The sequence below is a fragment of the Robertkochia flava genome (genome assembly GCF_020166515.1).
In the GTDB taxonomy this organism is placed as follows: Bacteria; Bacteroidota; Bacteroidia; order Flavobacteriales; family Flavobacteriaceae; genus Robertkochia; species Robertkochia flava.
The window spans coordinates 229590-344932 of record NZ_JAINZT010000005.1 but is presented as its reverse complement, the minus strand read 5'-3'; the positions used below and the strand labels follow the sequence as shown (position 1 = coordinate 344932).

The 115343-nt window shown below is 46.6% G+C and carries 93 protein-coding genes and 2 other RNA genes (2 of these 95 cut by a window edge); 56 read left to right on the top strand and 39 right to left on the bottom strand.

All coding sequences use genetic code 11. The features are described from left to right. The 8 genes from K7R11_RS08035 to K7R11_RS08000 all read left to right on the top strand — a co-directional run. On the top strand, window positions 1–782 hold the 3' end of the coding sequence (locus K7R11_RS08035) for an OstA-like protein (RefSeq protein ID WP_224490020.1). It extends 979 nt beyond the left edge of the window; the window shows 782 of its 1761 coding nt (coding positions 980–1761); the start codon falls outside the window, past its left edge; its stop codon occupies window positions 780–782. 44 nt (window positions 783–826) lie between these two features. Beyond that, complete coding sequence (locus K7R11_RS08030; protein WP_224490019.1) at window positions 827–2020, top strand: aspartate aminotransferase family protein; 1194 nt, start codon at window positions 827–829, stop codon at window positions 2018–2020. Between the two features lie 86 nt (window positions 2021–2106). Beyond that, a complete protein-coding gene (locus tag K7R11_RS08025; RefSeq protein WP_224490018.1) occupies window positions 2107–3501 on the top strand; it encodes a tetratricopeptide repeat protein in 1395 nt (464 codons plus the stop codon). Window positions 3502–3541: 40 nt separating this feature from the next. After that, window positions 3542–4456 (top strand): polyprenyl-phosphate transporter, encoded by a 915-nt coding sequence (locus K7R11_RS08020; protein ID WP_224490017.1) that lies wholly within the window; start codon window positions 3542–3544, stop codon window positions 4454–4456. A gap of 5 nt (window positions 4457–4461) precedes the next feature. Beyond that, window positions 4462–5487: a DUF368 domain-containing protein gene (locus tag K7R11_RS08015; protein WP_224490016.1), complete on the top strand. Its 1026-nt coding sequence runs from the start codon at window positions 4462–4464 to the stop codon at window positions 5485–5487. Beyond that, window positions 5477–6211, top strand: coding sequence for a shikimate dehydrogenase family protein (locus tag K7R11_RS08010; RefSeq protein ID WP_224490015.1), 735 nt, complete (start codon window positions 5477–5479; stop codon window positions 6209–6211). Before K7R11_RS08015 ends, K7R11_RS08010 begins: the two co-directional genes overlap by 11 nt. A 115-nt stretch (window positions 6212–6326) precedes the next feature. After that, on the top strand, window positions 6327–8252 hold the full coding sequence (locus tag K7R11_RS08005) for a DUF349 domain-containing protein (RefSeq protein WP_224490014.1): 1926 nt from the start codon (window positions 6327–6329) through the stop codon (window positions 8250–8252). Window positions 8253–8395: 143 nt separating this feature from the next. Beyond that, entirely contained in the window at window positions 8396–10510 is a 2115-nt protein-coding gene (locus K7R11_RS08000; RefSeq protein ID WP_224490013.1) for an ATP-binding protein, read from the top strand. A 300-nt stretch (window positions 10511–10810) separates the two neighbouring features. Here the strand turns inward: K7R11_RS08000 and K7R11_RS07995 are convergent, their stop codons facing one another. Beyond that, window positions 10811–12202 (bottom strand): alpha/beta hydrolase, encoded by a 1392-nt coding sequence (locus K7R11_RS07995; protein WP_224490012.1) that lies wholly within the window; start codon window positions 12200–12202, stop codon window positions 10811–10813. A gap of 130 nt (window positions 12203–12332) precedes the next feature. After that, window positions 12333–12779, bottom strand: coding sequence for an Lrp/AsnC family transcriptional regulator (locus K7R11_RS07990; RefSeq protein ID WP_224490011.1), 447 nt, complete (start codon window positions 12777–12779; stop codon window positions 12333–12335). 116 nt (window positions 12780–12895) lie between these two features. On the opposite strand from K7R11_RS07990, the gene K7R11_RS07985 reads away from it, so the two are divergent. Further along, window positions 12896–13321 carry a hypothetical protein gene (locus K7R11_RS07985; protein WP_224490010.1) on the top strand — a complete coding sequence of 142 codons (426 nt, stop codon included), beginning with the start codon at window positions 12896–12898 and terminating at the stop codon, window positions 13319–13321. A gap of 83 nt (window positions 13322–13404) precedes the next feature. Here the strand turns inward: K7R11_RS07985 and K7R11_RS07980 are convergent, their stop codons facing one another. Next, complete coding sequence (locus tag K7R11_RS07980; RefSeq protein WP_224490009.1) at window positions 13405–16866, bottom strand: methylmalonyl-CoA mutase family protein; 3462 nt, start codon at window positions 16864–16866, stop codon at window positions 13405–13407. Between the two features lie 218 nt (window positions 16867–17084). On the opposite strand from K7R11_RS07980, the gene K7R11_RS07975 reads away from it, so the two are divergent. After that, window positions 17085–18068: a carbohydrate kinase family protein gene (locus K7R11_RS07975; protein ID WP_224490008.1), complete on the top strand. Its 984-nt coding sequence runs from the start codon at window positions 17085–17087 to the stop codon at window positions 18066–18068. Here the strand turns inward: K7R11_RS07975 and K7R11_RS07970 are convergent. From K7R11_RS07970 to K7R11_RS07940, 7 genes are all read right to left on the bottom strand, one after another. Further along, complete coding sequence (locus K7R11_RS07970) at window positions 18044–18547, bottom strand: hypothetical protein (protein WP_224490007.1); 504 nt, start codon at window positions 18545–18547, stop codon at window positions 18044–18046. The genes K7R11_RS07975 and K7R11_RS07970 overlap by 25 nt on opposite strands. 231 nt (window positions 18548–18778) lie before the next feature. After that, window positions 18779–19618: an ABC transporter substrate-binding protein gene (locus K7R11_RS07965; protein ID WP_224490006.1), complete on the bottom strand. Its 840-nt coding sequence runs from the start codon at window positions 19616–19618 to the stop codon at window positions 18779–18781. After that, window positions 19618–20427, bottom strand: coding sequence for an orotidine-5'-phosphate decarboxylase (pyrF, locus tag K7R11_RS07960; protein ID WP_224490005.1), 810 nt, complete (start codon window positions 20425–20427; stop codon window positions 19618–19620). The genes K7R11_RS07965 and pyrF overlap by 1 nt, the downstream gene beginning before the upstream one ends. A 74-nt stretch (window positions 20428–20501) precedes the next feature. Continuing rightward, window positions 20502–21578 (bottom strand): peptide chain release factor 1, encoded by a 1077-nt coding sequence (prfA, locus tag K7R11_RS07955; protein WP_224490004.1) that lies wholly within the window; start codon window positions 21576–21578, stop codon window positions 20502–20504. 170 nt (window positions 21579–21748) lie between these two features. Beyond that, window positions 21749–24301 carry an adenosylcobalamin-dependent ribonucleoside-diphosphate reductase gene (locus tag K7R11_RS07950; RefSeq protein WP_224490003.1) on the bottom strand — a complete coding sequence of 851 codons (2553 nt, stop codon included), beginning with the start codon at window positions 24299–24301 and terminating at the stop codon, window positions 21749–21751. 269 nt (window positions 24302–24570) lie between these two features. Then, on the bottom strand, window positions 24571–25752 hold the full coding sequence (locus K7R11_RS07945; protein ID WP_224490002.1) for an AIR synthase related protein: 1182 nt from the start codon (window positions 25750–25752) through the stop codon (window positions 24571–24573). A 311-nt stretch (window positions 25753–26063) separates the two neighbouring features. Further along, on the bottom strand, window positions 26064–28250 hold the full coding sequence (locus K7R11_RS07940) for a glutamine synthetase III family protein (RefSeq protein ID WP_224490001.1): 2187 nt from the start codon (window positions 28248–28250) through the stop codon (window positions 26064–26066). A gap of 277 nt (window positions 28251–28527) precedes the next feature. Between K7R11_RS07940 and K7R11_RS07935 the strand changes: the two genes are divergently transcribed. Continuing rightward, window positions 28528–29550 (top strand): glutamine synthetase beta-grasp domain-containing protein, encoded by a 1023-nt coding sequence (locus K7R11_RS07935; RefSeq protein ID WP_224490000.1) that lies wholly within the window; start codon window positions 28528–28530, stop codon window positions 29548–29550. 67 nt (window positions 29551–29617) lie between these two features. On the opposite strand, the gene K7R11_RS07930 is transcribed toward K7R11_RS07935, so the two are convergent. After that, complete coding sequence (locus K7R11_RS07930) at window positions 29618–30556, bottom strand: calcium/sodium antiporter (protein WP_224489999.1); 939 nt, start codon at window positions 30554–30556, stop codon at window positions 29618–29620. A gap of 184 nt (window positions 30557–30740) precedes the next feature. Here K7R11_RS07930 and K7R11_RS07925 point away from each other — a divergent pair, with 184 nt between their 5' ends. The 3 genes from K7R11_RS07925 (at window position 30741) to K7R11_RS07915 (ending at window position 33727) form a co-directional block, all read left to right on the top strand. Further along, window positions 30741–31103, top strand: a complete 363-nt coding sequence (locus tag K7R11_RS07925) for a BlaI/MecI/CopY family transcriptional regulator (protein ID WP_224489998.1) — start codon at window positions 30741–30743, stop codon at window positions 31101–31103. Continuing rightward, entirely contained in the window at window positions 31100–33094 is a 1995-nt protein-coding gene (locus K7R11_RS07920) for a M56 family metallopeptidase (protein ID WP_224489997.1), read from the top strand. The genes K7R11_RS07925 and K7R11_RS07920 overlap by 4 nt, the downstream gene beginning before the upstream one ends. 477 nt (window positions 33095–33571) lie before the next feature. After that, window positions 33572–33727 (top strand): SsrA-binding protein, encoded by a 156-nt coding sequence (locus K7R11_RS07915; RefSeq protein WP_224489996.1) that lies wholly within the window; start codon window positions 33572–33574, stop codon window positions 33725–33727. Here K7R11_RS07915 and K7R11_RS07910 read toward each other — a convergent pair. Further along, entirely contained in the window at window positions 33721–34230 is a 510-nt protein-coding gene (locus K7R11_RS07910; protein ID WP_224489995.1) for an adenine phosphoribosyltransferase, read from the bottom strand. The genes K7R11_RS07915 and K7R11_RS07910 overlap by 7 nt on opposite strands. A gap of 116 nt (window positions 34231–34346) precedes the next feature. On the opposite strand from K7R11_RS07910, the gene K7R11_RS07905 reads away from it, so the two are divergent. Next, a complete protein-coding gene (locus tag K7R11_RS07905; RefSeq protein WP_262899793.1) occupies window positions 34347–35345 on the top strand; it encodes a 2-hydroxyacid dehydrogenase in 999 nt (332 codons plus the stop codon). Between the two features lie 27 nt (window positions 35346–35372). Here K7R11_RS07905 and K7R11_RS07900 read toward each other — a convergent pair whose 3' ends face one another. From K7R11_RS07900 to K7R11_RS07875, 6 genes are all read right to left on the bottom strand, one after another. Further along, complete coding sequence (locus tag K7R11_RS07900; RefSeq protein WP_224489994.1) at window positions 35373–36449, bottom strand: Kelch repeat-containing protein; 1077 nt, start codon at window positions 36447–36449, stop codon at window positions 35373–35375. Between the two features lie 239 nt (window positions 36450–36688). Further along, a complete protein-coding gene (locus K7R11_RS07895; RefSeq protein WP_224489993.1) occupies window positions 36689–37597 on the bottom strand; it encodes a Kelch repeat-containing protein in 909 nt (302 codons plus the stop codon). Window positions 37598–37853: 256 nt separating this feature from the next. Next, on the bottom strand, window positions 37854–39416 hold the full coding sequence (gene rny, locus K7R11_RS07890) for a ribonuclease Y (RefSeq protein WP_224489992.1): 1563 nt from the start codon (window positions 39414–39416) through the stop codon (window positions 37854–37856). A 49-nt stretch (window positions 39417–39465) separates the two neighbouring features. After that, window positions 39466–39585: non-coding RNA, 6S RNA (gene ssrS / locus K7R11_RS07885), on the bottom strand. 70 nt (window positions 39586–39655) lie between these two features. Further along, window positions 39656–39943, bottom strand: a complete 288-nt coding sequence (locus tag K7R11_RS07880; protein ID WP_224489991.1) for a cell division protein ZapA — start codon at window positions 39941–39943, stop codon at window positions 39656–39658. 13 nt (window positions 39944–39956) lie between these two features. Next, window positions 39957–40247 carry a hypothetical protein gene (locus tag K7R11_RS07875; RefSeq protein ID WP_224489990.1) on the bottom strand — a complete coding sequence of 97 codons (291 nt, stop codon included), beginning with the start codon at window positions 40245–40247 and terminating at the stop codon, window positions 39957–39959. Between the two features lie 163 nt (window positions 40248–40410). Between K7R11_RS07875 and K7R11_RS07870 the strand changes: the two genes are divergently transcribed. The 3 genes from K7R11_RS07870 to K7R11_RS07860 are packed head-to-tail and all read left to right on the top strand — an operon-like array spanning window position 40411 to window position 45238. Further along, window positions 40411–42108, top strand: coding sequence for a M23 family metallopeptidase (locus K7R11_RS07870; RefSeq protein WP_224489989.1), 1698 nt, complete (start codon window positions 40411–40413; stop codon window positions 42106–42108). A gap of 11 nt (window positions 42109–42119) precedes the next feature. Continuing rightward, the gene (locus K7R11_RS07865) at window positions 42120–44585 is read left to right on the top strand and encodes a TonB-dependent receptor (RefSeq protein ID WP_224489988.1); all 2466 of its coding nucleotides are present in this window, start codon (window positions 42120–42122) and stop codon (window positions 44583–44585) included. A 5-nt stretch (window positions 44586–44590) separates the two neighbouring features. Continuing rightward, window positions 44591–45238, top strand: a complete 648-nt coding sequence (locus K7R11_RS07860) for a hypothetical protein (RefSeq protein WP_224489987.1) — start codon at window positions 44591–44593, stop codon at window positions 45236–45238. A 50-nt stretch (window positions 45239–45288) separates the two neighbouring features. Here K7R11_RS07860 and K7R11_RS07855 read toward each other — a convergent pair whose 3' ends face one another. Together K7R11_RS07855 and K7R11_RS07850 are read right to left on the bottom strand one after the other, a co-directional pair. Then, window positions 45289–46491, bottom strand: coding sequence for a DUF418 domain-containing protein (locus tag K7R11_RS07855; RefSeq protein WP_224489986.1), 1203 nt, complete (start codon window positions 46489–46491; stop codon window positions 45289–45291). A gap of 120 nt (window positions 46492–46611) precedes the next feature. Further along, window positions 46612–47760 carry a cysteine desulfurase family protein gene (locus tag K7R11_RS07850; RefSeq protein WP_224489985.1) on the bottom strand — a complete coding sequence of 383 codons (1149 nt, stop codon included), beginning with the start codon at window positions 47758–47760 and terminating at the stop codon, window positions 46612–46614. 88 nt (window positions 47761–47848) lie between these two features. Here K7R11_RS07850 and K7R11_RS07845 point away from each other — a divergent pair, with 88 nt between their 5' ends. Further along, a complete protein-coding gene (locus K7R11_RS07845; protein WP_224489984.1) occupies window positions 47849–48766 on the top strand; it encodes a hypothetical protein in 918 nt (305 codons plus the stop codon). On the opposite strand, the gene K7R11_RS07840 is transcribed toward K7R11_RS07845, so the two are convergent. Further along, window positions 48763–49308: a Smr/MutS family protein gene (locus K7R11_RS07840; RefSeq protein WP_224489983.1), complete on the bottom strand. Its 546-nt coding sequence runs from the start codon at window positions 49306–49308 to the stop codon at window positions 48763–48765. The two genes, K7R11_RS07845 and K7R11_RS07840, sit on opposite strands and share 4 nt — an antisense overlap. Window positions 49309–49329: 21 nt before the next feature. Next, the gene (locus K7R11_RS07835) at window positions 49330–49533 is read right to left on the bottom strand and encodes a hypothetical protein (RefSeq protein WP_224489982.1); all 204 of its coding nucleotides are present in this window, start codon (window positions 49531–49533) and stop codon (window positions 49330–49332) included. Window positions 49534–49632: 99 nt separating this feature from the next. Between K7R11_RS07835 and K7R11_RS07830 the strand changes: the two genes are divergently transcribed. Both K7R11_RS07830 and K7R11_RS07825 read left to right on the top strand, forming a co-directional pair. Beyond that, on the top strand, window positions 49633–49923 hold the full coding sequence (locus K7R11_RS07830) for a DUF2752 domain-containing protein (RefSeq protein WP_224489981.1): 291 nt from the start codon (window positions 49633–49635) through the stop codon (window positions 49921–49923). Window positions 49924–49947: 24 nt separating this feature from the next. After that, complete coding sequence (locus K7R11_RS07825) at window positions 49948–50289, top strand: CCC motif membrane protein (RefSeq protein ID WP_224489980.1); 342 nt, start codon at window positions 49948–49950, stop codon at window positions 50287–50289. An 87-nt stretch (window positions 50290–50376) separates the two neighbouring features. Here K7R11_RS07825 and K7R11_RS07820 read toward each other — a convergent pair whose 3' ends face one another. Together K7R11_RS07820 and rocD are read right to left on the bottom strand one after the other, a co-directional pair. Next, on the bottom strand, window positions 50377–50826 hold the full coding sequence (locus tag K7R11_RS07820) for a DUF5362 family protein (protein ID WP_224489979.1): 450 nt from the start codon (window positions 50824–50826) through the stop codon (window positions 50377–50379). Window positions 50827–50919: 93 nt separating this feature from the next. After that, a complete protein-coding gene (gene rocD, locus K7R11_RS07815) occupies window positions 50920–52200 on the bottom strand; it encodes an ornithine--oxo-acid transaminase (protein WP_224489978.1) in 1281 nt (426 codons plus the stop codon). A 442-nt stretch (window positions 52201–52642) separates the two neighbouring features. Here rocD and K7R11_RS07810 point away from each other — a divergent pair, with 442 nt between their 5' ends. The 9 genes from K7R11_RS07810 to K7R11_RS07770 all read left to right on the top strand — a co-directional run bounded on the left by K7R11_RS07810 (window position 52643) and on the right by K7R11_RS07770 (window position 60717). Beyond that, the gene (locus K7R11_RS07810) at window positions 52643–53257 is read left to right on the top strand and encodes a hypothetical protein (protein WP_224489977.1); all 615 of its coding nucleotides are present in this window, start codon (window positions 52643–52645) and stop codon (window positions 53255–53257) included. A gap of 138 nt (window positions 53258–53395) precedes the next feature. Beyond that, window positions 53396–54496 carry a P1 family peptidase gene (locus K7R11_RS07805; protein ID WP_224489976.1) on the top strand — a complete coding sequence of 367 codons (1101 nt, stop codon included), beginning with the start codon at window positions 53396–53398 and terminating at the stop codon, window positions 54494–54496. 186 nt (window positions 54497–54682) lie between these two features. Further along, window positions 54683–55714 carry a helix-turn-helix domain-containing protein gene (locus K7R11_RS07800; protein ID WP_224489975.1) on the top strand — a complete coding sequence of 344 codons (1032 nt, stop codon included), beginning with the start codon at window positions 54683–54685 and terminating at the stop codon, window positions 55712–55714. 103 nt (window positions 55715–55817) lie between these two features. Next, window positions 55818–56861 carry a DUF4932 domain-containing protein gene (locus tag K7R11_RS07795; protein ID WP_224489974.1) on the top strand — a complete coding sequence of 348 codons (1044 nt, stop codon included), beginning with the start codon at window positions 55818–55820 and terminating at the stop codon, window positions 56859–56861. 98 nt (window positions 56862–56959) lie between these two features. After that, window positions 56960–57532, top strand: a complete 573-nt coding sequence (locus tag K7R11_RS07790) for a pentapeptide repeat-containing protein (RefSeq protein ID WP_224489973.1) — start codon at window positions 56960–56962, stop codon at window positions 57530–57532. Next, window positions 57529–57969: a GNAT family N-acetyltransferase gene (locus K7R11_RS07785; RefSeq protein ID WP_224489972.1), complete on the top strand. Its 441-nt coding sequence runs from the start codon at window positions 57529–57531 to the stop codon at window positions 57967–57969. The genes K7R11_RS07790 and K7R11_RS07785 overlap by 4 nt, the downstream gene beginning before the upstream one ends. 66 nt (window positions 57970–58035) lie before the next feature. Continuing rightward, a complete protein-coding gene (rlmD, locus tag K7R11_RS07780) occupies window positions 58036–59448 on the top strand; it encodes a 23S rRNA (uracil(1939)-C(5))-methyltransferase RlmD (protein ID WP_224489971.1) in 1413 nt (470 codons plus the stop codon). Window positions 59449–59456: 8 nt separating this feature from the next. Then, window positions 59457–59981 (top strand): DUF6452 family protein, encoded by a 525-nt coding sequence (locus tag K7R11_RS07775; protein WP_224489970.1) that lies wholly within the window; start codon window positions 59457–59459, stop codon window positions 59979–59981. Next, on the top strand, window positions 59962–60717 hold the full coding sequence (locus tag K7R11_RS07770) for a DUF6048 family protein (RefSeq protein WP_224489969.1): 756 nt from the start codon (window positions 59962–59964) through the stop codon (window positions 60715–60717). The genes K7R11_RS07775 and K7R11_RS07770 overlap by 20 nt, the downstream gene beginning before the upstream one ends. Before the next feature lie 6 nt (window positions 60718–60723). Here the strand turns inward: K7R11_RS07770 and K7R11_RS07765 are convergent, their stop codons facing one another. Continuing rightward, window positions 60724–60957, bottom strand: coding sequence for a hypothetical protein (locus K7R11_RS07765; protein WP_224489968.1), 234 nt, complete (start codon window positions 60955–60957; stop codon window positions 60724–60726). Between the two features lie 26 nt (window positions 60958–60983). Continuing rightward, window positions 60984–62138 carry a THUMP domain-containing class I SAM-dependent RNA methyltransferase gene (locus K7R11_RS07760; RefSeq protein WP_224489967.1) on the bottom strand — a complete coding sequence of 385 codons (1155 nt, stop codon included), beginning with the start codon at window positions 62136–62138 and terminating at the stop codon, window positions 60984–60986. Between the two features lie 55 nt (window positions 62139–62193). Between K7R11_RS07760 and K7R11_RS07755 the strand changes: the two genes are divergently transcribed. The 6 genes from K7R11_RS07755 to K7R11_RS07730 all read left to right on the top strand — a co-directional run bounded on the left by K7R11_RS07755 (window position 62194) and on the right by K7R11_RS07730 (window position 71423). Beyond that, entirely contained in the window at window positions 62194–62925 is a 732-nt protein-coding gene (locus K7R11_RS07755; protein WP_224489966.1) for a class I SAM-dependent methyltransferase, read from the top strand. Window positions 62926–62929: 4 nt separating this feature from the next. Next, the gene (locus K7R11_RS07750) at window positions 62930–63616 is read left to right on the top strand and encodes a ZIP family metal transporter (protein WP_224489965.1); all 687 of its coding nucleotides are present in this window, start codon (window positions 62930–62932) and stop codon (window positions 63614–63616) included. Window position 63617: 1 nt separating this feature from the next. Beyond that, window positions 63618–64046: a DUF4268 domain-containing protein gene (locus K7R11_RS07745; protein ID WP_224489964.1), complete on the top strand. Its 429-nt coding sequence runs from the start codon at window positions 63618–63620 to the stop codon at window positions 64044–64046. Between the two features lie 74 nt (window positions 64047–64120). After that, window positions 64121–66943: an Ig-like domain-containing protein gene (locus K7R11_RS07740; protein ID WP_224489963.1), complete on the top strand. Its 2823-nt coding sequence runs from the start codon at window positions 64121–64123 to the stop codon at window positions 66941–66943. Between the two features lie 30 nt (window positions 66944–66973). Beyond that, entirely contained in the window at window positions 66974–69181 is a 2208-nt protein-coding gene (locus tag K7R11_RS07735) for an Ig-like domain-containing protein (protein ID WP_224489962.1), read from the top strand. Window positions 69182–69224: 43 nt separating this feature from the next. Further along, window positions 69225–71423, top strand: a complete 2199-nt coding sequence (locus tag K7R11_RS07730; protein WP_224489961.1) for an Ig-like domain-containing protein — start codon at window positions 69225–69227, stop codon at window positions 71421–71423. A 19-nt stretch (window positions 71424–71442) separates the two neighbouring features. On the opposite strand, the gene trhA is transcribed toward K7R11_RS07730, so the two are convergent. The 5 genes from trhA to typA all read right to left on the bottom strand — a co-directional run bounded on the left by trhA (window position 71443) and on the right by typA (window position 85453). Beyond that, the gene (gene trhA, locus K7R11_RS07725; RefSeq protein WP_224489960.1) at window positions 71443–72063 is read right to left on the bottom strand and encodes a PAQR family membrane homeostasis protein TrhA; all 621 of its coding nucleotides are present in this window, start codon (window positions 72061–72063) and stop codon (window positions 71443–71445) included. 167 nt (window positions 72064–72230) lie between these two features. Then, window positions 72231–76370 carry a T9SS type A sorting domain-containing protein gene (locus K7R11_RS07720; RefSeq protein WP_224489959.1) on the bottom strand — a complete coding sequence of 1380 codons (4140 nt, stop codon included), beginning with the start codon at window positions 76368–76370 and terminating at the stop codon, window positions 72231–72233. A gap of 9 nt (window positions 76371–76379) precedes the next feature. After that, window positions 76380–78446, bottom strand: a complete 2067-nt coding sequence (locus tag K7R11_RS07715; protein WP_224489958.1) for a fibronectin type III domain-containing protein — start codon at window positions 78444–78446, stop codon at window positions 76380–76382. Then, window positions 78446–83089: a hypothetical protein gene (locus K7R11_RS07710; RefSeq protein ID WP_224489957.1), complete on the bottom strand. Its 4644-nt coding sequence runs from the start codon at window positions 83087–83089 to the stop codon at window positions 78446–78448. The genes K7R11_RS07715 and K7R11_RS07710 overlap by 1 nt, the downstream gene beginning before the upstream one ends. A 558-nt stretch (window positions 83090–83647) precedes the next feature. Further along, window positions 83648–85453, bottom strand: coding sequence for a translational GTPase TypA (gene typA, locus K7R11_RS07705; protein ID WP_224489956.1), 1806 nt, complete (start codon window positions 85451–85453; stop codon window positions 83648–83650). Window positions 85454–85680: 227 nt separating this feature from the next. Here typA and kdsA point away from each other — a divergent pair, with 227 nt between their 5' ends. Next, on the top strand, window positions 85681–86502 hold the full coding sequence (gene kdsA / locus K7R11_RS07700; RefSeq protein ID WP_224489955.1) for a 3-deoxy-8-phosphooctulonate synthase: 822 nt from the start codon (window positions 85681–85683) through the stop codon (window positions 86500–86502). Window positions 86503–86645: 143 nt separating this feature from the next. Next, a complete protein-coding gene (locus K7R11_RS07695) occupies window positions 86646–88541 on the top strand; it encodes a TlpA disulfide reductase family protein (protein WP_224489954.1) in 1896 nt (631 codons plus the stop codon). A 54-nt stretch (window positions 88542–88595) separates the two neighbouring features. Here the strand turns inward: K7R11_RS07695 and K7R11_RS07690 are convergent, their stop codons facing one another. Beyond that, window positions 88596–88937, bottom strand: coding sequence for a DUF1801 domain-containing protein (locus tag K7R11_RS07690; RefSeq protein ID WP_224489953.1), 342 nt, complete (start codon window positions 88935–88937; stop codon window positions 88596–88598). Window positions 88938–89151: 214 nt separating this feature from the next. On the opposite strand from K7R11_RS07690, the gene K7R11_RS07685 reads away from it, so the two are divergent. The 6 genes from K7R11_RS07685 (at window position 89152) to K7R11_RS07660 (ending at window position 94531) form a co-directional block, all read left to right on the top strand. Beyond that, window positions 89152–89976: an META domain-containing protein gene (locus tag K7R11_RS07685; protein ID WP_224489952.1), complete on the top strand. Its 825-nt coding sequence runs from the start codon at window positions 89152–89154 to the stop codon at window positions 89974–89976. Between the two features lie 188 nt (window positions 89977–90164). Continuing rightward, window positions 90165–90818 carry a hypothetical protein gene (locus tag K7R11_RS07680; RefSeq protein ID WP_224489951.1) on the top strand — a complete coding sequence of 218 codons (654 nt, stop codon included), beginning with the start codon at window positions 90165–90167 and terminating at the stop codon, window positions 90816–90818. A gap of 55 nt (window positions 90819–90873) precedes the next feature. Further along, a complete protein-coding gene (locus K7R11_RS07675) occupies window positions 90874–91914 on the top strand; it encodes a DUF481 domain-containing protein (protein WP_224489950.1) in 1041 nt (346 codons plus the stop codon). A gap of 13 nt (window positions 91915–91927) precedes the next feature. Next, window positions 91928–92545: a hypothetical protein gene (locus K7R11_RS07670; RefSeq protein WP_224489949.1), complete on the top strand. Its 618-nt coding sequence runs from the start codon at window positions 91928–91930 to the stop codon at window positions 92543–92545. A 68-nt stretch (window positions 92546–92613) separates the two neighbouring features. After that, window positions 92614–93210: an HdeD family acid-resistance protein gene (locus K7R11_RS07665; RefSeq protein WP_224489948.1), complete on the top strand. Its 597-nt coding sequence runs from the start codon at window positions 92614–92616 to the stop codon at window positions 93208–93210. Between the two features lie 382 nt (window positions 93211–93592). Next, window positions 93593–94531: a LysR family transcriptional regulator gene (locus tag K7R11_RS07660; protein ID WP_224489947.1), complete on the top strand. Its 939-nt coding sequence runs from the start codon at window positions 93593–93595 to the stop codon at window positions 94529–94531. A gap of 48 nt (window positions 94532–94579) precedes the next feature. On the opposite strand, the gene K7R11_RS07655 is transcribed toward K7R11_RS07660, so the two are convergent. Then, on the bottom strand, window positions 94580–95785 hold the full coding sequence (locus tag K7R11_RS07655) for an NAD(P)-dependent oxidoreductase (RefSeq protein WP_224490236.1): 1206 nt from the start codon (window positions 95783–95785) through the stop codon (window positions 94580–94582). 129 nt (window positions 95786–95914) lie between these two features. Here K7R11_RS07655 and ssrA point away from each other — a divergent pair. Then, window positions 95915–96314: a transfer-messenger RNA gene (ssrA, locus tag K7R11_RS07650) on the top strand. 654 nt (window positions 96315–96968) lie between these two features. On the opposite strand, the gene K7R11_RS07645 is transcribed toward ssrA, so the two are convergent. The 4 genes from K7R11_RS07645 to K7R11_RS07630 form a co-directional block, all read right to left on the bottom strand. Further along, on the bottom strand, window positions 96969–97334 hold the full coding sequence (locus K7R11_RS07645) for a hypothetical protein (RefSeq protein ID WP_224489946.1): 366 nt from the start codon (window positions 97332–97334) through the stop codon (window positions 96969–96971). Window positions 97335–97644: 310 nt separating this feature from the next. Beyond that, complete coding sequence (locus K7R11_RS07640; RefSeq protein ID WP_224489945.1) at window positions 97645–99285, bottom strand: ABC-F family ATP-binding cassette domain-containing protein; 1641 nt, start codon at window positions 99283–99285, stop codon at window positions 97645–97647. A gap of 191 nt (window positions 99286–99476) precedes the next feature. Then, window positions 99477–100265 (bottom strand): response regulator transcription factor, encoded by a 789-nt coding sequence (locus tag K7R11_RS07635; RefSeq protein WP_224489944.1) that lies wholly within the window; start codon window positions 100263–100265, stop codon window positions 99477–99479. Between the two features lie 434 nt (window positions 100266–100699). Beyond that, window positions 100700–101893, bottom strand: a complete 1194-nt coding sequence (locus K7R11_RS07630; protein ID WP_224489943.1) for a threonine aldolase family protein — start codon at window positions 101891–101893, stop codon at window positions 100700–100702. Between the two features lie 433 nt (window positions 101894–102326). On the opposite strand from K7R11_RS07630, the gene K7R11_RS07625 reads away from it, so the two are divergent. The 4 genes from K7R11_RS07625 to K7R11_RS07610 all read left to right on the top strand — a co-directional run bounded on the left by K7R11_RS07625 (window position 102327) and on the right by K7R11_RS07610 (window position 108668). Then, window positions 102327–105479, top strand: a complete 3153-nt coding sequence (locus K7R11_RS07625; protein ID WP_224489942.1) for a SusC/RagA family TonB-linked outer membrane protein — start codon at window positions 102327–102329, stop codon at window positions 105477–105479. An 11-nt stretch (window positions 105480–105490) separates the two neighbouring features. Continuing rightward, the gene (locus tag K7R11_RS07620) at window positions 105491–106972 is read left to right on the top strand and encodes a SusD/RagB family nutrient-binding outer membrane lipoprotein (protein ID WP_224489941.1); all 1482 of its coding nucleotides are present in this window, start codon (window positions 105491–105493) and stop codon (window positions 106970–106972) included. Window positions 106973–107282: 310 nt separating this feature from the next. Beyond that, a complete protein-coding gene (locus K7R11_RS07615) occupies window positions 107283–107741 on the top strand; it encodes a YybH family protein (RefSeq protein WP_224489940.1) in 459 nt (152 codons plus the stop codon). A 276-nt stretch (window positions 107742–108017) separates the two neighbouring features. After that, entirely contained in the window at window positions 108018–108668 is a 651-nt protein-coding gene (locus tag K7R11_RS07610; protein ID WP_224489939.1) for an outer membrane beta-barrel protein, read from the top strand. 42 nt (window positions 108669–108710) lie between these two features. Here K7R11_RS07610 and K7R11_RS07605 read toward each other — a convergent pair whose 3' ends face one another. Next, window positions 108711–109838 (bottom strand): Gfo/Idh/MocA family protein, encoded by a 1128-nt coding sequence (locus tag K7R11_RS07605; protein ID WP_224489938.1) that lies wholly within the window; start codon window positions 109836–109838, stop codon window positions 108711–108713. A 477-nt stretch (window positions 109839–110315) separates the two neighbouring features. Here K7R11_RS07605 and K7R11_RS07600 point away from each other — a divergent pair, with 477 nt between their 5' ends. The 5 genes from K7R11_RS07600 to K7R11_RS07580 all read left to right on the top strand — a co-directional run bounded on the left by K7R11_RS07600 (window position 110316) and on the right by K7R11_RS07580 (window position 113958). Then, window positions 110316–110510: a cold-shock protein gene (locus K7R11_RS07600; protein ID WP_224489937.1), complete on the top strand. Its 195-nt coding sequence runs from the start codon at window positions 110316–110318 to the stop codon at window positions 110508–110510. Between the two features lie 70 nt (window positions 110511–110580). After that, the gene (gene rpsU / locus K7R11_RS07595; protein ID WP_224489936.1) at window positions 110581–110775 is read left to right on the top strand and encodes a 30S ribosomal protein S21; all 195 of its coding nucleotides are present in this window, start codon (window positions 110581–110583) and stop codon (window positions 110773–110775) included. Continuing rightward, entirely contained in the window at window positions 110776–111516 is a 741-nt protein-coding gene (locus K7R11_RS07590; RefSeq protein WP_224489935.1) for an NYN domain-containing protein, read from the top strand. 254 nt (window positions 111517–111770) lie between these two features. Further along, entirely contained in the window at window positions 111771–112982 is a 1212-nt protein-coding gene (locus tag K7R11_RS07585) for an outer membrane beta-barrel protein (RefSeq protein ID WP_224489934.1), read from the top strand. Window positions 112983–113100: 118 nt separating this feature from the next. Beyond that, window positions 113101–113958 (top strand): hypothetical protein, encoded by an 858-nt coding sequence (locus K7R11_RS07580; protein ID WP_224489933.1) that lies wholly within the window; start codon window positions 113101–113103, stop codon window positions 113956–113958. 31 nt (window positions 113959–113989) lie between these two features. Here K7R11_RS07580 and K7R11_RS07575 read toward each other — a convergent pair whose 3' ends face one another. After that, a complete protein-coding gene (locus tag K7R11_RS07575) occupies window positions 113990–114442 on the bottom strand; it encodes a lipocalin-like domain-containing protein (RefSeq protein ID WP_224489932.1) in 453 nt (150 codons plus the stop codon). A 149-nt stretch (window positions 114443–114591) separates the two neighbouring features. On the opposite strand from K7R11_RS07575, the gene K7R11_RS07570 reads away from it, so the two are divergent. Continuing rightward, window positions 114592–114885, top strand: a complete 294-nt coding sequence (locus K7R11_RS07570; RefSeq protein ID WP_224489931.1) for a hypothetical protein — start codon at window positions 114592–114594, stop codon at window positions 114883–114885. Between the two features lie 126 nt (window positions 114886–115011). Then, a protein-coding gene (locus tag K7R11_RS07565) for an HYC_CC_PP family protein (RefSeq protein WP_224489930.1) crosses the window boundary here: on the top strand, window positions 115012–115343 show its 5' portion. 85 nt of this gene lie beyond the right edge of the window; the window shows 332 of its 417 coding nt (coding positions 1–332); it begins with the start codon at window positions 115012–115014; its stop codon lies off the right edge, out of view.

Below are 115343 nucleotides of genomic sequence, written 5' to 3'. Positions count from 1 at the left end.
TCTACAAGAGCGATATGAGCGGGAAAAGCGATTCTATACACTCTGATCAAAAGACCGGGCTTACCCGGTTTATCACCTTTATCCCCCCGGATGTGCCGGAAAATCAGAAAGGTAAATACAGACCGGTGATCTGGAGCGCAGACTCACAAATGACCGGAGACAGTATCGTACTGGTCTCTGACGTAAAGACCGAGACCCTGGATTCGCTTAAGGTAATGGGCAATGCCTTTATCATTCAAAGAGATTCAACAAGTCATCAGACATATGAAGAGGAAGATCGAAAGGGCTTTAACCAACTTAAGGCCAAAGACCTATTCGGACACTTTGAGAACAATTCGCTTCACCATATCGAAATGATCAAGAACGCTGAGCTCCTCTTCTACCTCTGGGATGACAAGGGGGAGTTCATAGGGATCGACAAACAGCTCTGCGGAGCCATACATTTTAACATCACAGATAACCAGATAGACCGGGTAACCTCTTCTATTAATGTAGAGGGAAAGATTTATACCGAAAACGCCCTGCCCGTGCAGGAGAGGAAGTTCCCCGGCTTTTACTGGAGGGGTAAGGAAATGATCAACGGAGTTGAGGACCTTTTCAGTGAAGCAGACAACAACATTGTCCTGCCGGTTATTCGCGGGGTTACCGAACCCATTGACCCGGACAATCCGGACCTCTCTCCTGAGGACGTCGATGATGACCAGGAGGAGGAAGAAACCGGCAAAGCACCAAAAGCTGCGGCTACTAAGGAAGGACGTCTTCTCCCGCAGCCGGGAACATAAAGCCCGTACCCGAATTATTCGAATCTTTAGTTTTTCAGAACAGATTGAAAGCACATTTTTACAAATACCAGACACAAACCTCTCCTCACCCACTGGCTATCGAGATCTCCAGAGCAGAAGGCTCCTATATCTACGATACCGAAGGTAAGGCCTACCTCGACTTCGTTGCCGGGGTATCTGCCAATACCCTGGGACATGGCCACCCGCGTGTGGTCAAAGCGGTCCAGGAGCAGGCTGCACAATACATGCATGTCATGGTTTATGGAGAGTTCATACTGAAACCCGCCGTAGAATTCACCAGGCTGCTTGCCTCTCACCTGCCACCTCCCCTGGAAACCACCTATTTGGTGAATTCCGGGACCGAAGCCATAGAAGGAGCGATGAAACTCGCCAAACGCGTTACAGGCCGATGGAAATTTGTCGCCGCAAAAAAAGCGTATCACGGCAATACACAGGGCACCATGAGTGTAATGGGCCATGAAGAACGCAAACGGGCCTTCAGGCCCCTGTTACCCGGGATTAGTTTTATAGAATTCAATAAGGAAGCCGATCTGCAGAAGATCACCAGTGATACTGCCGGAGTTATCCTGGAAACCATACAGGGCGGAGCCGGTTTTATAGCCCCGGAAGCCCAATACCTGGAAAAGGTAAAAAAACGCTGTGAGGAAACCGGAGCCTTACTGATCCTGGATGAAATTCAACCGGGTTTCGGGCGTACGGGAAAACTATTTGGGTTCATGCATTACGACATTGTTCCCGATATCCTGGTCATGGGCAAGGGAATGGCCTCAGGAATGCCCGTCGGGGCCTTTACTGCCTCATCCGAGATGATGTCGACCCTTATGGACGCACCCAAATTAGGCCACATCACGACCTTTGGCGGGAACCCCGTAATAGCTGCTGCTGCCCTGGCCACCCTAAAGGAATTGCACAAAAGCGATCTCATCCAGGCTACCCTGGAAAAGGAAGCCCTGATTCGTTCGCTTCTGGTTCACCCCCTGATCCGGGAGATCCGGGGAAAGGGATTGATGCTGGCGCTTATCATGAACGATGCAGATTCCGCCAACGCTTTAGTACTTGAAGCCCTGAAAGAAAACCTGATCCTATTCTGGTTACTCTATGAGCCCAAAGCCGTCAGGATAACCCCGCCCCTGACCATTTCAGAAGAAGAAATACGAAAAGGTTGTCGCCTCATTCTGAAAGTATTAGACCGGTTAAGCGACCAACATGTTAATTAAATTGTTGATAAGAATCAAAGCCTGATCTCAAATCTTGAAGCTCAACGCCTAAATTTATTATCATAGAATCCTAAAAAGCACCGCCTATGCCTTTCAGTGCTCACGATGATCGAAACCTGCCTTTAGAGAAGTTTGAATCTATGCTTAAGACGAACGATGTGTATTTCTTTGATTCAGAAGACTTTCAGGAAATCATACATCACTACCTGGATTCCGGCAAGATAGCCCTGGCTAAAAAAGCCATTAAAATAGGGCTCGGACAGCATCCGGCCTCTACAGAACTCAAACTGCTCAACGTCGAGGTCCTGGTCTTCGAGAATCGGTTTGACGCTGCTGAAACCCTGCTCAATGAGGTGGAAATGATCGAGGTTTCCAACGAAGAGATCTTTATCCAGAAGGCAAATATCTATTCCAAGAAAGACAATCACGAAAAGGCCATCGAATGCCTTCAAATTGCCCTGAGCATGTCCGAAGAAAAAGCAGACATCAATTCACTGCTGGGGATGGAATTCCTCTTTATGGATGATTACGAATCGGCCAGGGATGCATTTTTAAGATGCCTTGAAGAAGACATGGAAGATTATGCCGCCCTTTACAACGTTATCTATTGCTATGAGTTTCTCGAAGATTTCGACGGCGCCATCTCCTTCCTGAACGACTACCTGAACAGTAATCCCTACTGCGAAGTAGCATGGCACCAGCTTGGGAAACAGTTTCTCTCCAAAAAAATGCTAAAAGAGGCACTGACCTCCTTCGATTTTGCCATTTACTCCGACGACACCTTTATCGGAGCCTACCTGGAAAAGGGAAAGGTGCTGGAGAAAATGAAACGCTATAACGAGGCTATTGAAAACTACGAGATCACCCTCAAACTGGATGACCCTACCTCCTATGCCTTTTTACGCCTGGGTAAATGCCATGATAAACTTGGCAACGACGACCTGGCTAAAAAATACTTTTACAAAACCGTTCACGAAGATCCGTTACTGGACAAGGGATGGATCGCCATCACCGATTTCTATTTCAAGCATCAGAACTACCAGAAAGCGCTGTATTACATCAACAAGGCCATCAATATTGACAGCGAGAATGTGCATTACTGGAAACGATGTGCGAAAATCAATGAACTGCTGAATTTCTATGAAGAAGCAGACCTGGCTTACCAGAAAACCATCGAACTGGGTAATTATGAATTACGCACCTGGTTATCCTGGGCCGATGTTCTGCTGCAACTGGGGGAATACGAAAGTGCCATCCATAGCCTACACCAGGCTATGCAGTTTTATCCGGAGCATTCGGACCTGGAGTATCGCCTGGCGGGCATGTATTATATGATCTCCGACAACCTGAAGGGCGACTACCACCTTCGAAATGCTCTTAGCCATAATTACGAGGATCACGAAACCATAGAGGTGCTTTTTCCAACCGTGTACAAACGCGCTACGGTTAAGAAATTAATCTCCAGCTTCCGCGAGGTCTAGGCTAAAAAAATGTATATTTTTGTTCGCTCAAGAACAAAATATGCAACGCAGCCTAATTGACTATGTTATTATTACCCTGAAAGGTTTGGCCATGGGGGCCGCCGATGTGGTACCAGGGGTTTCAGGAGGTACTATAGCCTTTATCTCCGGCATCTATGAAGAACTTATCGATTCTATAAACAGGATCAACCCCCAGGCCATCAGGATCTGGAAGGAAGACGGTATAGGAGCTGCCTGGCGTTATGTGAACGGGAACTTCCTTTTGGCCCTTCTTACCGGAATCGCCATCAGCGTACTTTCTCTTGCCAGGCTGTTAAAATGGCTGCTCGAAAATGAACCGGTTTTATTGTGGAGTTTCTTCTTCGGACTGGTGTTTGCAAGTATCATTCTGGTGGCGAGACAAATTCAGCACTGGCGTTTGGTTACCGTTGCAGGATTTATCGCCGGTGCCCTTGTAGCCTGGTATATCACTACCCTCCCCCCTATGCAGGATACCCAGAACAACCTGTTCCTCTTTTTTGCTGGTGCCCTTGCTATTTGTGCCATGATCCTTCCGGGAATCTCGGGAGCTTTTATCCTGGTATTACTCGGAGCATATGAAACTGTCCTGGAGGCAGTGAACGAAAAAGACCTGAAAACCATAGCCATTATCGGATTGGGCGCTATTTTTGGTCTGCTTAGCTTTTCCCGTCTGCTTAAATACCTCTTCAGCAGGTATAAAAATACCACCCTGGCCGTACTAACCGGGTTTATATTCGGATCCCTCAATAAGATCTGGCCCTGGAAGGAGGTGGTAAGCAGCCGAACCATAGGAGAAAAGACCATTACCGTAGAACAGAGCATCTCCCCTTTTCATTTTGAAGGAAACCCGCAACTGCTGGCCGCCTGCGTTTTAGCATTGAGTGGATTTTTATTTATTTATTTCCTGGAACGATTAGCCATTAAAAGAAGCTGAGATTTATGTACCATCCTACCCGAAACGTTTCAGACAAGATCTTCCTTTTTATAAAAGGACTTGCCATGGGAGCCGCAAACAAGGTTCCCGGAGTTTCCGGCGGTGTGGTGGCTTTTGTCGCCGGATTTTACGAGGAGTTTATCTACTCCTTACAGAAGGTGAATGCCAAAGCCTTTAAACTGCTTTTCAACAGGGGGTTCTCCGTGTTTTACCGCTATATTAACGGAAAATTTCTCTTCCTGCTCATGGGGGGAATGATCGTCAGTTATTTCAGTGTTTCCAAGATCCTCGATTATTTCATAGAGAAGAAAGAGCTCTATGTGTGGGCTGCTTTCTTTGGCATGATCATCGGGTCGATCTACTATATCGCAAAAGACTATCATCACTGGAACCGAAGGACACTATCCTTCCTTCTCATAGGGACCCTTGCCGGTATTTCCATAAGTTTTCTGAATCCGGCCCGGGAGAATGACAACCTTATTTTTGTGTTTTTTTGCGGGATCATCAGTGTTTCCGGCATGACCCTTCCCGGACTGTCGGGATCCTTTATTCTGATCCTGGTGGGCAACTATGTCCTCTTACTGGTAGACAGTGTAAATGCCCTCTACGACACCATGGCCGAGCTATTGCAGGGAGATACCGGTTTCATCCATAACAAGGAACGGCTGCATACCCTGCGAATCCTGGCGGTTTTTACCCTGGGTTCGGCCACGGGGCTGGTAACTCTGAGTCACCTGCTGAGCTACGTACTGAAACACTATAAGAATATTACCCTGGCCACCATCATCGGCTTTATTACCGGCTCCTTAGGTGTGGTTTGGCCCTGGAAAAAAACCATTTACCGCACCGCAGAAGACGGCAGCATCCTGAGAGATTCGGCGGGCGACCCTATCATTCTGAATTACGAGCGGTTTTTACCGGATCCTTCAGCCGCCGAAACCTGGATTGCCGTAGCCTTTATCGGCTTAGGAATCTCTCTTTTACTGATCCTGGAATGGTATGGCAACAAAAAAAAGAGAAATGGAGCATAGATACGGACTCATCGGCAGGAATATCGATTATTCCTTTTCCAGAACTTATTTTTCTGAGAAATTCAGCAAACTTAACCTGAAAGATCACAGCTATGTCAATTTCGATCTTCCCGATATTGACCATTTCGAAAATGTGATCCGCAATACCAGCGATCTCTGCGGCCTCAATGTTACCATACCCTACAAGGAGGCTGTGATCCCCTATCTGGACGCCCTGGACCCTGTTGCTCGGGAGATCGGCGCGGTAAATACCATTCGCATAAGCCAGGGAACATTAACCGGATACAACACCGATGCCTACGGATTTGAACATTCCGTGATGCCACACCTCAAAACCTATATGGAGCACGCCCTGGTCCTGGGTACCGGAGGAGCCTCCAAAGCGGTGGTCTATACCCTGCAAAAAGCCGGCATCCGCGTTCTTCAGGTTTCCAGGAATCCGCAACCCGGAATGATCTCCTATGCGGATCTCAATTCGGAAATCATGGCAAGCCATCTCCTGATCGTAAACTGTACGCCCCTGGGCACCTTCCCCGACATTGAGAAAAAGCCGGACCTGCCCTACCAATACCTCACCTCAAGGCACTTGTTATACGACCTGATCTACAACCCGGACCAGACTTCCTTTCTTAAGGAAGGCATCCAAAAGGGAAGTACCGCGCTTAACGGATATAAGATGCTGGTCTTTCAGGCAGAGAAAGCCTGGGAGATCTGGAATCAATAATTTCACACCCGCCCTGTTTTCCTCAGTGTTCAAGCGCTAAAAAGTCTTGGCAATCTTCTTTGTTGTTAGTATATTTCAACTCTTAAAGCAGTGATGAACCTTAAACATTTTTAAAATGTTGGAAAATAAAAGTGATAACCTGCATGAAAATGCAGATGGACAGGAAAAGGAATTAGCACCAACACAGGATCCCCAGGAGCAAACCTCCAGCCCCCAAACGGAACAACCCACCCCCGGGAGTGAGGATGAACACGACGAGGCCATAAACGAGATCGACGAGTCTAATGCTGAAGATGCTGAAGACGAAGGCCATCAGGAACGGCATGCCATTCCAATGCCCGACTACCATGCTATGGAGATGGAAGCCCTGGTGAACGAATTGGAAAAATTGGTTGCCAACGAAAAGATCCAGGCTATCAAAGCCCATGTTGACGGTATCAAATCAGAATTCGACCTTAAGTTTCAGGAACTGCTTGAAGAAAAGAAAGAGGAATTTCTGGAGAATGGAGGAAACGAGATCGATTTTCACTTTTCCTCTCCGGTAAAAAAGCGATTCAATGAGGCCTATTCCGACTATAAATCCAAGCGAAATGAGTACTATAAAACCCTGGAGAAGCGTCTGAAGGAAAATCTTCAAAAGCGCCTGGATATCATTGAAGAACTTAAAGGACTTATCAATGTAGAGGAAAATATCAATGAGACGTATAAACATTTCAAGGAAATTCAGGACAGGTGGCGTAATGCCGGTCCTATCCCAAGGGTAAGCTATAATGATGTTTGGAGAACCTACCACCATCACGTGGAGATCTTTTACGATTTCCTCGACCTGAACCGCGACCTCAGAGATCTCGACTTTAAACACAACCTTGAGGAAAAGCAAAAACTCATCGAGCGCGCCGAGGCCCTCTCTGATGAACAAGACATCAACAAGGCCTTCCGTGAACTTCAGATCCTTCACAAGATCTGGAAAGAAGATATAGGTCCGGTAGATCGTGAGCACAGGGAAGATGTATGGAACCGGTTCAGTGCGGCCACCAAAGTGATCCACAAGAAAAGACAGCAGTTCTTTAAGAACCAGGAAGAAATTTACGAAGCTAACCTTAAGGTCAAACAGGACATCATTGCCAAAATAGCAGCCATCGCAGCCCAACCGGTAAACTCCCATAACCTTTGGCAAAAGCAGATCCGGGAAATAGAAACCCTTCGGGAACAATTCTTCAAAGCCGGGAAAGTTCCCTACAAGGTAAACGAACAAACCTGGAGCGGCTTTAAGGAAGCCGTACGGCGATTTAACCGCAACAAGAATACCTATTACAAGAACCTTAAAAAAGAGCAACACCGGAACCTGGAGAAAAAACTGGAGCTCGTAGCCCTTGCAGAATCCCTGAAAGAAAGCGAAGATTGGGATCAGACCACCCCGGTAATGAAAAAGATTCAGTCTGACTGGAAGAAGATCGGCCATGTTCCAAGAAAGCACTCCGATAAGGTTTGGGCCGATTTTAAAGCAGCCTGTAACCACTACTTCGACCGACTGCACGCAAGGAAAAACAAGGATTTCGAAAAAGAAATGGAAGCTTTCGAGAAAAAGAAAGCCTTTATGGAAGAGATCAAAGCCTTTGAACTTTCTGGAGATTCCGAAAAAGACCTGGAACAGGTGAAAGCATTCATAGAACAATGGAAAGCCTTCGGAAAAATACCGTTCAATAAGAAAAGTATTGAAGGTAAATTCAACAAGGTGTTGGATGCGCTGTTCAAAAAGATGAACCTGGACAAGAAAGAGGCTGAACTGATTAAATACGATAACAAATTGCAAGCCCTGGCAGATGCTGATAACGATAACCTGATCCGAAATGAGAAGATCTTTATCCGAAAAAAGATCGACGAGGTGAAGAACGAAATCAGGCAGCTGGAAAACAACCTGCAGTTTATTAATGCCGATGACGACAATCCCATCGTAAAAGATGTGAAAAAAAATATCCAGACCTATAAAGACGATCTGGCGATCTGGAAGGCTAAATTAAAGGAACTCAGAACAATCTGATCATTGTTTAGCAACGCGAAAATTATAATAACGAAAAGGACCCTATTTGTTGGGGTCCTTTTCTGTTTAAATGTAGACTTTATTCGTTGAAAATTAGGTTAATCTAAATATTTTATTAAATTTGAATACCCTTAATCTTCTGGATGCATTTTAAGATATTCTATATCCTTCTGCTACTTAGCTGCGTGAACCTTAGCAGGGCTCAATCCCTGGATAGTTTGCGCACCCATGTTTTCAAAAGCGAAAAATTAGCGATCTCTGGCCCTTCAGCAGATACCTTAAGGATAGACCGGTTAAATGAACATGCTGAAAAGTTCCTGCACAAGAACATGGACAGCCTTAGTCATTATGCCGGTCAGGCCATCATCCTGGCCGATCAGATGGGGTATGCCAAGGGGCAGATCAACGCCCGGTATCTTAAATCCATATACCTTACCGATACCGGACATCTGGATCAGGCCTTAGAGCTTCTTGATGAATCGGAACGCATCGCCAGGGGATGTAAAGACGATCATCTTCTTATGCGCTGTTACATCAACAGGGGTAGTTTTTATAATTACGCCGGAGACATAGGCACCTCGAACGATTTCTACATGGAAGCGATCAAATTGGGTGAAAAGATGCACACCGATCATTTTGGAAAAGTGGTCCGGCCCAATATCAACAATAAGATAAGCCTTTCTCTTGCTTATGAAGGACTCGCAGCAAATTACCAGGTTCTGAAATACTACGACAAGGCCCTTGAATACATCAACAAAGCCGACCGGGTAAACCAGCAGATCGGGGATGATCTGTTTACCGGGCAGACCCTGGCCAATAAAGCAGAGATCCACCTGGACCTCAAACAATACGAGGATGCGCTCATACACATAAGTGAGAGCATTGATCTCTTTAAGGAAAAGAAAGACATTCCATGGCAGGCCTTTGCAGAGCGGGTAAAGGGAGATATCTTCCTGAAACAGGGATACTACCAGCTGGCGCTGGAATCCTATGAAGTGGCCCAGGAACTCCAGGAGCAAATCGATGATTCCCGGGAAAAGGCCTCCCTAGATAATGCCATTTCCAAAGCCTTTCTGGGGATAAAAAATAACAACCAGAGTAAATCCTACGCCAAGATGGCTTTGGAAGAAGCCATGAAACTCGGGGAACTGGCTATTACCAAAGAAAGTGCTAAAACCCTTTCCTTTATTTACGAAAAGGAAGAACAGTACAATTCTGCCCTGTATTACCACAAGATTTACAAAAAATACGAAGACAGCCTATTTAACGAGAAAAACATGAAGAGTGCCGCAAGCCTCGAGGTTCGCATAGATGCACAGGAAAGGGAGGCTCAACTCCAAATGGAAAGTGAAAAGGCCCAGAATAAGCAAAGGATGTTCACCTTCTTCTCTACCGGGGGAGTACTCATACTTTTAACCGTTTTATTCCTTACTCAGAGAAGCCGAAAACTGGAAAGGAAACTTAATGATCTCCTCACCAAAAAGAACAGGGTACTGGGCAGGAGAGAACTACAGTTAAAATGGCTTAATGAGACAAAGAATAAATTATTTTCCATTATAAGTCATGACCTCAGAGCGCCTATAGCCTCCCTGAACAATCTCATTGATCTGCTCAACGACAAACAGATCGGTCCTGAAGAATTCATAGATTTTGCCCCCCAGCTAAGTAACCAGGTAAAAAATGTTTCCTTTACCCTGAACAATTTGCTGCTATGGTCTAAACACCAGATGAAGGGCGCCAGAAACAACCCAAGGCAGCACAACCTGCACAAGCTTGCCAGCCTTTCTATAGACCTGCTCTTGCACCAGGCACAGCAAAAGAACATCGCCATCAGAAATGAGATCCCGAAGGAAGCCGAGATCTATTCGGATGCCGATCAGATCACCATTGTATTCAGAAACCTTATTTCTAATGCCATTAAATTTACCGAACCCGGTGGCGCAGTAATTCTCTATGCCGAGGAAAAAGAAGGCATCTGGCAGGTAGAGGTAAAAGACAACGGGATAGGAATGGATCAAAAAACCATAGACCGTATCCTGTCACAAAGCTCCTCCTATATGGAATCTACCTATGGGACAAATAACGAAAAGGGTACCGGAATAGGACTCAGCCTTTGTAAGGAAATGATTACCAAAGGGGGTGGTGAATTCCATATCCAGTCGGCGATCGGAGTGGGCAGCAGCTTTAGCTTTACCATTGAAAAATACGAAAAGGAGGTTCAGGAAATCCAGGAGCCATCGGAAGTACTTGAGCAATAAGGTCATACCGAAATACAATCCAAAGAAACTTCACACCAACCTGCAATCCCGATCCGGCACAATTGGCGACAAACCGATTCAGACAGGTTGAACCATCAGAAAAGGAAATTAGGGCAGTCTCCTAAAACAAAAAAGGAAGAACGCGTGTCCTTCCTCTTTAAAACCTTACTAACTAAACAATTCTAAAACAAAAAAATTCTTTCTTAAATATATATCGAGTTCCGGATATAGACTTACTAAGAAGGTAACCCGATTTAAATACTCGATAAAGTACATTCAGTCCGGGGCCACCAGGCCTGCTTAAAAGCGGGATTCAAAACCATATTTCTCGAGAAGCACCCCGAAATCAGGTTGAATCCTTAAAAGGGTGATACCGGGATAACTCCTCAGTCTTTCCATATCAGAAAACCCGCTTTCCAGAAGTTTATCGGTGTAATAAAGCGCTATATCATACTCGCCCTTAGCCACCGCAAATCGCATCGCCTCGAGGTAAGCCACCTCGTTTTCGGGGTCTAGAAGGGTTAAAAAGATATTTGTAAACAACAGTTGATCGTAATTCTTTGGCTCTACCAGCTCCTTTTTAGCCTGTTCTGCAATGACCGCTAACATGGATTTCACCCGGGTCGACATTTTCCGGTACGCTTCCTTTTTACCTTGGGTAAAGGTATTGTCAAATTGCTTGAGTTCCTGATCCCAGTATCCCAAAGCCTCCAGGTCGCCCACTGCGATATCCTCGATCAGGAAATCCACATATTCGTTAAGGTAGAGCGGTTCGATCTCAGCAATATAACTCATGTCTGAACGCTGGGCCCGGTAGCTTTTATTGCGGCGTATGGACCGCATCTCATCCTTGATCTCTCCGTCTTTATTATAAATGCTGTACCAGTCTCTCATCTTCTCCAGGTCGCTGTACGCCCAGAACAGATCTCCCTCTTGCTGTAATTGCCGGTTGTAGGCCATCTGTTCGGCATACATCTGCATTAACTCCTCCTCTGTACGCTTTTGCTGAGACCTGCTGAACATGATCACCGAAAGGTCGCGAACGGCCTTCTCTATAACCTGAGCAGAGGGCCACTGGTGTTGACCTTCGAACCAGATGATCTCGTTAGGGTACTTTAATTCATCAAAGATGACCCCGGAGAGCTTCATTTCGATATAGTTGAAATCCTCGTCCCCGCAAAGTCCGATAAAAATGAACGGGTTATTCCTCACCAGATTTATGGTATTGTTTTGGGCCCCTGCCCCGGAAGCGATCACTCCCTTGATGTCCTTAGACAGGCCGGCAATGGCAATAGCCAGCCTCGCTCCTCCCGAAAAACCTGCCGTGAATTTATTGACAGTGTCAAGAGCAAAGCGTTCTTCCACCCGGTTAAACAATTCCCTGGCGTTCTTGTAATTTTCCTGGTAACTCCCGTTTTTGATGGCATCAGAAGCCACGATTATATAACCATAACGCTCTGCCGCGGTCCGAAAGGTTTCCACCGCAAGCGAATCACGGCCTGCCGGATCAAAGACATAGATCACAGGCCAGGCCTTTTCCTCATGGTATTGAGAAGGAACATAATACGAAAAGAAACCGGATGACCCCAGAGGTACCGAATCAACAACCTTACCCGGAACCACCGCTTCCTGACACAGAAGCATGCCCGGTAATAAGAACAGAAGTAAAGTCCAGATTTTAATCCTTTTCATAACAGTAGTATACTTATAAAAATAGCTAATTTCATCTTGGGTTAAAAAGTTTCCTACAACTCTTTTTCCAAACGATCCCAAACCCAGCCGAGGTGCCGGCCACTCAGGGCGATTGCCCCACTCCTCCATCTCAAACGGAACGGGAAGGGATAGGAGCGTTGGAGATCACATTCGACAATACGATATGGGTACGGGTCTCCCCATAGGTGATCAGCTTATCGATGAACCCCTCCAGGTGCTTCTGATCATGGAACACCACTTCCATTATGATATTCTCGTTCCCTGTGATCCTGTAACAGTTCACCACCTCCCTGAACTCCCGTATTTTTTCCAGAAAAGGTTTCAGCTTTCCCATAAATGCTCTTACAGTTATAATGGCTTTAAGCTGATACCCTGCGGCGGTATAACTTACATCCGTGCGGTACCCGTTGATAACCCCCAGATCTTCCATCTTCTTAATCCGTTCGGCCACAGCCGGAGACGATAGTCCTACCTTTCTCCCGATCTCAGCATTAGATAGCCTTGCGTTCTGCTGCAGCATGGTCAGGATCTCCCAATTCAATTTATCTACCTTCATTTATAAACTATTATCACGTAATAACATTAATATTTAATCTAAAATAATATTTTTTCATTAAATCTTAAATACAGAATCATTTTATGTGCGCTATTTTTGAGTTAAGCAAAGCATTGATGAAAAAAATTACCACTACCTATAGCACTAAATACATGAGTGTTAACGAACTACCTGTCTACAAGAAGGCCATCGAGATCTTTTCCTTGAGCAGGGAGCTGGTTCGATTACTCTCGGCAGACCAGAACATTCTGGAGCTCAGCCGTTCGCGAGATCGCATCGACAGGATCTCCGATTACCTGCTTTCTGCCTCCCTGGGATTGGCACCACGCATTGCCATGGTAGAAAGTTCTGCAGATCCTTTGGTACGTCTCAACAGCCTGAAATCGATACACCAGGCAACAGGAAAACTCCAAAAATATTGTGATCAGATCGAAAGCCGTAACGATCAGGCCAGGTTGTTTCTTAAACAATTGCGCTCGGAGCTCGGTCAATTCAGAAAGTTGCAAAGCAGGTGGGCCGGAAGAGTCAGGGAGCTCAATTAGGAGGTTCAGGGATCAACCCTTACAACATAAAAAAAAGGCTGTTCCAAACGAACAGCCTTTTTTAATTATAAGCGCAATAATACTTACATATTTCTGCGATACTGACCTCCTACTTCGAATAAGGCCCTGGTAATCTGTCCCAGGGAACACACCTTAGTGGCTTCCATGAGGGCCTCGAACATATTTTCGTTATCAAGGGCAGCTCGTTGGACTTTTTCAAGAGACGTTTCTGCCTTTCTCTCATATGCGGCATGCAACCTGTCCAGGGTTCCGATCTGCTGCTGCTTTTCCTGCTCGGTAGCACGAATCACTTCCTGCGGAATTACAGTTGGCGACCCTTTACTACTCAGGAAAGTATTCACCCCGATTATCGGATATTCCCCGGTGTGTTTCAGGGTTTCGTAGTGCAGACTCTCTTCCTGGATCTTCGACCGCTGATACATGGTTTCCATGGCGCCGAGTACGCCTCCCCTTTCCGTGATCCGGTCGAACTCTGTTAGCACAGCTTCTTCCACCAGGTCGGTGAGTTCTTCTATGATAAAGCTGCCCTGGATCGGATTTTCATTCTTTGCCAATCCGAGCTCCTTATTTATGATCAGCTGAATGGCCATTGCCCTTCGTACCGAATCCTCGGTTGGGGTAGTGATGGCCTCGTCATAGGCATTGGTATGCAAAGAATTGCAGTTGTCGTAGATCGCATATAATGCCTGCAGGGTGGTTCTGATATCATTAAAATCGATCTCCTGGGCATGCAGGGATCTTCCGGAGGTCTGAATATGATATTTTAACATCTGCGCCCGCTCATTGGCCCCGTATTTATGTTTCATGGCTTTGGCCCAGATCCTTCTGGCCACTCTTCCTATCACCGCGTATTCGGGATCTACCCCATTGGAGAAGAAGAATGACAGGTTAGGTCCGAATTGATTAATATCCATCCCCCGACTCAGATAGTACTCCACATAGGTAAATCCGTTAGCCAGGGTAAAGGCCAGCTGGGTAATCGGGTTAGCTCCGGCTTCTGCGATATGATATCCCGAAATGGATACCGAATAGAAATTCCGGATGTTATTCTCAATAAAATACTCCTGCACATCCCCCATAAGCCTTAGTGCGAATTCAGTGGAGAAAATACAGGTATTCTGTGCCTGGTCTTCTTTAAGGATATCGGCCTGGACCGTACCTCTGACCTGCGCAAGGGTGTCTTTCCTTATTTTTGCATATACCTCAGCAGGCAGTACCTGGTCTCCGGTGACCCCTAAGAGCATCAGACCGAGTCCGTTATTCCCTTCCGGCAATACATTCTCTGCTGATTCCCCGTCTTTTGCATAGCCGTAATACACCGGTCTGGCCACTCCTTTTTCCTTATAGATGGCATCGATCCTGGCGTTCACCTCATCTTCCAGCCCGTTTTCCTTAATATACTTTTCACATTGCTGATCAATGGCTGCATTCATAAAGAATCCAAGCAACATTGGTGCAGGACCATTTATGGTCATACTAACCGAGGTAAGCGGATCGGCAAGGTCGAAACCGGAGTACAATTTCTTGGCATCGTCCAGACAACATACGGAAACTCCCGCATTACCGATCTTCCCGTAGATATCGGGACGATGGTCCGGATCGTTCCCATAAAGGGTTACCGAATCAAATGCGGTAGACAGACGTTTTGCAGGCATACCAAGGCTTACGTAATGAAACCTTCGGTTGGTGCGCTCTGGTCCGCCTTCTCCGGCAAACATCCGGGTAGGATCTTCTCCTGTACGTTTAAAAGGATACAGCCCTGAAGTATACGGGAACTCACCGGGCACGTTCTCCTGCAGGCACCAGAACAGGATGTCTCCCCAGGCCTGGTATTTTGGAAGCGCCACCTTTGGTATCTGTGAATGGGATAACGACTCTGTATGCGTTTTAATGGAGATCTCCTTGCCTCTCACCTTAAAGGTGTATACCGGATCTTTATACCTGTTGACTTTTTCGTCCCAACGAATGATGGTTTCCCAGTTGAGAGGGTCCAGGTTAAGCTTTATCCTGTCAAACTCCGCAAGTAGAAGCTTTACGAATTCTGCTTTCTCTCCCTGTAAGGCATCTTCCAGTCCGTCGTGATCAATCCCGTAAGAATTCAGGGCAAGTGTTTTCCCGCAAACAGCGCTCATAGTGGTATAGACCCCGTAGAGCTTTTGCGCCACTTCCCGCTGTTTTTCGGCAGTGGCATCGTAGCCCCTGTTATTTTCAGCAATTTCTGAAAGGTAACGGGTACGATTCGGCGGGATCACATATACTTTTTCGCTCATTCCGTCTCCCAGCCGGTATTCAGATTTCAGGGAGGTATCGGTTTTTTCTGCCAGGGTATCCATAATGGCCTTATAGAGGGCATTCATTCCGGGATCGTTAAACTGGGAAGCGATTGTTCCGTACACGGGCATATCGTCTGCCTTGGTCTCCCATAAGTGGTGGTTACGCTGGTATTGCTTTTTCACATCCCTCAGCGCATCAAGAGCACCTCTCTTATCAAATTTATTGATGGCCACCAGGTCTGCAAAATCCAGCATATCGATCTTTTCCAGCTGGGTGGCAGCACCAAACTCCGGGGTCATTACATAGAGGGAAACATCTGAATGATCCAGGATCTCCGTATCACTTTGTCCGATTCCGGAGGTCTCCAGAATAATGAGGTCGTACCTGGCGGCTTTTAGCACCTCTATGGCCTCCGCCACGTGCTTGGAGAGGGCCAGGTTGGATTGCCTGGTCGCAAGACTTCGCATATATACCCTCGGACTGTTTATGGCATTCATCCGGATCCGGTCGCCCAGCAGGGCGCCTCCGGTCTTTCTTTTGGAAGGATCTACAGAAATGATCCCGATGGTCTTTTCCGGAAAATCAGCCAGAAACCGCCGGACCACCTCATCCACAAGACTACTTTTCCCGGCTCCTCCGGTACCTGTGATTCCTAATACCGGGGTGGTTACCCCTTTATTTTGCTTGTGTATCTTTTCAAGGACCTCTTTGGTCTGCTCATAATAATTCTCTGCGGCAGAAATTACCCTGGCGATCGCCATAGGATTTTTCTCTTCCAGTTCCTCGACTTCCCCATTCAGCTGATCCCCGATAGGAAAATCGGCCTGTCGGACAAGATCGTTAATCATTCCCTGAAGGCCCATTTCCCGGCCATCATCCGGAGAATAGATCCGGGTAATCCCATAATCCATAAGCGATTTGATCTCTTCCGGCAGGATTACTCCTCCACCACCTCCAAAGACTTTGATATGAGATGCACCCTTTTCCTTTAGCAGGTCATGCATATACTTAAAATACTCGTTATGACCGCCCTGGTAGGAGGTCATCGCGATGGCATTGGCATCTTCCTGAATCGCCGTATTCACAACTTCCTCTACACTCCTGTCATGTCCGAGGTGGATCACCTCCACGCCGGTCGACTGAATGATACGACGCATGATGTTGATCGCTGCATCATGACCGTCAAATAAGGAGGCAGCCGTTACGATACGTACTTTATTTTTAGGTTGATATGGTTTCTGTTGTTCCATAGTGTTTGTCATTGCTTTTTTGGTGTCCGCAATTTAGTCAAAATGCAAAAAATGTCGGCTTTAATTCCAGATAAACCAAAACAGACCGGACAATTCCTTTTAAAATTCCTGATACTTCAAAATAAAAAGGAAATCCCGATGCGATGACTTTATCAATTTTGTAGCGAATTCCTTAAATTTATGTTTTGTGATATGAATATCGCGCTAAATCTGTCTTTATGAAGAAAAATCTGAAAATCGCCGTTTTAGGACCTATACCCAGAGACACCATTAAAACGTATCAGGGCGAAGTCATTCAGAAGTACGGGTGCGTAACCCACCCCACCATCGCCCTTGCCAGACTCCTGGAGAATGAGGGCGAGGTGATTCCTGTTTCCCACATTCTTTCAGAAGACCTGGATCCGGTTAAAAAACTCTTCTCCGATTATCCCAATATCGTGACCGACGGGCTGTATACCCATACCGAGAGCGGCACGGTGATCAACCTGGAATTTTTAGACCAAAACAATCGCCTGGAAACCCAAAGCGCTAAAATGGCGCCCATATCCCCGGAAGATGTTGCCCCGTTTCTGGACGTAGATGCTTTCGTAATCGTGCCAATTACCGATTTTGAAATTCCCGTGGAGACCCTGCGGTATATAAAGGAAAAAAGTGATGCCCCGGTGATCTTTGATGCTCACGGCCCGACGAGTTGGGTAAACAAAGACGGAAAACGCCTGAGAAGGATCTGGAAAGAAAAGTACGATTGGTTCCCGTGGATCGACATTCTTAAAATGAACCTCGAGGAATCCCAGTTCTCCTGGTTTAAAGACGAGAAGATCCTCACGACCTACGACCAGGAACTCACCTCCCATCTGGATGAATTTGCCAGAGACACCCTGAATCGCGGGGTTAAAATCCTCTATGTCACCCTGGATTCCAGGGGGTGCACCTGTTACCGCATGCACCAGGGGAATATGATTAAAGAGTGGATCTCTTCTGTAAAAGTAAAGGAAGTTATCGATACGACCGGATGCGGAGATTCATTTGCTGGCGGATTGGCCTATGGAATGGTTACCACCGGAAACCCGGCAACGGCAGCTCAATATGGAAATGTCCTGGGTGCTCTTAGAACCCAAGGTAAAGATTTTAGCGTATTTAAGAGCAAATCGGAGACCAGGGCCATCATCAAAGAAAATTACCCTTCCTCCATGCTTGAATAGTACCCTTCGAAAATGGTGTTCCATTCTTTCCCGGGTTTTCGTCTTTCCCATAGCTGTCGGATGCGTCCATCTTCCATCAGTTCCCAGGAGATACGATCGGTTCTGAGGTCATCGCCCTTCCCGTGATCACCTTGCAGTACCATTGAACCATTTTCTCCGGTCCCGTACAAATGCAGGTATGAACCCTGGTTGTCTACCCATAGCTGTTCCCACAACCCGGTCTCGGCATTATAGAAATTAAGACTGCTCCCGGAAAAACTATTCGTTGTGCTTGTATAAGACTCCCTGACAAGGCAGCCCCCCTGCTCCCTGGTGATGGCATTCCGGCCAACAAGAACCCCGTCCCGATTGCGCACCTCCCAGCTACCCACCCAGAAATCGAAGGCTCCATGGGGAGCATCACAGCAATTACAGGAATCCGTCTGCCCTGAAGCGAACAGCGAAAAAAAAAGAAGAAATACCAAAAAAAACGATTTCATAACATATAGAAAATTGGCTTAATAAATTTAATTTACTAAATTTGAGATAATTAGATGCATTGTTCGATAAATTTAAAAAGCAAAATGAAATTAGCTAGCGGGGTTTTTTAGGTCAGTACAATTGGAATAATTTTTCAACGACATAGAAAACAACCTCAAATCAAATCTTTTAAAAGTACAATCATTTCATACTTTGAATTGTTTGAGTTAGCTAGTTGAAAAAACCGGTCTTTAGAGACCGGTTTTTTTGTGCCTCTTATCAAGGCCAAGACGTTTCCTTAATGCAGCCATGTACGGATAGGCCGAGGTAAGACGGGCACCATACCAGGAAAAGTAACTTCCATCGACGAGTACTACCTTGCTTTCCGGAAAAAACTCCCGGACCTCATCCTTATGTTTTTCCTGAAAGGGAAAGGGTTCAGACGATAAAAAAACCAACTCAGGAGGTTCCGTATTATCCGGAAGAATATCCTCCATCATCGGGTACCGGAGGGTGTTTCCCGCAATATTCACAAATCCACCTTCGGCCAGCATGGTATTTATAAAAGTTCCTCCCCCGGCCAGCATCCAGGGATCCTTCCATATAAAATAAGCGGCCCTTGGCTTCCTTGCTTTAAAAGCTTCGGAGTGCTGTGTTCTCACCTCCTGAATATCTTTTTTTAATGCAGCCGTACGGTCCGGAATCCGGAAAATAGTCCCGTACTGCTCCAGAAGCAGAAACAGGTGGTCCAGGGTAATGATATCAGAAACGTGAACCGGACAGATACGGGAGAGATCAGCTACCATTTCCGGGGTATTCTCTTCCTTATTGCAAAGAATCAGGTCCGGCTTCAGTTCAAAGATCCTGTTCGTATGCACTTTTTTGGTACCCCCTACGATCTTTTTGTCTTTTCGGATATGGGCGGGAGCAGTACAAAACCGGGTAACTCCAACCAAAAGGTCTTCAAGTCCCAGGGCACAAAGCAACTCCGTCAGGGAAGGTACCAAACTCACCACCCGCAGGGGAGGCGCGATTATTTCGATCTGCCTTCCGGTCTGGTCAATGATCTGTATTCCCGGGGATACCGGCATTACAGCCAGGAGGCCATTTGCGACTGCAGATCGGCAGCCTTTTCCCTGGCTACCTGGTCGAAGTCGGTTCCGGAAGAAGCGTAAATAATTCCCCTGGAAGAATTGATGAGCAAGCCCACCTGATCGTTCATACCGTACTTGCATACCTCGTCGAGACTTCCTCCCTGGGCCCCAACTCCGGGAACTAGTAAAAAGTTATCCGGAACAATCTTCCGGATCTCGCCCAGGTATTCTGCCTTGGTGGCCCCTACTACGTACATCAGCCTATCGGCATGTTTGTATGTTGAAGAAGTCTCCAAAACCTGTTTATAGAGGGCTTTTCCACTGTGTTCTATGGTTTGGAAGTCAAAGGCTCCGGGATTCGAGGTCAGGGCCAGTAAGATGGTATGTTTCCCTTCGAACTCAAGGAAAGGCTCTACGGAGTCTCTCCCCATATAGGGCGCCACCGTTACCGAATCAAAGTTCATATCCTGGAAAAATGCCCGGGCATACATGGCCGCAGTATTACCAATATCGCCACGTTTAGCGTCGGCTATGGTAAACACCTCAGGATAACGCTCGTTGATATAATCGATGGTCTTTTTTAAGGATTCCCATCCCGGGATCCCATGTGCCTCATAAAATGCAATGTTAGGCTTGTAGGCAACGGCCAGGTCATGAGTTGCATCCACTATCGCCTTATTAAAAGAAAACAACGGGTCCTTTTCCTTTTTTAAGTGTTCCGGGATCTTATTGAGATCTGTATCCAGGCCTACACACAAAAAGGATTTCTTTTTTCTGATCTGAGCTTCCAGTTGTTGGTTCGTCATTGCAATGGCTTTTAACGTATTTAAAAAATGTCATATGACTGAACATATGACATTTTGATTTTTTATTGAGGTACTTAAATCGTCTCGCTGGCTTCCTTGAGCTTTTCCGTATTTTCGGCAATCATGAGCTCTTCAATGATCTTATCGAGATCGCCATTAACAATATTGGACAGATCGTAAAGGGTAAGCCCGATACGGTGATCTGTAACCCTGCCCTGCGGATAGTTATAGGTGCGGATCTTTGCACTTCGGTCTCCGCTGGATACCATGCTTTTTCTTCTTGCGGCATCTTCTTCCTGCTTTTTGGCCAGTTCGCGTTCATACAACCTGGAGCGCAACACTTTTATAGCCTTTTCCAGGTTCTTATGCTGTGATTTCTCATCCTGGCATCGCACTTCGATCCCGGTGGGAAGGTGTTGCAACTGGATGGCCGAATAGGTGGTATTTACCGATTGTCCCCCGGGTCCGGTAGAGGTGGTTCGGATGATCTTCACATCTCCCATATCCAGCTCCACGTCAAACTCTTCCGCCTCGGGCAATACCATAACCGTAGCCGCCGAGGTATGTACCCTGCCCTGGGTCTCGGTCTGGGGAACCCGCTGCACTCGGTGTACTCCGGCTTCAAATTTCAGGGTACCGTAGACATCCTGTCCGTTCACTTCAAAAATGATCTCCTTATACCCTCCGGAGGTGCCTTCGTTAAAGTCAACCACGTTGACCTTCCATCCCTTGCTTTCACAGTATTTGGTATACATCCGGTGAAGATCTCCGGCAAAAATACTCGCCTCGTCCCCACCTGTACCTGCGCGGATTTCCATGACCACGTTCTTGGCATCTTCAGGATCTTTCGGGATCAGAAGGTATTTTATTTCAGATTCCAGATCCGGGAGGGCTTCTTTGGCCTCTTCCAGTTGCATCTTGGCCATTTCAACCATCTCCGCATCGCTGCCGTCCGATATGATCTCTTCGGCCTCCTCAATATTCTCCTTAAGACGGATGTATTCTTCCCTCTTATCCACGAGCTCCCTGAGATCTTTATATTCTTTATTAAGTTCTACGTAACGCTTCTGATCTGCAATGACATCCGGCTGGATAATCAGGTCAGACACCTCGTCAAAACGTTGCTTAACTACATTTAATTTATCTAACATATACTCCTTATTGCATACGCAAATTTACGATAATTTTAATGATAGTGCGCTCCCATTACCGCATTCCACTCCTGAATTCACAGGTAAATAAGCAAGGGATCATCCGGTTCGCACAGAAACAACAAAGCCCTTCCGGATAAGAAGGGCTTTGTTTGCGATTCAGATAAATGTTAACCGCATTTTGAAGAACCGCAGTCCTTACAGGTAAGGCAACCCTCCTGGTTGATCAGGTTGGTACCATTACAGTTGGTACAGCTTTGCCCTTTGATCTCCGTTCCGTCCGGAACAAATCGTTTAAGGGCACGGGCTACCCCGTTCTTCCATGTATTTATAGATTCACTGTCAAGTTGAAGCGAATTGATCAGTTCCACTACTTTTTCAATTGGCATTCCGTGTCTCAGGGTACTGGAGATCAGCTTGGCGTAGTTCCAGTACTCCGGATCGAACTTATGAGAAAGCCCCTCAATAGTGGTCTTATACCCTCTCTTGTTCTCGAACTGGAAGTCATACCTTCCTGTTCCGTCTTCGTTCCTGTTCTTGATGATATACCCGTCATTAACCCAACGCGGCAGAAGAATTCCATCTTCATCATCAGAAAGTCCGGTAAAGATCTCATAGGGCTTTCCATCGCTAAGCCCAATGAAAGCGATCCATTTCTCCTTATTGTTCTGGAATCGTACCACTTCGGCTTCCAGCACCTCAGGTCTGGTAAGCGGGAAGTGTGTCAGGGTATCATTGTCTTCTTCCTTCTTTTCATCAGCAGAAATAAGTACTCCCGATCTCGATCCGTCGCGGTACACGGTAACCCCTTTACATCCTACCCTCCAGGCTTCCAGGTAAAGTTCGCCAACGAGCGATTCACTCACATCTGAAGGAAGGTTAATGGTAACACTGATCGAGTGGTCTACCCATTTTTGCACGCGTCCCTGAAGACGTACCTTGCTCAACCAGTCAACATCATTGGATGTCGCCTTGTAATAAGGAGACTGCTCTACAAGCTTATGAAGTTCTTCCTGAGTATAATTTGCAGAGGTATCTAGGTTGTTGGCTTCCATCCATTGCTTGAAGCGATGATGGAAAACAATGTACTCCTCCCAGGAGTCTCCAACCTCATCCACGAAATCCACGCGGACATCCTTGTCGTTTGGATTCACCTTACGTCTTCTTTTATAGACAGGAAGGAAAACAGGTTCAATGCCAGAGGTCGTCTGGGTCATCAAACTGGTGGATCCTGTAGGCGCTATGGTAAGCAGCGCAATATTTCTTCTTCCGTGTTCAGACATCTCATAGTACAGCTCTTCATCGGCCTCCTTAAGACGCATTACGAACGGATTGTTCTTTTCTCTTTCTGTACTGTAGATAGCAAAGGCACCACGTTCTTTCGCCAGATTAACAGACCCGCGGTACACCGCCAGGGCCAGGGTTTTATGCACCTCTACAGAGAAATCGTTGGCCTCTTCACTTCCGTATCGGTAACCAAGACCCGCAAGCATATCGCCTTCTGCGGTGATCCCGATCCCGGTACGACGGCCTTCCTCAGCTTTCTTTCTGATGTTCAGCCATAGGTTGCGCTCCACACGTTTTACTTCTCCACCTTCTGGATCTGCATCGATCTTCCCGATAATATTATCGATCTTCTCCAGTTCCAGGTCAATAATATCATCCATCATACGCTGGGCTACCTGCGCATGCGACTTAAACAACTCATAATTGAATTTCGCCTGTGGTGTAAACGGATTCTCCACATAAGAGAAAAGATTGATAGCCAGCAGTCGGCAGCTATCATAAGGACATAGCGGAATCTCCCCGCAAGGGTTGGTAGAAACCGTGGTATATCCAAGATCTCCGTAACAATCCGGCACAGACTCCCTGGTAATGGTATCCCAGAAAAGAATTCCGGGCTCGGCAGATCTCCAGGCATTGTGAACGATCTTATTCCAAAGCTTGCTCGCTTCGATCACCTTACTGGTTTTCGGTTTCGGACTATGAATTGGAAATTTTTGTACGTATTCACCACCTTCTGATACAGCTTTCATAAAGTCGTCATCAATACGCACTGAAACATTTGCTCCGGTAACCTTGCCCTGTTCCATCTTGGCATCTATAAAATCTTCAGCATCCGGGTGGTTGATGGAAACAGAAAGCATTAAAGCCCCTCTTCTTCCGTCCTGAGCTACCTCCCGGGTCGAGTTGGAATATCGCTCCATAAAGGGTACCAGTCCTGTTGAAGTCAGGGCCGAATTCTTCACCCCCGATCCTTTAGGCCTGATATGAGACAGGTCGTGCCCAACACCCCCTCTGCGTTTCATCAGCTGCACCTGCTCCTGGTCGATCTTCATGATCCCTCCGTAAGAGTCAGACATCCCCTCATTTCCGATCACAAAACAGTTCGAAAGCGAGGCGATCTGGAACGGATTCCCAATACCGGCCATCGGACTCCCTTGTGGCACGATGTAGGTAAAGTCTTTTATATGGTCATAGATCTCCTGTTCGGTCATGGGGTTGGAATACTTGGCCTCGATCCTTGCGATCTCTTTGGCTATTCTCCTGTGCATGTCATCTGGAGTAAGCTCAAAGATATTTCCGTCTGAATCTTTCAGGGCATATTTATTTACCCAAACCCTGGCGGCCAGGTCATCTCCTTTGAAATACTCTAAAGAGGCCTGATAGGCTTCTTCCGGAGTATAGGTCTTTTTTGCTGCAGTTGCTGTACCGGATTGCATAAGTTAGCTTTGATTTTATTGATTAAAAAATAATTGAGAACTGAAGTAAAAGTATGTAAATATTAATCACATTCAGAACCCCCGTAATCAAAAGTTATCAAAAACCAATTGTTAATATCTTGATATACAGCAGAGTGAGAAATTGAAAAATTCAAAAAGTTTACAATTTTTAAAAATCAAGTTGCACTTTAAAAAATACGGGTTACTACAAAAAAAAAGGAGTAACCCAATGGTTACTCCGTTAAAATCCTTAAATATTTGATGAATGGTTACCTGTATTCAAAGGTGCCGTATGGGCTCTTAATGGTAAGCATTTTAGATTCAGAATTTTCCACTCTTCCAACAACTTTTGCCTCAATATTGAACGCATTGGAGATGGCAATAATTTCATCTGCCAGCGACGGATCTACATAGAGCTCCATACGGTGGCCGCAGTTAAATACCTGGTACATTTCCTGCCAGGGCGTCTGACTCTGTTCCTGGATAAGCCGGAACAGCGGAGGCACTTCAAACATATTATCTTTGATCACATGAACCTTATCGGTAAAATGAAGCACCTTGGTTTGCGCCCCACCACTGCAATGCACCATCCCGTTTATGGCTTTTGAACCGATCTTCTTCAGGATCGCCATAATTACCGGGGCATAGGTACGTGTAGGGGAAAGCACCAGTTTTCCGGCGTCGATGGGAGAACCTTCGACAGCATCGGTTAACTTTACCCCTCCGGAATACACCAGAGACGAAGGAACGCCATGATCAAAACTTTCGGGATACTTCTCTGCAAGGTACTTCGAGAACACGTCATGCCGGGCAGAAGTAAGGCCATTACTACCCATACCTCCGTTATATTCCTTCTCATAGGTGGCCTGACCGTACGAAGATAACCCGACGATCACATTTCCAGGTTTAATGTTCGCATTGTCGATCACTTCTTCCCTTTTAATACGCGCAGTTACAGTAGAGTCGACGATAATGGTGCGAACAAGGTCTCCCACATCGGCAGTCTCTCCCCCGGTGGAATGGATCTCCACCCCAAACTCGCGAAGCTCTCCGATCAACTCTTCGGTCCCGTTGATAATCGCTGAGATCACTTCTCCCGGGATCAGGTTCTTGTTACGGCCAATAGTAGAGCTTAAAAGAATGTTAGAGGTCGCCCCTACACAAAGAAGATCATCAATATTCATGATCAAAGCGTCCTGGGCGATACCCTTCCATACCGAAAGGTCTCCGGTTTCCTTCCAATACATATAAGCCAGGGAAGATTTGGTTCCGGCTCCGTCGGCATGCATTATCAGACAGTACTCCTCATCTCCGGTAAGATAATCGGGAACAATCTTGCAAAAGGCCTTAGGGAACAACCCCTTATCCACATTTTTGATCGCATTATGAACATCTTCCTTTGAGGCTGACACCCCTCTCTGGGCATACCTTTTACTTATCTCGGAACTCATGAAACCTAAATTTTGCACAAAAATAGGTATAAAAAAAAACACACAAACAATCGTTTGTGTGTTTTTGAGAGTTGTTACACTCTCTTACCCCTTTTTGTGATCAAGCTCTGCTGACAACCGAGGTCATCAGTTTCACACGACCACGTGTTTAAATTGATTAATAGCACTTCAAATATAATAAACTGCCGGACTCAAACCACAGTTTAATCGCTTATTTTCAGCACGATAGGTGAGTATTCGACGTATCTGACGAAAAATCGGTTTAATAACTAAGTGTTAAAAAAGCATGTTTTCTCACCTCATTTGCCCCCCTATCGGGTAAAAAGCAATTCCCTGTATTTGGTCAATGGCCACAGATCATCATCCACCATAAGTTCCAGCTTATCGCAATGATACCTGATCTTTTCGAAATAAGGCAGTACCTTTTTGCAGTAGGCAACGGCCTTATCCTTGCCCGACGCCAGCTTATTGGCAGAACGGCGCTCATCTGTCATTTTATTGACCATGGAATTGATCTCTGCAATATGACCTGATATGGCGGTGATCAGATCCAATTGCTCTCCCGCATATTTCTTAAAGTCGGAGCCGAAAACCTCCTTCAGTCCGCGTACATTTTCGATCAGGGTATTCTGATACCTGATGGCAGTGGGAATCACATGATTCCTGGCGATATCCCCCAGCACTCGGCCCTCGATCTGCACTTTCATCACATACTCTTCGAGCTCGATCTCATGGCGGGCCTCAATCTCTCGCAGGGTCATCACCCCAAGAGATTCATAAAGCTTAATCACCTTATCAGAGACTGCACCCTCCAGGGCTACCGGTGTTGTCTTATTGTTGGACAACCCGCGTTTTTCCGCTTCTTTCTCCCATTCTTCACTATACCCATCGCCCTCAAAACGGATCTTTCTTGAGGCTTTAATATATTCTCTCAATACATTAAAGATCGCCTCATCCTTTTTCAGTCCTTTTTTAGCGATCAGGCTATCCACCTCTCCCTTAAATTCGATCAGCTGTTTAGCTACGATACTGTTCAGCACGGTCATCGGCTTAGCGCAGTTGGCTTTAGAGCCCACTGCCCGCAGCTCGAACTTATTCCCGGTAAAAGCAAAAGGCGAAGTCCGGTTTCTGTCGGTGTTATCCAGAAGGATCTCAGGGATCTTACCAACCACATTCAGTTTGAGATCTGTTTTTTCCTTAGGCGAAAGCTTTCCGGTAGACACATCTTCGAGCTCGTCCAGCACCTTGGTGAGCTGGGAACCGATAAATACAGAGATAATAGCCGGAGGCGCTTCATTCGCCCCAAGCCGGTGATCATTGGTGGCCGAAGCTATCGAAGAGCGTATCAGCTCCTCGTAATCATGAACAGCCTTGATGGTATTGATAAAAAAGGTGAGAAACTGCAGGTTCTTCATCGGGGTCGACCCCGGACTCAACAGATTCACTCCGGTATTTGTAGATAACGACCAGTTATTGTGTTTCCCCGACCCGTTGATCCCTGCAAAGGGTTTTTCGTGAAAGAGGATCTTAAAATTATGTTTGTCAGCGATCTTATCCATGACATCCATAAGGAGGGAATTATGATCTACCGCCAGGTTGGCCTCCTCAAATATGGGAGCCAGCTCGAACTGGTTAGGAGCCACCTCGTTATGACGGGTCTTCACCGGTATTCCAAGCAGCATACATTCCTGCTCCAGGTCACGCATATAGTTTAGCACCCGGTCCGGGATCGATCCGAAGTAGTGATCATCCAGTTGCTGCCCCTTTGCCGGTGAATGCCCCAGCAGGGTGCGTCCTGCCAGCACCAGGTCGGGTCTTGAGGCGGCAAGCGCCTTGTCTACCAAGAAGTACTCCTGCTCCCATCCGAGGGTGGCATTTACCTTGGTAACATTCTTATCAAAATATTTTGCCACATCAGTGGCCGCATTATCCACCGCCTGAAGCGCTCTTAATAAAGGCACCTTGTTGTCAAGCGCCTCCCCGGTATAAGAAACAAACACCGTAGGAATACACAGAGTGGTCCCGTAAATAAAGGCGGGAGATGTAGGATCCCAGGCAGTATATCCTCTGGCTTCAAATGTATTTCGTATTCCCCCATGCGGAAAACTGGAAGCGTCAGGCTCCTGCTGCACCAATTGATCTCCGCCGAATTTCTCAACAGCATGGGCATTGGATATAGGCTCAAAAAAGGCGTCGTGTTTTTCTGCAGTTGCTCCGGTTAAAGGCTGAAACCAGTGGGTGTAATGGGTTGCTCCTTTAGATAGGGCCCAGTTCTTCATGGCTGCTGCAATCTCGTCCGCAAGTTTACGGTCGATCCTGCTGCCCAGCTCAATGGCGTCCATTACACTCTTATACGCCTCCTTGGAAAGCGATTCCCGCATGACCATTTCATTAAAGACGTTGGAACCAAATAACTCGGAACGCTTCCCTTTGGATACTACTTCCAGAGGTTTGCGACGGAAAGTCTCCCTTACGGAATCAAATCTGATCGTTGACATAAATTTAGATATGTTTTAAGTTGCTTTTTAAAAAGTTGCATGAATTTACGAAATAAGAACCTTACTTTTTTCGCTTACTTCAAGAAATTATATCCAAAATTTTCCGCACCCCCCCCTTCTATGATGCTTTTATTTCGAAGAACACCCCCTCCAAAAACAAGGGTGTGAATAAAAATGTTGATATTTTTAACAAAAGACCCCTGATTTCAGTAGCGCACTTTCATCAATTATACTATTTTTGTCCCAACTAAAAGTCTTATTTAAACGCAACACTATTATGAACAAGGCTAAACTTGAGTACATCTGGCTGGACGGATACACCCCCACCCAGGAGCTACGTAGCAAAACTAAAATTGTAGAAGATTTTGACGGAAAGCTGGAGAGCTGCCCTATCTGGTCGTTTGACGGAAGTTCTACCCAGCAGGCAGAAGGAAACTCGTCCGATTGCCTACTAAAGCCGGTAGCTATTTATCCTGATCCCGACAGAGTTAACGGATACCTGGTAATGACCGAGGTATTGAATCCGGATGGAACTCCACATGCTTCTAATGCAAGAGCCACCATTGATGACGATGATAATGATTTCTGGTTCGGTTTCGAACAGGAATACTTTATTATGGACACTAAAACCGATCTTCCCCTCGGATTCCCAAGAGGAGGATTCCCAGGACCACAGGGACAGTATTACTGTTCAGTTGGAGGCCGTTATACCTGGGGACGTCAACTGGTAGAAGAGCACCTGGACATGTGCCTGAATGCCGGTCTTAATATTGAAGGGATCAACCAGGAGGTTGCTCCGGGACAGTGGGAATTCCAAAATTTCGCAAAAGGAGCCAAGAAAGCCGGAGATGAGATCTGGGTTGCCCGCTATCTGCTGAACAGACTTACAGAAAAGTATGGATTCTATATTGAATTGCATCCTAAGCCTGTACGAGGTGACTGGAACGGTTCCGGAATGCACGCTAACTTCTCTAACTCTACTCTAAGAGAGGCCGGAAGCAAAGAAGTATACGAGCAAATTTGCGAGGCTTTCCGTCCTGTGGCAAAAGAACACATCGAAGTGTACGGAGCCTACAACGACGAACGCCTTACCGGAAAACACGAGACCCAGTCTATCGATGAATTCTCCTATGGAGTATCAGACAGAGGAGCCTCTATCCGTATTCCGATCATTACCGTTCAGAAAGGATGGAAAGGATGGCTGGAAGATCGTCGACCTGCCTCTAATGCAGACCCGTATAAGGTTGCAGGTATCATCATCAAAACCGTGAAAAGTGCTGATGTGGAGGTTGAAGCCTAATTTCCTTATCGCCTTAACATATAAAAGCCACCTTTGGGTGGCTTTTTTTATTACATGCCTCGCTCTGCTACATCATAACTGTAAGATATGTGAATATGCCGTAGGCACTGAGCAGTACCAAACCGTCTCTCCATCCCAGGCGAAGGCCTTTAGGAATAAACACCAATGGCAGTATGGCGAAGGAAATGGCCAGCATCCAGTAAATATCGTTGGTGAGCAAACCGGGATCATTGACGGTTACCGGGGTGATCATTGAAGTAATTCCCAGTACCGCCAGGATGTTAAACACATTAGATCCCACCAGGTTTCCGAGGGAAATTGCCTTCTCCTTATTAAGTACGGCCACCACCGAAGCAGCGAGTTCAGGGATACTGGTACCCACGGATACCACCGTTACAGCGATAACCCGTTCACTAACCCCGTAAAATCTAGCCATACCCACAGCACCTTTGATCAGTAGTTCAGATCCGCCCCAAAGGGCCACGCCGCCCAATACAAGGTACAACACCAGTAAATGCAAGGGCAAAGGCTTATCATCTTCCGGCATTTCATCGATCACAGCAGGCTTTTGAAATTTCAACAGGTAGACAAGAAAAACCACCAGGCAGGAAAACATGATAACCCCCTCATAACGCTGGAGCTCACCATCAAATATGATAAAGACATAGAGAAGCACCGAGGCAGTCATCATTACCGGCCAGTCGGTTTTGTAAAAACTCCGCTCCACATCTATAGATCCCAGAATAACCGTTACGGCAAGAACCAACCCGAGATTGGCTATGTTGGACCCTATCACATTCCCCATGGCAATATCCGGAAAGCCCTCCAGGGCCGAATTTACGCTTACGATAAGTTCCGGAGCCGAAGTCGCAAAGGATACCACCGTCATCCCGATTACGATCTTAGGGATTTCAAGCTTCAAAGAAAGCGCCACAGCCGCCTTCAATAACCAGTTCCCACCAAACACCAGCAATACCAGACCGAGAATAATAAGTATCAGATTCATTCCAAAAATTTAGGAGCGAAGATACACAATATTGCAAATGCCGGAGCCATGGGCCAGTTCCGATTTACAAGCTCTGAACCCCGCCCTCACCCCTTTATAACGGCATTTTTAGTTAAAAAACTACAAATTTAGTTGTATAACTATTTTTGTAGTTATATATTTACCCCTGTAAATCAGAATCCTTATGGAGCAGTTAACAAACAAGGAAGAGGAAGTAATGAAGATCCTATGGAAGCTCGAGAAGGCCTTTGTAAAGGATGTTCTCGAAGCTTTTCCCACAGACGGTAGTAAACCTCATTACAACACCCTATCCACGATCATCAGAAACCTGGAAGATAAGGGCTATGTTGGCCATAAGGCCTATGGAAAAACACACCAGTACTTTCCCGTGGTGGCCATAGAGGACTACCGAAAGCGTTTTATTTCCAGCGCGATTGAAGATTATTTCAACAATTCCTATAAGAGCCTGGTCTCCTTCTTTGCAAAGGAAGAAAAGATAAGCGCTGAGGAACTCCGGGAGATCCTGGACAAAATTGAAAAGTCATGAATTACTCTGATTTCTTCTCATACATTATAAAAGCCAGCGGTTTACTCCTTTTATTCTGGGGGTTGTATAAAACCGTATTGTCGAAAGAAACCTTTTTTAATCACAACCGCTGGTATCTGCTGGCGGGGGTTATGGTATCTGCGCTTATGCCCTTATGGGTCATTGAGCGTATCGAGATCATTGAGATTGCCGTTTCTGCCCTTCCTGCCGAATCTGCAAGCCCCACAGTAGCGTCAACCCCGGAAGCATCCGGATTTTCATCTGAAGCCCTGCTGTTTTACATATATATCTGCGGTGTGCTCTTCTTCAGCATAAAACTCATGATTCAACTGCTTTCCCTCAGAAGGTTGCTCAGGAAGGGAAAGGTCAGAAAACTAAAAGGGCTCTGCCTTGTGTCTTCTAGGGAGATCTCTGCTCCGTTCTCCTTCTTTCATTTTATTGTGCTCCCACAAAATGAGATCGAAGCAGAAGAGCAAAGCACTATTTTGGCACATGAATTTATTCATGTCCGGCAGATGCACTCTGTAGATATTATGCTCATGCATGTATTAACGGTATTAATGTGGATCAATCCTGTGGCATGGCTTTATCGCAGGGACGTAGCCCAGAATCTGGAATATCTCGCCGATAAGGAAGCCAGCACCAAAAAGGTCTCATCCAGAGCGTATCAGTATATTCTGCTTAAACAGCATCTGAACACGAATCAATTATCAATCATCAATCCATTTATTAATTCATTAATCAAAAAACGAATCGTTATGTTACAAAAATGCCCATCCAGAAAAACCAACCTTTGGAAACTGGGAATTACCATCCCAATGCTTACCGCTTTTGCACTCCTGTTCAATGTTAAGACCATCGCACAGTACCATCTAACAGAAACCGCATCCGGGCCTAATGCAAGCTCAATCCCTCTGCACATGGAAGCCCAGGAAGCCCTGGACGTCATGCTGTACAACAAGATGGATGACGCTCAACTTAAATCGGTTCAGGATGCCGTAGCCAACAAGGGAGGTGAGCTTAAACTAAGAAAATTAAAACGTAATGCCCAGGGGGTAATCACCAATCTGGAAGTAAAATTCTCCTATGAAAACAGCAATGCCTCTGCCAGCTACTCCAACCCGGAGGGTATTGAGAGCATCTACATAGGAGTAAAGGCAGGTGGCGACATCTACCTGAGCACCGAGAAAGACATACAAGCCAACCACGAATTTGTATGGGTTTCAGATGATGAGGATTCAGACGCTTATACACAGGTGCAAAAAGAGGTCATTGTAATCACTTCGAACGACAGTATTGGCAAAGGCCAGGGAGCGCAGAGAGTTTTCATCAAAGAAGGTAATAACGATGTAGTCTGGACCACCCAATCTGACAGCAGCACTGCCAAAAAATTCATCATTCTGGAAGAAACTGTAAAAGGCGAAATGAATGAAGATGGGAAGCTGGAAAAAACCATAAAGGTCGTAATGAGGGAGAATGATGAAAACGTTCTCCATATTAAAGGAGACTCCTCAAAAGCAAAAAAGATCCTGATCAAGGAGATCGACCAGACAGATTCAGGAAAAAATAACACCCACGTTCAGGTAATAACAACCGATGGAAAGAAACCTGTCATGATTGTTGACGGCAAAGAAACCGATGAAGATGTGATGCGTTCCATGGACCCCAATACGATCGCAAATGTCGAGGTATTAAAAGGTGAAAAAGCCATAGCAGAATACGGCGAAAAAGGAAAGAACGGGGTCGTTAAGATCACCACCCGAAAAAGCGGAAGCGCTATGACCATTCCTGCTCCACCGGCCCTTCCGGATATCAATACCATTGACTGGGCAACGACAGCAGTAAGTATTAACGGGAAAAGAGTCTCTGAAAAAGAGCTCAACAACCTGGACGCGAAAACCATTGAAGAAATGGAAGTTCTTAAAGGGGAACAGGCTCAGGAAAAATACGGGAAGCCCAATGCGATCCTGATCACCACCAAGCAACAGTAAACCAACCCCTGTAAATCTGATTTTCTCATACTTAAAAAAACACCTGATTTTGATCCAGGTGTTTTTTTTGACCCGGGAACCCCTGTAAAATCAAGCGTTTTGGAAGTAATGGGTGAAATATATAGCTTCAATAAACATACTTGAAATCTGAAACCTGCATGCCCTTAAAATTTTTTAGATCGGCCGAGAGGGCAATGCATTCCGAACACAGTATGATAAACTATTGTTTCACCTAATGCTTAAAACACAATGACCTTTTTAATCAAACTACTTACCCTTATACTTATTCACATGATCCAAATGATCATGCACTTATGATTGGGCCGATCTTTCAGCTATTTATAAGAAAAATCACAACCAACCATTTTTATATTCCCTTAGAAAAAGCCATCATTTTATGGTGGCTTTTTTAATTTTGAAGACCGCCCTGAAGCTTCGCTTTTTCAGGATTGATTACATTTGCAGAAAACATCTACTATGGAAAAACAGTTTTTTCGCATGCTGGCCAAATTAAACCAGGCCTTACTGCCTTCCATGACCAAACGCAGGCTTGATATCACCAGGGCCAGTAAGTTACAACTGGCACTTATTGGCTGGCGTGCATGGGTGACAAAGCGAGCCATCAATCAATAGTTAAAGAGCACGTGAATATCCTTACCTGTAAGTTTACTCCTTCCCTGCAAGGCTTGTAATTCTATTAAAAAACTGAGCTGGATAACTTCCCCGCCCAACTTTTCGATCAGGGCACAGGTTGCCGCAGCCGTCCCTCCTGTAGCCAGCACATCATCATGTACCAGCACCCTGTCACCATTGCTGATGGCATCCTGATGGATCTCCAGGACATCACTCCCATATTCAAGATCAAAAGACTGTTTCAGGGTTTCTCCCGGTAACTTTCCGGGTTTTCGAACCGGGATAAATCCGCAATTCAATTCCCGGGCCAGGGGCATCCCGAATAAGAATCCACGACTTTCCATAGCAACGACCTTATCCACCGGACCGTTCACTCCTTCCAATAGCCGGCTGAGGGCTTCCGAAGCAGCTGCAGGGTCAAGCAATAAAGGGGTAATATCCTTAAATGAAATTCCCGGTTTCGGAAAATCAGGGACTTCTCTAATAAACTTTTTCAAATCCATCTTGCAAATTATCTTGCCTGAAAATACAATGTTTTCACCATAAATAAAACAATTATGCACAGCTCCGGAAATGCGCTATTGCTTAACTTTACAATTCACCATTCAACCATCATGGCATGATTAGTATAGCCGTTTTCAGCACCAAGAGCTACGATCGGGAGTTCTTCAACAAGATCGGATCTGAAGCCCCGGTCCGCTTAAAGTTTTTTGACGTCCCCTTAAATGAAGACACTGCAGGGCTTACCCAGGGGTTTGATGGTGTTTGCGTGTTCGTTAATGACAACCTCTCTGAACCGGTGATCAAAACACTTGCTGCTAACGGTATCGGACTTATTGCTCTCCGCTGTGCAGGGTTCAACAATGTTGATTTGGAAGCTGCCCAGCGAGCCAACATCAAGGTCATGAGGGTTCCTGCGTATTCCCCGGAGGCCGTTGCCGAGCATGCCCTGGCCCTGGCCCTTACCCTGAACCGGAAAACCCATAAGGCCTTTAACAGGATACGGGAAGGGAACTTTTCCCTGGAACGTCTAATTGGATTTGACCTGCACAACAAGACCGTTGGGGTGATAGGTACCGGGAAGATCGGGGCGCATTTCGCCAGGATCATGAAGTGCATGGGATGCGAGGTACTCGCTTATGACCTCTATCCAAGCGAGACCTTGAAGGACATCGGTGTTCAATACACCGACCTGGATACTTTGTTTAAATCGGCTCGGCTGATATCCCTGCATTGCCCTTTGAATGAATCGACCCACCACCTTATCAACAGAGAAAGTTTCAGTAAGATGCAGGACGGAGTCATGCTGATCAATACCAGCAGAGGTGCGCTGATCGACACTGCTGATGCCCTGGAGGCATTAAAAAGCGGACGCCTGGGGTACCTGGGGATTGATGTATACGAGCAGGAAGAGCAGTTGTTCTTCCAGGATTTATCGGAACACATCATCCAGGATGACCTGATCACGCGCCTTATCAGTTTCCCGAACGTACTGATCACTGCCCACCAGGGGTTCCTGACCTCTGAAGCCCTTACAGAGATCGCATCGACCACTCTTAAAAACATTACCGACTACGCCGAAGGTATAGTCAGCGCGAACCAGGTACTCCCCTCCTGATTGCGATTTCAAGGCGTTCCCAACAGGTCACTCCAAAGAAAGCACAATATACCGCAGCAGGTTTACCGGGCAACACACGCCTTCCACCCCTCCGTTAAGAAGCAATAACCGGTTGTCATACACTCTGGCTACCGGGGCTAGCAATGCCTCCGGAAGATCGCAGAGTTTCTCCCATGAATCTCCCTCGGGATCGTAAACCAAAAGATCCTGACTAAATACTGCATCGCTCCTGCCCCCCGCCACCAGGATCCTGTTTTCAAAAGTGAAGATACCAGGCTCAAAATGCGAGCGGTCAGTTGGCAGATCTTCCAGGCGGCTCCAACGATCCTCCGAAGGGTCATATACATGAACAAGACGCACATCATCTACTGCCCCATCATGACCAAATTGCCCACCAACAGCATAGATCTTTCCATGGAGAGCAACGCCCCCAAGATGATTTCTACCCTCGGGGAGCGGAGCAAATACCTGCCAACCCGATTCGGGTCTATTCAGGTCTAACACCAGGTGTTCATTCAGATCTGTTCTCCGATCCGGCATGAGACCGCCGAAATAATGCAATCTTCCCTCCAGGTACACCAGGGCACCGCTGGCCCTGGCAGAAGGAAGCTCCGGCCCTGTCTCCCACAGATCGGTACCGGTATTGTATACCTGAACCAGCGCTGTAGCTTCGCCGGGATGGTCCCCGATAAACCCTCCGACGATCCAGACCCGATCCTGCACCACAGCGGCTCCCATATGCGTTACCGCAACGGGCATCGGCGCCCCGGTAGTCCATTGATCCTCTTCCAGCTCATAGATCTCTGTAGCGGCACTGATCGCCAATCCTTTGGTAAATCCGGAGAAGGTGTATAAACGCGTTCCTACGATGGCAGTTTGGGATTCCAGGCGTTCGACACCGGAAGGAGCTAAGGCTTCCCAGGTACATGAACTTTGCAGGGAGGTTTCCACTTCCTCCTCAGCGGGAGGATCGGAAACAGGATCCTGGGGAACGGTAACGGGATTGGGAATTTGGGGTTCAGTGACCTCCTGGTCTGAACCGCATCCAAACATTCCTGCTGCCAGCAGAACCCACATACACATCCTTCTCCCCCTTGCATTCATCGCGCATCTGTTTAATACAAGCCGAAGGTATTATAAAGTCGTATAGGAAATCCCCGTGTAGTAGTCACGGTATCACTACCCGAATAGGATATCAGGTTCAGGAAGGAACCTAAAGTTAAGGAAAAATGTAAGCATTCCGAAAACAGCCTCCCGGTAATCAGAAGAAAAATAATAAAGTCTGGGGTATGAAGCACTTTCCCCGAAAAAACGGGAGGCATCAGCAGCCAGCAGTGAAAAGATTATTTCCGGGTAAGGTTGATATACCTGAAGGTAGTGACCGGGCAACAGGCCCCATCCAAACCGCCGTTCAGAACCACCAGGTCATTTCCATATATCCGGGCTCCCGGAGCGATCAGCTTATTCGGCACCGTACAGAACTCGGACCAGGAATCCGTTTGCGGATCATACACGAAAATCGTATCGGTAGCGCGGCTGTTGCTTTCTCCCCCCACCACATAGATGCGGTTTTCAAATGCAAACACCCCGGCTTCGATATGGGAGAGATTTACCGGCAGGTCAGCCAGCTGCCTCCACGTATCGCTCGTACTGTTGTATACGTGAAAAAGGGCTACGTCCTTATGAGAACCATCGTGACCGAACTGTCCGCCTATAGCATAGATATTTCCATTTAAAGCCACCCCTCCAAGGTGATTCCTGGCCTCGGGAAGTTCTGCCTTTTGCCGCCACCCTGCAGCCGGATTCCGGGTATCCAGAACCCAGTGCTCTCCTACATTGGTTCGTCGGTCGGGCAATAATCCGCCAAAATGATGCAGTTTACCATCCACAAATACCATGGACCCACTTGCCCGGGCAAAGGGCAGTTCCGGCCCTTCCCGCCATTGATTGGTCCGGGGGTTATAGATCTGGACAGCCGCAGTAGCCACCCCGGGATTATCTCCTTCAAACCCACCTGCCACCCAGATCTCCTCATCGGCCAGGGCTACCCCCATATGGGTCACTGCCACCGGCATGGGAGCTCCCATGGACCATCCTCCAGTGTTAAAATCGTAGATCTCCGTTTCCGGACTCACGTCAAGACCATTGGTAAACCCGGTAAATGCAAAAAGTCTGTTTTGAAAAATTACAGGATAGGACTCCAGCCTTGGAACAGCTGATGGCGCGAGCAGATTCCAGTTGCAGTCGCTCATTGGAAAGGGAAAGGTTTTCCAGGTGGCTGGATCACTGCTAATAATTTCACTATCATCAGAGGCACAACCGCAACAGAAAACCAACAGGATGAGCCCCCATATCCGTACATCATAAATCATCTTACACGTAGTTTAAAAAGCTAAGCAGTTAAGGCAGTAAGACATTTGGTGCTTTCTAAAATACAAATCGTAAGACCACTTTAAAAATCAAAAGCCGGGCAATGCCCGGCTTTTAGCTATAACTATGAAAAAATCGTTATTTCGCAATATTCACTGCCCTGGTCTCGCGGATCACGGTAACCTTCACCTGACCCGGATAGGTCATATCGGTCTGGATCTTCTGTGAGATCTCAAAAGACAGCTGTGCAGCCTTATCGTCACTCACTTTCTCGCTTTCCACGATCACCCTTAATTCTCTACCCGCCTGGATGGCGTAGGCCTTTTTAACCCCGCCAAATCCGAAGGCGATGTTTTCAAGATCCTTAAGACGCTGGATATAGGAATCCAGTACCTGTCTTCTCGCTCCCGGTCTTGCACCGCTAATGGCATCGCAGACTTGAACGATCGGAGCCAGCAACGATTTCATCTCGATCTCGTCGTGGTGCGCCCCTATGGCATTGCATACTTCGGCTTTCTCGCCGTATTTCTCTGCCCATTCCATTCCCAGGATGGCGTGAGGAGTCTCGGTCTCCGTTTCCGGAACCTTACCGATATCGTGGAGCAGTCCGGCTCTTTTGGCCAGTTTCGGATTAATTCCAAGCTCGGCAGCCATTACTCCGCAAAGTTTAGCCACCTCCCTGGAGTGTTGCAACAGGTTCTGACCGTAAGACGACCTATACTTCATCCGACCAACAGCCTTGATCAGTTCCGGGTGTAACCCGTGAATACCAAGATCGATCACGGTACGTTTTCCTACCTCGATAATCTCTTCTTCGATCTGCTTGGTCGTTTTCTTTACCACCTCTTCAATGCGCGCAGGGTGAATCCTTCCGTCGGTTACCAAGCGGTGAAGCGACAACCTGGCCACCTCTCTTCTCACAGAGTCAAAACAAGACAGGATAATAGCTTCAGGGGTATCATCAACGATGATCTCCACCCCGGTAGCACTTTCCAGGGCACGGATGTTACGTCCTTCCCTACCGATAATCCTACCTTTCACATCATCTGACTCGAGATTAAATACCGAAACACAGTTATCAATAGCCTCTTCGGTACCGATACGCTGTATGGTATTTACTATGATCTTCCTTGCCTCCTGCTGAGCCGTCAGTTTGGCCTCTTCCAGGGTATTCTGAACATATGCCATGGCGTCGCTCTTGGCGTCTTCTTTTAACGATTCCAGTAATTGCGACTTGGCCTCCTCGGCAGAAAGGCCGGAGATCACCTCCAGTTGCTCTACCTGCGACTTGTGCATGCGTTCCACCTCACTTTTCTTCTTTTCCAGAAATTCAAGACGGTGGTTGTAGTCTTTTATTTTATCCTCCAGTTCGGCGTTTGTTTTTTTGTTCTTGGCCAGCTCACTGGAAACCTGGGATTCTTTATCGCGTACCCGCTTTTCAACCTCAGAGATCTTTTTGTCCTTAGCCATGATCTCCTTCTCGTGTTCGGCCTTCAGCTCGAGGAATTTTTCCTTGGCCTGCAGGATCTTATCTTTCTTAATGCCCTCTCCCTGGTTTTTGGCCTCCTTTACAATATTATGAGCCTCTCTTTTTGCATTGGCAATAACCTTGGTGGCATTTTTCTTCTCGAGTACTTTTGCAATTATAAAGCCGAGAATAACTCCGGCTATCACCCCAACAATTATTAATGTTGTATCCATCGTAAATATTTATTTATAAAAAAAGCCTACATCGGTAAGAGTTTTGTACAAACTCCGTATAACAGGTTTAAGGCTACCAGACTGATCGAGGATCCACCCGATCGGAAAACCCGATAGTGGCATGCTCTTACAATCCGAACTCACCTTTTTTAATGGATTCTTGTTGAGTTTGTCAAAAAAAATATAACCGATGTAGGCAGTAACAATATACTATTTTAAAGAACGTCAGGAGCAAAAAATCAGGTCAAATTGGAGGTAATTAACACTTCCAGCGCTTTCAGACGCTTTTGCACAGCCTCCTCTTCTTCTGTCTTGTCAATACTTTTTTGTTCTACCTGGGTCGCGAACTGCAGGGCACACATGGCCAGCACATCCTGTTTATCCCGCACGGCATAACTTCGCTCATAGGTTTTGATCAGGCCGTCTATGGTCTTGGCGGCCTTGCGCAATCCTTCCTCCTGTCCCGGTTCAACGGTTAATGGATAGACCCTGTCGGCAATCGTCAGTTTGATCTTTTGTTTTCCCATACCTTTTTGAACTCTACTCGGAAAGCTGAGCGATACAGAGATCGATCTCCCGGATTAAAGTATTTATCTTAAGCTTTGCTTCTGTCTTATTTTCATTACTGCCGAGCATTGATTTTGCCAACTTGAGCGAACGGTACTTGTCTTCCCATTCTTCAATGGATGATTGCAGTTGTTGATTCCTGCTTTTCAAATCGCGAAGTTCCCCGGCGAGTTTCTGGTTAAGCTGACGCTGGACTTCGAGTTGGTGGAGCAGCTTGCTCACCTTATTTTCCAAAGAATCAACTAATTCGATCATCGTACTCATTGGGGCAAAATTCAATACCTGTATTCACAAAGTTAACATACCTCGCTATACCTCGCAACTCTTTGCAAAAATTTCTTTTTATATATACTTTAACGGTTTTCGGGGCGTTTTAAGGGCGTATTTTTTCCATCTTTTTTCGGCAATTCCTATTTTTAGCCCTCCAATGAAAAAACTTATGCGGTACCTCGTTTTATGTAGTCTGATTTTCCTCCAATCCATTCATGGGCAGCGGTCTTATCCTAAAGACAGCTTTGGCACCCCCCTGGAGGTCCCGATCATCCTGGCAGGAAGTTTTGGAGAGCTCAGAAGCAATCATTTTCACGCCGGACTGGACATAAAGACCGAGCAAAGAGAAGGTTTAAAGGTCATGGCCATAGGAGATGGTTATGTATCGCGGATCAAGGTACAGCATTACGGATATGGTAAAGCCCTGTACATTACCCATCCCAACGGGTACACTTCGGTCTACGCCCACCTGCAAAAGATGGCACCCCGAATCCAGGAATTCCTCAAAGAGAAACAATACAAGAACCAGTCGTATGAGGTAGACCTTTACCTGAAACCATCCGAATTACGCATAGAAAAAGGGGAGCTCATCGCTTTTAGTGGCAATACCGGCAGCAGCGGCGGGCCTCATCTCCATTTTGAGATCAGAGACCTCGCCCAAAAACCTATCAATCCGCTCTACTTCGGGTATAAAGTTGAAGACAGTGAACCTCCCCGGATCCTGGATCTCTACGCCTATCCCAAGGGAGCGCAAACCATTGTTAACGGAGCCAACCATAAGGTACCCTTGCAGCTAAGCCGCAATGAAGACGGAAGCTTTACCGCAGAAAAGATCTACGCCTCCGGCCCCATAGGCTTCGGGGTTCGCGCCTACGACCGCCAGGATCTCGCTTATAACAAGAACGGAGCATACAGTGTATCCATGGAGGTAAACGGATCTCCCTGGTTCTCCTATGAGTTCGAAACCTTTTCTTTTGGAGAAAGCCGCTATATCAATACCCTGATCGATTATGCGCATTACGACCAGACCGGACAGCGCATTCAGAAATGCTTCCTGGAGCCGTACAATAAACTGAGCATCTACAAGGCCAATACCAATAACGGGATCATCGATGTGGCTGAAGACAAGACCTATAAGGTAGTACTGCAGGTCGCCGATTTTCACGGCAACCGCTCGGAGATCACCATTCCCGTAGAAGGAAGGCAACAGCAGCTCACCCGGAAAGAGGAGGTCCCCAAGACCCCGTATTATGTCATTGCCTCCCGGGACAACCTTTACCAGCTCGAGAATGCCAGCATATTTTTCCAGAAAGAAACCTTTTATCACGATTTCTACGCAAAACTGGAAGCTGCAGACGGGGTGGTAACCGTGGCCGACCCTTCTGTAGCGGTAAAAAGTCCGTATACCCTGACCATGGAGGGAACAGGTATCCCGGAAGGGCAAAAAGACCAGTACTTTATCGCTCATATGGATAACCGCGGGCGGGTATATTATGAAAACACCTACCGCAAAGGGAACACCTACAGCAGCAGGACCCGGTCGCTTGGAGATTTTAAACTGGTCAGAGACAGCATCGCGCCAAAGGTAAGGGCAGGCAATTTCAGGAAAGGACAAATGCTGTCTAATTTCCGCTACCTGCGACTGTATATCAGCGACGACCTCAGCGGTATCAACACCTATGAGGCCAGGATCGACGGGCAATGGGTATTGATGGAATACGAATATAAAAACGGTAGCCTTACCTTCGATTTCGACGACCTGGAATTTGAAGGCTCTAAACATGATTTAGAAGTAAAGGTTACAGATAATGTAGGAAATAGTACTACCTTTAATACCAGCTTTTACCGAAACTAAACCCGTGTAATTTGAAATGGCTTCAGTTCCTTGTTGGTTCCTTTCTTTTTCTTTGGGCCATAAACGCAGCCTCGCAGGAATCCACCCTTTGGGGGGTGGTAGTCGATGAAAACAATCAGCCTATTGGCAATGTGGCTGTCCGTACAGGGAATAACGGCACCCTCACCGGTGAAGACGGAACCTACAGCATTCCCCTTCAGGCCAATACGGAAGTAACCATTACCTTTTCCCATATTTCATATGAAGATATCCGCATCACCCTTTCCCTGGGTATCGGTGATATCTATGAGTTTAACCCGGTCCTGAAAGAAGGGGTTACCCAGGTTGGGGAGGTAGTGATCAGCGCCCGGGGTGAAAAAAGAGTAAGAGGCATCGAAAGCCTTGATCCCGCCACGGTGCGAAAGATCCCCGGAGCCAACGCCGGAGTGGAAAACATCCTCAGGTCCTTACCCGGAGTGAGCTTCAACAATGAACTGAGTACCCAATACAATGTACGGGGAGGAAATTTTGATGAGAACCTAGTATATGTTAACGGTATCGAGGTATACAAGCCTTTCCTGGTACGATCGGGCCAACAGGAAGGCCTGAGTTTTATCAATACCGACCTTGTGGCAGATATCGACTTTTCGGCCGGCGGATTTGAGGCGAAGTATGGCGACAAACTCTCTTCGGTGCTCGATGTGAGTTACCGCAAACCGGAGGATTTCAGGGCCGGGCTCCAGGCCAGTTTCCTGGGAGGCAGCCTCTGGGTTCAGGGTACAGACCGTAAAAAGAGGTTTCGGGCCCTTGCCGGGATCCGCTACCGCGACAACAGCCTTCTGGTAGACAGCAAACAAACCGAAACCAATTTTCGTCCTGTATTTGCCGACGCTCAGACCTTTTTAAGCTACCAGCTTTCCGCTGCCTGGGAACTCAGCTTTTTAGGTAACCTCTCCATAAACCGCTACAACTATACCCCCCTGACCCGGCAGACTAATTTTGGAACCCTCCAAAACCCCATAGCCCTCCAGGTATTTTACAACGGAAAGGAAAACGACCGGTATGACACTTCCTTCGGCGCCCTGAAGCTTAACCATAAGGCCGCCGCAGGCCTGGAGCTCGACTGGATCGTCTCGGCCTACCACACCAGGGAACAGGAATATTTTGACATTCTCGCCCAGTACCGTCTCGGAGAGGTGAACACCGATATCGGCGGACAAGACCTGGGAGAAGTCATTTTTAGCGAAGGCGTCGGGGCGCAACTCGAGCACGGCCGAAACCTGCTGGATGCCTTAATCCTGAATTTCCAGCACAAGGGAAAAAAAGCACTGGGGGCAGGATTGCTTTCCTGGGGTGCCGGATACCAGTATGAGGATTTCAGGGATAAGCTCCAGGAATACGAGGTGATCGATTCTGCCGGATTCAGTATAAGACCACCCCTGCCCGAGTTCGTCAACGACCAGCCTTACACGCCCTACACAGCTCCCCTCACCCCCTACCAGAGTATCGATGCCAGAAACTTTATCAGCACACATCGTCTCTCGGCCTACCTGGAATACAGCAGGAAATGGTCTCTGAATTCCGGGGTATTATACGCCAATGCCGGGATCCGCTCCCAATACTGGACCAATTCGCCGGAAGATCTGAAGGGAAGTGCAGACCTGATCTTCAGCCCCAGAGCACAGCTGGCCTTTCAGCCCCTGGGCAAATCGGACCTGGTATTCCGTCTCTCAGGCGGACTCTACCAGCAACCCGCCTTTTACCGTGAAATGCGGGGCCTCGATGGCAATCTGGTGCCCGATGTTAAGGCCCAGAAGGCCTGGCATGTTTCCCTGGGCAACGATTACAGCTTCGAGCTCTGGAAACGTCCGTTTACCTTAATTTCTGAAGCCTGGTACCGCAACCTGAGCGATGTAAACACCTATACCATCGAGAATGTACGTATCCGCTACAGGGCCAATAATAATGCTACGGCATATGCCTATGGATTTGACTTCAGGCTGAATGGGGAATTTGTTCCCGGCACCGACTCCTGGTTCAGCTTTGGATACCTGAAAACAGAGGAGAACCAGGATAACCGGGGCTATATTTCCCGACCCACCGACCAGCGACTTAAGTTTGCCGTACTTTTTCAGGATTATATCCCCTCCATTCCCAACGTAAAACTCTACCTCAACGGAGTCTATAACACCGGAGTACCCGGAGGATCTCCAAATTATGCCGACCCCTATGCGTACCAGTTCAGGCTGCCAGACTACAAAAGGGTAGACCTGGGCATTTTCTATGTATTTACAGATGCCTCCAGAACGTATCCAAAAAGTCATTGGTTACATAAATTCAGGGAATTATCGGCAGGGTTCGAGATTTTCAATATTTTTGACATCCGAAATTCAATAACGAACACCTGGGTGCGGGATGTGTACAGCAAAGTGCAATACGGGATCCCCAATTACATGACCCGGCGGTTGTTCAACCTGAAAATAAGCATGCAGCTCTAAGAACCATGACGAAGAAACACCTCACCCTGCTCCTGACCTTGCTTTCTGCCGGAATTCTTTTCGCCCAGAAATCGGTATACCAAAGCAATAGTTTTGAAACCCTGAGTGAAGACCACAAAACCCTGGCTATTCTGCCTTTTTCCACCCGCCTGGAGCTCGACAATGAAAGTATCGCAGATGAAAGGCAAATGAATGAACTGCAGCAACAAGAGGGATATGCCGTACAAAGTGCCCTGGAAAGCTTTTTTCTTAAACGGGACAAACGCAAGGACTACAGGGTGGATTTCCAGAATGTAGAGAACACCAATGCCCTGTTGTTAAAAGCCGGAATAACTTCGGAAAACCTGGATATAAAAACCATCCAGGAGCTCAGTGAGATCCTCGGGGTAGACGGGGTGATCTCCGGAGACCTCGTTCTCAACCACCTGATCTCTAAAGGTGTTGACACCACCTTCAGTTTCATGGATTATATCAGCGGGAAAAGTGACTATGGCCAGATCACCATAAAGCTTAGCGATGGGAAAACGGGAAAACTTCTTTGGAGATTCGAACAGGTTATCGATAGAAAATCCGGGAGGAACACCACAGCTATTATCGACAAAATGATGCGTACTTCCACCCGTAAATTCCCCTACCGCAAAGAACGGGATTAATAGCATTAAGGGAGGTAGACTAACCATAGCCTTCTCTCCCCGGCAATTAATTACTCCTGACTTTCTCTAAGATTCATCTTTACAACGCCTTTGGTGACCCTTTCCGTTTTCCGTGTCCATGCGTAAGCCAGACTTTTCCAGATAAATTCCAAGGGCCCCTGTTTGAACCTGCGCAGCCAGAATTTGCTAAAAACCACCTGCAGCGCAAAGAAAAGCACCCCCACGATCCAGGTTTGGGCAAATGTTAATTTCCCGTACAGCTGAAACCAGGGCAACACATGAAAAAAGAACACCAGGTAGATCACCGATTGTGCAATATAGTTCGTCAATGCCATACGACCAACAGGCTCAAAAACCTGGAGTATCTTTTGCCCGGCACGGGTAGCATACCCCCATTGAAACAGGATCATATAGGTAAAAGATAGCAGGAGGATGCCTGCACAAACTGCAAAAGGAATCCATAAGAGCGGTAACTCCAGCTCCAGTTTTCCCGAGAACACCAGGTATAATGCATAATTGAAGGGCAACCCCAGAACCAGCCCCGCTGCCACCAGGTAACGCTTCACTTTTTTGAGGTGCTGCGACCCCGGAGCAAAAAACTTCATCCTTGCAAGGGCATACCCAAGCACAATATTTCCGAAGGAAAAGAACAGGGTTACCGGCATATCGGGAATAAAATTCCTCCAGTTATCGATCGTATAATTTATCCATAAATAACGGCTGTAAGTAGTTGCTGTACTGTGTTCTTCCCACAAAACGGGTTCAAAATCGTAATTGGCGTCCAGTCCTAAGGCCCCAATAGCGATAAACATGGCTCCGGTAAGCACCACATTAAAGAACACGGCCAGCCAAAGCAGCCGCTTTACAGGCCAGTTCCTTACCAGTAAGAGAAAAAGGCCGCAAAGCGCATAGGTCCTGATGATGTCACCCATCCACAACAGGTATCCATGCAGACACCCTATCAGGAAAAGGAGCACCATTCGCACCACAAAATAGGAATTGAACCGAATCCCCTGCCCGGAAGACCGACGGAACTGCACATAGAATCCAAACCCGAAAAGAACAGAGAAAATGGCAATGAACTTGCTTTGAATAAAGAACAGCTCGATAAAACCCAGGGTAGCATCCAGGTCACTTTTCACAATGAGCTCTCCGGCCCATGGAAGGTTTGCGAGTATGATGCCTAAAAGGGCAAAACCCCTGAGGGCATCTACTGAGGTAATTCTCTCTTTTTTGGTGGTAGGATGTAACATTTCAATCTTTTTAAGGTTTCCGGTTTAAAGATGAATCCCCGGAAGCATTGTTACACCCTGTGGACAAGAAAAATGATAAATCCACACCATCCTGCCCTCTTTGCAGGCTAAGAAAGGAAGCTAAGAACCTGCAAATTCCCGGAGAACACCCACCACATGATCGATCTCTTCCCTGGTAGTGTATACCGAAAAGGAAAACCTCAGCGAAGGTTGTTGCAGGGCCTCTCCCGAAAGCAATTCCCGTAACACATGAGACCCGGTCTGACTACCACTCTGGCAGGCACTTCCCCTGCTGCAGGCGATACCCTTGAGGTCGAGCTGAAACAGAAGCATGTCGGCCTTGGCGGGAGGCAGTGGCAACCTTACATTCACCAGGGTATAAGTACTTTTTCCGGGATGGTCGCCCCATCCGTTGAAGGCGACTCCGGGTACGGCCTTTTTTACCTCTTCCATAAAGTAGTTTTTTATAGCGCTCACCTGTTCCCGTTCCTTATCAAGGTCTTCATAGGCCATGGTGAATGCCTTTTCAAGACCGATGATATTGTGAAAACTTTCTGTTCCGGCCCTGTGCCCGCGTTCCTGCTCTCCTCCGTGAATCAGAGGGGTAGTCATATGCGACTTGCGCTGGAAAAGAAATCCCACCCCTTTCGGACCGTGAAACTTATGCGCAGAGGCTGCCAGAAAATCCACCGGGGTATTTTCCAAATCCCACTCCCAGTGCCCTACAGACTGTACCGCATCAGTATGCAACAAAGCCCCGTGGGCCTTGCACAAAGCAGCTACAGCATCCATATCGGTGATGCTGCCCACCTCGTTGTTCACATGCATGAGACTTACAAGGGTTTTCTTATCCGGGTCCTCCAGCAATGCCTGCAGGTGGTCGGGGTCTGCACTCCCTCCTGCATCCAGCTGTACATAAGCCACCTCCGTTCCGTATTCCTTCTCCAGGTATTCCACCGTATGCAATACGGCGTGGTGCTCGACTTTACTGGTAATGATACGGGTTACTCCCAGGTCCCGCACCGCCCCGAATAAGGCCATATTATCGGCCTCGGTACCCCCGGAAGTAAAAATGATCTCTGAAGGGTGGGCGTTCAGGATCCTTGCAATTTCCTTCCGGGCCTTTTCAATACGGGCACGGGCTGCCCTCCCAAAGCTATGGGTCGAGGACGGGTTTCCATAGAAATGCTCCATCCCCTCCTGCATGCAGGCAAGGACTTCGGGACGGATACGTGTGGTAGCGGCATTGTCGAGATAAACTTTTTCCATGGAACAAAATTAAACAAATAAATTCTTGAGAATAAATTTCGATATCATCCCGGAGTTCTTACTTTTGTTTGGATTGAAAATTTTCGGTATGAAACGACTTCTGGCCATCTTTACGGCTGTTATCATAAGCTCCTGTGATGATGGGGATCTCACCCTGGAACGGCTCAATTTTGACGAATCGGCAGTAGAAACGCCTTGTGGGGAACTGCTGTTGTTCAAGATCGGGGAAAGCAGAAAAGAAAGCCTGATGATCGAACTGCAGGGAGAAACCACCGAAATCTTCAGCTCCCTTCCCACCAATGGAAATTCCCGGCGCTACACCATCAACAACAATAGTGTAAAAGCCCTGTACCGCATCTTTGAAGGAGACGTAAACCGCAATTATTTCTGCAACGCCATCCCTCCTACAGAGCCCCAGGTGATCGAAGAATGGTATGCTACCGGAGGTACCGTGGAGATCGTCACCTCCCTGGAAGAAGACGATAACGACAATCTGCCGGCCGAGCTGGAAGGCATTGTAGTAAACCCCGATGGCACCATCAACCGGGAAGCCTCACAGGACACCGATGGGGACGGGCTGCCCGATTACCTGGATATCGACGACGATGGGGATAACGTGCTCACCTCCCAGGAAATTGCCATTGCCAATAATGAGATCATATTCACAGATACAGATGGAGATGGTATTCCCAACTACCTGGATACCGACGACGATAATGATGGGGTAAGCACCATGAATGAAGACCTCAACGGCGACAACAATCCTGCAAACGACATACAAACGGGGAATACGGAAGCCAACTACCTGATCCCTTCTCTTAACGAGGTGACCACCCTGCCGGTTAGCAGGAGAAATCACACCTATATTGAAGCCTACACCAGTACCATAGGACTGGTAGACGGTTTCCAGCTCATCAACTCCGGACAGGAGGTCAAATACGATGTGCCGAGATATGATTTTGGAACGGTAACCACCCAGATCACCCAACAGGAAACAGGGAACTAAGCATTCTGGTGAATGTACACCTCGGTGGCCCCAAGGCCGTATTTCTGGTAATCGGCGTCGTACCAGCTCAGGTTATCGTAACGTCCGAAAAGATATTCCAGTTCGGTTCGCAGTACCCCTGCTCCCACACCGTGGATAAACACCACCCTACGTATATTCTTATTGATTGCGAATTCCAGTTGCCGCTTGGCCGTATCCACCTGTATGATCAGCATGTCGTGGTTGGTAAGTCCCCTGGTATTTTCTGTAAGCTGGTGAATATGCAGATCAACCTCCATCGGGGGCACGGTTCTTTCCCGTTTTACCGACTGCCTTTTGCGTTTCTGCCCCTGTTGCTTTTCCTTCAGCGCACGGTACGCTTCCACATTGGAGACCTCCATAAGGTCGGCCTCCGGCAGCAACAGCAGTTCATGAGGCTCCATCACCATCTCGAAACCTTCTTCTGTAACCACCGTTACCCCTGAAGAACTCACCGCCGTTACCCGGCCCCTGATACTGTCGTCAACGGTTTCCACACGATCGCCTGCCTTGAAATTCCTCATGGTGTGATTCCTGTTTATCTGTTATTGTTGCTGGCCATTCCCCTCGGGATCGTTCCCGTTTTCTCTTGGATTGTCTTTTACCCATAACACGGTAGAACGGTACAGGCCGTACATCATCAGAACAAACCCAAGGATCTTAAGATACATATGCCAGGGTTCTTCATTATTAAAGGTAAAGACCAGAATGGCTCCGGCTACTATAAAAATAAAGGAAAGAATTTTCATGTTATCAGCTGCTTTTGGTAGTGCAAAATTAAACTTTTCATCCAAGCACAACCTAAGATTTAGTAAGTTTACATCAGTAAATGCAGAAGAACAGAGGTCATGCCCGTACTGCCCATTCTCCATATTGAAGATTATATGCTGCCCTGCCTGACCCGGCAACTGCTCGGAGTAGAATGCTTTGGCTGCGGCCTGCAACGGGCGGTCCTGCTTTTGTTTCAGGGAGAATTTGTGGCCGCCTTTCAAATGTATCCTGCCATATACAGCCTGATTCTCTTATTCGCCCTCATTTTCACCCGCAACCTGATCCGTATTCCCTATTACAGTAAAATAATATATATCTTAGTAGTTAGTAACCTTGCACTTATTGTAGGAAATTATTTTTTAAACTAGGAAGGTACCAGAAAATCACAACTTATGGAAGAAAGAAAACTCCCTAACCCGACCCTGATCATCGTTTTAGGCGTGGTGGGCATCCTGTGCTGTTGTTTTGCAGGAATAGGCCTAATTCCGGCCGCTATCGCATTAAACCTATCCCGGAAAGCCGAGGAAGTCATCGCCGAAAACCCGGAACTTTACATCGACAAGCAATCTACCGTAAAAGCCGGTAAAATTATTGCGATTGCCGCCATTGCCGCCAACCTGTACATCCTGGTCAGAATGGCTTTCGATATCTATTCAATGGGATGGGATGCCTACAAAATGCAGTTCGAGGAAGCCTGGGAACAGGCCAAACGACAAGCTGAAGCTACCCAGTAGAACGATCACAAGAATTCTCAATAAAAAAAGCGACCCGAAGGTCGCTTTTTTAATGGTTAAGTTTGAACACTTAAAATATATAATCGTTTAAATTGACAGGAGTCCGAACCAACCGGAAAGGGCAGAAAAGAACATCAGCAAATAGATACTCAGGATCACGATCATCATGATCCCTAAGAATTTATAGTGCTTTTTCAGGTATTTTAGTCCCGACTCCATAGCGGCCTCCTCTCCTGAATTTACAGCCTTTTTAATGCCTTCCGAAAACCGGAACAGGTAATGCACGGGAAAAAAATACAATCCCGCCAACGCCAGGTATATCAAGGCAAAGGCTCCACCACCTAAAGCGCCGAATGTATTTTCGGAACCAATGGTGGCAACTCCAAAGGCGAACAGGGAACCCAACACCATTAAAGCGACCCCTACATAGCCCACTATAGCCAGGAAAAATGCCCATTTCGAGGTTTCCCTTAAAAATTCGATCCCGTTGGGATTTACCTGAAGTTGTTCGTTGTTAACGGTAGTACTCTGATCCATAATGCATTGTAGCTTTTTAATAAATACAAACAAAAAAGGCCACCCCCGGTAGGAATGGCCTTTCAAAAATAGTATTAATTTATTTATATCAAATTATTTTTCAAAATCCTTCAGGGTTTTGGTAATAATATCGATACAATCCAGCAGCTGCTCCCTGGTCATCACCAGCGGGGGTGCAAACCTGATGATGTTCCCGTGGGTAGGCTTGGCCAGAAGGCCGTTCTCTTTCAGTGCCACACAGATATCCCAGGCGGTAGAGCTGTCTTCCGTATCATTCACCACAATGGCGTTCAGAAGTCCCTTTCCTCTCACCAGGGTTACAATGGAACTCTGCTCGATGTAGTCATTCAATTTTTCCCGGAACAAGGCGCCGAGCTCTCTGGCGTTTTGAGCCAGTTGCTCATCGCGAACCACTTCCAGGGCTTCCATGGCTACTGCGGCGGCCACCGGGTTTCCTCCGAAAGTACTTCCGTGCTGACCGGGCTGTATCACATTCATGATCTCATCATCCGCCAGTACCGCACTCACCGGGTAGGCACCACCACTCAGGGCTTTCCCGAGAACCAGCATATCCGGACGCTGGTAGGTAGCCTGTTGTTCACAATGCCCCTGGCAGGTACAATCCCCGCAAACGGCCAGAAGCGATCCTGTTCTGGCGATCCCGGTCTGGATCTCATCTGCTATAAAGAGTACGTTATTCGCATTACAAAGAGATTTCACCTTCGCCATAAAATCGGTATCAGGACGAAACACTCCGGCCTCTCCCTGGATCGGTTCGATAAGGACTCCGGCTACGTTCTTTTCCGTCTCCAGTACTTCTTTTAAAGCCTCCGGATCGTTGTAGGCCACCTTGATAAATCCGGGCGTATACGGTCCGAAGTTCTTACGCGCTCCCTCATCATTGGAAAAGGAAATAATTGTGGTGGTACGGCCGTGAAAGTTATTTTCAAACACGACGATCTTGGCTTCCTGCTCCGGAATGCCTTTCTTTTCATACGCCCATTTCCTGCAGATCTTTATCGCGGTTTCCACCGCCTCTGCCCCTGTATTCATGGGTAACATCTTGTCAAATCCAAAATACTCCGTAGCGTACTTCTCGAATTTTCCGAGCATATCATTGTAAAATGCTCTTGAGGTCAGGGTCAGCGTTTTCGCCTGCTCACTCATGGCCTCCACAATACGGGGGTGACAATGCCCCTGGTTTACCGCAGAATAGGCTGAAAGAAAGTCATAGTATTTCTTGCCTTCGGCATCCCACATAAACACCCCTTCTCCGCGGCTTAAAACCACAGGTAGCGGGTGATAATTATGGGCTCCATACTTGTCTTCTAATGCAATTGCTTCTTTTGATGATAATTTTTCCAAAATTGCCATTCTAGTTATTTAATATTGAAACTTTACAATTCCTTCTTATGGAGAGAAATCATCCGTTTTGCAGTGTCGGCAAAATAATAAATATTTAGCGGATTCTAAAGTTTATTTGGGCGCCTGTCTGCGCTGCAGCCACCGCGTTTTACGCGCTACACGGTAGCCTGCTCCAACCGCTGGCGCAGTATTTGGAAACAGCCTCAACAACCTTTCTGAACAAAGAGACCGGCCTGCCGCCCCATCCCGTCAGCACCCGCTGATCCATACCAAAATCACCTCCGAAGTTCCGGTCTTATATGCGGGGATCCCGGCAATCCCTTCATCCCGAATACCATTTAAGGGGACCCTTTCTTTTTAGAAAATTTTCTTACATTGATCGAATAATAAGAATAATAGCCAGAAATACAGCCAGCCCAAACACCCTTAACCCATCAACCAAAACCATCCCATGACAAACAAAAACCTTTTCCTTTTCTCCCTGCTGATCTTTTCCTGCATCACAGCCTTCTCGCAAAATCATTATAAAATCCAGATCAACGATACCGTTTTGGATATTTCTCTGGATAAAGAGTATACGATGCTGCTCGACAATACCCCGGTACAATTTAAGGTCATTGCCAAAGACACCCTTATCTATGATGACGAACTCTTTAGTTTTAATTATTCCAAGGACTACAGAATTTCTCAAATGGTTATTGATGAAGGTATAGAGCAAATTGTACTGATGACGGCAGAAGGCTCAGGGGTGTTAATACAGAAATACGCCTCCATGAATCCCTCCATGCTTAACGAAATTATGATCTCTGAGGTAACCAAGGAAAGTATCAACTACGGTTTCCAAATGAAACGAGAAGATTACACCCGGAAGTTAAGATCCGGCCAGGACCTTCGGGTAAACAGGGCCGTCCTGACCTACAAGGATGAAACCAATATTTATGAAGTGGCCACCCTGGGCAAAAAAGATGAAGGTATCCTTATAATGACCATGGTCATGGATGACCAGTTAAGTCCGCAGGGAATGGAGATCATTGAGATGATGTACGATTCATTTATTTACAAATAAATTCAGGACTTCAGGACTCCAGGACTTTCTACCGGGCACCTATGGGTCCGGTTCATCCGGGAAGATTCCCGGATCACTGTTCCCCGAACCTTTAAGACCACCCCGGAAACCTCCGGGGATACCAAAAACCCTGACAAGATGAAAACACTACTATTGCTGCTGCTCCTGGGAACTGCCTGTTTCGGGCAAGATAAAACAGTACGCGACTACGGGATTACGATTGGAACCTACAAAACCGGTAAACTTAATGCCATTACCGATGTTGCCGGGGTAAAGGTGGGGCATACCACCCGGAGGGAAGGCGACAGCATCAGGACCGGGGTTACCGCAATTCTGCCCCATGAGGGAAATATTTTTATGCAAAAGGTTCCTGCAGCCATCTACGTTGCCAATGGTTTCGGGAAACTCACGGGATATTCGCAGGTGGAGGAACTGGGAGAAATTGAAACCCCCATCGTATTAACCAACACCTTGTCGGTACCCACAGCCGCCGATGCGCTTATTGATTATACCCTCTCTATTGAGAACAACCTCGCCCATGTGCGATCTGTAAATCCTGTAGTCGGAGAAACCAATGATGGCGCACTGAACGACATCCAGGGCAGACATGTTACCCGCGAAGATGTTTTAAAAGCCATAAGCAATGCCACAACCGGAGCGATAGTACAGGGGAATGTCGGAGCAGGAACCGGCACCATATGTTTCGGATATAAGGGCGGTATCGGAACCGCTTCCCGGGTATTACCTGAAGCCCGCGGGGGGTATACGGTAGGGGTACTGGTGCAAACAAACTATGGAGGCGATTTAACCATTGCCGGCACTCCGGTTGGGGCGATCCTGGAAAAGCGGGAGGCCCTGAATTCGGGCGATGGGTCATGCATGATCGTAGTGGCAACCGATGCACCTCTATCCCCGAGAAATCTGAAACGCCTTTCTAAACGAGCTATGTTTGGCCTGGCGAAAACCGGGGGTAATGGCTCTAATGGCAGTGGAGAATACGTCATAGCCTTTTCAACCAACCAAGCCCTGAGAATCCCCTATTTTCCAAAAGACAACATAGTTCTGGAAAAGACAGAGGTACGTAATGACAAAATGACGCCCTTATTCGAAGCTGTGATCGAAGCCACCGAAGAAGCCATCCTGAATTCGCTCTTTGCAGCGGAAACCATGGTGGGTAAAGACGGACTCAAAATTGAGTCCCTGCCAAAGGAAGCAGTAATGAAAATGCTGCAGAATTGAACTTCAAAGGAATAAAGACATCTGCTGGAGCCCGGGAGCGGCCTTTGACTGCCTGTCCCCTGCCCTAAAACATTCCGGTCCATAACAATGAAACGCCGGTTACAAACCACGTGTCTGCCCCTCCGGGCAGTGTACAACAAGAAGTCCGATTTCCATTTTTAACGCTTCCTGTGTATCTTCATCGCCATGATTGAAAATATCTACTTCGTTGGATTTGCATTAGGATGCATGATCGCCATTGCTTTGTTGTCGCAGATCTTCACCCCACGAAAATCGGGCTTTTTCCTGGGAATAGTAGTGCTGGTTCTGGCCTTTGAACTGCTCCTCTCCTGGACATCCCAATCCGGCACCTCAGCGTTTTTCAACACCTTGCCTCCCGACATATTGCTGAATTACCTCCTAATCCCACCTTCCCTGTGGATCTTCCTGCAGTATCATACCGATCCAGGCTTCGAGGTTCGCGCCAGGCATACCCTTCTTTATATCCCGGCATTGATTGAATTTATGCTTCAAATACTATCGCTGGCAAAGCTTGCACATCTTAAGGGAAATTTGCTATGGACAGGGTTCTCCGAGTACCTCCCCCTGTTGTGGTTCGTGTATGTGCTGATACATTACTGGACTGCTTATCTGAAGAAACCCGGTAATTCCGGCATACAAAAAAAGGAAGGCCTGCTTCTTAACCGGTTCAAATTACCGGCACTTATGTTCAGTCTAACCTTGCTGGGCATATTCTGGATCACTTTTACCCTGATCGGATGGAAGTATTACTTTGTTATAGAATACCTGATCATCTTCCTGTTCTTTGGACTTGCATTCCTGAATTTCCTCGAAGGACAATCCTTTCCCAGGCCGTCCGGGAAGAAGAACGAATTCTCCAGGTACAACGATCCTGAGAGTCTGGAAAGAATAGAGCGGAAGATGACCGTAGAAAAAGCCTTTACAGATCCCGGCCTCACCTTAAAGGAATTCGCCGGTTCGGTTCAACTTCCTGAACGGTACGTGTCCTACCTCATTAACCATTACCGGAAAATGAGCTACAAGGAGTATATCAACCAATACAGGATCGAAGCGTTCATCGCCAAAGCCAACTCGGGAGAAAAGGAAACCAAAACCATACTGGCCCTGGCCATGGAATCGGGATTCAACTCAAAGTCTACATTTAACCAGGTCTTTAAAAACCATACCGGGAAGACTCCTTCTGAATTCCTGAAATAAGCCTTTTGCTTAAAACTATTCCCAAAACACGGTTTTGTACGTCCGGAAACGCGTTTTCGGTCGATTTTACCCATCCGTACCCTTTTCTTTGATCAAAAAAATCATGAGACTTCTTTCCATCTTACTTTTCATTTTCATTTCGATCGCGGCCTTTGGCCAGCAAAAAGACGTACGTATTCATTTTAAAAAGAACATCGAGCTTTTCGGGTATCTGGTTCACCTGGCCGAACCGTTATATTCAGATCCCGAACACCCGGTAACCCTGGCGCTCAACAGATCAGAAACAGACAGGACCCATCCTGTTTTACCCAGGATATTTGAATTATCGTCCGACATGACCTATGCGTTCCTGGTCGATCTCCTCTATACACTTCCTCCACTCCCGTTACAGGAAGGTTTTGACACCGATGCATACGTAAAGGGCAAATACGGCCACAAGACCCCGGAGGAGGCAGAAAAGATCAGCACCATTATCGCCGCCCTTGATGAATTTGTACAGACCGCTGATTTCGGGAAGATCTGGGAACACCTGGCCCCCTACCGCACGGAGGTACTGGATATACTGGAAAAGAACAAGCCTTCGGCTTCCTTCCTGGCCCAGATGGAAGAGGTATACCAACAGGAATTCTCCATCTATGAGATCGTACCCAGTCTCACCGTTTGGCCCACAGCCGGATGGGGATTCCGGAAACCGGAAGCAAAAAAGGCCGTCTATATCCTGGGTCCTCTGGAAAAGGACTACGATTATAACCATCCGGAGAAATTCCTCAACCTGGCCCTTCATGAATTCGGGCATTCCTTTGTGAATGGGGTGGTGTTGAAACATACTGCTGCCATCAGGCAAACAAAATCCCTGTTCGCACCCCTGAAGGAATCCATGCGTTTGCAGGGCTATCCGGGATGGGAGGACTGCCTGGTGGAGCATTTTGTAAGGGCCGGAGAAATTTTTGTCCCGGATCCTACCGGTAAGCAATCTCAAACCGGGGACCTGTTACGTCACTATACAGAAGACCGCCAGTTTGTATACCTCCCCTTTGTAGTCGATAAATTAACCACCTACAGGGGGCAGCAGGGATTATCCTATGAGCAGGCGGTTCAACAAACGCTGGAAGACCTTAAAAAAAGATTTCTTCCCGATTCCGAATAACAGGAAAGCCGTTTACATTTAAACCCTTATCGCTTAAATTCCATGGAAGATTGCCTTATTTTTGGTCTGTAATAACCTCTACAACCACCAGAATTAAAATGACCACAGCTTATTTTTCAGACAAAACCTTCCACCGGGCAGAGCTGGATCAACACATACTTTCCAGGGCCGAATTCGAAAACTGCACCTTTGAGCAGTGTGATCTGTCGGGGGCCGACCTGTCTGAGACCTCCTTGATAGACTGCGAGTTTCATCACTGTAATCTGAGCAATGCAAAACTGCATAAAACGATGCTGCAGGAGGTGTTCTTTTCAGAATGTAAGCTGCTGGGATGCCGGTTTGACCAGTGCGCCGATTTCGGGCTGTCGTTTTCTTTTGAAGACTGCCAGCTCGATCATGCTTGCTTTTATCAGCTCAAAATAAAAAAGACCCGTTTTAAAAACTGTAGTCTAAAAGAGGCAGACCTTTCTGAGGCAGACATTACAGCTGCCCTTTTTGACAATTGCGACCTGGGCGGCGCCATTTTTGAAAACACGATTCTCGAGGAAGCCGATATGAGCTCCTCGTATAATTTTGCCATTGACCCGGAACGCAACCGGCTCAAAAAGGCGAGATTTTCTCTTCAGAGTATCCCCGGATTATTAGAAAAATATAACCTGATCATCAAATGATGACCTTCCGGGAAGCCGCTTTAACCGACATTCCCCAGATGCATGTCCTGCGTAATCAGGTCAGGGAAAATATACTTACCGATCCGGCACGGGTAACCGAAACAGACTATCGCAGCTACCTCGGGAAATTGGGGAAAGGCTGGGTATGCGAGGAGGCACAGCGTATTGTCGGGTTTGCCATTGCCGACCTGAAAGCCAATAATGTATGGGCCCTGTTCGTTCATCCTGAATTTGAAGGAAAAGGGATCGGAAAAAAACTGCAGGACATCATGCTTTCCTGGTATTTCTCCCGGACCACAGATCCTATATGGCTTAGCACTGGGGCAAATACCAGGGCCGAGGAGTTCTACACCCGAACAGGATGGGAAAAGCTTGGGAATACCCGGGAAGGGGAAGTTAAATTTGAAATGTCTTTCGAAAATTGGAAAAACCGTTGATCAGGGGTATCCGACCTGCTGCCAATTCCCACCTTAAAATCCAAAAAAACACATTATTTTTGCGGCATGGCAAGAAAGAACAGGATCAAGGTATTTGAAAAGGTTACCGTTACCGACGCCGGAGCGAAAGGCAAGGGAGTAGCCAAGGCCCCCGATGGCAGAGTGATATTCATGCCGCATGCCGTTCCGGGCGATGTGGTGGATGTACGCACCTTCAAAAAACGAAAGAATTATTTTGAAGGAGAAATCGTTAGGATCCATGAACCCTCAGAGAAACGCACCGATCCGGTGTGCGAACATTTTGGCGTTTGCGGGGGGTGCAAATGGCAGAATATGGGGTACGAACACCAGCTTTTCTACAAACAAAAGGAGGTTACCAATAACCTGCAGCGCATTGCCAAGGTCGCCCTGCCGGAGATCTCCCCTATCCTGGGATCAGAAAAACAGTATTTCTATCGCAATAAAATGGAGTTCTCCTTCTCCGACAGTCGCTGGCTGAGCCGGAAAGAGATCGAGAGCGATGCCGAAATCGGGAACCGCAACGCCCTGGGATTCCATATTCCGGGCATGTGGGACAAGATCCTCGACATTAAGAAATGTCATTTACAGGAAGACCCCTCCAACGCCATCCGCCTGGAAGTAAAACATTTTGCCGAGAAACACGGCATGAGCTTCTTTAATACCCGCGAGCAGAAAGGGTTGCTGCGTACCCTGATGATACGCACCTCTTCTACCGGAGAGCTCATGGTGCTCATCCAGTTTTTCAATGACGAACCCGAAAACCGGGAGTTGCTCCTGAACCACCTCAAGACCACCTTCCCACAGATCACTTCCCTGCAGTACGTGATCAACCAGAAAGCCAATGACACCATCTACGACCAGGATGTTATTTGCTACCATGGCAGGGATCATATCCTGGAAGAAATGGAGGGACTGCAGTTCAAGGTCAATGCTAAAAGCTTCTATCAGACCAATTCTGCTCAAGCCTATGAACTTTATAAAGTAACCCGGGAGTTCGCTAACCTTCAGGGCGAGGAAACTGTGTACGACCTGTATACCGGAACGGGAACCATTGCCCAGTTTGTGGCCAAAAAAGCCGGAAAGGTAGTAGGTGTGGAAGCCGTACCGGAGGCCATAGAAGATGCCTGGGAGAATGCAAGGCTAAACAACATTGACAACGTGCATTTTTACGCCGGAGATATGAAAAAGGTCTTTAATGCCGCCTTTATCGAAGCCAACGGTCACCCCGATGTGATCATCACCGACCCGCCGAGGGATGGCATGCATAAAGACGTGGTGGAGCAGATCCTGAACATTGCTCCTGAGAAAGTGGTCTATGTGAGCTGCAACAGTGCCACCCAGGCCAGGGACCTGGCCCTGATGGACGAAAAATACCGCGTGACCAGGGTACAACCCGTAGACATGTTCCCGCAAACACATCATGTAGAAAATGTTGTACTTTTAGAACGCAGAAAATAATACAATACGTGAAGCAAGCAGTTTTCCTATTTTCCATCCTTCTCCTTATCGGGGCCGTCATCAGCGCCTGTGAAAAAGACGACATCTGCCCCCCGGAGTCGGCCACAACCCCCTACCTGAAAATTGGTTTTTTTGACGTTCAGGACCAGGACACCCCTAAAGAAGTACCCAGGCTGCGGGTGGTGGGTCAGGGTCAGAATATCACCGTAGGCACTTTTTCCGACAGAACCTCCCGGACCGAAATAGAACTTCCCCTGAAAAACTATGAATCCTCCACGAGTTTTTTCCTGGTCAGGGATTCGGCAGATGACAGCGAAGGAGTGGAAACCGGAAATGTAGACCTGCTGGAAATAAATTACCAGACCAGTGAATATTTTGTTTCCCGCGGATGCGGATACGCTGTAAATTATACGCTAAACCAGGTAAACCCCAACCCGGACGGCAGTGACCCCACTCCGTGGATCGTTGCCCTGGATGTGGTTGAGTCGGCCGTAGAACCTCAAGATACCTTACATGTTAAAATATACCATTAGCATTCTTATGCTGCTCTTTGCAGCACAGCTTACCGCCCAGGAGACCACGGGTAAAACCGACAGCCTCCCGGCAGGGCCCACCTATTACCAGAAATACGGGCTAAGGGTTGGGATAGACCTGAGTAAGCCCCTGCGATCTTTACTCGACGAGAGTTACCAGGGACTGGAACTGGTGGGCGATTTCAGGCTATCAGAAAATCTATACCTGGCTGCAGAATTGGGAACGGAAAAGAAAACCACCGAAGAAGACAACTTCAATTTTACCACCGAAGGGAATTACCTGAAGGCAGGGATAGACTGGAACACGTATGAAAACTGGTACGGGATGCACAATATCATCAGCGTTGGGCTCCGCGGCGGATTCAGCGCCTTCAGTCAGACTCTGAACTCCTACCGTATTTACACCACCGACCAGTACTGGAATGAAAATACAGAAGATTTTCCGGGAACAGAAAACCTTGGGGAATACAGCGGTCTCACTGCACAATGGGCAGAGGTGGTTCTGGGATTAAAGGTGGAGATGTTTACCAATCTGTACATGGGAGCTACGGTGCGTCTGCATTACCTGATCAACGACAGCGAATCGGATGTGTTCCCGAACCTCTATATCCCGGGCTTTAATAAGGTGACTGACGGAAGCCGGTTTGGCGTGGGGTACAACTACACAATAAGCTACCTCATTCCCATCTTTAAGACCGCGAATAAGCCAAAGAAGAAGGAAGAATTGGATAATTAACGGGAATCAGGTGACGTCCCGGACACCTTTAAGCAGTACCCATTTCATTTTCACGCGTTCCTGACCGTTCTCCACAACCACTCCAAACTTAGGAGAAATTACGGATGCGCTGATCACCGCGAAAAGCAGCATCAGGATATACTGATCCGGAAACAGATACAGCAAGCCAAAACGAAAGACCAGGAAGAGGATCACAAATCCGAGGAAATTATAGAGTAAGGCTTTTGCTTTTGGTTTCATGGTTCAGGTTTTTTGGGTTTGGTCGATCAGTTATACTTTGCTTTTTTACTCCCCTCGTAGATCTCATATTTATACAAGCGGCTTTCCAGTTTTCCGTTAAAGACCTTGATCTTTCGGGAAGGTCGCAGTCCGACCTGTTTAACCGCCTCCAGGTCTGCGGTGATAAACCAGGCATCGGTATTTGGGTAGCTATTCTTGAGGGTATCCCCGATCTTGCTGTAAAAGTCGGGCATATCGATCTCCAGTCGCTGTCCGTACGGCGGATTAAATACCATATGAAGTTTACCTTCGGTCTCCTTTTCGCTTTCGAAAAAGTTCTTTTGCTCGATCTTGATGTAATCGGCCAGGTTGGCGTTCTTCACGTTATCCTTAGCCTTAATAGCGGCAGATGGTGCCTTGTCATACCCGTAGATCTTGTGATGAAACTCCCGGGTTTTTTTCAGGCTGCTCTCGGTGATCTTTTCAAAAAGCTCCTCGTCGTAGTCTGCCCACTTTTCAAAGGCAAATTCCCTGCGATTGATATTCGCCGGAATATTACATGCGATCATGGCGGCTTCAATACAAAGGGTTCCGCTACCGCACATGGGGTCGAGAAAATCAGATTGACCGTCCCAGCCACTGTGCAACAGGATCCCTGCGGCCAGCACTTCGTTAATAGGGGCTATATTGGTGGCGGTACGATACCCCCTTTGGTGCAACGACTGCCCGCTGCTGTCCAGGGAGATGGTTACCTGGTTACGCTGTATATGGATGTTCACCCGCAGGTCCGGGTATTTGATATCCACATCGGGGCGTTTCCCCAGGATATTTCTAAAACGGTCTACGATAGCGTCCTTGGTCTTTAAGGCGATGTACTTGGAATGATTAAAAAGCTCCGAGTTCACGGTGGCATCTATGGCAAAAGTATGGTTCACCTTCATCAGTCGCTCCCACTCCATCCGGTAGACCTTATCGTATAGGTCCTGCTCGCTGCGCACAAAGAAGGTCTGTATAGGTTTCAGGATCTTTATAGCGGTTCTCAGGCACAGGTTGGCCTTATACATAAAACCGGTATCTCCCTCGAAACTTACACTTCTCACCCCCGGCTCCACATTGATGGCCCCCAGATCCTTCAATTCTTCCGCCAGCAGGTCTTCAAAACCATACATGGTTTTGGCTACCATTTTGAAATTATTTGCCATAATTTGCATTTATCAGCTAACAAAAATACGTTAATTTAGTGGCCTAACTAAATTTATGAACAAGGAGATCGCAAATTGGTACACCGATTGGTTTGATACCGACTTTTATCATATCCTGTACCGGGAACGCAACCGCAGAGAAGCCGAGCTGTTCATGCAGAACCTGACTACCTACCTGAACCTTCCGGAGAAAGCCTCCGTTCTCGACGTCGGGTGTGGAAGAGGCCGGCATGCAGTGATGCTGCGCGATATGGGCTACCGGGTAAAAGGCATTGATATTTGTGAAAACAATATCAACTATGCCAGAAAGTTTGAATCAGACGCCCTCAGTTTTCATATCCACGATATGAGAGCGCCCTACCCCGGCAGTTACGACGCGATCGTTAACCTGTTTACCTCCTTTGGGTTTTTCGATGATGACACCGACCACCTGAGAACCCTCGAAATGATGAAACGCGGATTGAATGCGAATGGATTGGGGGTGATCGACTTTATGAATGTTACCCAGGTAAAGGATCGTCTGATACCGGAGAGCAAAACAGAGATGGAAGGCATTACATTCCACATCAAACGCTATGAAGAAGATGGGTATATCTATAAGGATATCAGGTTCGAGCATGAGAATACCCCTTATTTTTTTACCGAACGCGTAAAAGCCCTGAGTCTTGCCGATTTTGAAGACCTCTTTGAAAGGGCCGGAATTTACCTCCTGGACATATTTGGCGATTACAAACTCAATAAATATCATCCCACCTCTTCAGACAGGCTGGTAATGATCTTTAAATAAATTCATGAATTACATCCTCCCTATTCTGGCCGTTATCGCAGGTTACCTGTTTGTTCTGGTGTTTACCCCAAAGAACAAAGAGTTCATCAAGTTGTTCCTGGCCTTTAGCGGAGCCTTCCTCCTCTCGGTCACCATATTTGAGCTTTTGCCGCACCTGTTCGACAGCCACGACCACCGGCACGAGCCCGATAAGGTCATCGGATTGTGGATCATGGCCGGGATCCTGTTGCAGATCTTTCTGGAATTTTTCTCGAAAGGTGCCGAACACGGACACATGCACCTGGACAAGGAAGCCAATCGGTTTCCATGGCCCCTGTTCCTGAGCCTTAGTCTTCACGCCTTCCTGGAAGGATTCCCCATATCCGGACATAATCACCTGGTTTACGGGGTGGTGGTCCATAAGCTGCCGGTTGCCATCATCCTGAGCGCCTTTTTTATCCATTCCAATATCAGCAAAGGAAAAACAGCGGTATTCCTGGTGCTTTTCGCTATGATGACCCCCCTGGGCACCTATACGGCCGCCCATTCCGATCTTATTCAACCGTATTACCGCGAGATCCAGGCGCTGGTGGTAGGGATCTTTTTCCATATCGCCACCGTTATCCTGTTCGAAAGTTCGGAAGGACATAAATTTAATATCAATAAATTAGCAGTTATCGTTCTGGGAATCAGCATCGCCTTTTTTATGTAATATGTTTAGCAGGGAAGAATCAAAAAAAATACGACAGGAATTCTGGATCGCTTTCGGGAAATCATTCCCGAGGAAATGGACACTGTACAACACAGGCATTCGCGACTTTGCCTTTAAATTCCATTTTGACACCAAAAAAGCCTTGGTCGTGCTGGATATCGAAGACCAGGACCTGGAGAACAGGATCAAATACTACGAAAAACTGCAATCCCTTAAAACGGTCCTTACAGAGAACTATCTTCCCGAGGCGGTCTACGAAGACATCTATTTCCTGGATAATGGCAAGGAGATCTCCAGGATCTATGTGCTTAAGGAAGGAGTAAGTATTCACAACAAAAACACCTGGCAGGAAACCATGGAATTCTTTGTGGAGAAGATGGACAGGTTTGAAGAATTCTTCGAGGATTTCAGGGATTTTATTAAGGCCTGAGTTTCATAAAATCTTGATTTTATCATCTTTTTTTTGAGGATATATGTTATATTTGATCGAATATATCCTACATTATGCAAACCTTCTACAAAGCCCTGCTACTCATCCTCCTCTTATTTTTTGCCTGCTCTAAGGATGATGAGTCCACTGCGAGACAGGTTGGAGAAACTTCAGAAGCGGTTGATAATACTCCACCAATCGTAAGTTTCAATATCATCGGAAGTTCAACAGAAAATGCAGCAAATGAAGAGGATACCACTACCGCAATAGTAGGACAACAAATAGAGATCGAGATCGCCGCAGAAGATGCAAAAGGAATCGCAAAAGTAGAGGCATTTGTTAACCTGGTAAAGGCCGGTGAAGATACTGAGGCACCGTTTAAGATCTCCATCGATTTTTCCGAATTTACAGCCAAGGGAATCAAACTAAATAAAACCCAAACAAAATATAATCTTAAAGTTTCTGCATACGATCTTGCAGACAATGTTTCTTCCGTTGAGCAAATTGTAATCGTAGACTCTGAAATGCCGGTGATCAGCCAGGTTACCATAAAATCTGACACGCTTATTAAAGGAGCCGTTAATCCGGTAAGTTTTGTTGCTACAGACAATGAGCAATTAGTATCTGTAGCAGCACTTGTAGACGACCTCCCCATTGAGATTACCACAGACAGCCTTGCCTATCAATTTAATATTGATACCTCTGTGCTTCCGGACGGCCCTCATACCCTTTCTATAAGTGCAACAGATCAGGTCGGGTTACAGGCAGAGCACACGGTCAAATTTATTTCAGACAATACCCTGCCATTATCAGAACTAACCCAACTTAGCAGCGGAAGTACACCGGAAGATCTTACAATTGTTTCTATTTCCGAGGATCCATCAGCCATCCCGGTAGTAGCCAAATTCGCTTTACTGGAGATTAGCGCCGAGGATAATTCAGGAATTAAAGAGGTTATGGCCTATATGGACAGCCATTTAAAGGTAAAGGATACGGTAAGCCCCTATGAGTTGTTAATCGATCTGACCGGGATGCATCAAAAAACGATTTCAGGTAACAAATCCGACACTTTATCTACCTTAAAAGTCATTGTTTCCGATCTTGCAGGAAATATGGATTCTATTAGTCAGCAAGTCTATGTAGATAACATAAAACCGGTAATTTCAGCACTCACCCTAAAAAACAAAAAGGGACTTACCGGCATGGAGAATCCGGTATATTTTGAAGTTTCAGACAACCACCTACTAGACAGCGTAGCTATTCAAATCGATGGAACTTTCAAGGAATTTTCCAGAGATAGTTCCGGCTACAGGCTTAATATTAATACCGGAGAACTATCAGAAGGGTGGCACACCTTAACCATCACCGCCATGGATGCAGCTCGCAACGTGACAGTAAAAAATCGGGAATTTCTTACGGATAATACCGGGCCAGAGCTAACGACATCAGGGTTATTTAATGATCAGGTCATCGACTCGCTTGTTCCCATCAATATTCTGGCCATCGATCATACCGCTTTAACCGACAGCATTAAAATTTCGGCAAACAACACTCTCCTTTATAGCGTTAAGGATGAATCCTTGCTCGTAGATTTCAATCCGGAACTGAGCAATGCTGGTCAAGCGGAGCTTATTATAGAAGCCTCGGATACCCTGGGAAATATAACTACACAAACATATTTTGCAACTATTAAGAGAAAATTGATCACCATTCGTGTACCCGCCGGATTTCCCGGTTTCTTCTCTGAAGATCGGGTATTTATATCCGATGAAACAGGGGCACTTGTAGCTGAATCGGAACTAGCCCCTAACAAAGAAGTTCGCCTCCACGCTCCAGGAGAATTTGCTCCGAACCAAAAGTTCATATTGACCTTTTACAGAAAGGGCTCCTCGAGCCCAAACTCCCAGGCAAATCTTTTCTCACTCTACGATCTTGATCGCCAGAATTTAAATTACATCAACCTTCGCCTTCACCCCCAAACAAGCGCATGGGAATCGAACAGTTACCCGATCGAAGGTTTTGACATTACCGATAAGATCGTCAGTAAAGCATCGGTTCATTCCGGAGTAGTTTCCAACAATTCCTTCCAAATAGGTACCAGTTCGTATAGCGATATAAGTATACCTGAACCTGATTTCGCCTATGTATACATGCATAACAGGGTAACCAACGACTACCTGATTTCAACTCTAAGCAGGCCATTACCCACATCAGACACCTTGCTAAAAACCGAATTCTCCGGGGATAATATCGACCGGATACCGATCACCTTTAACAATATCTCGGAACCATTCGGAATCCGATTGAAAGGATTCACTTCAGAGGAGGCCTTTATCAAAGATCAGTATCATCAATTATTCTATGGCGATGTGATTCAGGGAAATATGCCTTTCCTTAACGGTTTGCACCAGTATAGAACCGAAGTGTACACCTCGACATATTACTACATTCACGAGTCACTTCCATTTAGTGAGTACAATAAGCCTGACTGGGGAGTTGATTTTGTTCAAGCAGGAAATAACATCCAACTAAGTATTTCCGGTTCAGGCCATGATACGGGGAGAGCCTTGTTTATGCATCCCCAAGGTGACCCGGTAATGTACAATTGGTTTGTCCGTTTTAACAGTCAGACCAGAACTACTTTTCAACTTCCGCAACTCCCGGAAAGTGTATCCGGAACACCTTTTTATGAACTAAGTCAGAGCCAGCAGCTTATCATGAGGGAACTTGCAGTAACGAAATATTCAGACCTGAACGGATACTCCGGCTATCTTCAAAAGATCATCCGGCACAACCATAACGATCATTATCTGGTCTCCAGAAGAGCTGAAAGTGTTTTCAAAGTAATCAACAATTGGAAACCACTGCTCTGGACAATTGAGAGACCCTTTTACTAATTATTTAAAACTGCCTAGTTCACATTTATTATGACAAAGAAGCAACCCTTTTTGACGGTCATTTTGGTGGCCTTTCTACTCCTCAGCGCCTGTTCCAAAAGTGATCCCGTACCCGATCCTTTGGAAAACGACAGCACCCCTCCTACCGTAGAGCTCGCCATTGCCGGACTACCCCCAACATCCACGACCGACCCCGCAAATCCTCCCGTGGTATCCCGGGAGATCACTGTACAAGTTGATGCAAAGGACGCGAATGGCATCCAGATGATCGAGGCATTTATAGACAACAACAAGGTGGGGGAGGATACCACAGCTCCCTTTAGCATTACCATAGATCTGAGCAACTACCAGTCTAAGGGCATAAAGCTCAACAAAACTCAAACCTTGTATACTTTAAAAGTAACCGCTACTGATAATGCAGGGAATCAAAATTCAAATGAGCTGGACATTATCGTCGATAATGAGGTTCCGGTAATATCGGATGTATCCCTGAGCCCCGATACGATCATCAACGGGAGCGACAATGAGGTCACTTTTAATGTTGAGGAAAACCAGGAACTCAGCGAGGTCAAAGCCGAGTTGAACGGAAATCTTCTGGAAGTTCTTGCAGACAGTACGGCTTATGCCTTTAATTTAGACACGGCAATTCTTGAAGACGGTCCGAATACGGTAGTAATCTCTGCCACCGACAAGGCAAATAATATTGCCTTTCATCATTTGAACTTTATTTCCGATAATACAGGCCCGGTTATTATTTCCCAGGAATTGGAAGCCGGGCAGGTCTTTGATAGTCCTATTAATTTTAGCGCCCAGGCCACTGATGAATATAGCAATGTTACTCAACTCGGACTGGTTGTTGCCTCAGACACCCTTCTTATGAGTACTTCAGGAATGTTGGGAAGCCTGGGAATTGACCCTGAAAATTATCCTCCCGGCGAACTTACATTTCAGTTATTTGCCAAGGACACGCTTGGTAATGTATCTGAACTTGAGATACCTGTAGAAGTAAAACGTTTATTGATAACCATATCGACTCCGGAAAATCTTTTGGGTGACCTTTATGATAATTACTGGGCTTTTGCCTCAGACAGCACCGGAGCAACCGTCGCCCTGACCCAATTGAAAAATTCAGGAACCTTTAAATTGCATGCAGATTCTGAGTTTGGTAAAAACCAAACGTTCATGCTCACCTTTCTTGAGGTAAAAGGATATCAAAGCCAGAAGAACCAGGCTGTCACCTATCACGACATGAGTAGAAATAAGATACAACAGATCAGGCTGAACAATAAAATGGAACCACTGACTTCATCTCATGTCTCTACAGAAATTTCCATGTCCGGTTTCCCTGCCAACCTTAACAGGATCTATACTGAAGGGAAATACCATACAGGAGGCCAGGCCAATGAAACCACCTTTGTGGTCAACCAGAAAAACACCAATAACCAGGATAGCCTGATGATCGTTAGTGAAGAATACCCCACACAAAACTTGAAATACAAAACCCTCGCTATTAATGATTTGGAGAATAGCACCCTGAATTACAACGATTTCAGCAACGAAATGGTTGTCAAAAAGAATATCGATTTTGGTGGCGTAACAGGAGAGGGAGGCCTTTATCTCTACGGATACGCCTCGTTGAATGACAAGGAAAACGATAATTATCACAAAATTTATCAAAACACCTTGTCCACCGATGCCTTTTCAGGACTCGATGAATATTACCTCATCGACAAATTTCCTTACTACCGCTATTTGTTATCCAAAGGTGCATTCATTATTGAAGCTTATGAAAAGCCAAAAACGCAGTATACCCTTCCGGCCTGGTCTCTAGACTGGACACAAACAGGAAATACACTATCAATTAACAGTACAGGGCAGGAACATACTACCGGCAAATTATACGCCTGGGCAGCGAGTGCTCCGTATTCAGATTTTGCCGATTGGGTGATGATCTTCGACAGTTCAAAAGCCGGTGATCTGGTATTTCCTGAGATTCCCAACCTTATCGATTGCCAGTTAAAAACATTTCTCTTATCGAACACAATGTCTGTAGAACATGTAGAACTGAATCAATATCCACAGGCCACTTCATATGAGAAGTACCTTCAGGACATTATCCGGGAGGGAAATAACGCCGTCAAATTTTATGGCGGGCGAACAGGTATATTCAGGGTGAAAGACGGAATTGAAGGTCCTCTGGGATCCTTCCTGACCGATTATTTCTACCCTATTCAATAATTCAAGCAACCATAATCCACATATTTCATCCAACTCCCTGATCATGAAATCTTTTAAAACTCTTTTTACCTCACTTTGTTTCTTCGTGTTCCTTGGCTTAATTTCCTGCTCCAAGGATGATCCTGCTCCGGACCCACTGGAGACCGACAGCACCCCTCCTGATGTAGAGCTTGCTATTGCCGGACTACCACCAGCATCCACCAGCGACCCCGCAAATCCTCCCGTGGTATCCCGGGAGATCACCGTACAAGTCGATGCAAAGGACGCGAATGGCATCCAGATGATCGAGGCATTTATAGACAACAACAAGGTGGGGGAGGATACCACAGCTCCCTTTAGCATTACCATAGATCTGAGCAACTACCAGTCTAAAGGTATAAAGCTCAATAAAACTCAAACCTTGTATACTTTAAAAGTTACCGCTACTGATAATGCAGGGAATCAGGCTTCCACAGAACAACAAATTATTGTAGATAATGAACTCCCGGTAATTTCCGAAGTGTCCATGGATTCAGAAAGTGTTATAAATGGCGATCAAAACCCGGTGTTTTTTAACGTTACCGATAACCAGGAAATTAAGGAAGTAACCATAGATCTTAACGGTAGCTTATTGGAAACAACGGCCGACAGTATCACCTATTCCTTTAATATCAATACGTCTATGCTGCCGGATGGACCCAACACCGCTATTATTACAGCCCTGGATCAGGCCAATAATATGGCGACATATCAGCTCAGTTTCATATCAGATAATACGGGGCCCGACCTTACTCTTACCGGGTTAGAGCCGGAGCAGAAGATCGACAGCCTTATCTCTGTGGAAATTCTGGCAGAAGACCGCTATGCCACCGCAGACAGTCTTCGAATCTTTATTGGAGACTCCTTACTCATTAATAATAGTTCCGGATCGGCATCGTTCACCATAAACCCTGACCAATTTACGACCGGCCCGCAAATGATGCGAATCGAGGCCTGGGATTCTTTACATAATCATTCCAAAGATTCCTTAGCATTTTCGATCTTACGAAGGGTGTTGAGGGTAGACATAGCAGAAGGCACCATTAATCCATGGGCCTCAGAGACCTTCTTCTTCGTTACAGATACACAGGGAAATGTGCTCGATGGAAAAGAAATATTACCCACTACCAGAACGGTAATTTTTCAAACCCTTGAAGAGATCAGCGAGAGCGATGAATTTATGCTGACCCTTGGTTCACAATTTAACAGTTCGAATACCACCTGGTTTTCTACCATTGCAAATCTGAAAAAAAGTGTTCTTGGGGTCATAAATCTAAAGGCACCCGAACGATTTGACACCGTTAGTTATTCTCAGTATACGGTTAATAATGCTTCGGGTAATTTTGAGATCAAAGGGAAAGGAAGAGATTATCAGGGATCTTACCTGTCTTCCAACGAATACCTTACCCTGTCTCAACTTACCCAAACTTCACAGACCTTTACCCCGTCGGATAAGATCTATCTGTTTTATGAAAACAATGAAACTTTCGACCAGCAATATTATATCATGGATCGAACGTCTGCTCAAACAGGAGTGATCGATTTTAACGATTTTTCAAGAACGGGATTTGAACAACGCATCATTACCCCTGTGAATTTCCCTCAGGAATCAGTAACCAGGAGTTGGTTTAAAGTTTTTGGATACCTGGATGCAACCGACTTTGCTAACGGCGCATATCATCTGATCAATGAAGATCACAATTATATTACCACCGACTCCCCGGATATCAGTTACCTGCTGAACAGCAACCTGTATCAATACCGGTACGATCTTCAGATCGGCGGTTACCGGGTTGTGGGCGAAGGATTACCGGGAACTTCCGTAACCGATCCTAACTGGACCCTGGATTATACCTATGCCAATACCAACATTGACATTGGGATCATGGGAGATGGTCATCAGGCTGGAAGCTTTTTCTTCAAGGGCGAAGGGTACGAGTGGAAGATCATGTTTAATAGCGAGACCAGTACCCAATTAACATTACCCCAATTACCGGAAGAAATAGGACACTGGGCCATTGCGCCGGTGTTAAACAGCGGTTCCATGCAAATGCAGCAATTTGAAGTTCAGCGGTATGAGGGTATTATTAACTACGACGAACTCATGCAAAAAATGATAAGTAAAGGATTGGAAGGAATTGATATTAGTCCGAAAATTGAATACTCCACAAATAACTTTGACAGTGAGTATATAGATAAAACAAACTTTTACCTTTTCAATTAATTTCCGGTAAGAGAGGCTTTTATATCTCTATCAATACCATAAAATAGTGGCTTATCGCGCCACATAAAACGAAGAGATGCCATATCACATGATGATATGGCATTTTTTTTGCTGAATAGAACACCGTACCCAGGGTATAGAACGCCCCGCCTACCAGTAACAATACGAGTGCCTGAGTGGAAAGGTTTTCAAAAAGGCCTCTGAGGTCGAACAGGATCAGCCATCCCATAAACAGGTAGAACATCAGGGACAGGCGCTCGTATTTGCCGAGAAAGAACACCTTGAATACGCTCCCTATGAGCGCGATCACCCAGACTACGGTAAACATCGTCCATCCCGAACCTTCTTCCATAGAGATCAGCCCAATGGGGGTATAGGTACCGGCAATCAGAAAATAGATGGCGATATGGTCCAGCAGGCGAAAGAGATTCTTTACCCGGGGTTCGCGGGCCGAGTGATAAAGGGTCGAAACCGTGAAGAGGATCAGGGCAGAAAATCCGTAAACTATAATGCTGAAGGTGGAATAGCTGGTCTTACCCGTATCGAAATAGATGAGCACCAACAACCCGATTCCCGCCAGGGCAGCTCCCAGGCCGTGGGTCAAGGCATTTAATTTCTCCTCGAGTAAAGATTGTTTCATGCTATAAAAATAGCATCTATAAAAACTTTATATGTTGATTTTCAGTTTATTAACTTCATTTTTCGATTAATAAAAACTGAGATGCCAAAATGGGATAGTAAAGCATACTACATTAATAAGAAAGCCTTTAACTAACGTTTCCAATGGTTCTTCCCACCCCTTAACATTCAGGATTTTACCAGTTTATAGACCCGGCGCTCCCCGGGGATTTCGATGAGTACAGCATATATCCCCGGGGGTGCCATGGAAAGGTCCACGCGTTCCCGGTAATCCTGTTGGCCCGAAACATCGAGCCGGGCCACAAGTTGATTGTTGGCCAGGCTATAGACCTTCAGGTGAAGCGAGGCCTCCGATTTAAGTTTTAATTCCAGATAAAAATGAGAAACTGCAGGGTTTGGATACACCAGCACTTCTTCAATGCTCATATCAAAATGGGTTCCGTTTGTCTCTGCCTCCAATTCCGGCTTTGTTACCACAAGGGTTTTAAACAGGGTGCTTTCACAATCGCCGTTACGAACTCGCATTCCTATTTCATAGGTCCCGGGCTCTGATATCCTAAAGGCAATACCGTCCTTCGTTTGCTCTTCTATAACTGAATTTTGAGGAAGGTACCATTCCACCTCCTCTGGTATGGGCGTAGTTACATCGATCGCCCAGACCGGACTTTCAGAGACCACATGAGAAGCCATAACAAACTCGGCCTTCATAACCGTTTCTGTGGCTATGACCTCAATAGATTTGGAAAAGATACAATTCCCCAGATCCAGTTTTACCTCGTAAATACCTCCCTGATCTATCATAACCGTGGGTTGATCACTGATCATCCGGCCATGTCGCCACCATTCTATCTTCTCTTCCTTCCATTTTTTATCGATTTCCAGAACCACAGCACTTTCCGAACACAGTATCACTTCTTCAGGAATTTCAGACAAGGGATCCTCCGTTTCCGGGATCTCCACCTGAAAAATTGCTGAACCGGTTAAGAGTCCGTTAACCTGAACGGAATATAAGCCAGGACATAATCCTTCCTGATAATTAGCCGTGCTCCCGGATTCCCAGAGGTATTCCAAAGCTGCAGTTTCCGGTTGATTTACCTTGACTAGTATTGTCCCGTCGCAAAATCCGGGGCATGAAGGGGCAGTCACCTCAAAATCAACCAGACCGGGATCTGCCAGTGCTACTCCCACGGTAGCCTCACAACCTGCATTATCGACCACAACAATCCCATAATCGCCGGCACTTAGATCAGCTATCAAAAATTCCCCATTGGCATCCCGTGCCACCCATACCTCATTCAAATACAAGGTGTAGGGAGGTACTCCCCCCATAGCATGCAGCTTTATCATTCCATCATGGCTTCCAACCAACAGAGGATCCTGAACCTCTTCCAGGATCAATTCCAGGTTATTCTCATACCCCACGTCAAATCCAGCCTGCATCTCACACCCGTTGCTGTCTTTTACCGTTGCAAGATACCTTCCTGGAGATAAGCCATTATTGAGGGCTCCGGTTTTCCCGTTGTCCCAGGAAATAGTATATGGCGGCACGCCTCCCCTCACCTCTAAGGCTATCCTTCCGTCATTCCCGTTCTTGCATTTAGCCTTGATTACCGACACCCTGGTAATTTCTAGAACCGGCGGTCGCGCAATAAACAGCGTATCTGATAACGCATGTTGCCCCTTAGCATCTTCGATACGTGCATAGTAGCCACCATCGGAAAGCTCTTCCAAAATATCTTCACCCCCGGACAAGTCCTGCACGCCTCCAGAATCCAGACGGTACCATTGAATATTGAAAGGTGATGTTCCCCCGGATATCATGGCCCGGATCACTGCATTATTTTCTCCATGGCAGCGGACAGGAAGTAAGGTTTCCAGGGTCACCTCCAATGGGTCCGGAGCTGTTAAGCTAAACTCCTCTATAATAAAGCATCCCAATTGCAATTGCCCACCGGCATTCTGGTCCCTGACCAAAAGGGTATATACCCCTTGTGTTAAGCCAGATATATCCGGCTGGGATGCCATAAACCCATCCGGACCTATCCATTCATACATGTAAGGAGGTGTACCACCGGCAATCCGGACAGATATGGACCCATTATTCAAATCAGCATTTCCTATTTCTTCTATAAAGACATCTGAAACCCGAAGTTCCTCCGAAGGCTCTTCCACCAGCACGGGCAAACTCGTGTTATCAACTGAACAGCCATTGGCATCGGTAATCTCATAAACATAATAGCCCGGAGCCAATTCATCTGCGAGTGTGCCTTCTTTTACAAAACCGGGACTGCCCCATTTATTCCACACCACCCGGTAAGGCGCAACTCCCCCGCTGATCTCCAGTGCGATCTTTCCGTTTTTTAACCCTTTGCACGACACATGAGCAATGTGTTCCTGAATCAGGATGGGGGGCGGGGCATCTATGGTATGGGCCGCACTAAAAGAGTTCCCGTACTTATCAGATACAGTTACCCGATACGTTCCGGCTCCCGCTTCAGTAAGAACCGGTCCGGTAACCCCATGATCCCACAGATAGGAATAGCTGTTATCCCATTCGGAAGCACTTCCGGTACCCTGTGCACGTAAAACGGTATATCCCCCGGCACAATCCAGGGAATCTGATCCTGACAAAAAGGTTAGTCCCAGAGGATCGGGTTCTGTCAATTCAATTCCGTAAGATACCGATTCACACCCTTTACTATCAGTAACCACCAGGTTGTAAAGAGCTCCTCCCAGATTTTTCAGGTTTTGCCGGTCAGAGAAAAAGTTTCCATTATGGGTCCAATGATACCGATAAGAGCCACTCCCCCCTTTAATATCCACAGTGATAAATCCGTCTGAAGCACCATTTGCGGTAGGATCTGAAGCTAAGAGGACCTGTACCTCCGGAATACTTAAAGGCTCTTCAACAGCAACCGTAAGCTGGGTTGTACAATGATGGGCATCCTTCAGATACAGGGTATATGTTCCTGCTGAAAGCCCCTGAAAATCCGGGTCGGACTGCCATTCTCCACCGTCGATTGCATACTTGTAGGGAGGGATTCCTCCGGTTGCATGAATCTTAATTTCCCCCGTATTCCCTCCCCTGCACACTACGGGCAATACTTCACCACGCCCAGTTAACGTTTCAGGTTCACTTACGTTAAACGGTAAGCTCTCCCGGATCGCATCAGGAATACTTTCCCGGGCATCTCCTCCCTCTTTGGTCATCCACCTTACCTGATAGGTGCCGGGGGATAATTCCGGTGGCCAGCTCCATGAAGCAGATAAAAGATCAGATGCCTCCAGTATGCGACTTTCTACAAAATGAAATTCGGAGCCGACGACCCGGTAAAGCATGATCAGCATTTTTTCTTCATTTGGGGCATACAGTGCCCTGGAGAACTGAAGGGAAAAACTTCCATTACCATCGCCATGACATAGTATATTCTGAACCAAAGGTGGCGCTGTGAGTTCCGGAGAACATCGGAATATATTAAAGCTGTAGGGCCCAAGAAAATGTTGTCCCTCTCCCTTTTCCGTTCTTGAACCGCTAGCGCTACTCGTATTCAATCCGTGAAATGACCCGGATCCATTTGCCAGTAATACAAACCGTAATTTGAGAAATTGGATTCTTCTCAGGTCGGTAGTAGTACTCTGATCCAATTGCTCCAGGGTGATGTCCAATGGATATCGACTGGCATAGTTCCCATCAAGTTTTAACCACTGGGTAGCTTCATCTGATATATACTCCCAGTAGCCATCGGGTACATCCACCCCGGAGGCTGTAAACAAGGACTCGCAATACCCAAGGGTTTGATTGTATTCCTGAACCTCAGGAAGCATCCATACCTTCATAAAACTCAACGGCTGTGCATTGTCGGGATCATCCAGATCCTTACTTGCTGCATTACCGTATATTATGGAAGTCCCGGGGGTGATCATCCTGTCTTCCCTGTTTACCCTTGCCATACAGTACATTGTATTCTTTCCGGTGAATTCATCTTTTGTTTTGTACCTGGGATTGTTGCAATAATAAATGGACTCAAATGGATGGTTTACAGTCTTTGATCTCCATTCATAAAAGGAAACGGCAACCTCATTTTCAGTGGTGAAATGACCTGCGGTAATATCCTCACCGGTTTGGGTTAACACAATTCCGGATCTCCTTCCTGCATAGGTCCAGCAGGAGGTACAGGTTCCGCTTCCATCTGCAAAACCATTATTAAATTCATAGCTGTAATCCACGGGAATACTTACCAGGCGATAACCCTGCCCGTATACCAACCCGGAGAAGAACAGCGGGAAAAGTAAAAGAAATTTTTTCATAATCTATGTTCAAAAAATGATCTCACCCGTACCCCCGCCCTTTCGCACGCCATTTTCATAAAGGCCAATAACCATATAACCATAGGTGTTATTGGGAAATACCCTGTGATCCGTAAAACTTTTGCTATGCCTTGCCAGGGTCTTGTACAGCGTAAATTTGCCTACACCTGTTTTTCGGTATACCCAGATCTCGTTCAAACCCGCCTTATCCATCTCCCAACTTACCTGAATTACACGGGCTGAACGGTCGGCGACGAGACCAAGACCCTGCTCAAGGGGCAAAGACTCCATTGCCGGGATCTTTACTGTGATTTCCGGAGAAAAAACAGCCTTAGCTGGAGCGGCCGATGAACCAATTTTATATTGATAGATCTTTGCGGGATGCACTTCCGCATCCGTATATGCCGTATCCGTTTTAAGGGAGATGGATTTCAGAACCTCCCATTCCCCCTTCATTTGACTGTCTAATTCGAGCCTGTAGAGATAGAAACCTGCCTTTGCCTTAGGTAGGTGTCCTGACCAACGCAATTTGACACCCTGACTATCCGGCAGATGCGAATACCCTGTAAGCACTGGAACCGCCGGAGGAGGGGATAATTCAATACTAAGCGTATCTGAAGGTGGCGATATATTATACCGCTCATCAACTGCTCTCACTATGAATCTCGCAGTCGAGGCCCCGAAGTTTTTGTTTAATGGAAGATCATAGCCGGTGGACTGAAGTGGCTTTTTATTCACTTTTGAAAATCCGGCATAGAACGATGGGGCGTAATACAGATCATAACCCAGGAGATCTCCCGACTCAACAGCGGACCACCGGAGTTGCAGATGCCGATCTATGTTTTGGTCTGCCCAAAGACGCGCGGGTGCAACAGGGGGAACAGTATCCGGAATCTGCACCATGAAAGTGGGCGACTCACGGTATTGGCCATGAACATCTATTGCCCGTATCCGGTAATACCTTACCGGTATTTTCTGAACCTGGATACGCTTTCTTTGTAACGAAGGTATATTGCCCGTTGATTTTATAAAAAGTGTATCCGGAGCCGGTGCACTGTAAAGCTCCCATGCATGGATCAGGGCTTCCTGCCCTTCCCCTACCTTCCACTCCAGAACAATCTTATTTTCGGATTCGATCTTAAAAGAGGTCAATTCCGGAGTTACCTCAAAGGATGGCAATAGTGATACCCGGAAGGTTTCTGAAGGCATTCCCGTGTTCCCGAAAATATCCCTCCCCTTTACCCGGTACCAGTAAGACCCTTTGCCCGGAGGGGTATCAAAGAAATGTATAGCCCCGGAAGGTTCTCCCTGAAGGGAGGTTAATGGAAGCGTATTAATTCTTTTAAAATGTTGACCATCTGCAGACCTTTCCACATCGTAAGCCGGATACACCCGGCTTAGTTCCTCATAGTTCCAGATCAGTTTTATGATACTGTCAAGGTCTATGGCAACCGGGGTTGAAGGTTGCGGCAGATCACGTTTTTTATGCTGACCTACCAGGGCAATCCCCTTCAGGGGAGTCCCGGACGATGCAGCTAGTGAAACTTCATAGACATAGGTTTCATTATTCAAAGCCGTGGTATCTGTGAAGGCAAGACCGGAAAGTTCTGCTGCACTAAAGTCCATATCACAGGCATACAGGGCGAACGCATAGCGTTGGGTAAGTTCATCTGCTTCCATGATGATCTTGCCATATCCTTGCATACCATTACCTCCGGTTGTTTCGAAATGTTCGCCAAAAATTGCCTGGGCTACCACTGCTGTCATGGGGTTTTCCATACCAGATCGCCAGACCTCCTCAGGTGCCGGTAAAAGGGGATCTGCCAGTATCCTTACCCGCGGAACTTCCAGAGTTTCTTCCCCCACAGCAATGGTTCGTCTTATCAGACGATAGCCGTATTTCAATCCATCCTGCCAAATATATTTATCGTCCAGAGCCCATCGCAGGAGTACACTTTGGTCTCCGAAAGAAGTTACCAGGTGTAAACGACCTTGATTAGACATCTGCTTTTGAGCCTGCAACCCACCCAGGGTAAACAAAAGGGTAATACAACAAATGATATAATTGTTCTTCATCAAAAGGAATTTATGTAATCAACCCGGATCTTATTTCCCGTTGTTCGCAGAGGCAGGATGTAATGAAAGTATACTTTATAGCGCTCTGTATTTACAAATGGAAACGTTCCGTTAATGAGGTATTTATATTTTTCGAATCTCGTGTAATCAATGACATCCCTGTTCAGGATCCGGTCTGCCAACTGAGACCTGAGATCATAAAAATCATTTTTATAGGTCCGGGCCAGGCGCCATTGAAAAGGAAAATTATCAGACAGGTACCGGTGAGCAACACCGTGGTGCGTAAGCTCCTTATAGATCGTGGAAGGCACTACCGCCTTTCTGGGAATAAATCCATACACCGCAGTATCCCTTAATACCCGGATGTCCTTATCAAGTGGATAATGCTCATAAAGGAATGGATGGATCTCCTTTTCGTAGTAATCATCGGTCATATGGGCAGATGCCCTGATAAATGCCTGCCCGCCATTGTATCTTGCCGGGCTTATATCGTGAATGTCCCAGGGCTCTGCATTGACAGTCTTTAACGCAAACCCGGCCACATCCTGATCGCCATCGGCAAAAAGGGAGTGTTGTTCGATCTCCATGGCCCTGACCTTTTCTTTAAAATTCCTGTAGGCACTGGTATGAAACGAATATTCCAACCTGGTAAAAAGGGCTGCTCCTGAAGAAGTACCGTCGATCTTGTTGGAAGAGGTAAACAGCGCTTCCCCTTTTTCCTGGTATTGCATGCCCACCGAAACCGCATCTGAAGGTTCAGCCCTGGATTGTAAAAGAACCGAATACGCAGTGGAAGGATACAGATCGGGAAGGGTGAACCTGATCAGGTTATTGGTACGGTCATAACTGAAATCGGCAGGGGTCTTTTTCCCAGTATTCCCGGAGACAAAATAAAAATGGTTTTTCAGTCCCTTCTCAAAGAGATAATCCTGGCCTTTTTTTAACAGGATATATCCTTTTTCAAATTCTTCTGCGAGGACATAATTCTGGGAGATCACCGGAAACATACTTTCTATGTTGGCATATGGAATCGATGCGGGAGCTCCCCCTGTGGTAAAGGTGACCTTTTGCTCTTCTGTTACAGGAACTCCGTCTTTAAGAAGGGGGACCCATTCTCCGTTGGTATATTCCAGGAATGATAAGCGAACCCAGGTAATAAGGGTACTGTTCTCCGGTAAAATATCCTCCGCATTCCAGGACAGAAGATCCCGCCCTTCATTCCACAAGAGTTCCCCCTTTAATTTTTTGTTGCCATCATAAACAACGAGGGTATCCAGATGCGCTTTAAAATACTTTTTTCCCGTCATGGTTTCCACGCGAATCATCTCGCCTTCTGAAGTATTTAAGGCCACATGAACCGATTCAAAAACATTTACCTCCTCTGCTCCTTCCAAGGGCGTAATATCAGAGATCATAGTAAAAGCTTCAAGTCCGGTAGTTTCCATCATTTCGCAAGGCTCCCCTATGACTACTTTTACCCGCGTCCTGATGTTAATATGCCCCAAAACATGCACTTCTATCCCTGCATATCCCTTTATATACCACGGATTGGGTAGTTGAGCCTGCGCCAACAACGCTATACCGGCCTTCATGACCGGAATGTCCATTTTCATAAAGAACACATCCACTCGGACCCCGAGAGCCCCCTGTAAATACGCATACGCTTGTCCACTGGCATACCATCCATTCATTCCCAACTGCCCGGAACTTTCCTGGCAGGTCACATCCGCAAAGTTTCTCATCATGAGATCAAAACCTACTCCGGCTTCAACATTGGCATATACCAGCCCCCAATCAAACCCAATACCCATGGCAAGAGTTGCCCCGAATGCATACCCCCGGCCGGAAGCCAGTTGGGTATCGTAATTTCTATTGAAATCAAACTGATCTCCATGGAGGTTTAAGATATCCTGCACCTGCTGTGGGGGAGCCGCCGGCGGGGGTAACTTAGTCCCTGCCATATAGTAGACATTGGCCCTGGCAGAAAACGGTCCCACCGGGATATCGCGAACTCCAAACCGCTTTTCAGGAGTACCGGCATAGATATACCAATTATCGGGGGCACTATAAAATTCAACAAAGCCCAGTCGATTCTTTTCCCCATCCCCGCGAATACCTCCCAGGTTTAGGAACGAATCAAACATTCCCCAATAGACCTCATTAGTAAGGTCATAATCCATAGCTACCTGGGCTGCAAAGAGTTCCTTTCCCGTTAGCAGATCGGGAAAAACCTCATTGGCGAAATATTGGATGCCCTGCCGGTCTATGGAGAGTTCATGAAACCCGGATAATTGAGATTCCCTTTCTGCCTGCATCCTCTGTACCGCTTTAAGTTCCCCGAGATTTTGATCGGTTGCAGCGGCACTTCCCGCCGGGTTCATCAGGGAGGCAGCACCGTACAATCCGACCCTGCGCAAGCCACCTCCATGATGTTTTTCGTTAAAGCTCATTTCTATCCCAACCAGGCCCGAAAAGGTCATCTTTTGTTTTACTTCAAAAGCGGCCAGGGCCTTAAAGCCAAAATCGGTCACGGCATCAGGGACGTAAAGGATCCCGGATGGATTGGATCCGGCCTCATCAAATCCGGCCTTTTGCATATGGTGATAGATCCCTCCGCTGAGACTGTAGATCTTAAAAGGGTTACCCCCTTTGTTAATAGGAGCTCCGTATACATCTGCGAACCAATAATTATAATCGTCCTTTCGGCCAAAAATGGCACGGGCTCCCATTTCTATCTTCAGGATTTCAGAATACACCTGAAGCCTGCCTGCCAGGGCATCGCCATACCTGGCATCTGCGTCTGTAAAATGAAGTTTCCCGCTGAGTTCAAAGCTATTTCGTTGCACCTCTACCCCTACAGAATCCACCTGAAACCTTTCAAATTTCCATTCATGAAGATCGCCAGACTCCATCGAAGCATCAATACGAAGCCCCACATCTCCCTTGATCCCGGTATCATCGAGGTTGATAAAAGCATTGAAAGCCAGGGAAGCCTTTTCCGGGGATGGTGTTTCAAGATGAACTGCATGTACCCCTAATTCAAATCCGAAAAAACTGGGCGTGGCAACCGTGTCCTTAAGTGCCAGGTACTCTACAGAGATATAAGGGGCCGACCTGGTCTTTAGGTGGAGGTTTTGAAATAACAGCCCCCCGATCCGAAGTTTTTCCATTCCGTTCTTACGAATATCCTTTTCAGTCAGGGTGTCAATGACCGAAGTATCGCCTGGGTCAAATTGCATTATCCCCGTAAGATTCGCTTCAGGATAAAACCGGCCCTCATGAACTTCCATCCGGATAAAAGATCCTTTATATAACCGTGTTCTGGCCCGGAACACATCGAAATCGAGCTCATCTTCAATGGCTACATCCAAAAGGTATTCATCCCCGGCAGAGATAAACCCTTTATACTTAAGGGCATTCTCCTCGCGATCTTTACTCAACGGAAGCAGAAGTTTCCCTGAAAATCCTGCTCCGGTCAGGGTGTTACCCACAACCATGGCGCTTATACGGTCTACAGAAAATCGCCATCCCCCGGCATTGCCATTATCTAGAGGTATAACAGACTCTGCATAAAATTCCCCTGAGACACCGTGATGGTCCAGGATGAAATTTTCTGCTCCTACGACGATCCTGGTATCAGATGACTTTATTCTAAATTGTGGCGGAAGCATGACGCGTACTTCGTCTGCATAAAATCCTCTCCACAGTTCACGTTGACCACGAATCAGGACCCCTTGCTCTGCATAGGCATCGGGAAACTTGATGCCCGGAAAATTACTGGTATCACTAAGATCGAGAATACAATTTTTAAACCCGAATCCCCATCCCTTTAGTCCCCTGAGTTCGAAAAAAGGAAGAGAAAGCTCAAACAGGAAGTCGTTGGTTGTATTTCCTTCCACCCTGAACCTGGCCCCGACATAACTCTTATTGTTTACCGGACTGGAACCGTTGTTAGGCTCCAGCTCTCCCGGGAAGGCATAATCACCATTATCCTTCAGGGGAACTGCAATTTTTTTCGAAATGCGAACATCAGCAGCCAGGGATAATTCCTTTACTGTGCCTTCACAATCAATTACCAAATAGCTGTCGTCTGATGGGGAACCATTGCGCCGGAAGTCCCCCAGGAAAGTTAGTAACCACTGCCCTCCCTGCCGGATCAGTGGAAAGTTCTTCACCAGGTGAAGTTTCGCTTCCTCGTAGATGCCGCCCCGGTGCGAAATTTTCACCCCGGAAGCCGCAAAGAAAAGATCGGCATTCAATTCCGACAATTCAAGTCTTGCAAACAAATCCACTTCGGCATACAGGGGATGGAACCTGGCGTTTACCACACCTACCGTCAGATGTGAATTCGGAGAAAATTGCTTTCGTATTCCAACCGGGAAGTTCATTACTTCATCCCCGCTCAGGATATCAATAAAACGGCGGTGCTTGGATATTTCTTCAAAAATACCACGCGCTACATCTACAAGTGAGTCTGCCGCACTATCGATATGCAGCACCCTTCTCAGGTATTCCGGATCAAATTCCGTTAAACCATCAAAAAGCGAAAAGGAACCTTTTAAAGTCTTAGGCACACTTGAGAAAACCATTGGGAACGCATGATTCTCTGCCTGCGTAGGCACAATAGCATTTCCGAATGGCATTTTAAAGCTGTTTTCAGTAACTGTGCATGAAGGACTCATCTCCCGAAAGGGAGCGGAGGCCAATATATTACCAGCAGAAATCGCGGATAAGGCTAATAGCAATATAAATCTGATCATCAGACAATACTTTTGGTTATACCGCTAATAACCGGAAGACAAGACTCTTGCTTCCCTGAAGATTAGATCAAAAGATCAGCTTCAAATTCTAACATCATAAAAGGGAAATACAATATAGAATATTTTCTATAAATGAAGCAATTTTTCTTAGTTTAAATATTGATAATAAACTCCTTAAGACCCTTTAAATGCGATTTTGGACACCTCTGACCCCCCTCTTCCATCGTGCACCCTTAGAAAGGATATGGATGCCAAACTACCGGGATCGCCCATGCTTTAGCAGGGGAAGATACCTGCTGGCCGGAAGGAGGTGTATTGGCCTCAAATAATAAAGAGATCGCCACGGCCATTGCATGCCCTCGCGAAGACATTCACTCAAAAATGCCCCGTTACTTCATACCTGCAAAAAAAAAGAGACCCGAAGGTCTCTTTTTTTGGATGTTATCCTATCTGCTTTTGCATTCTCTTGCGCTCATTCTCGTCGAGATAGATCTTACGCAGTCGCATATGGTTTGGTGTTACCTCCACATATTCATCCTTTTGGATGTATTCCAGGGCCTCCTCCAGTGAAAACTTGATCGGCGGCGCCAGCTTCACCTTATCGTCGGCACCGGCCGAACGGATGTTGGTAAGCTTCTTGGTCTTGGTAACGTTTACAGTCATATCATCTCCCCTGGAGTTCTCCCCGATCACCTGACCGGTATAGATATCTTCTCCCGGGTGAATAAAGAACTTTCCTCTTTCCTGGAGTTTATCCATAGAGTAAGGAATCGATGTTCCTTTTTCCATAGAGATCAGCGAACCATTGATACGTCCGGGAATCTCCCCTTTATAGGGCTGGTATTCCAGGAACCTGTGGTTCATGATGGCCTCTCCAGCTGTTGCGGTAAGCAACTGGTTTCTCAATCCGATGATTCCTCTGGAAGGAATATGGAATCTGATCACCATACGCTCTCCCTTAGGTTCCATGCTCAGCATCTCCCCTTTTCTCTGGGTCACCATTTCTACTGCTCTACCTGAGACATCTTCCGGAAGGTCGATGGTAAGCTCTTCCACCGGCTCACATTTTACGCCATCGATCTCCTTGATAATTACCTGTGGCTGTCCGATCTGCAGTTCATACCCTTCTCTTCTCATGGTTTCGATCAAAACTGAGAGGTGAAGTACCCCACGACCGAACACCATAAACTTATCGGCACTGTCTGTAGGGTGTACGCGAAGGGCCAGGTTCTTTTCGAGTTCCTTTTCCAGACGCTCCTTGATGTGTCTGGAGGTTACGAACTTCCCGTCTTTTCCGAAGAACGGAGAATCGTTAATGGTAAAGAGCATACTCATGGTAGGCTCGTCGATAGCGATGGTAGGCAGTGCTTCAGGATTTTCAAAATCGGCAATGGTATCCCCGATATCGAAACCTTCAAGCCCGGCAATGGCACAAATATCCCCTGCCTGGATCTCCTCCGCCTTTTTACGGCCGAGTCCGTCAAATACGTGCAGTTCCTTGATACGGGATTTCACGATCGATCCATCGCGCTTTACCAGGGAAACGTTCATATTTGGTTTTAAGATGCCTCGCTGTAATCTTCCAATAGCAATTCGTCCGGTAAAGGATGAATAGTCCAGGGAAGTGATCAGCATCTGGGTACTACCCTCTTCGATCTTTGGAGATGGGATATGCTCCACCACCATATCAAGCAGCGGTTCAATATTTTCTGTTTGATTGTTCCAGTCGTCAGACATCCAGTTGTTCTTGGCCGAACCGTAAACTGTTGGGAAATCCAACTGCCATTCTTCTGCTCCAAGCTCGAACATCAGATCGAACACCGCCTCATGTACCTCATCGGGTGTACAGTTCTCCTTGTCCACCTTGTTCACTACCACAATAGGCTTGAGTTTCATCTCGATCGCCTTTTGCAGTACAAAACGGGTTTGCGGCATAGGCCCTTCAAAGGCGTCTACCAGCAGCAATACCCCATCGGCCATGTTCAAAACCCTTTCCACTTCTCCTCCAAAATCGGCGTGACCGGGAGTATCGATGATATTGATCTTGGTCCCTTTATAGTTTACCGAAACGTTCTTGGAAAGAATGGTGATACCACGTTCTCTTTCCAGGTCGTTATTATCCAGGATCAACTCTCCGGTTTCCTGGTTCTCCCTGAACAGTTCGCAGTGGTGAAGGATCTTGTCTACCAGGGTAGTTTTACCGTGGTCTACGTGTGCGATGATCGCAATGTTCTTTATGGATGTCATAAATGCCTTTCGTTTTAAGGGCGCAAAGGTACGCTAATCTTTTACTTGTATCATCATAAACTCAAAAATAATTTCACCGCCACCTCCCCCCTATAAAATTGATACTAAAAGACTTACCTCACAACCTCCTTAAAATAAGGTTTAAGCCTGTAAAGGCGATCCGGTATTTCTTCCTGTTTACAGATACGGTATAAAACCCTATCTTTGCGCTCAAATTTTAAGTCTAGATGAAACTGGAAAACATCCCACAGATAAAACACCTGAACAGCAACAACTTCTTTTTACTTGCAGGCCCTTGTGCCATTGAAGGCGAAGAGATGGCGCTACGCATTGCAGAAAGGGTGGTTGAGATCACCAATAAACTGGAGATTCCCTATGTTTTTAAGGGGAGTTTTAAAAAGGCCAACCGCAGCAGGATCGATTCCTTTACCGGGATCGGAGATGAAAAGGCTCTGAAGATCCTAAGAAAAGTCTCTGAAACCTTTGAGGTCCCTACCGTTACAGATATCCATGAGGTAAGTGATGCCGCCATGGCCGCCGAATATGTGGACATCCTGCAGATCCCGGCTTTTTTGGTACGCCAGACCGACCTGGTGGTGGCCGCTGCCAATACCGGAAAAACCGTGAACCTGAAAAAGGGACAGTTTATGAGCCCGGAAAGCATGAAACATGCTGTGCAGAAGGTTCTCGACTGCGGGAACGAACAGGCCGTAATTACCGACCGGGGAACCATGTTTGGATACCAGGACATGATCGTTGATTTTCGCGGTATCCCAACCATGAAGCAATACGCTCCCGTGGTACTGGATGTGACCCACTCCCTGCAACAGCCTAACCAGAGCAGCGGCGTTACCGGAGGCCGACCGGATATGATCGAAACCATTGCCCGTGCCGGGGTGGTTACCGGGGTGGACGGATTGTTCATGGAAACCCATTTTGATCCGGCCAACGCCAAGAGTGACGGGGCCAACATGCTGCACCTGGATCACCTGGAAAAATTACTGACCAATCTGGTTGCCATTCGTAAAACGGTGAATGCACTGAAATAATTTTCACTTTTAATAATAAAAAGCCGGCACTTGCCGGCTTTTTTTATACCCCACTCTATCAAGATCTTTACTTATAACAACTCGTTAACAGAGGGTTGTAATAAATTCACTAATTTGTAGGCTTTCAACCACAAAAATTTTTTATGAAACCTTTTAAATTCTTCGCCTCTCTTACCGCAGCTGCAGCTCTTGTTGCGTGCGAACAGGAGGCGAACATCAATCAAAATCTTACGCTTGGAGATGTCATCATCTCCAATGCCATGCCCAAAGCGGGCGATTCCCTTACCGTAACCTATGCCAAGGGGGAAGCTATTGACAACATTATTATGCATTACGGTACCAGCAAGGACATGTATATGCAGGACCTCGATTTCACCCTGAATGGTGAAACAGCAGAAGCCACCCTGGTAGTACCTGACAGTGCCACCAGCCTGGCCTTTGATTTTATGGAAAAGTACACTAGCCTAAACGATGCAGTGGTAATCCCGGTATACTCGGCCGAGAACACCCCGGTGCCAGGGGCCTATCTGGGTCATGCGATGTATTTTCGGGGTATGGGCAAGGCTTTGGGACATACTGTGGAAGCCGACAGTATATTCCGGCTTTACGAGACGGATCTGACCCGGTATCCCGATCTAAAACCTGACCATGAAATGGCTTATGCATCCTGGGGGTTTAAGGCCGATAAAGAAAAAGGGATGGCCCTGTTTAAGGAGATCGAGTCCCGTATAACCGCGAAGGAAAAACTGTCGATGGAAGATTATTCGGAGCTGGAAAAGATCTACCGCAATACCGGCCAGGGAAAAAAAGCAGATTCCATAAACAACATCCTTCTGGAACAGTTCCCGAACAGTGATGTGGCTATTATCCAGGAGTTCAATGCTATTCAGGGTACCAAAGACCTGGAGGAAAAAGAGAAAGTATTCGCAGCCTTTATCGCCAAGCATCCGGAACACAGAACGGTAGGATATTTAAAATCAAACCTGGCCAGTGCCTATGCCCGGGAGGGCGATTTTGACCGGTTTATGAGCTTAAACAGGGAGATCACCGAGGTGAGATCCCGTGCCAATGCCATGAACTCTGTCGCCTGGAGCCTTGTAGCGAAAGGGGAAAACCTGGAGGAGGCCGCTGCCATCTCCAAAAGGTCCCTGGAACTCATCGAGCAGGAGATCACAGATCCTGAATGGAATCCAAAGACCTCCACCCGGAAACTCACCCGGATACAACTGGAAAATTCGCTTAATATGTACAGGGATACCTATGCCCTGATCCTTTACAAGCAGGGGGATATAAAAGGGGCCATTACCTACCAGGGGCTGGCTGCCGGACCTGAGGCTACCCCAGAGGTAAACGAGCGTTATATCCAATTCCTTATCGAAGACCAACAATACAAAGCAGCCCAGGAAAAAGCTGCTGAATATATTATTGCCAACGCAGGCAATGCGAAGATCAAGGAGTACCTGGAAATCGCCTTTACTCAAAACGGGAACGAAGGCACCTACAAAGACCTGCTGGCCACCCTTGAAATGGAAGCCCGTGAAAATTTAAAGGAGGAGATCCTCGAAAAAAAGATCGACGAGGAGGCTGCAGGGTTCACCCTCAGGAACATAGAGGGAGGCGAGGTAGCCCTTGCCGACCTGAAAGGAAAAACCGTGGTGCTTGATTTCTGGGCCACCTGGTGCGGCCCCTGTATCGCATCTTTCCCTGGAATGCAAAAAGCCCTTGACAAGTACAAGGATAATGAAGATGTGGTGTTCCTTTTCATTGACACCTTTGAAAGAGGTACGGATGAAAAACGTATAACGATGACAGGAGATTTCATCAAAAAGAACAATTACAGCTTTACCGTGCTCCTGGATGCCATGGATGAGGAGACCAATGCTTTTGAGGTAGCCGACAACTATGGGGTAACCGGTATTCCCACCAAATTCGTCATTGGCCCTGACGGCCATATCAAATTCAAATCGGTTGGCTGGGGCGGCAGCATCGACGGACTGGTAACCGAACTGGATATGATGATCGAGCTGGCCGGATCCTGATCCATACCCATCATATAAAGACCAATAAAAAAGCATCCGGAAACGGATGCTTTTTTAGTACAGGCTTGCGGCCTCATGCAATACGGTTTCCAGGACCTCCATATCCAGGTCTTCCGGCTTTTTATACCGCAAAGACCGCACGGTAGTGCGCTTCCCCTTCTCCAGGTGGTCTGTATTGTTGGTGAGCATGCTTCCTCTTACAATGCCCAGGTCCACGTATTTCTTCGTGGCCAGCATATAACAGAATGGGCGTGTTTTAAGGTAGTAAAAAGGAATGCCGTGTTTATACTTCAGATCTGCCCCAGGAACCTGCCTTTCAATGACCATTTTTAATTGCAGCATCAATTCCTGCCAGGGCTTATCCTGTTGTAGAATATAGGTTTCTGCCGGATTCATAAAATTGATTTTTGAGAGGACGCAAGATAAGAAAATGACCATGCCATCGTTGTTGTTTATCGGATGATTTTTTTTGTAACTTCATCCTATCAATACCCACCAACAAGCCAACCCCGATCTTACAGGGCTTTGACAACAGCCTTCCCAAACCGGCAGATTCAGACTGCAGGGAAAGGGGAAGAAAACCTCTTATATACACTAAAGCAACAGCATTATGACTATCAAAACACCTTTGTTCTTCCTTGCCATGTTTTTTGTGATCATTACGGCAGGGTGTAATCAAAACCAAAAAAAGGATATGCCATCAGAACCTGAAACCTCCTCCCAACCCGAAAACACCGGGAACGATGTTAGCGAAACAAAGAACGGCAGCCCGGCCGCAACCTTTTTCAAAGGGAGTGGCAATGAACCCTTCTGGAACGTGGAACTCTCGGAAGAAGGGATTTCCTTCACCTCTCTGATCGAAGGATATGAATCCTTAAGCACGCCCCTGCCGGAGGTTATAAGGGCGGCCGATGCCAACATCAAACGATACCGGGCCAACACGGAAAAGACCCAGCTCGACCTCACCATTGCCCAGGACAGTTGTGCCGACACCATGGCCGATAAGCAATACGGCTACCGGGTAACCCTCGAGATCAGAACCGGCGCGGATACCGAGGCCAAAACACTTTCGGGGTGTGGCGATTACCTGGCAGACCCAAGGTTACAGGATATCTGGGTACTGGAACAGCTTGGGGAGGAAACCGTCCAAAAGGAATGGTTTGCCAAAGAACTCCCCTACATGGAGATCAATACTTCAGAAAAATCCTTTACAGGATATGCGGGGTGCAACCAGATGCGGGGTTCCCTGTTCACAGAAAATACCCTGCTTCGCTTTACAAGGGTAATTACCACAAGAAAGGCCTGTATCCCCGGGAACCGGGAGGGCGACTTCCTACAGAACCTCAATCGCGTTACCTCCTGGAAGATCGAGAATAACCGCCTGTGGCTTTCAAATCCGAACGGGCTGCAGCTTGTTTTCAGGAAGGCCGATTGAAAAAACGAGACGTTCATCTAAAATATGTGTACGATCATAAATATCTGACAGTCAATTCATTGTTTTTTATTTACATTTATTATAAGATCTTAGCTCCTTACTTACGAAACTTACCTCAAATCTATGCTCTGCCTAAACCCGGGAGGAGGTCCTCCCTGAATTTTGAATATTTTTAAAATAGCATATTTATGAGACTCGTTTACACCCTTTTCATTCTTGCATTTCTCCTCGTTTCCTGCGGATCCAGCACCTCCATATCGGAATCCTGGACTAACAAGGAAGCTTTTAAGCAATCCCAACCCTATGACAGTGTATTTATTGTGGCCCTTACCGGAAATATGGCTGCACGATCCCTGATCGAAGATGAACTGGGGTTTTATGCCGAGAAAAACGGGATGACAGCTATAAAAAGTCATGAGGTATTTCCCGCCACCTTTACCCAGGGCAACGCTCCCACCCGGGAAGTCATCATGAAAGTGATCCGCGATTCCGGGGCAGATGCCATTTTTGCGGTATCCCTTCTCAACAAAGAAACGGAGTCGCGTTATGTTCCCGGAAACACCAATTACGCTTATGGGTACAATCCGATGTCCTACAGCTATTACGGAAATTTCTACGGGTATTACAACGCCATGTATCCTATAGCTTATGATCCCGGATATTACACCACCGATAAGGTGTATTACCTGGAAAGTAATTTCTATGATGCAAAATCTGAGCAGCTTTTATGGTCTGCACAATCCAAAACCTATAACCCTTCCAGCCTGGAGGGCTTTACCCAGGATTACTCAGAAGCCCTTATAAAACGAATGGGGAAAGACGGGTTGGTAAGAACGCAATAATGCCATAAGGTTGTTGTTACCCACTATTATGTATCGGCAAACACCTGGAATCGACATGTTCGCAAAAGCGATTAGTACCGTTATGGGCGTAATCGCTTTTTCTTTTTTTGTGGTTTCAGGGCCCATTTCGGCTCAACAGGACACCTTGCTTTTAAATAACAGCGACAGGATCATAGGGGAGATCAAAGGCATGAACAATGGAGTGCTCACCATTGAACCGGAATACAGCGATAAGGATTTTAAAATTACCTGGATTGATGTGCAAAGTATACGCAGTTCACAGTACTATATGCTTACCGTGGAAAACGGAGACCGGTTCAGCGGTTCCATATCCACCAGGGAGAAGGATAGCGCTCAGGTAACCATCTATCATTTTGCCGGGAACAAAACAGTTCCTGTTGGGGCAATCGTGAGTTTAAGACCTATAAAGGAAAATTTCCTTTCCCGCCTTGATATTTCCATATCCCTGGGATTCAATTTCACCAAAAGCAACAGTCTCAGACAGTTTTCGGTCAGGAGCCTTGTCAAATACAGCGGTAAGGAGTGGACCCTGAACTCCTCCTTTAACGCCATTCGCAGCAGTCAGGATGAAGCCTCTAAAACCACCCGTACCGATGCGAACATCGGGGGCGTCTATTTGCTTAAAAATGACTGGTTCACTGCGGTTAACGCCGATTTCCTCTCCAACGACGAACAGCAACTGAACCTTCGGGTTACCAGCAGGGCCATTGCAGGGAGTTTCCTTATCCATTCTAATAAACTCTACCTGGCCTGGGGGGCAGGAGTGGCATGGAACAATGAAAAGTTTAATGACGAACTGAACACCAACAGAAACAGTCTGGAAGGTGTGGGCGGGTTACAACTGGATATTTTTGATATCGGCGACCTGGATCTGTTTTCCAGCCTGTTTGCCTATCCCAGTCTCACCCAGGGCGACCGGGTTCGGGTAGATTTTAAAACAGATCTTAAATACGACCTCCCGATGGATTTCTTTATAAAGCTGGGCTATACCCTGAACTTCGATTCCAGTCCGGTGACAGGGGCGGCCAAGGAAGACTACATTCTGCAAACCACCTTTGGATGGGAACTGGATTAAATACGATACATACATGAGTAAGCTCTCCAAACCCGTTATCAACCTGATCCTTGGAGGGGTATTCTTCCTGATCCCCATCCTGGCAGGAACATTTTTAATTGCCAGGGCCTTCAGGATACTAAACCCCATATCCAGGCGTATCGCAGAACAGTTAAATACCAGCAGTGTCATCAAGGTCATTCTGGTGGAACTCATCTCGGTATTGATCCTGTTGCTGATATGCTATGCAGCGGGGTGGCTCTTACACAAGGGGATCATCCGGAACTGGAAGGGCAATATAGAAGAGCGCCTGTTCTACCTTTTCCCTGGATTACTGCGATTAAAATTCAGCCTCCTGGGAGATGAAAGATCCAGTCCCTGGGAAAAGAACTGGCACGCCGGGATCTTCAGGGAAGACAATTTTTACCGGTTGGGTTTTATTTCGCGGCACGCAGACCCCGACTTTATCTGTGTCTTTATTCCCGATGCCCCCCGCATGGAATCGGGAGAGATCCGGTATTATCCAAGAAAGGATTTTGAATACTCCCCGGTCTCTATGAAAGACTTTGCAGATGCTTATAAAAAGTTCGGAAGGGGGCTTTCGGCAGGTGAAATATTAAACTCCAAACATAATACCCAGGAATCAGGATAGATTTTTCTTTAATTCAATCCCTAAAATTCGTAATTTAATAGTCATAACCAACTAAAATACAGTTTATTATGTTGAAATCACTCGCTAACAGCTGGAAGACCCTGGTCTTTAAAGGCATTCTTTTGATCATACTTGCTATCATCGCCTTTGCAAATCCCATGGCCACAGCGGCCTCCATTGTCATGTGGATTGCAATCCTTATTGCTATCGACGGGGTGGTTACTATTGTAACCGCAATCAGTCAATGGAAAGAACGCTCAGACAAGTGGCGTTTTCTTCTCGAAGGTGTTCTTGGACTCATCGTCGGGCTGGCCCTCCTTCTTACCCCTGGAATTACACTTTATTTCATCGGTATGTTTATTGCTTTCTGGTTCGTTTTTATCGGTATCAACCGGATAATGATGGGCATACGTCTGAGAAAAGAAATAGAGGGAGAAGGCTGGGTCATATTTAACGGAGTGCTCTCCCTCATTCTGGGAATTGCCATTGCGGCCCAACCCTTCCTGGGGGTGTCCACCTTAATATGGTTCCTCGGGTTTGCATTTTTGATCTCCGGAATTGCCCTTTTGGTTCTTGGGTTTAAACTCCGAAAAGGAAAAAATAAAATAGCAGATAAATTGGAGGACCTCAAAGGAAACATTCAATCTGAGATGTCCGAAAGCTGATCCTTTTTTGAAAATTAAGCCCTGGGTTCCTGAATAGAAGAAGAAGAACACGAAGAACTTCAGGAACCCGGGCATATTTTTGCGCACCAGGGCGTATGACTTCTCAGGGTTGGTAAGATCTTTATCTCCGGATTCCCAATGTCCTTGGTATTTTCTCTCCGCATCCACAGCCGATCCTGTAAAAAGCCTCGCTTAGCTGTTTTTTCTTTACATTTTCCGACTTCTACATTTCAGTTACCGGATATTCCCAATGTGCTGGTCCGGCCATTCCCATGTGCTATCCTTTCAGGGAGGTAGCCGAATCCGTTTCGGGCACAAAAATGCGATACATTTTTAATTATATATTATTTATATTTATTATCGCTAACATAAGTATTCATTTATGGATTTTACGCTTCATCAATTAAAGATCTTTCTAAAGGTCGCCGAACTCGGAAGTATTACCCGCGCAGCAGAGGAATTATACCTCACCCAGCCCGCAGTTTCCATACAGCTTCGAAACATGCAGGATCAATTTGATATTCCCTTGACAGAGGTTATCGGCAGGCGGCTATACATTACCCCCTTCGGAAGGGAGGTGGAGAAACACGCCCAAAGGATCGTGGATGAAATGGATCAGATGAAACACCAAACGATGGCCTATAAGGGATTTTTAGCAGGCGAACTCAAAGTTTCTGTAGTGTCTACTGCCAAATATGTCATGCCGTATTTCTTAACCGGTTTTATGAACCTCCACCAGGGTCTGGAGTTAACCATGGATGTGACCAACAAGCAAAAAGTGATCCGGGCGCTTAACAGAAACGAGGTCGATTTCGCCATGGTTTCGGTAATTCCGGACAAGCTCAAGGTAAACACCATAGACCTGATGGAAAACACCTTATGCCTGGTCGCTTCCCCGGGACAACCCTTTACATCGAATAACCCGAAACAGCTGGAAGACATGTCACTTATTTTCAGGGAACAGGGGTCTGCCACCCGTACAGCCATGGAAACCTACCTTAATGATCAAAACATCACCCCGAAAAAACAGATGACCCTCACTTCCAACGAGGCAGTCAAACAGGCGGTGATCGCTGGATTAGGTGTTTCGATCATGCCACTTATCGGGATCAAGAATGAATTGCAGAACGGGGATCTGCAGATCTATCCTTTAAAAGGGCTCCCCATAATAACCCACTGGCAATTGGTCTGGTTAAAAGACAAGGAGCTCTCTCCTGCCGCCAGGGCCTACCTGGGTTATATGGAATTCAACAAAAAAACGGTTATCAAGGAGCACTTTTCGTGGTTCAGTAATTTTACAGGCACCGTAAAGCAGCCCTGAGCTGCATCAGGGATGAAAGTGATCCCGGTAAAATCATCCGTTTCAGAACTATTCCTTCCCGTCTACGTAATCCTGGAGGTAGCTGTACCGGTCGGTTAACTTTCCGTCTTTGGTCATCCGGGCCCTCTCAAGTATCCCCTTTGCATCATTATCGAAGAAGGCGGGGATCACATGCTTAATAAAACTCTCTCCAAAGCCTACACTGGCATCTGAGGGCAATTCACAGGGAAGGTTATCCACAGCCATCACCGCAACCGCGTCCGTATCTCTGAAATCCACTTCCTGTTCTGATTTTGGGTTGTACCCATAAATAGGATCCTCAATAGTGGAAGGCCGGATGGTCGTGGCTACAGGACCATCGATATCACAGCTGATATCGGCAACGACCTTAATGCGGAAACGGTCTGATTTTGCATCTTCCCGTGTAAACAGGTAAGGCGCCCCCTGCCCGTAAAAATGACCGGCGATATACATATCGGTCACCCCGGCATATTTCATGAAATCAGAAACGTATTCTTCCGGATGGTGATAGAAGTGCTTCAGCGGATGTTTCGCTCCATCCTTGGGTTTATTGTAATCCAGAACATCCAACTGACAAAACACCGGGTAAGTAAAATCTTTCGAAAGATAATCCGCTACCCCTACTTCCCGGATATTCATAGCCTCGAGGATCTCCCGGGCACCGCCGGCCACGCGTCCCTTTCCGGTAAGCAGGATCTTGATGGGCGGAAGCCCGAATTGTTTCAGGGTCTCGAGTACCGCCTTCAGATCGGGCAGGCTTTCAGCCTTTGGCAATTCGAATAACCCGAATTTTAATCCGTAGGTACGGATACCGTTGTAGGCGCCGACCAATCCGGCGTAACGCCCGAAGGCTACCAGGCGCTGTCCCTTTGGACTGGTGATCACCTCGTGGTCGTACAGTTCGATATTTTTCTCCAGTACAGCGCGAAGCAGATTGCGATTATACGGCTGCTTTTTTATGGTATGTGAAAAGAAGAAGTATTTTTTATTGGGAATCAGCGCATCGATTGGCACCTCCTTCACCCCGAGCAATACGTCTGCTGAAGAAAGGTCTGGAGTTACATTTATGCCTGATTCGCGGTACTGCCCGTCCGCAAACACACGAAGCTCCGAGGGCTCCACCACAATGGAGGCTTCAGGAAATTGTTTCAGGACAGTTTGACATGCGCTGGGAGAGAGCACTACCCTGCGATCTGGCGGGTTTTTGCGTTCTTTTATGATGCCGAATGTAATCATACGTTCTGGTATAAATTTTGCACTAAAATAAAGGGATGGCTGTAATTGCACAAGGATTTGGGAAATTGTATTACATTTGCTATCCTTTGCCGGGTAAAATAACGGTAAAGTTCTTTGAAAAATATTGGGGTCGACTGGTTTTGACAGCGAGTCTAATTGGAATGTAAGCATGCAGAGCGCTGGGATATAGCTCTTAAATCTCATGTTTCACACTTTTTAAATGGCGAGAATAACTACGCTCTTGCTGCCTAATCTGAATTCATAGTAAGATTTTGGCCATGTCCCCGCGAGGCGGGGAGGCGAGATGTCTCTGGGAAGCCCTTGTTGATGGCGTCCCGATCAGAGGCACCATAAAAGTCAACATAGAGATCGCATTACTTCGTTGTGATCTTAAATCTTAAGAAGTTAAGCTTGTTGTAGGCGGTTTCCGGTCAGCTGCAAGTCGAAAACCAAACGGGAACTAAGCATGTAGAAAGCATTTTGATTGCTTGTTTGGACGGGAGTTCGAATCTCCCCGACTCCACAATCACTCACAAACCCCGCAGCATCCGCTGCGGGGTTTTGTGTTTTACGGGGGTGAGCGAAGTTTACTTCAGCGAGCAACCGTGAAACACAAAACCACAGTGCCACAGGCACTGCAGGTTTGTATTTGCATCATGGGAGGTTGTGGAGATCACGAGCCGCCGTGCAGGGAGTACTCTCCCTAAAAGATTTATCCACGGTCGGGGACGACCCTGCCTGCATACTGCAGGTAGGTAGTAGCAATAGAAAGTATGAGCGAAGTTTACTTCAGCGAGCAACCGGAAAACATAAAACCGCTGCGCACAAAGTGCGCGGCTGGGTTTGTACCTGCCTGCCGGCAGGCAGGATTGCAGCATTGGCGTCATTGGAGATCACCAAGTAATCTCGGTAGTGGTTAGTCGGGAGTCGGGAGTCGGGAGTCGGGAGTCGGGAGTCGGGAGTCGGGAGTCGGGAGTCGGGAGTCGGGAGTTGGGAGTTGGGAGTTGGGAGTTGGGAGTTGGGTAATCAAAAACTTTTACCAAAGAGAGCAAAATTCACGGCCAAAGAAGACCTCAACATCCCCTGAGTCAAACGGCCCCGAGCGCTCAACGCTAAAAAAAAGCCCTGACGGGATCACCTGACAGGGCGTATGCTTTTTTTATGACAATGCTACCTCACCTTAGAAATAAAGGGAGAATCCTATGTTAAAGGCAACCCCTTCAGATGCTTCGGCGTCATCATTAAGGCCAAAATCGTACCGAAGCCCGGGTTCCACAGCGATATTATCGGCCACAAACCAGGCGTATCCCCCCTGAATTCCAAGGAACAGCGGATTGTAGTTGTCGAAAATCTTCGAGGAAATACCGTTCAGATCCACCTGAACAGGAACCACCCCTTTGATATAATATTTTGCACCGCCCTTGTAAGAGAAAAAACCGGGGGAATTCGAGTTATCACCATAACCCAATCCTAATTTTACAGCCAGATCGTCGGCCACAAAATACCCGCCTTCAGCTCCAATATTCCAGATGGTTGTGCCGTCCAATTCCCTTAGTAAAAACCCGGTATTGGCACTATGTCCCTTTCCAAAACTGGTGTTGGCCTCGATAAGCCATGATCCTTTAGAGGTAGGGCTGCTGGAAGAATCCTAGGCACTCAGCCGGATAACGCAGCTCAGAATTAAAACAAAGAATAAAGTAAGCTTGTTCATTGGAATGTATGATTTGAGATTTTGAGCCGCAAAATACAGACACTCTATTTATAAATAAATACTTTTCTTACTTTATATAAACTAAAATATTCAAATTGACCAATCTATTAAGACTCTGGCCAAACCTGATGGCGGTAACTGCATCTTAAGTGTTCTTTCGTTCGATCTCCCTGAGGTTTTCCATCTTTTTCAGCTCAAGAAATCCGTTGATATCTTCAAAGTGTTCCTTAACCCGTTTGTTCCCGAACTCGAATACCTTGGTGACCAGTCCGCTCAGAAAGTCCCGGTCATGAGATACCAGGATGAGGGTACCGTCAAAGTCCTTGAGGGCCTCCTTGATAATATCCTTGGTTTTCATGTCAAGATGGTTGGTAGGCTCATCCAGGATGAGCAGGTTTACCGGCTCCAGCAGCAGTTTGATCATGGCCAGTCTGGTTTTTTCGCCTCCTGAAAGCACTTTCACTTTCTTACTGGAATTATCTCCCCCGAACATAAAGGCACCCAGGATATCTTTGATCTTGGTGCGAATATCGCCCTCAGCGATGCGGTCTATGGTATCAAAGACGGTGAGCGACTCATCCAGAAGGGAGGCCTGATTCTGCGCAAAATAACCGATCTTCACATTATGTCCGATCTCCAGGTTCCCCTGGAAGTCGATCTCATTCATTATAGCCTTGATCATGGTCGATTTCCCTTCCCCGTTACGTCCCACAAAGGCCACTTTTTGTCCGCGTTCGATCACCATGCCGGCATTTTTAAATACCAGGTGATCGTCATAGGCCTTGGTGAGCTCGCTAACCACCACCGGATATTGCCCCGATCGCGGTGCAGGGGGAAATTTAAGCCTCAGGGCCGAAGTATCGACCTCATCCACTTCCACCAATTCCAGTTTTTCCAGCATTTTTACCCGCGACTGCACCTGCAAGGTCTTGGAATAGGTACCCTTAAAACGTTCAATGAATTCCCGGGTCTCGGCGATCATTTTCTGCTGTTCGTCATAGGCCTTTTGCTGGTGTGCCCTGCGATCCTTTCGCAACTCGAGGTACTGGGAATATTTGGCCTTATAATCATAGATGCGCCCCATGGTAACCTCGATGGTACGGGTGGTGATATTATCCACAAAGGCCCGGTCGTGAGAGATCACCATCACCGCCTTGGCCTGGTTGATCAGAAAATCCTCCAGCCACTGTATACTTTCAATATCCAAATGGTTGGTGGGCTCATCCAGCAGGATCAGATCCGGTTTCTGCAGCAGGATCTTAGCCAGCTCGATGCGCATGCGCCATCCACCGCTGAACTCGGAGGTAGGTCTGGAGAAATCCTCTCTTAGAAACCCCAGTCCCATGAGCACCTGTTCTACTTCGGCCTCGTAATTGATCTCTTCTATCGAATAGAACTTTTCACTGAGCTCGCTTACTTTCTCGATAAGCTTCATGTACGCATCACTCTCGTAATCGGTGCGTACGGTAAGCTCTTCGTTCAGGGCATCGATCTCCTCCTTCATTTTAAATATGGAAGCGAAAGCCTTGGAAGTCTCCTCAAATACCGTACAATCATCAGCGGTCAGCAGATGCTGCGGAAGGTAAGCGATCACCGCCTCTTTAGGCGCAGACACCTGTCCGCGGGAAGGCTTGTTCACCCCTGCTATGATCTTGAGCAGGGTCGACTTTCCGGCCCCGTTCTTACCCATAAGGGCGATCTTATCATTCTCATTTACAGAAAAGGAAACATCGCTAAACAAGGTTGTTCCCCCGAATTCTACTGCCAGTCCGTCTATGGTAATCATCTGCTCCGAATTTAGAAGGCGCAAAGATAATGGATTACACAGATTTCCGAATGTATAAATTCAAGGGAATTAATTCAATGATGGTGAAGGAAGAAAGAGAGAACAAAGATTAAAGAAGATATATGAAAAGGATTCGTTTAGCCTCTGTTGGTATCGTCCGGGTTTTTCCCCGGAAAAACACGCTCCGTTCCCTAAACAAAAAGCCCGGCCATAATGCAATTGCTCACCAGCTCGGAGGTATTGGAACAATTGGTTTTCTGCAGGATATTTTTCCGGTGTTTCTGCACGGTATGCACCGATACATGAAGCTGAACAGAAACTTCCTTGGAACTCAATCCTTTGGCCAGCAAGCCAACGATCTCCCGTTCCCGGGGCGTTAAAACATCGAGTAAGTCTTTGCCCCGTATCGATTCCGGATCGAAGCGCCCCGTTTCTGAATTCACGTTCAAAAATGATTGGCTCCCTTTAAGACTGAAGAAAGAAATGGTATGATCCGGCTGGATCCGCAAATAACTAACATCTGTATGCACGCTAAGAGCGTTCTCCAGGTTGCCGGATGCGTCTAAATTGAGCGGTAAGGCCTGCTGTAACATCACCCTTGTACGGCCTTTGGGATCCTGCATCTTATAAAGATATACAGCCTTAAACCTATTGACGTCTTCCCGGGGAAGAAAATTGAAGTAGAAATCATAGATCACCTGTTCCTTTAATCGCACCATCTCCACCTGGTCCTGATGTGCGGTAGCTACTATATCCTGAAAGGTCACCTTATCGCTTTTCTTTCCCACGAAGTCCACTACGCTTTCGGCTACATAAGGCAGGGTCATGCTCTTGAAATTAGCCACGTAATAATAGGAATGCCCCGGGCTGAATGCAGCTAAAAATCCATGCAAGAAAGGCTCCAGATTGAAGTTATTTCCCATAACCTCATTTGAAGCGTATTTCGATTCCCAGTATTGAATGATTTCTGTGGAGTCCATTAAAAATTTGCAAGCCTTTAAATATAACCCACCACTGAAAATACCCAAAAAGGGGTATATGAAATGAAACAAATAGTCGATAAATTGTGCGTTAATCTTAATTACTGTTCTCAAAGATGCGCATAAAGGTTTCGAATATGAGCAGCCGGATTTGGATAATACATCTCCACAGGGCTTTTGTATATTCTTAACGAAAAAATGCTTTAAGGCCGGGAAAATGGCATTTCACTTCTCTGCTGAGAAGGATACCATATGGTTTAGCGAACGGATCTCTCCCACCCCTGAGATCCCGAATTTGAAAAATATTTAAAAAGTAGGTTTGGGGGAACCTCAAAAGTCTGTTAGGTCCATTAAATTGGTCGGCAGACTTTTTTTAGTCCTACTCCGAGCAATTGCTCCTGCCCGCTTTAAAACATCCCCCCACCCCTAAAAAATCATGAAATCCAGGCCCTTTTAAAAGCTTTCAGAAGTTCTTCATTGGGTATCTCCAGGGTCGACTCATTCATATAAAGCCATATCCTGCCATTTTCATCCGGTGACTGAAGGTAGAGCTGATCATTATTGATCAGATTCGCTACCAGGCGGTCTCCCATTTCCCGGCTTCCGGTTTCCAGCTGGTACATATTGGTCCCCCCGTCAAGGGCAGTTATCCTCAATCCTTCTATGGTATTTAACTCCTCCACCAGGCGTGCCCCCTTTTTTACCAATTGCTGCCAGCGCTCCACAATACCTTCCACGTAATGCAGGGCCATGGCCGTATTGTACCAACTTTGCCACATGGTACCTCCCAGTACTTTCATCTGGTGTTTCACCTTTTCCATCAGGGCGGCCTCCCCGCAAAGGATGGCTCCACCTCCGGCATTGAGGTACTTATACAAGGAAATATATACCGTATCAAAAAGTGCAGCGTAGTCGCCAACCGGAATTCCGGTATAGACGGAGGCCAGATGCAAACGGGCTCCGTCCAAATGCATTTTATAGCCCTTTTCCCTGCAGTAATCGGAGATTTTCTTCAACTCTTCAAACGGCACTACTCTGCCATGCGCCCTTCGAACGGGATGTTCCACCACCACGGTTTTAAGTCCGCTTTGAAACACCTCCCCTTCCAGCGTATGGGCCTCTGCAATTTTCAGATCCTCCAGGGTGGCCACCCGGTCAGCACCACCGTAGGGCACCAGTCGCTTATGATGAATACGCTGAGCAGCATCTGCCTCATCGCGAAACATATGTGAATTTTCAGGAACCAGGATCTTGGCAGTATCGTCGCTTAACAAACTGGCGGCGATCTGATTGGCCATAGTACCGGTGGGCAGGTATACGGCCTTTTCCTTCCCGGTGATCCGGGCGAAAAGTGCTTCCAGTTTTGCCGTTGCTCCCCCTTCATAATACATATCTTCCCCGATCTCCAACCCGGTATTGATCTCCTGTAACTTCCTGAGGTACCCCTGAGGGGAATAAAATTTTCCGTCCAGGGCAAAATTCACCATATAATCCTTATCACCTATTTGGGCTTGTTGATAAGGCACTTCGGGCGCTGCCCATAAAGGCATGGATGGAATCAGGAAAGGAAGGCCGGTTAACCCCATTTTTTTCAGGAAATCCCGGCGTGCAGGAGTAGCTTTCATCATTGACAGTATTAATTTCCTTTTAAAAATAAATAATTATCTCCAGACCATATTCAAAGTCTTCTTGATCCATAAGGAGATCTCTGATTTTTTAAAACCCGGGATCCGAAATTGAAGTGCCTTGAGCCTTATGTAGATTAAAATCGCTATCTGAACCTAAAATAGAGTAAATAATCAGCAAAATCCTTATAAACACTCTTCCCCCAGCGATGGAGACCTGATTTTAACATTCCTATTTTGTTTAACGTCAGGTACTTGAAAAACAGGTTTGAATCAAAATTAAAAAAAAGTCAAATTTTTGATAAAAACTCAATGAAATACAATTTTTATTGAATTTATGATAAAAATATTAAGTAAGGTCTCTTATTTATTGAATTTCTTTGTACAGGTTAACTATTTATTTACATTCGCCGCAAGCTAACTTTAACTAATTTTTATGAAACAAATCAATGGATTGCTAACGCTCTTGCTGGCGTTGGTAGTGCAAGTTACTCTTGCACAAGAGAAAACGGTCACCGGTACGGTGTCCGACCAGGATGGCCTTCCCCTACCGGGGGCCAACGTATTTGTAAAAGGGACCACCAATGGCGCCCAAACCGATTTTGATGGAAACTACACCATCACGGCAAATACAGGAGAGACTTTGGTATTCTCGTATATCGGGATGACCACCCTGGAACAGGTAGTTGGTGCTGCAAGCACTATTAATGTTTCCCTCCAAGCCGATGCTCAGGCGCTGGACGAAGTTGTTGTAACCGGTCTGGGTATCAAAAGAGAAAAGAAAGCCCTGGGGTACTCTCAGCAGAGTGTTGGGGGTGAGACCCTGCAAAAGGGAAAGCAAGTAGACATTAACAATGCACTTGCCGGTAGGGTTGCCGGGGTACAGATCGTGGGTAACTCCAGTTCTTCCTTCGGAAACTCTGAGATCAAATTAAGGGGTGAATCTGATGTACTTTATGTTGTAGACGGAGTTTTTGTAGACAACATCGGGAACATCAACCCGGACACCATCGAAGACATGTCGGTACTGAAGGGTGCTTCTGCGACAGCGATCTACGGACCTCCCGGACGTAACGGGGTAATTGTGATCACCACAAAGACCGGAAAAGACGGAAGGGCACAGTTCTCAATTGATCACACTACCCTGATCAACCAGGTGTCTGCTCTGCCAAACTACCAGAACGAGTACGGTGGGGGTTACAGCCAGGATTTCAATGTGTTTAGCTATGATCCTGCACAGGATCCTGCTTCCTGGGCTGCCTTTGACGGACAGCTTTACCCAGACTACTGGGCAGATGAGTCCTGGGGACCAAGAATGGAAGGACAAATGGTACGTCACTGGGATTCATGGATTCCGGGAACGCCTCAGTTCGGAGAGTTAAGACCATGGGTTTCTAACGAGAACAACATCAGAAACTTCTACAACACGGCTCCTACCTACAATACCAGTATTAATTTCGGGAAGGCAGGAGAAGGTTATAACATCAGAACTTCAGCCAACCTTGTTGACGAAGAGGGGATCGTACCGAACTCCAAAAGAAAGACCGTGAACTTCTCGCTAAACGGAAGTTTCGATATTACTGAAAAGTTCAGCGTAACCGCTAACGTAAACTACCAGGACAGAAACACCCTGAACAACCCGGATCAGAATTACGGTAACATCGGGTCGAACTTTAACCAGTGGTGGCAACGTCAGCTCGATATGGATCGCTTAAAGAACTACGAGCAAAATGGTCAGATCATTTCCTGGAACATTCGTGGACCAAGAGATACACGTCCGCTTTACTGGGATAGCCCTTATTTCCAGTCTTACGAAAACCTGAGACATGATGAGAAAAATGCCGCTTTCGGTAAATTGAGCCTGAACTACAAGTTCAACGATCACTTTGATATTATTGCGGAAGTACGATCTTCCTTCACATCATACTACAGTGATGACAGGGTCACCACTAAGAGTTTACTGGATCCGGCCTACTTTGAAGTAAGCCAGAGAAGAAATAACGAAGAGCATTACTTCGCCATGGCCAACTACCGCAACAAATTCCTGAACGACAACCTCGATGTACAGGTATCTGTGGGTGGTGACACTTTCAGTAATGCGTACAAGAGACTGGGGGCGAATACGAATGGCGATCTTACCATTCCTGGATTCTATAACCTTGATGGCTCTAAGGACCCCGTAACTGCGACTACGTATTACGAGAACAGGAAGACCAGGGGTATGTTTGGAAAAGCTTCCCTGGGGTATAGCAACTTCTTTTACCTTGACGGATCCTACAGGGTAGACTGGTCGTCAACAGCAAACCCTGACGATAATAGCGTTTCGACCTGGGGAATCTCCGGATCGTTATTGGCTCATGAGCTTTTTGAAGCAAATGATGTGCTGACCTTTGCTAAATTAAGATTGGGTTATGCCAGCGCTCCATTCTTCCCGCAGCCATACAGGATCTCTCAGACCTATGAGGCCAACGGACTTTACCAGGGTAATGGTACTTTATTGGTACCGGAAGAGCAGAACAACCCTAACCTGATCGGAGGTATCAGAGACGAATATGAGATCGGTACAGAACTGAACTTTTTCATGAGCAGAATTGGTCTTGATCTTACTTACTTCCACAGAAATGACGAGAACCTGCCAACAGACATCAATCTGGACGGTTCTACCGGATATACTGAGATCACCCTGAACTCAGGAAAAACAACTTCTAAAGGTCTTGAAGCTGCTGTGAATATGGCCATCGTAAGAAACAGTGATTGGAATTTTGACCTAGGAGTGAATGTGGGTACTCTGGAAAAAAGAGTAGAAGCAATTTATCCCGGAGTTGACAATTATCAGATCAGTTCTTATACTTCCAACCTGAGACTGCTCGCCCCTGTAGGAGAAGAGTGGGGAACCTTTGTTGGAACCGATTTTGCCCGCCATACCGACGGCAGCATCATCTTTACGGATTCTGATCAGTTTGCAAGAGTTCAAAATGCGAAACTTGGTAGCTTACTTCCTGATTACACCTATGGTATTACCACCAACCTCCGGTACAAAGGTGTTGAACTTTTCCTAGGATTTGACGGGCAAAAGGGAGGTCTGTATTACTCAAGAACCGAGCGTTACATGGACAACTCCGGTCTTACCGATTACACCGCCGGACTTAATGATAAAGGAAATCCGCTAAGGGATCCTGTAGCCGATGGTGGAGGTATCCGCATCCAGGGAGTTCTTCAAACCGGAACCGACCCTGTAACCGGCGCCCCTATCTCTGACGGAACGGTAGTTGACAAATATGTAGACCCCAAGGCGTACTTTAACTCCGGTAATATCGGTAATATTTATGCCAACAACGTACATGATGCGAGCTACCTCAAACTGAGAACCTTCAGACTTACCTATAACCTGGGAAGCAATATCGCAGAAATGATCGGAATGCAGTCGGCTTCGGTATCCTTACTCGGAAACAACGTATGGCTGATCGATTCTGACCTGAACTGGGTAGATCCTTCAGAATTAGAGAAAAGAAGTGGGGTAAACTGGGCTGAGAACGGAACCCTGCCAATGACATCATCTTTTGGTTTAAATGTTAAACTGAATTTTTAAAAAGAAGAAAAATGAAAAGAATCCTAAGAAATATTTCCCTGTTGTCTTGCGCAGCCGTGCTGGCCTGCTCATGTGAGTCTGTAGACTTCGGCGACACTAACGACAATCCAAACGGCCCCGGGGCTGCGGTTACCTCGCAGCTGCTAACGGAGGCAGAAAAAACGGTTTCCACCATCGGTACGCACCTTTCCGGGGTATTGTTTACCCAGCAGATCACCGAGGGGCAGTATCCCGGGGAATCCCGTTATACCGTGTTAACCTATAATTATAATGATTACTACACAGGTCCCATTCAGAACCTGAACGAGATCATCAAGCTGAACACGAACGAAGCCACCAAAGGAGAGGCTGAGGCTTATGGTAACAACGACAACCAGATCGCTGTAGCCAAGATCCTCAGATCGTATATCCTTCAGTTTATGACCGATCGCTGGGGAGGTCTTCCATGGACGGAAGCTTTCCAGGGAATAGACAACCCACAGCCTAAGTTCGATACCCAGGAAGAACTCTACAACATTATGTTTACTGAGGTAGAAGAAGCTATGGCTATGATCAATATGGAGGCACCAGGACCTCAGGGCGATGTGATGTTTGGCGGCGATATGTCGCGTTGGGAACTTTTTGCAAATTCCCTGAAAATGACCATGGCCCTGCGTATTTCTGACGCCAATCCATCTCTTGCTAAAAGCAAGTTCGAGGAAGTGATCGCATCCGGAAAGTATATCGACAGCAATGACGAGAACATTGAGTTCATGTACGGGTCTGATGATGCGAGCGACAGCCCATGGCATGACAGGTTTAAAACCCGTGAAGACTATATCGTGTCTGAAACCATGATCGAGTCCCTGCGTTCTAACCTGGACCCAAGATTATACCAGTATGCCATGCCTGCCAGAGATTCTGTATTCCAGAACCCGGTATTCCCTGCACTTACCGATGCAGCGAAGTATCCTGCTTTGAACGATTCGCTCTATGTTGGTGCTCCGGATGGAAAGGTGAATGGAAACGTTCCGGATTACTCGTTTCCTCCGGCAGTTATTATTTACGAAGACAACACCTTCCCTACTCCAATTTATACTGCAGCCCAGATGAAGTTATCTTTGGCCGAAGCTGCCCTTAATAACTGGACCGTAGGTGGTGCAGATGCCCTTACCCTGTTCAAGGAAGGTATTACTGCTTCTATGGAATACTGGGGGGTTGATGCTGAAGACATCGCTAACTACGTTGACGGGTACACCGCGGTTACCATTGAGGACATCGCCTACGAAAAATGGGTGGCCCTTTACCTGAACGGACCGGAAGCCTGGGCAGAGTGGAGAAGACTGGATGCTCCGGCACTCACGCCTTCGGAGTTTGCAGGAGACCAGAGAATTCCTGTAAGACATGCCTACGATGCTTCCGTGGAGTCTAATAACAAGGCTAACTACGACGAGATCGTATCCAAGCAAGGTCCCGATAACCTGCATACCAAACTATGGTGGGACGTGAACTAAGTTTTGCATGCCGAACTCATCAGAATAGTTGATTTGAGTTAGCAACCTTAACCAACAAATCGGTAATCCCACCAAATAGGGCTGTCTGTTTCAGGCAGCCCTTCTTTTTTTCGGGAACCGGAAGCAAAATATCAAACGTATAAACCCCGGAAACGTAGTTACACCATGTTCTCCATGGTGACCTCAGACACATGAAAGACTTATCACTAGCCCTTGTTGAAAGGCGCACACATATCGCTATACATATACAGTTTTCACTTGTTAATATAATTCCTTATCTTCCTGAAAACTAACCGATAAACATTTTAACATGAAATCCATTTTAACTAAAATAGTCCTTACAGCATCACTGCTGTTATGTTCGGTAACAGGCTATGCACAGGATGATACAGCAAAAGAAGCTATCGAAAACCGATTAGCAGAAATGACGGAGGCTTTCAAGGCTAAAGATGTAGAAGGATTTGCATCTTGCTGGACGGAGGATGCACTATTAAAGTTTTCCGGGAAACCAGCGCTTAAAGGGAGAGCAACCATTGTGGATGTTCACAAACCAATGATGGAACAGGACATGTCCATTAAAACCGAAACTCGTGAGGTTTTTCAACAAGGGGATTTCGCCACCGAAATAGGATCGTATGAAATTTTGATCGCTGATGGTACCGTTGTTGAATCCGGACTCTACTCTACCCTGTGGAAAAAAACTGATGGAAAATGGCGAATCATGAGAGACGTGATCAGCGCTGTAGAACCGGCTGAAGAATCTAAGTAAACCACTATAACAGGTTGTATATTGCTGCGCGGCTCCGAAAGGGGTCGCGTTTTTTGTATTGGAGTTTGAGGGATACGCTTCAGGATGAGTTTCAGAAATGAGTTTGAGGGAAGAGTTCAATTTCGGGCAAAGAAATACTTTATACCTCAAGCCTTTTAAACCTTTAACCCTGCACGATAAACTTCTCACCATAAAAACATTAAACCTAAATATTCCGTATTTTTAAATATCCATGCCGCCATCTCCCTGTTCTGCCTGCTCCTAAACAGATTCAAGATGAAACCATATTTAAGCCTTAGCCTGCTCTTTCTGGCCTTTTCAGTAACCTATGCCCAGGAGATCCGTTTGAATACCTACGGCTCCTATGTCTTCCAGGACCGGTTTTCTTCCTATTTCGGAGGTAACTCCTATTTTGAAGGTAAGATCGAAGACGGGTTTCGATGGGGTGCCGGGATAGAATATCTTATCCAGGGCAGAACAGCTTTAGAAATCCAGTATTTAAGGCAGGATACCGGGGCTCCCATTTCTTACCGGGTTGGAAACTTCGCCGGCATCGAATTTACAGACTATGACCTGGCCATTAATTACATCATGCTGAACAGCACCCGGTATTTCCCTTTGAGTGAAAGGGCCGAACCCTTTTTAGGCGCAGGGCTTGGCATAGGGATCTTTCACGTGAACAATCCGGACTTAAGGTCGAGTGACTCCTACACCAAGTTTGCCTGGCAGATTCGAGGTGGCTCCAATTTATGGCTTACAGACCGGCTGGCCTTCAGGGTAGAGGCTGCGCTAGCCTCGGTAGTGCAGGCCGTTGGCGGAGGTATATACTTTGGCACAGGAGGATCAGGCATCAGCTTTGACAGCTATTCCACAATTTATCAATTTTCTGTTGGCGGAGGTATCGTTTTCCGGTTTCCCGGAGGGTAAGCAGCCCCCGGGACGCGGTAGATTAACACTCCCCTGAAAATCTTAATCTTCAGGTAGCCTGACCGTTTCTCCTGACTTCGCACTTTTCAGCGCCGCATCGAGGATCTCCATAACCACCAGGTTATTTTCAAGGGAGGAAAGGTCCATGGCATTTAAGCTGACCGCCCCCCTTATCACCCCGGCGAAAAAGGCAAAGGGATCATTAAACGGATATTGTCGCTCTTCCAGAATAAAGGTTTCCTCTGAATATCCGTCATAGCCTTCGGCCAGGCGTTTTCTAAGGGTATTGCGATTATCGGCATACAATACCCCGTCTAACCCGTATACCTCCATATCCTTTCGCCCAACCGGCCAGTTCCACGAGGCCTGGATCAGCGCGTTGGTTTCAGGATAGGCAAGTATAATAACGGCTTCGTCATCAACTTTGGGGTTATTCTCCTTTTGCAATTGCTGGGTCACCGCGGTTACACTTACCGGCCTTTCCCCTTCCATGATCCAGGTCATGAGGTTAGCTCCGTAACACCCAAAATCCATTAAGGCCCCGGCCCCGTTGTATTCAGGGTCTGTTAACCAGGAGAGGAATTCCGGATCTACACCTATCTTTTTCGGGCCCCGGTGCCCATCCCTTACGATCACCTTTCGCAAAGCCCCGATCTCTCCCTTTTCCATTCGATCTTTAAGGTTATGGTGGGTAGGATACCAGGTCGTCTCATAATTGGTTAGCAAATGTACCTGGTGCTCCTCTGCGAGGGCCTTCATTTTCATGGCATGATCCATACTAATGGCCAGGGGCTTCTCCACCATGACATGAATTCCCTTAGGCGCACAGGATTCCACCACCTTCAGGTGTTCGGAGATGGGGCCGAAAGCAACAACCCCTTCCGGGGACACGGCTGCGATCAGCGACTCCAGGTCAGGGTATACCTTATCCATGGAAAAACCGTACTGCGCTGCATAACGCCTGGCAAGTTCCCTGTCGGGTTCTGCTATACCTGCAATTTCAATATCTCCCACCTCTTCTCTACCCAGGATCCAGTGAACATGCGTATGAGACAATCCGGAGATCCCGATTCGAACGGGCTGCTGTTGGGCCGTAGCGGTGGTAACCATAAAAACGAGATTTAGAACCAGGGGTAAGACTACCTGGGCATATAAACGAAAGCTATACATCCTGTATTGATTTAATTTGCATGGCTTAAGTTAAAAATTTTACGGCTCCTACTTCGGCTTTACATCTGTATTGAAGGAAAAACAGAGGTAAAACCTTACTTAATGAATACCAAAGAAAGCCTTTTCGAAGATGACTAAATTTATTTTACACCCAAAACCGTGCGTATAAACGTTGCTTATCCCCCGTTATAGCTGGAAAAATGAAGACATCACCCACCTTTTTTCAAGTGGCTCAAAACTCATTGAACTCAAAGTAAACCCGATTATATTAGTTAAAACCACTAGAAAATCGTTTCTTTGCCGCAAATAGCAGAAGATTCAATCAGATCAAGAAATCTTTCATCCCTTCAGATAATTATTTCCTCTTTTTTATTTTTTGCTTTTCAGATCCGGGCATTCAGCATGTACAGGCAAATTATCCTGCATATGCGGTGACCAAAGAACGATCTGATTTCATCACATTTTAATTTTTATACCATGAAAGAAGGAACAGTAAAGTTCTTCAACAGAACAAAAGGATTCGGATTCATCACCTCAGAAGATGGTGGAGAAGACATTTTCGTACACTCAACAGGTCTTATTGACGAGATCCGTGATAATGATCGTGTACAATTTGAAACCGAAAGAGGCAAAAAAGGGATTAATGCCATTAACGTTGAAGTAATCGACTAAAGAATTCCCGGGGAGGTAGTGCTTTGGCATTACCTCCCTTTTTTTTTATAATTACATAAAATACATCCATATGCTTATTATCAATATAAAACCAGGAGAAAATATCGATCGCGCCTTAAAAAGGTACAAGCAAAAGGTTAGAAAGACCCAACAGATCCAGAGGCTTCGTGAGAATCAACACTTCACAAAACCATCTGCCGCCCGTCGCGAGGAGATCGCCAAGGCAAAATACAAGCTGGAATACCAGCGCAGGAACGAAGAGTAAATGGGCCCTTCAGACCTTAATCTTGCTGTTCTTATCGACGGCGACAATGTACCCTCCACCTATGTAAAGGAAATGCTGGAAGAGATTGCCAAATACGGTAATCCTACCCTGAAGCGTATTTACGGCGACTGGACCAAGCCCCGTTTGGGCAAATGGAAAAAAGTGCTGCTGGAAAATGCCATTACCCCTATACAGCAATACGGATATACCCGAGGCAAAAATGCAACCGATTCGGCCATGATCATCGATGCCATGGATATCCTTTATTCCGGAAAGGTTAACGGATTTTGTCTGGTATCCAGCGACAGTGATTTTACCCGCCTCGCCATTCGGCTGAGAGAAGCGGGAATGACTGTTTTTGGGATCGGAGAGAAAAAAACCCCGGAACCCTTTATCGCCTCCTGCGACCGGTTTATTTACCTGGAGATCCTTCACGAAGAACCGGAAGAGTCCAGCGATAAAGCACGTCCTGAAGAACGCAGAAAAGCCAGGATCGACAAGATCACCCCAAAGGTGATACGCCTGATCGCCACCACTATCTCCGACCTGGAAGATGAAGAAGGATGGGCATTTCTGGGCGAGGTTGGAGCCTTACTTCAAAAGAAACAACCCAACTTTGACTCCCGGAATTACGGGTTTTCCAAACTTACCCCCCTCATCAAATCCATCCCTCAGTTCAAGGTGGAAATTCGTAAAAATCCAAGGGGAAATAAGAACCTGGTCTACGTTAGAAATACCTAGGGAAACTTCTTTTCGGTATTTTAAAAACACCTCATACCTTCTGAAGATTCCACAGTTGGCGCTTTTTGAGGTATCCGGCTGCAGCATCCCCTGTTACCTGCTAAAGCATTATACCCCAGTTACTTCTGCACAAACCTCTTTTGCAAAAGCTATATTGATGTAAATAGTCTATATAAATGTCAGTATTTTCTTATATATTTGTGCGCTGTAGATGAAGTCCTCCCTTCCCGGAGCACGTTCCAACCCAGCGTGATATGAAAATAAGCTTTTGCCTGCTTGCCTTCCTTTTCTCGTTTACCCTAACGGCCCAGATCGGTTTTGAAAAAGGCTGGTACCTCGACAATTCCAATGAGTTACACGAAGGATATATCGAAAATGAAGACTGGCTTAACAACCCGGAAAAGATCCGGTTCCGGTCTACTCCGGAAGGAACCTCAACCAGGCTAGCCAAGGAAGAGGTAGCAGAATTCGGACTGGAAACAGGATCAAAATACATCAGGGCAGTTGTACAAGTAGATCAGTCTTCAGACAATTCGAATGCATTAAGTCGCGAACGCAGACCCGATTTTAAGGAAGAGCAGATACTACTGAAAGTTCTTTCGGAGGGAAAATCCACCTTATACGCCTACATCAATGCCAACCGCAAGCGATTCTTTTACAGCACCCCCGGACAACCCATTACTCCGCTGATCTACAAACGTTATCAATTTGGAGTGAACTCTGTCGGGACTAATAACCGCTTTCACCAGCAACTCTGGAGCGATCTGAAAATCCCTGACTACGATCTTGGGGCCATCCAAAAACTACAGTACCAGGTAGAAGACCTGGTCGCTTATTTTAATCGCTATAATGGGATAACCCCGATGACCAGTGAAAAAAGAAGTATCCAAAAGACCTATAAGGATCGTACCTTTCATATCAGGCTAAGGCCGGGAATACAGTTCTCTTCTCTCTCTGTAGAAGACCAGAACAATCCCGGGAAACCAGCCCTGGAATTTGGCAGCAATACCAGCTTCACGCTGGGACTGGAATTAGAGTACACCCTGCCCTTCAACAAAAATAAATGGGCGATTATAACAGAGCCTACCCTGAGAGGGTATGAGGAAAGCGGAGAATTCCCCATCTACCAGGACGGAGACTTCCAGATCACCCGGGAAGCAACCGCTACCTATAACAGCCTGGAGCTTCCCATCGGAGTGCGACATTATATGTTTCTCAGCACCCACCATCAATTCTTTATCAATGCTGCCTTATTTTTTGACTTCCCGTCAAAGGCAGCGATCCATAATGCCACCGGCGGTGTTTCTTTCGATTCTAATGTCAATGCAGGATTTGGTGCCGGTTATAAATTCCGCAATGCTGTTTCACTTGAATTCAGATATCAAACCACCCAAAACATGCGATCCAACAATACCTGGTTCCCCTATGAATCCTTTGGCGTGATCCTCGGCATAGGATTACGCTGAGAACCCTTTAATTTGAGGGCATATTAAAATACTATTGATCTCCATTCCATTAATAAGCATCGATAACTCATTTCGGGAATTTTTGTAATATTACACTTACACTAAACGTGCCCTAACCATGAGAACCTACCTAGTCCTCCTATTTACATGCAGCCTATTCTGGAGTTGTAATACAGACGATACCGAAACAACTTCTGAACCCACCCTTGTGGTGAAAATGCAATTCAGTGACACCCAGGAACGTCTTAACAATCTCGGCCAACCGGCAGGAATTCCAGCCGGAAACGCCGCACAGACCCCTGTTGTTAACGGGATGAGCGCCCACTATATCGAACTTACCCCGGATGCCCTGACCCCATTGGGAGAGGGTCAAATTATCTACATGGGAGAAGAGACCAATGCAGGAGGTGAAAAAGCCATCGACTTCGAAAAGGCCAGGGTGGTTGCTCATAATGAAAACTTTATGGAAATACCGCTTTCCGGATTAGCCCCCGGCACCTATACCTGGGTACGTGTTTCTATTTCCTATCAGAACGGCACCATTGATTTTTTGAACAACGGAGCACTTTTACAAGGCACAATTGCAAGCTTCCTGGGATATAACAACTATATATCTTCTGTAGATATCAATGGTGAGGTGGTCGCCGTCAACGAAAATAAACTTCAGGGATTCTGGATCTTTGAGACCCTGGGCCAAACCTTTTCCGGACAAGCCCCGGAAGGCGCAGTTACCGTGCCGAACCCCTTATTTGAAACCTCTCCCATTCCCCAGGGCTCCTGTGTGGTTACAGGGGCATTTACGGAACCTCTGGTGATCACCGGTAACGAATCAAAGAATATTACCATCAATCTGAGTTTCTCCGTCAATAACAGTTTTGAATGGCAGGAGGTAAACGCCGACGGAAAATATGAGCCGGCTGCCGGAGAACAATTGGCAGACATGGGACTCCGGGGCCTGGTGCCTACGCATCAGTAATGGAAGTTCAAAAGAGGTATCCCCGGCACATTTAGGATGCAGGACTTTCCTTTTCAAAAATAAGAATCGTTTTTTCCTCGTCAGGGTAGTCTCCTCTTTCGCTGTCGTTGAGCAACTCTACACGAAGATCCGATTCGCTAAGTAATAAAACCTTGTAATTCGAAATAAAAGCCCCGTTACTATCCGGCCATTCGGGCAGGGTTACACTTAGTTGCTCCCCGTTAAGGATGTAGGTGCCGGTATACCCTGAAAATTCGCAAGGTGGTATCTCAAGCCAGTACATGCTCAGGGATTCTTCCCCGGAAAATGTTACGGTTTGCATCATTTCGCATTCGGTGAGCGACTCCCTGCTTCCGTCATAAATTCTGGCTTCAAGCTTCCATGTTCCGTCCAGGGTACCGGTAATTTCTGAAGCATCATCTTCACTTTCACAGGAAATACATATAAAAAGGGCAAGAACTACTAGTTTCCACAGATCAGTCATAACGCACTGTATTGGTTTAGGTGACCCCTAAATTTAAGTCATAATTCCCTTACAGCCATCATATTCCACCCATTATAAGACGGAAATAATGAGAATTGTTTAATATTTATAAGATTTTTCTTTTCTTGCGATACCAAATCCGAACTAAAATGAACCTACTTAACCAAAGCAAACGCCTGCTATTGCTGTGCACTGCAGTCAGCATTTTTTTCTCCTGCACGAAAACGGAAGAAAATCCCGGCGAAGACGCCCAATGTGAACTCTACCTGATTGGATTGAGTTACGGATGCGTGGACAATACCTGCAATTACACGGCTACCCTGGAGAACAACGCCGGTAGTGGCGAATTTGACATGACCATCAACGAGGCCACCTACAACCACTATAAAGCCATTACAGAGCAAAAAGAGGCAAATATTTGCTGGGAAGGCGAAATAGAATAAACGGTTTTCATTCGCGCTAACCGCTAACCCACCTTGCCTTTCAAGAGGTGTACATACTCCTTTTAACAGCGTTTTCACAACAAATTATTTTTATTAAAAAAAAGAGTATTACTTTTGTTAGTTGAAATGAAAGCGGTTATCAAGAAAATATCAGCGATGCTCATGGCCTTTGTGGTCATGTTCTCGACGATGTCATTTTCCATCAATAAGCACTATTGTATGGATCACCTCGTCGATGTTTCGTTGATACTGCCTGCTGAAGACTGCGGCATGGATATGATGATGGCAGAAACAACGAAGGGCGAACAGGTTGATGCTACCCCGTGTTGTTCTGAGGAGCACATTCTGATCGAAGGCCAGGACGAAGTAAGTCCGGCCCAGGATGGGTCGTCCGAAGTTCCCCAGGTGGTTATCGCTGCTTTCATGTATTCCTTCTCTCTTTTCTTTGAAGAGGAAAC

Coding starts and splice junctions, on each gene's coding strand:
- K7R11_RS08025 (WP_224490018.1), top strand. CDS start 2,107: ATGCCTTTCAGTGCTCACGATGATCGAAACCTGCCTTTAGAGAAGTTT.
- K7R11_RS08020 (WP_224490017.1), top strand. CDS start 3,542: ATGCAACGCAGCCTAATTGACTATGTTATTATTACCCTGAAAGGTTTG.
- K7R11_RS08015 (WP_224490016.1), top strand. CDS start 4,462: ATGTACCATCCTACCCGAAACGTTTCAGACAAGATCTTCCTTTTTATA.
- K7R11_RS08010 (WP_224490015.1), top strand. CDS start 5,477: ATGGAGCATAGATACGGACTCATCGGCAGGAATATCGATTATTCCTTT.
- K7R11_RS08005 (WP_224490014.1), top strand. CDS start 6,327: ATGTTGGAAAATAAAAGTGATAACCTGCATGAAAATGCAGATGGACAG.
- K7R11_RS08000 (WP_224490013.1), top strand. CDS start 8,396: ATGCATTTTAAGATATTCTATATCCTTCTGCTACTTAGCTGCGTGAAC.
- K7R11_RS07995 (WP_224490012.1), bottom strand. CDS start 12,202: ATGAAAAGGATTAAAATCTGGACTTTACTTCTGTTCTTATTACCGGGC.
- K7R11_RS07990 (WP_224490011.1), bottom strand. CDS start 12,779: ATGAAGGTAGATAAATTGAATTGGGAGATCCTGACCATGCTGCAGCAG.
- K7R11_RS07985 (WP_224490010.1), top strand. CDS start 12,896: ATGAAAAAAATTACCACTACCTATAGCACTAAATACATGAGTGTTAAC.
- K7R11_RS07980 (WP_224490009.1), bottom strand. CDS start 16,866: ATGGAACAACAGAAACCATATCAACCTAAAAATAAAGTACGTATCGTA.
- K7R11_RS07975 (WP_224490008.1), top strand. CDS start 17,085: ATGAAGAAAAATCTGAAAATCGCCGTTTTAGGACCTATACCCAGAGAC.
- K7R11_RS07970 (WP_224490007.1), bottom strand. CDS start 18,547: ATGAAATCGTTTTTTTTGGTATTTCTTCTTTTTTTTTCGCTGTTCGCT.
- K7R11_RS07965 (WP_224490006.1), bottom strand. CDS start 19,618: ATGCCGGTATCCCCGGGAATACAGATCATTGACCAGACCGGAAGGCAG.
- pyrF (WP_224490005.1), bottom strand. CDS start 20,427: ATGACGAACCAACAACTGGAAGCTCAGATCAGAAAAAAGAAATCCTTT.
- prfA (WP_224490004.1), bottom strand. CDS start 21,578: ATGTTAGATAAATTAAATGTAGTTAAGCAACGTTTTGACGAGGTGTCT.
- K7R11_RS07950 (WP_224490003.1), bottom strand. CDS start 24,301: ATGCAATCCGGTACAGCAACTGCAGCAAAAAAGACCTATACTCCGGAA.
- K7R11_RS07945 (WP_224490002.1), bottom strand. CDS start 25,752: ATGAGTTCCGAGATAAGTAAAAGGTATGCCCAGAGAGGGGTGTCAGCC.
- K7R11_RS07940 (WP_224490001.1), bottom strand. CDS start 28,250: ATGTCAACGATCAGATTTGATTCCGTAAGGGAGACTTTCCGTCGCAAA.
- K7R11_RS07935 (WP_224490000.1), top strand. CDS start 28,528: ATGAACAAGGCTAAACTTGAGTACATCTGGCTGGACGGATACACCCCC.
- K7R11_RS07930 (WP_224489999.1), bottom strand. CDS start 30,556: ATGAATCTGATACTTATTATTCTCGGTCTGGTATTGCTGGTGTTTGGT.
- K7R11_RS07925 (WP_224489998.1), top strand. CDS start 30,741: ATGGAGCAGTTAACAAACAAGGAAGAGGAAGTAATGAAGATCCTATGG.
- K7R11_RS07920 (WP_224489997.1), top strand. CDS start 31,100: ATGAATTACTCTGATTTCTTCTCATACATTATAAAAGCCAGCGGTTTA.
- K7R11_RS07915 (WP_224489996.1), top strand. CDS start 33,572: ATGGAAAAACAGTTTTTTCGCATGCTGGCCAAATTAAACCAGGCCTTA.
- K7R11_RS07910 (WP_224489995.1), bottom strand. CDS start 34,230: ATGGATTTGAAAAAGTTTATTAGAGAAGTCCCTGATTTTCCGAAACCG.
- K7R11_RS07905 (WP_262899793.1), top strand. CDS start 34,347: ATGATTAGTATAGCCGTTTTCAGCACCAAGAGCTACGATCGGGAGTTC.
- K7R11_RS07900 (WP_224489994.1), bottom strand. CDS start 36,449: ATGAATGCAAGGGGGAGAAGGATGTGTATGTGGGTTCTGCTGGCAGCA.
- K7R11_RS07895 (WP_224489993.1), bottom strand. CDS start 37,597: ATGAGCGACTGCAACTGGAATCTGCTCGCGCCATCAGCTGTTCCAAGG.
- rny (WP_224489992.1), bottom strand. CDS start 39,416: ATGGATACAACATTAATAATTGTTGGGGTGATAGCCGGAGTTATTCTC.
- K7R11_RS07880 (WP_224489991.1), bottom strand. CDS start 39,943: ATGGGAAAACAAAAGATCAAACTGACGATTGCCGACAGGGTCTATCCA.
- K7R11_RS07875 (WP_224489990.1), bottom strand. CDS start 40,247: ATGAGTACGATGATCGAATTAGTTGATTCTTTGGAAAATAAGGTGAGC.
- K7R11_RS07870 (WP_224489989.1), top strand. CDS start 40,411: ATGAAAAAACTTATGCGGTACCTCGTTTTATGTAGTCTGATTTTCCTC.
- K7R11_RS07860 (WP_224489987.1), top strand. CDS start 44,591: ATGACGAAGAAACACCTCACCCTGCTCCTGACCTTGCTTTCTGCCGGA.
- K7R11_RS07855 (WP_224489986.1), bottom strand. CDS start 46,491: ATGTTACATCCTACCACCAAAAAAGAGAGAATTACCTCAGTAGATGCC.
- K7R11_RS07850 (WP_224489985.1), bottom strand. CDS start 47,760: ATGGAAAAAGTTTATCTCGACAATGCCGCTACCACACGTATCCGTCCC.
- K7R11_RS07845 (WP_224489984.1), top strand. CDS start 47,849: ATGAAACGACTTCTGGCCATCTTTACGGCTGTTATCATAAGCTCCTGT.
- K7R11_RS07840 (WP_224489983.1), bottom strand. CDS start 49,308: ATGAGGAATTTCAAGGCAGGCGATCGTGTGGAAACCGTTGACGACAGT.
- K7R11_RS07835 (WP_224489982.1), bottom strand. CDS start 49,533: ATGAAAATTCTTTCCTTTATTTTTATAGTAGCCGGAGCCATTCTGGTC.
- K7R11_RS07830 (WP_224489981.1), top strand. CDS start 49,633: ATGCCCGTACTGCCCATTCTCCATATTGAAGATTATATGCTGCCCTGC.
- K7R11_RS07825 (WP_224489980.1), top strand. CDS start 49,948: ATGGAAGAAAGAAAACTCCCTAACCCGACCCTGATCATCGTTTTAGGC.
- K7R11_RS07820 (WP_224489979.1), bottom strand. CDS start 50,826: ATGGATCAGAGTACTACCGTTAACAACGAACAACTTCAGGTAAATCCC.
- rocD (WP_224489978.1), bottom strand. CDS start 52,200: ATGGCAATTTTGGAAAAATTATCATCAAAAGAAGCAATTGCATTAGAA.
- K7R11_RS07810 (WP_224489977.1), top strand. CDS start 52,643: ATGACAAACAAAAACCTTTTCCTTTTCTCCCTGCTGATCTTTTCCTGC.
- K7R11_RS07805 (WP_224489976.1), top strand. CDS start 53,396: ATGAAAACACTACTATTGCTGCTGCTCCTGGGAACTGCCTGTTTCGGG.
- K7R11_RS07800 (WP_224489975.1), top strand. CDS start 54,683: ATGATTGAAAATATCTACTTCGTTGGATTTGCATTAGGATGCATGATC.
- K7R11_RS07795 (WP_224489974.1), top strand. CDS start 55,818: ATGAGACTTCTTTCCATCTTACTTTTCATTTTCATTTCGATCGCGGCC.
- K7R11_RS07790 (WP_224489973.1), top strand. CDS start 56,960: ATGACCACAGCTTATTTTTCAGACAAAACCTTCCACCGGGCAGAGCTG.
- K7R11_RS07785 (WP_224489972.1), top strand. CDS start 57,529: ATGATGACCTTCCGGGAAGCCGCTTTAACCGACATTCCCCAGATGCAT.
- rlmD (WP_224489971.1), top strand. CDS start 58,036: ATGGCAAGAAAGAACAGGATCAAGGTATTTGAAAAGGTTACCGTTACC.
- K7R11_RS07770 (WP_224489969.1), top strand. CDS start 59,962: ATGTTAAAATATACCATTAGCATTCTTATGCTGCTCTTTGCAGCACAG.
- K7R11_RS07765 (WP_224489968.1), bottom strand. CDS start 60,957: ATGAAACCAAAAGCAAAAGCCTTACTCTATAATTTCCTCGGATTTGTG.
- K7R11_RS07760 (WP_224489967.1), bottom strand. CDS start 62,138: ATGGCAAATAATTTCAAAATGGTAGCCAAAACCATGTATGGTTTTGAA.
- K7R11_RS07755 (WP_224489966.1), top strand. CDS start 62,194: ATGAACAAGGAGATCGCAAATTGGTACACCGATTGGTTTGATACCGAC.
- K7R11_RS07750 (WP_224489965.1), top strand. CDS start 62,930: ATGAATTACATCCTCCCTATTCTGGCCGTTATCGCAGGTTACCTGTTT.
- K7R11_RS07745 (WP_224489964.1), top strand. CDS start 63,618: ATGTTTAGCAGGGAAGAATCAAAAAAAATACGACAGGAATTCTGGATC.
- K7R11_RS07740 (WP_224489963.1), top strand. CDS start 64,121: ATGCAAACCTTCTACAAAGCCCTGCTACTCATCCTCCTCTTATTTTTT.
- K7R11_RS07735 (WP_224489962.1), top strand. CDS start 66,974: ATGACAAAGAAGCAACCCTTTTTGACGGTCATTTTGGTGGCCTTTCTA.
- K7R11_RS07730 (WP_224489961.1), top strand. CDS start 69,225: ATGAAATCTTTTAAAACTCTTTTTACCTCACTTTGTTTCTTCGTGTTC.
- trhA (WP_224489960.1), bottom strand. CDS start 72,063: ATGAAACAATCTTTACTCGAGGAGAAATTAAATGCCTTGACCCACGGC.
- K7R11_RS07720 (WP_224489959.1), bottom strand. CDS start 76,370: ATGAAAAAATTTCTTTTACTTTTCCCGCTGTTCTTCTCCGGGTTGGTA.
- K7R11_RS07715 (WP_224489958.1), bottom strand. CDS start 78,446: ATGAAGAACAATTATATCATTTGTTGTATTACCCTTTTGTTTACCCTG.
- K7R11_RS07710 (WP_224489957.1), bottom strand. CDS start 83,089: ATGCCATTCGGAAATGCTATTGTGCCTACGCAGGCAGAGAATCATGCG.
- typA (WP_224489956.1), bottom strand. CDS start 85,453: ATGACATCCATAAAGAACATTGCGATCATCGCACACGTAGACCACGGT.
- kdsA (WP_224489955.1), top strand. CDS start 85,681: ATGAAACTGGAAAACATCCCACAGATAAAACACCTGAACAGCAACAAC.
- K7R11_RS07695 (WP_224489954.1), top strand. CDS start 86,646: ATGAAACCTTTTAAATTCTTCGCCTCTCTTACCGCAGCTGCAGCTCTT.
- K7R11_RS07690 (WP_224489953.1), bottom strand. CDS start 88,937: ATGAATCCGGCAGAAACCTATATTCTACAACAGGATAAGCCCTGGCAG.
- K7R11_RS07685 (WP_224489952.1), top strand. CDS start 89,152: ATGACTATCAAAACACCTTTGTTCTTCCTTGCCATGTTTTTTGTGATC.
- K7R11_RS07680 (WP_224489951.1), top strand. CDS start 90,165: ATGAGACTCGTTTACACCCTTTTCATTCTTGCATTTCTCCTCGTTTCC.
- K7R11_RS07675 (WP_224489950.1), top strand. CDS start 90,874: ATGTTCGCAAAAGCGATTAGTACCGTTATGGGCGTAATCGCTTTTTCT.
- K7R11_RS07670 (WP_224489949.1), top strand. CDS start 91,928: ATGAGTAAGCTCTCCAAACCCGTTATCAACCTGATCCTTGGAGGGGTA.
- K7R11_RS07665 (WP_224489948.1), top strand. CDS start 92,614: ATGTTGAAATCACTCGCTAACAGCTGGAAGACCCTGGTCTTTAAAGGC.
- K7R11_RS07660 (WP_224489947.1), top strand. CDS start 93,593: ATGGATTTTACGCTTCATCAATTAAAGATCTTTCTAAAGGTCGCCGAA.
- K7R11_RS07640 (WP_224489945.1), bottom strand. CDS start 99,285: ATGATTACCATAGACGGACTGGCAGTAGAATTCGGGGGAACAACCTTG.
- K7R11_RS07635 (WP_224489944.1), bottom strand. CDS start 100,265: ATGGACTCCACAGAAATCATTCAATACTGGGAATCGAAATACGCTTCA.
- K7R11_RS07630 (WP_224489943.1), bottom strand. CDS start 101,893: ATGATGAAAGCTACTCCTGCACGCCGGGATTTCCTGAAAAAAATGGGG.
- K7R11_RS07625 (WP_224489942.1), top strand. CDS start 102,327: ATGAAACAAATCAATGGATTGCTAACGCTCTTGCTGGCGTTGGTAGTG.
- K7R11_RS07620 (WP_224489941.1), top strand. CDS start 105,491: ATGAAAAGAATCCTAAGAAATATTTCCCTGTTGTCTTGCGCAGCCGTG.
- K7R11_RS07615 (WP_224489940.1), top strand. CDS start 107,283: ATGAAATCCATTTTAACTAAAATAGTCCTTACAGCATCACTGCTGTTA.
- K7R11_RS07610 (WP_224489939.1), top strand. CDS start 108,018: ATGAAACCATATTTAAGCCTTAGCCTGCTCTTTCTGGCCTTTTCAGTA.
- K7R11_RS07605 (WP_224489938.1), bottom strand. CDS start 109,838: ATGTATAGCTTTCGTTTATATGCCCAGGTAGTCTTACCCCTGGTTCTA.
- K7R11_RS07600 (WP_224489937.1), top strand. CDS start 110,316: ATGAAAGAAGGAACAGTAAAGTTCTTCAACAGAACAAAAGGATTCGGA.
- rpsU (WP_224489936.1), top strand. CDS start 110,581: ATGCTTATTATCAATATAAAACCAGGAGAAAATATCGATCGCGCCTTA.
- K7R11_RS07590 (WP_224489935.1), top strand. CDS start 110,776: ATGGGCCCTTCAGACCTTAATCTTGCTGTTCTTATCGACGGCGACAAT.
- K7R11_RS07585 (WP_224489934.1), top strand. CDS start 111,771: ATGAAAATAAGCTTTTGCCTGCTTGCCTTCCTTTTCTCGTTTACCCTA.
- K7R11_RS07580 (WP_224489933.1), top strand. CDS start 113,101: ATGAGAACCTACCTAGTCCTCCTATTTACATGCAGCCTATTCTGGAGT.
- K7R11_RS07575 (WP_224489932.1), bottom strand. CDS start 114,442: ATGACTGATCTGTGGAAACTAGTAGTTCTTGCCCTTTTTATATGTATT.
- K7R11_RS07570 (WP_224489931.1), top strand. CDS start 114,592: ATGAACCTACTTAACCAAAGCAAACGCCTGCTATTGCTGTGCACTGCA.